Origin of the sequence: Sporosarcina sp. ZBG7A (genome assembly GCF_000813425.1) — a bacterium.
Taxonomy (GTDB): domain Bacteria; phylum Bacillota; class Bacilli; order Bacillales_A; family Planococcaceae; genus Sporosarcina.
Genome location: NZ_JWIB01000015.1, coordinates 57,672 through 173,014, shown reverse-complemented (window position 1 = coordinate 173,014; position 115,343 = coordinate 57,672). Strand labels below are relative to the sequence as shown.

Genomic DNA, 115,343 nt, shown 5'->3' with positions numbered 1-115,343 from the left:
GCCATGTAAAACGACCCGCTTCCGTTAGAGCCTGCATGCCCCAGAACGGCTTTGGCTGGAACTTCTGAATCGCCTTTTCTCGTTCAGCAATCATCGCAAGAGTCGGTGTTTGCACGCGACCTGTCGACAATTGGGCGTTATGTTTTACCGTAAGTGCGCGTGTTGCGTTAATGCCGACGACCCAGTCCGCTTCCGCCCGCGCTGCAGCTGCTTCATATAAGTTATCGTACGCTTTTCCGTCTTTCAAATTCGCGAATCCGTCTTTAATCGCTTTGTCTGTCACGGATGAAATCCACAACCGTTTGATTGGTTTACGATTTTTCGCAAGCTCCAAAATCCAGCGAGCCACGAGCTCCCCTTCGCGCCCAGCGTCAGTTGCGATGATGACGTCTTTAACTTCTCCACGGCGTAACTGTGCCTTCACAGCATTATATTGTTTCGATGTTTGTTTGATAGGTGTCAGTTTAAATGGCTGAGGAATGATTGGTAAGTGTTCCATTTTCCATTCTTTGAATTCCTGACCATACCCTTCAGGATCAGCATGTGTCACTAAATGGCCAAGCGCCCAAGTGACGATGTACCGATCTCCCTCTAGGAATCCATTTCCTTTTTTATGACAGCCGAGCACACGGGCAATATCGCGTGCGACAGATGGTTTTTCTGCAAGTACAAGTGATTTAGACATCGTTCAATCCCCTTTCGTTCTCTCCATTATACGCAAGTTGGTCGGTTTCTTCAGTTTTGACCATATGAAAAACGTCCGTCCCGCGGAAATTCCGCTCGGACGGACGTTCTATCTTGTATTATGCGTCAATTATACCGTGGGTCAGTTCTTTCCCCATTTCTGTATACTTCACGAACACGCGCGCTAATTCTTTCAAGCGATCGTGTACATCTTCGTCTATAATCTTACTGTTTTCATCAAAATGATCACGATGTGTATACACATAATTTGGTGTCACCAAGCATCGGAAGTAATCAAGAATCGGCTTCATCTGATTTTCGACAACGAGATGGTGTTGATACGTCCCACCATTTGCCACGATTGAAACCGGTTTATATCGCATTGTACGTGGGTGAAGCAAATCGAATGCGTTCTTTAGCACCCCTGGGATCGAACCCTGGAATACGGGTGTAGCGATAATATAGCCATCCGCTTCATCGAATTTACGAATCAGCTTCTTCATATCTTCGTTATATTCTTCTGCAGGTCGCCCATCGACAAACTGGTGATCGTACTCAGAGAAATTCAATCTCTCTATCTCAAAACCGCAGCCCGTTTCTTCTATATATTGCTGCACAGCTTCAAGTACGACACCCGTTTTGTTGCCGATAATGGTCCCGTCCACAAACAAAACTTTCAAATGACCGTACCTCCTAATGATATTCTCACTCTACATCCTATCAGAAAGAATGGGAATTGACTTGCAATTAGCTTGTTGAATTTTTTGTTAAACTACCTTGGATCGAAGGCGGTGCTTCGCCCGGTATCGGTGACTTTGTTTTCCCCTGATCTTCACTAAATCGCTTTTCTATTTGCTCGTGCTGAACCTCTTCCTCCCCTTTTTCTTCTGCAATCCTTTCCTTAGCACGTTCAATCTGTTTAATCGGGTGTGAGAGCGCCACAATTGTGTCTCCCGCTACCGCCTGCAACTCTTCTGTTGGCGTGTAAAACTCAACGCTTCCATCTTCCCGTAAAATATAGAGAAGCACAGATCGATCATCCCGTTCACGCAAGTATTGTGTGTAACTGTATTGTTTAGAAAGTACCGTTTTGCGGAAAACGTGCCCGGAATTCATACGTTCCTCCAAATCATAAATCGATAACGCGGGTGTGAATAACGTACGTCCACCCGTGACGTTGAACGATTCAACCCCTTCGCCAACATGGAATGATGTTTGGAATAAATTCTCGCGTCCCACGTCGTACAGGAAATCCGCGCAAATGTGGGCATTGTACGTGTCCGCTTTTGTCATCGCGAGCATATATCGATATGGCGTCAAATCTAGCGTATATTCCGTTTGCTCCGTCAGAATATCTCCTACATGACTGGACAAACCAAGCTTCCGTGCATGAGATAACCCCGCCCATGAAGTGTCCATCAGCAACACATCATTACCTGAGTCTTGAATCGATCGCGCAAGTTCTGCCGCAAATTTAGTTCCTCCAACGATTAGGACACCAGATTCATCCGTCGTCGTCAAGTTCAACCGACGTGCAAATGGACCGATTGTAAATCCATGCAACACAACTGTCGAGAGAACGAGCGCAAACGTGAGCGCGGTGAGTAATTCCGCATCCTTGTAGCCATTTTCAAGTAGGATTGAAGCAAAATATCCCGACACTGTGAGCGCCACAATTCCTCGAGGGGCAACCCATCCAAGCAGATTTTTTTCCCTGTTCGATAAATCCGTACCGACTGTAGACACCCAAATTGACAGCGGGCGGACGATGAACAACATCGCCATTACATAAGTAATAATATGCCAGTCGAATATTTCAATGAGTACATGAGGATCTAATGACGCAGTAAGCATCACAAAAATCCCTGAAATGAGTAGCACAGAAATGTTCTCTTTAAATTGACGGATGTCATGAATGGACGTTAAATGCATATTAGCCATCACAATCCCCATCGCTGTTACCGCTAGCAACCCGGTTTCATGCATAAGTTCATCCGAAATGACGAATGCAAATAAGACGACCGCGAAAAGTACGGGGGCTTTCAGAAATTCGGGAACGCCACCCTTTTCAAACGCATATCCGAGAATACGTGCAGACGCCCAACCGATGAATACAGCGAAAACAGATGCAGCTACGAATAATCCAAGTGCTGCGAGGGTAGCTTGCCCATTGACAAATTTGATGAATTCAAATGCAAACACGGCAAGTAATGCGCCAAATGGATCCACGATAATCCCTTCCCATTTAAGAAGTGCTGCTGGACGAGGCTTGAGTTTAGCCTGTCTGAGCATCGGTAAAATCACTGTCGGTCCGGTGACGATGAACAGTCCACCAATAATGAAAGCCACGGTCCAAGACAGTCCCGCTAAATAGTGTGCTGCGAGCGATCCCGTGATCCAGGCAATAAACGCGCCAAATGTCACGATGCGCGTGAGGGGTTTGCTGAACCCTTTAATTTCACGGAAGTCGAGGTTGAGACTTCCTTCAAATAATATAATCGCGACCGCAAACGAAATAATTGGGCTAAATAGTTCTCCCAACGTTTCTTCGGGGTTGATGAATCCGAATACAGGTCCAACGAGCAGACCTGCAATCGCCATGACGACGATCGCGGGAAGGCGATATCTCCAGGCAACCCATTGTGAAAGGATACCAATCAGAACAACGAGCATAAGGTCTGCAGCTATAGATCCGAACATTCGATTTCGCCACTCCTATCGAGTTGAAATTTCGTACTAGTGTACCACACCCACTCTATGAAACAACTTATTTGAGGTTTTCGAATGAAAGCTAGTGGCGTAGATCATAAATCCCTTCCCGCGGTTCAACACTCGCTTCCCCATCACCCTATCTCGTGACCAACTAAAATACTTTTCGCAAATTGATCATAAATCGCTGAAAGTGATCATAAAAAGTGGATTGTGCTCATAAATCTCGGGTTCTGATCATAAACCTTGTAATGTGCTCATAAATACCGAAATATGCTCATAAGCCTTGAAATGTGATCATAAAACCTGAATTATGCTCATAAACCTCCTCCCACGGTTCAACTCCAGCTTCCCCATCCCCCTATCTCGCGACCAACTAGAATACTCTTCGCAAATTGATCATAAATCGCTGAAAGTGCTCATAAAAAGTGGAATGTGCTCATAAATCTCAGTTTCTGATCATAAACCATGGAATGTGATCATTAATCCCGAAATATGCTCTTAAACCTTGAAATGTGATCATAAAACCTGAAATATGCTCATAAACCTCCTCGCACGGTTCAACTCCAGCTTCCCACTCAATTCCACCAGACTTTAATTTCTTTATCATAATAGATCCGCCCTCTTCATAGACTGGGAGGTGAAGAGACTGTGTGGAAAGGATGATTCCTATTATGAACAAAACAAAAAAGCTCATTGCGATCTGTCTTTCATCTACAGAAGAAAAAAATGGCTATCCTTTGCGAAGAGCGTTACGAGTTGCAGAAGAACTTTCTTCAGAAGCAACCATTGTTTTCATTACACAAGTTGCAACTCCCGATATACCAACTATGTATCGGTCGATGGAAGCCAATAATCATCGTACCCTTCTTCAAGTACTATCCTTTTTAAAACCGGATCTACTCGTTCGAGATACGGGTAGTACAATTAAAGAAGAAGTTGAGGCGATCTCTCGACTCGTTCCTGCTAGTTTACACTTCGATGATTTCGGAGAAGGCGGACAGCTAGCCGATTTTGTAATCCAAACATTATATGGAGAAACCGAACATGATGTTACGAGTCCAACCAAAACAGGCATTCAAACGTTTTTACCAGATGCACGCTGTGCGGACTTGCGTTCAAAAAGGGATCAGCATGTATTTGGTGACCCTCCCCGCCTTCTCATCGCATTCGGGGAAAATGATCCTGGCAACTTAACATTTCGTTCTTTCCGTCATGTGATGAATTTACAAATCCCACTCAATGTGACGATTTTGCTCGGCAAGTCCTATGAACACGATGCGAGTACCCTTCAAATGATGGCATTGAGCCGTAGAAATACGACTGTTAAAAAAGCTCCACACGATTTTCTTGACCTAGCAGCAGAAGCAGATATTGTGTTATGTGGTGGAGGGTACATGCCATACGACGTTGCATGTCTCGGAGTACCTTGTATCATACTCGCACAAAGCACCTTCGAATCCGAGTTGCGCTTCCCAATCGACCGCGATGGGTTCACACATTTGGGTCTTGGACGCAAAGTGAAGCAATCCAACCTGTTGAATGCAATCATGGAGCCACTTTTGCACGACTCTCTTCGTAAACGTGACGTCGATCGTCAGCTCGCCTTACCACTTGGTGAGGAAGCAGAAACGGTGTTTGAAACGATCCGTTATCTGCTCGAACATCCGAAACGTGCAGTCCCCGGCAAGCCCTTACCTGATGTGGTAAACTGAGGAAAAGTACACAGGGAGGACTACAATCATGACTAAATCACAAATCGAATCTGAAATCGCAGAACTTAAAATGGATTATATAAACTTACAAGGGGACATCGAAAAACTCGAATCTACAGGTCACGGAGACTCTATCCAAAAAGCAGAGGCACGTCTTGCGAAAATGGAAGACCGTCTTGCAGAGCTTAATCAGATGCTTGTAGCACTTTGACTCTAAAACATTTACAACTAAACTACTCACCCATTAAAAAATCCTCTTACCTGAAATCGGTAAGAGGATTTTTAAAATGTTTTTTGTGGAATTAACCACTCAATAAGACGTCAATTTCAACCACTCTTGTAGCGCATAAATCACACGCTGCGGACGAGTGAATGTATTTTGGTATTCTTCCATATCCAACGTGAACAACGCGTCTTCGTTATTCCACAAACGTTCGAAATACGCATCTAGCTCACCTGCAAGTTCACTATTAGTAGGAGCAATCACATACAGATCATTCTCCAAATTGTAGTTATCGAGGGTTCGCTCGGTTAAATTGGCGGAACCATTTAAAATGTGCATGTTATCATCGCGTTCGATCATGACGAGCTTCGTATGGTACTGACCGACAACCGTGTTGTACCAGCGTACTTCAATCGCACCATCACTGTCTTCGACGAGCTTTTGCACAACAGGTCGATTCGGAAGCCCTGATTTTTGGTTACCAAAAGAATTTTCGTTTGGATCCAAAATAAGTTTTACTTCCACACCACGCTTTGCGGCTTCAGTCACTTCCTTCACGATACCTGGTTCCGCGATGAAAAACATCCCCATCCGAATGCGATCACCCGATTGCGCAGCGGTTAGTTCATCCATCAATACGTCTTTAATCTTCTTCTCGGTTAAATATTGAACAGCGTATTCCCCGTCTTCCGGCTCTTTCGCTTCAATACGAGGTAGTGTTTGCCCAGTCTGTCCCGTTGAATAGTTCAGCACTGCTTCTTCTGCCTCCAATAAATCATTAATAATAGGGCCAGATACTTTGAGTGCGACATTTCCATGGAAACCACTCGCATCATGTGGATTGGACGACGTCACCAACCCCGCTTTTTCCGTGGCAATCACTTTACGGTGATTCGACTTCACATTCAATAGCTCCACGTAAGAAGCTAATCGGAACTTCGGCGCTTCAGAGGCCATTGCATTCGGAATCCATCCTTTTCCACCTATATCTCCAAAGCGGAACAACGTCCGATACAATCCTGAGTAGAGCGGCATAGAATCGCGTAATGGCTCCAAGTCGGTATACACGACTTCCACACCTGCATCCTTTAACTTTCCGAACCATTTCGATTCATAGGACCCATACCCTTTATTAATCGGATCGGTAATGAATACAATCGGCATGTCGGGATAAGCCTTCTTTTTCTCGACCAACTTCTTCGTGATCGTCTCCGCAACCTTCGGGAAATCTAAATTTTCATCCGAATAATGATCCATCAAAAAGAAGTCCAGCACGATGAATTCATCCGCTTCCTCAATCATGGAATATACTTCATCAAAAATATTTAGATCATGTTTCATGTCCTCTTTCTTCTTCGTCTTCGAGTAGGATAAATCCGTGAAAACCTCTACATCATCAGTCCAATGGACGTCTCCTTCGTAATTGACGCCCTTTGGCAATGGCTTGTATGTATGATATAAGATGACAGCAATATAAATAAGAAGAAAGATTGCTAGCGCTAGCCACATAATTTGTTTCTGCTTTTTTGTTAATCTCTTACGTTTCTTTTTTTTCTTAGCCACAGCTTAGCCTCCACTCCAAATCCATCACTATAGCATTCCCTCTCTATGCATCTCACAAACTCCGTACCCATATAAAAAGACTTCCCCTATAGTAGGAGAAGTCCAAAATCGATATTATTACGCAATTACAAGTTCGTTGACAGACTGATCTTGCGTTAATAGTTCTTTTAAATATTTTTTAGCACGGAACAGGCGGGATTTCACCGTACCGATAGAGACTTGCATCATTTCAGCAATTTCAATGAGTGAGTATTGATTGACATAAAAGTACTCAATCGTTGTCTTATATATAGCGTCTAGCTCATTTATCTTACTTTGAACTGCAGCGCGGAGATCTTGTCTCTCAACAATTTCACCTGGTAGTGGACTGCCACTTGGCACTAAATCGAGCAAGGGAATGTCCAAAGTATCCGGCTGGTTCATGACATACTTACTACGACGGACATCTTTACGATAACGATCTCTGAACGTATTCATGCAAATCGTTGTCAGCCAAGCTTTCATACGGTCTACGCCTTCCATACGATCACTCGTGCGGACTACCTTGACCCAAACGTCTTGCATAAGATCTTCAGCCTCTTCTTTATTACGTGTCAATTTCAAGCATAAGTGATATAAGTATCTGCCATATTCATCATGTAATTCATTAAGTGTTGGTTTCATCCGTTAACGCCTCCGTGTTCTAGCTGTTACGTTTAGTATGCACTAGAACAAGCGGCTGAACTATCGGAGTTTCTTTCAGTTACCTTACAAACGTGTAAGGTTGCTGTATATTAGGTTTCATCATCAGTCAGTTCTTCCGGACGGCGAGTGATTCGAAGACGTACGATCCGATTGCGGTCCATCTCTTCGATTTCAAACAACAGCGGACCATACGTGAAACGTTCTCCCTTATCGGGTACGTGGTCCAGCTCTTGGAAGGCAAAACCACCGATTGTATCATTTTCAGTCGGCAAGTCGATTCCAAGTAAGCTCACCGCATCTTCGATTTCAAGACGCCCCTGACATACGAGTGTATCTTCTGTATGTTCATAGACCATCGCGTCTTCTGCTTCGTCTGTTTCATCTTCAATTTCCTGACCGATCATTTCTTCGATAATATCTTCATGCGTTACGATACCGAGCGTTCCACCATACTCGTCCAATACGATTGCCATATGTTTTTTGTGCGCGAGCATCATTTTAAACACTTTCTCGACGCTTGCAGTTTGTACGACAAACAGCGGATCATGGTCAATCATATCTTTGAACGGTTCTTCTGGTGTAATGGACCATTCGATTAACCGCTTAGAATAGAATACACCGATAATCTTATCGATACTTTCTTCATAGATCGGATAACGTGTATAGAAATACTCGAGAACCGTACTGCGAACTTCTTCATAGCTTGAATCGAGTGGCAGGGCAACGACGTCTGTCCGGTGGGTTCCCATGACGTCTGAAACGTCTTTTTCCGGAAAGTCGAGGACTCCTTTTAACCGCAGCGATTCCTCTTGTTGGAACGTTCCTTCAGTAGAAGCAAGGTCGACCATTGAGCGTAAGTCCTCTTTCGTCAGAGTTGCTTCTGTCACGGCACCCTTTGATAGAATGCGGATGAAAAGATTCGTAAAGAGCGCTAATAAGTACGTGAGCGGCGTTAGTAGTTTAACAATAACGCGGATGACTGGAGCAACGGTGTATGCCAATTTATCGGCAAACGTTGCGGCGATAGTTTTTGGTAATACTTCCCCGAAAATGATTAGGACAACTGTCAAAAGTCCAGTGAGTAGACCTACATTAAGGCCTTTGTCGATAGCGATCATGGTTACGATTGTTGGCATCATGATGTTTGCGACGTTGTTACCGATTAAGATTGCTGTAATCATTCGATCTGGTTTCGAAACGAGGGAGCGGAGCCGAATTGCTTTAGGGTCTCCTTGCTCTGCGCGCATCTGGATTTTCATCCGGTTTACGGCAGTAAGTGCAGTTTCACTCCCTGATAAGAAAAATGACATCACCAAAAAGAAAGCAAGTGCGATGAACAAGAGCGATTCCTCCCGAAAATTCCTGGTTCGTTTCGATTTGCATATATAGACGTATCTCTAAGGGTTGAGGTTGCAAACCTAAGACGGCTATAATTTGAATCCGATTTCATAGCTGTTGGAATAGTATAGCATAAGTACCAGAAAGAAAAGGATTCAGAAGTCTCTTTTTTTTGAATTCACTCCAATTCTGCTATACTAAAGTAATCAGCATCGTCACGGTGTACCCAACTTTTTTGGGGGATTAACCCAAACACTGTCGACGAATGATGGGATTCAGCAGGGCTTTCCTAGCTGCAACCTCGCATTTATCCAAACGAAAACGAAAAGGGGTAATTTCATGGCAACGCTTGACCAATTGAATGAGTACTTTGAAAAGAATCGCGATACGCATCTGAATGAGATGAAGGAATTTTTGAGTATTCCGAGCATCAGTGCCTTATCTGAGCACAAAGCCGATATGCAAAAAGCTGCGGAATGGTTATCAAATTCGTTCAAAGAAGCAGGACTTGAAAACATCTCCATCGAACCTACTGCCGGGCATCCGGTCGTTTACGCTGACTGGCTTCATGCAGAAGGTCAACCGACGATCCTCATTTACGGTCACTATGACGTACAACCTGTTGACCCATTGCACCTATGGGAAAGCGCGCCATTCGAGCCAGAAATCCGTGATGATAAAATGTTTGCTCGTGGATCGACTGACGACAAAGGACAAGTGTTCATGCACGTAAAAGCGGTTGAAGCATTGATGCAGTTGGATGGCAAACTTCCACTTAACGTGAAGTTCATCATTGAAGGCGAAGAAGAAGTTGGAAGTCCGAACCTTGTTCCATTCATTAAAGACCATAAAGAAAAGCTCGCAGCAGATACGATTGTCATTTCGGATACAGCCCTTCACGCTCCAGGTCAACCTGCAATTTGTTACGCACTTCGCGGATTGAGCGGTGTACAAATTGACGTCTACGGTGCTAAGAGCGACTTGCACTCCGGCGTCTACGGTGGCGGTATCCAAAACCCGATTCACGCTGTTGCAGAAATTTTGGCGTCATTCCATGACCAAGAAGGAACAATTGCAGTTGACGGATTCTATGACAATGTTCGTAATTTAAGCGAAGAGGAGCGTCAAGCATACAAGGATCTCAACTTCGACGAAGAAACACTTAAACAAGAAATCGGTGCTTCTGAGCTGTTTGGCGAGTCAGGCTATTCGTTCCTAGAACGTACATCTGCCCGCCCGACTCTTGAAGTGAACGGCGTTTTCGGTGGTTTCAGCGGCGAAGGTATCAAGACCGTGTTGCCTGCAGAAGCGGGTGCTAAAATTACATGCCGCCTTGTTCCGGATCAAGACCCAGCGGAAATCGTTGAAAAATTGAAAGCACATGTTGAAAAGCATAAGCCTGAAGGTGTTAAAGTGACGGTCACACCGTTTGACCAGGGACGTCCGTTCATCACACCGTTCGACCATCCAGCACTTACAGCAGCAAGCCGTTCTTACGAGAAAGTGTACAACGTGCCGACTGTGTATACACGCGGCGGCGGATCGATTCCAATTGTGGCCGACTTCGATGAAATTCTCGGTTTACCAGTTGTCCTCATGGGCTTCGGTCTTGAAACAGAGAACTTACACGGACCAAACGAACACTTAACACTTGAGAACTTTGACAAAGGATTGCGCGTGCTTGGTGACTATTACCAAGAACTTTCTACTTTATCTAAAGATGAGTTGAAGAAATAAGATTCTTAATCCCCCTATTGCGATTGTTCGCGATAGGGGGATTTTTAGTTGGATAAAGGGGTATGATTGGCAATACGTCTTCCATTTACTTACTATTGCAACTTGAATTGTGTCTCGTTGCCGATTAATTCATTGATAGTGCTGATTCTTTGTCTCACAGTGCCGATTCCTTACTACATATTGCTGATTTCACGCGCCATATTGCCGATATCCCCAAGCATCTTTCCGATTGCCCCTTTTGACTGGATGAAGAAAGTGAAGCAGGGGTTAAAATACCTCTCCCCATCCGGATGCCACTGTGATTTTATCAACCAAACAAAAAACCTCTTCCATCAAAATGGAAGAGGTGCTCGATTATTCAGTTGGCTCAGCTTGCCAATACGTGACGATGTCTTCAACCGGCGTACGTGGCTTTGTTTTTGGTAATTCATCAAAGTGACCAAACTGAAGCATGCTAATGATTCGTTCTCCTGGCTGGACGCCTAAGGCTACTCGGAACTTAGGGTCATCTAGGAATCCTGGTGTTTTCCAGCATGTTCCTATTCCTTTGTCCCAGGCGAGCAATTGAATATTTTGTATCATCGTACTGGCCGCCGCAAAGTCTTCTAAACGTTGTTTTTGTCGTGCATCTTCTGGAACGATGACAAACATTGCCGCGCTTGCACTAGTATATTTGCTCATTTGTTTTTCAAGGGCTTCATCCGACAACTCTTTCCATTTCGGTACACCGAACTCGCGCAGGACGTCTAAAAATTGCTCGTAGTTGTCTTCTGCAGCGAGTACGAAACGCCATGGATTACGGTTTCCATGATTGGGAGCCCAAATTGCATCTTCTAAAATATCGTCAATTTCGCTTTGTTCAACAGGCTGTCCGTTAAAGCTCTTGATGGAGCGGCGAGAAATAATTGCGTCTCTTACTGATAGTGCTTGTTCATCCATTGTTGTATCCCCTTTTGTCATTGATATTCTTCAGTATACATCATTTCAATAATTGGTTTATATTTTCCATCATGATTTATTAGTTAAGAAAATTCATCGTTTATTCGAAAGAAAATGTATTTGGCGTTTGGTCGATAGGCGTAGGAATCCTTGTAATCCCAACTTCTTCTTTGCACATCGTAGGTATGAGCATTGACGAGTGGTGACGTGCCGTCTTTAGCAGTCACAATCGTTGAATGATCAAAGCGGCCATCTCCTTGGAAGTCATATAAAATGACATCACCTAGGTTCAGCTCTTCAGCTGATTGCACTTGATAGGCAGTCAGTCCTCTCGTTGAACCTCCTAAGTACCAGCGTAGTGAATGGGCTACCGACCAACTAAAACTCCAGTTTGAATTCGTAATCCACCAACCACGATCTCGTACGGGAATGCCATGCATCGGTGCCCCGCCTGCACGCAAGCATTGTGAAATGAAATTTGTACAATCGACATCGAATGAGGGGTACTGCGGATTTCGCCCATCCCACCATTTGTCCGCATACCAGACTGCAGCTTCGCGGTCATACATCGATTCGCCTCCTCACCCTATTCTATGTGGGTGGCTAGGTTTTCATCCTTAAAATTGTACATAAAAAACGCCCGCTAAGCGGACGCTCAACTATGGAGCATACCGGATTCGAACCGGTGACCCCTTCGCTGCCAGCGAAGTATTCTCCCGCTGAACTAATGCCCCGTTGTTTCTGGAAATATTTGTTGGGTATCGGCGTTGCTGAATAACGCTAATTCAGCCTCAATCTGATACAATTAAAAGTATAGCAACATGTGCGTTAGAAGACAATGTTTAGGAGGACGGCTTATGCAACATGCAGAACGCGAACTGACTTCGCCAGTTTCGCTTTGTGACAGCAAGGGGTTATTGAATCCTGAAGCGATTGGCTTTGCTCAGAAGCCGATCGTCCAAAGTAATCTGAAGGGACAGTTCCCCAATAAAAAGAAGTGGAATACGTGGACCGTCTATGGAGAAGAAGTCTTGTTCACTGCGACCATCGCTCATTTTGACATCGGTGCTGTGTGTCTTGTCTATTTCCTGGATTATGAGACGGAACGTTTTTTTGAAAAAAGGATTTCCTTGCCCTTTGCACGTCATATAAAGATGCCTGAATACGTACTCACAGATATTAATTTTTTAGATAACCGCCTTTCCATACATGCTAGCTATACCAATGAGGAGACGCATTTATCTGTTTCCATCCCTGAGTTTGATAACGAAACGTTGCATGCCGATCTTCATATTAGCCACCCTTCAGAGGATCAGTCATTGAATGTTGTCGTTCCGAAAAACCGGAATACCTTTCAATTCACTGCAAAGCATCATACGCTACCGACTTCCGGTTTTTTAAAGATTGGAGATAAACGGTATGAATTCAATCCGGATTATAGTTTTACGGTATTAAACTATACACGTGGTGTATGGCCCAAGATGACGGAGTGGAATTGGGCCATGGCTTCACAACGATCAGGAGGTCGCCGTATCGGATTGAACCTCGGTGGCAAGTGGACAGATGGTACGGGGTTGACCGAAAACGCTGTTTTCGTCGATGGTGTAATGACTAAAATTCATGAAGATGTGATTTTTTCTTTTAATCCTGAGCGTATGATGGAACCGTGGACAATCCATACTAAGTTCACAGATTGCGTAGACTTGACCTTCACTCCTTTTTTCGAACGCGAAGCGAGTTCTCACCGAAGGGGCTTAAAAGCGGATTTCACCCAAATGTTCGGCTACTTCAACGGGAAAGTTCGGTTGGATTCTGGTGAACGGTTAGCTGTTCGCCGCATATTGGGTTCTTGTGAGGCGTTTCAGGCTAAGTGGTAAAACTACTTCCCCACCCACTTTCGTTTAAATTCGTTTGGAAAAAGGTACAGTAGTATCAAAGCAATCGAACTATTCAGAGAGGACGTGAGACGTTGAATAAGCTTGTAGCAATGGGATCTGTTGTGTTTGCGAGCGTCCTATTTGTCAGCGCGTGCGGCAATTCGGGTAAAAATGCCAACCAAGACAATCGGGAAGAAGCAGACATTGTCACGGAGGAGTCAAAAGAAGGTGGCGACCGTGATAACGGTGATGCCTACGGTTTCAACAAATTCGAATTGGAGATCGACGTCGATAACCAAGACGCCATCGATGCGGAGTATAAGGTAGAGAAGAATTTCGATCCGGAGTACCAAAACATTTTGACAAACATCGACTTAGAAGGTGCCAAAGCGATGGATGAGCTGGATAAGATGTTCATCGCTTTAAATTTTCAACATGAAATGTCTGGTGAAGAAGCCCGTGAGAAAATTTTAGAGTACTTCCAGATTGACTTGTATTCAAAGTTTAAACTGGATATCGAGTTTGACGATGGTACAAATTTGAAATTTGAAGATAAACAGTAAATAGTTGATTGAAAACCACCGATTTGGTGGTTTTTTTGTTTTAGCAAGTTCGGGGTAAGGATCCAGTTTATTGGACGAGTTGGAGTGGTAATGCCCACTTCCCTTCCCTAAATGCGCAGCGGAGCGGAGCACACCAATCAGGCTTGGTTTTGAATTAGGAGGAGATGGATTGGTCGCGAGCTTAGATCCGGACTAAAGAAGGTTGGTTGCCGCGGAAATGAGCGGGTTCGGATGCGGAACGATCGGGTTCTCCCGGGAAACGGGCGGGTTCGGACGCAGAACGATCGGGTTCTCCAGGGAAACGGGCGGGTTCGGACGCGCAACGATCGGGTTCTCCAGGGAAACGGGCGGGTTCGGACGCAGAACGATCGGGTTCTCTGGGGAAACGGGCGGGTTCGGACGCAGAACGATCGGGTTCTCCAGGTAATCGGGCGGGTTCAGACGCAGAACGATCGGGTTCTCCCAGGAAACGGGCGGGTTCAGACGCGGAACGATCGGGTTCTCCAGGGAAACGGGCGAGGTTCCTCTTAACGGGCAGGATCAGTACCAATTGAGAGCATTCCTCCCTTCAGAGCACATTCCACAAGAAAAAACGCTCCCGCTAATTGGGGAGCGCCTCGGTGTTATAGCTTAGATTGTTGCAACATCGTATAATACAAGCCCTTTTGACCAATCAACTCTGATTGGCTACCAGACTCGATCAGCTTACCTTGATCCATTACATAAATGATATCGGCCTTTTTCACCGTATTGAGGCGGTGGGCAATGACGAAACTCGTACGACCTTCCATGAGCTTTTCAAGTGCAGCTTGAATTTCTAGTTCTGTGACCGTGTCAATACTGCTCGTTGCTTCGTCCAGCAACAACAATACTGGATCCGCCACAAATGCACGCGCAATGGACAGCAATTGCTTCTGCCCTTGCGAAATTTCGCTCCCATCCGCTGAGAGCAACGTATCGTACCCTTCTTCCAGACGGCTAATAAATTCATGAGCGTTCGCTTTTTTCGCTGCTTCTTCAATCTCTTCATCTGTTGCATCGAGTTTCCCATATCGAATGTTTTCTCTCACCGACGACTCAAACAAGAACGGATCCTGCAAAACAAATGCCGTTTGATTGCGTAATGTTGCGCGTGGAAGCTCGTCAATCGGAATGCCATCTATCAAAATCGTTCCCTTATCCACTTCGTAGAATCGGGCAATCAATTGAACAAGCGTCGTTTTCCCAGCACCTGTCGCACCAAGGAGCGCAGCGGTCTCTCCCGCTTTCACGCACAACGAGACATCCTCCACCGTGTAACCATCCGTTTCGGGTGCATAGCCAAAGGTTACGTTGCGAAATTCGACATTCCCTCTAAGCTGGATATCTCCATTCAACTCTGCTGCGTCCCGTTCCACATCTTCCCCCATAATTGAAAATACTCGTTCAGCACCTGCAATCGCGGATAGGACCGTATTGAATTGGTTGGCTAAATCGTTCAACGGACGCGTGAATTGACGTGCATACTCTGCGAATATAACTATTGTACCGATTGTCACTATCCCGTCACCCCGTAACGCCAGCAATCCTCCAACTCCCGCTACAATAGCAAACGCCGCATTGTTCAACATATTCATCACTTTCGGGATGAAACCTGAATACGTCAATGCCCAAAACCCAGTTCGTTTCAATCGATCACTTTTCGCAGCAAACTCTTCCTTCATCCGTTCTTCTTGAGAGAAAGCTTTTACAATTCGCTGTCCGGACATCGTTTCTTCAATCATTCCGTTCAACTCACCGATTGCGCGTTGCTGTTCCTTAAAAAGAATTCCAGTACGACGAGTGATCCATCGCATCGCGATAAACATGACTGGAACGATCGTCATCGTTAGTAAAGTAAGAAGTGGACTAAGGTAGAGCATGACCGCAAGAGTTCCACCAAGCGTTAATATACTCGAAAATACTTGGATGAACGATGAATTCAACGTCTGGCTAATATTTTCAATGTCGTTCGTCATTCGGCTCATGAGCTCACCGTGCTGACGCTTATCAAAAAAGGAAACAGGCAATTTCTGCAAATGATTAAATAAGCCCGCTCTTAACTTATAGACCGTATTTTGAGCAATGCCGACCATCCAGAAGTTCTGGAAGTACATCGTCAGTGACGTCCCCGCGTAAATTGATAGCAACAAGCCAATTTGCATCGCAAGTCCATCAGTTTTCATCGGAATGATGAAATTATCAATGGTCTGCCCGATTAGAAAAGGACCAAGTAGCGTGAGTCCGGAGCTGGCAAACACTAGGACTAACACTGTTATGAGTAGCCCACGTTGTTCATCTACGAGACGCCACACGTTGAGCAATGCCTGCTTCCAGTCACCCACTTCTTCTTTCTTACGCTTCGTACCTTTTTTCAAATCTTCCCGCTTAATGATCGGTTCGTAACCGAAGGGCTTCCTCACGTTGTTCACCATCGTCCACCACCTCCTCATCCAACTGGGATTCAGCTATTTTCCGATACAATGTCGACTGATTCATGAGCTGATCGTGCGTACCGTACGCCGCCACTTTTCCTTCATCCAGCAAAAGAATGCGATCGGCGCCTTGAGCAGTATGAATTTTTTGCGTGATGACAATCATCGTGGCACGTTCGCCTTCCAACGCTTCCCATAGGGCATTCTCCGTTTTCACATCGAGCGCACTCGTACTGTCGTCTAGCAGCAAAATCGCGGGCTTTCGGACAAGCGCCCGCGCAATGGATAAGCGCTGTTTTTGACCACCCGATAAGTTGACACCTTTTTGCCCGACGCGCGTCTCGTAGTTTGCTGGGAAACGCTGAATCGAAGCATGGATTTGAGCCTTTTCAGCTGCAGCTTCTAATTCGTCTGCCCGTGCTTCCGGGTCGCCCCACGCTAAGTTTTCTCGAATTGTTCCTGTAAAGAGGACCGACTGCTGCGGCACGAGGCCGATTGCATTGCGGAGCTCTTCTAGCGGCCAATCTTCAATATTCTTACCATCGAGTAGAATTTCACCAGAAGTTGCGGTGAAAATGCGTGGGATTAAGTTCAACATCGTCGACTTCCCAGACCCAGTCGCTCCCATGACGGCAATTTTCTCTCCTGGATTAATAGTGAAGGAAACGTTCGATAGCACTTGTTCCGGATGACCAGGATAATGGAAAGTAACATTATTAAAGGCCAAGGCTCCACGGCTTTCTTCTTCACTTTCTGAATTTCCAGGAATGATGATTTCACGATCGTCATCTGCAAGCAACACTTCTTCCATCCGTACTGAAGACGATTGAGCTCTTGAGAACGCAACAATGAGGAATGAAAACATCGAGAATCCTCCTGTAATACGGAATGCGTAGTTCACAATTGCAACGATTTCACCGACTTGGGCATCACCTGCACGAACGACTCCGACTCCGAACCATAAAACGAGCATTAAACTACCATTCATGATGAGTAATAAAATCGGCATAATGAGTTCCATCATCCGAAACGCTTTCACCGTATCTTTTCTTAATAAATCTGCGACCTTCGAGAAACGGCTACCTTCATACACACCGCGTAAATACGCTTTAATCAGACGGACAGCTTGAAGATTTTCCTGAATGACTCGATTCACTCGATCCAAGCGACGCTGAACATCAGAAAAGTAGCCAACTCCTTTTCGAGCCATAACAAACAAAAAGACGCATAGAAAAGGAATTCCTATCAACAAAAACGAAGCGAGCTTCACGTTAACGAGCATCGCCATCACTAAACTACCAATTACGACGAGCGGCGCCCGTAGCAAAATCCTGAGACCCATGAACAAAATGTTTTGCGCCATCGTGACGTCACTTGTCAGACGTGTAATGAGTGAGGACGTCGGAAAACGTAAAAATGTCGACATGGAGAATGCCTGAATTTGTTTAAATAGCGCCTGTCTCAAATCGTATCCAAAACCTTGCGCCGCGTGGGCAGCGAAGAACGAGTTTGTGACACCTGATACTAACGCAAGAAGCGCGAGTCCCATCATGATACTTCCGTAAAGAATAATTGTCTCTCGATCACCAACTGTAATCCCGTCGTCAATTATTTTTGCTATAAGGAGCGGCTGAATAAGCTCCACACTTAACTCGATTAACATTAAAATAAGTGCAATCACTATCGGCCATTTATATGGCTTTGCATAGGAAAATACTGTTTTCATCGGCATTGTCCTTCCTGAACTGTTTCGTTTATCGAATTAGTTAATTATTCTTAGTATGCCATATTCCTGAATGACTGTATAGCGATTGAACAGAATTATCTGAACCACATAAATCCTGCTGATTTTTAAAGAATAGATTAAAAAAACACTCTCAAAAGAGAGCGTTCAAATAGATTACGTTTTCACTCGTCCTCCGGCAATGGAGATTCCTGTAACTCCAAGCAGCATCACGACAGCACCCGTAAGTTGCCAAACGCCAAGAACGGCACCGAGCCAGATAACTGATACGATCATCGCCGTCAGCGGTTCGAAACTTGAGAGAATACTTGTTTCAATCGGGGATATGAACTTCATGCTAGCGAGGAACAGCAAGAAAGCTACCGTACCCACGACGATGATTCCAAGCAACATCATTGCAATTTTCCAGTCAAACAAATATTGGAAATCCCGAATCATCATGACAGGGTTCGTAATCAGCAATGCGGCTCCTCCGATAACCATCGCCCAACCGATTGATAGCAAGACGCCCCATTCCTGCATGAGACGAACTGGATAAAGCGTATAGAATGTAAATGCGAATCCTACTGCAACTCCCCAGAATACAGCACTCGGACTTAAACTGAACCCGGATAACGAGCCATTTGTCAGCAAGAGGAATAGGCCACCTAATGTGACAAACATGCCGATGATTTGCGCTACAGGCGGGACGAATCGCTGCCGTATCGAAACGAATAGGATGACGTAGATTGGCGATAGGAATTGGAAGAGTGTTGCAATGACTGCATTACTCTGTGCGATTGCTGAGGTGAATGAAAACTGGACACCGAGCATACCTACAACTCCGAATATTAGCATTTGGCGTGCCCATACTTTTTGGCGCCAAGGTCGTGTCACTTGTTTTCCTTTGATTTTCAAATAAGTAAGTAGCAACAATCCCGCTATGAGTAGTCGAACTGTCAGCAAAAAAGAAACGGACATCTTACTATGCTCAAGCGTCCATTCCATCATCGGACCTGATAGTCCCCATAATGATGCTCCGATAATAATCATCGCTAGTCCTTTTATCCGTTCCATTAATCCACCTTCATTTCTATAAAGTCTACCTATATCAAATTACTCTATTTTTATTTTCATTTATAGGTGAAAAGTTCTTAGTTTTCCTATATACTAGTCTTATGAACTAGTTGAAAGGGGAACGCGGCATGACCATCTCACGAGAACAGAATGATCTAGGCTTACCCGATATCCGTCGCAGTCTCGATCATTACTATATGGTAACCCGAACTGATGCTGAAGGTCTCGTAATTTCGGTAAATAAAAATTTTCTGAACGTGAGCAACTGGACGCCTAAACGAATTTTAGGTAAAACCATTTGGCAAATGTTTGATGAATCCGAGCAAGCACAAGATGCTATCCATATGATTTGGGAACAGCTCAAAGAAGGTAAAACCTGGTTTGGGACTGCTCAAAAGCTGAAACGCTCGGGTGAAACGTACTATACGAATTTACTCGCCGTCCCTTCCATGACAGAGGATGGTATGCTAGAAAGCACTATGTTCCTTGAACTGGATATTACCGAAGAAGTACATTTGAAAGAGCGTCTCGAACAGATTGCATTCATCGATGTAGAAACTGGCTTAATGAGTCGCCATAAGTTAGAAGTCCTTGTGAATGAAATGATCAAAGAAGAAAAAAGTTTCTCGTTTGTCTATTTGTCCATCGATCATTATTACACACTTAAAGAACTTCAGGCGGGAACAGCTGAAACAGAGCTCACCCAAGCCTTTGCAAACCGTCTAAAACGTTACTTCCAAGATAACCCCATTGCACGTGTCGGCGGTAGTCAATTTGTTATACTAACACCTTTTGGCGACTGGTACGTCCAAGGATTCTTGGAGTTCCTCGAGCAACAGCCTATCTATGTGGGCAACGAAGCCTTGCCACTTTCGATAAGCGGCGGGATCGCACGCTACCCAGAAGACCAAAAAAGCTTTGTGAATTTGATCGAAGCATCCGCAATGACGTTGGAGGAAGTCCGGCAGCAAGGCGGCGGTAAAATTGTTTCTTTGTCCGCTTCCTCTCACAAGGTGCTTGACCGCCGTTCTCTCATTAATCGTAAATTGTTAACCGCACTTGACCATAACGCGTTGCAAGTCGTCTATCAGCCGCAATATGACATTGCTTCAGAGAAAATCTCGGTCTACGAAGCACTTGTACGATGGGAAGACGACGAGCTTGGCACTGTAACACCCGATGAGCTTATTCCAATTGCAGAAGCAAATGGGCTAATTGCCAATATCGGTGCGTATGTACTAACCGAAGCAGCACAATTAGCTGTAAAGTTGGAAGAGAAGGAAGGTAACCCCCACGTCTCAGTTAACACATCCGTTCGTGAGTTTTCCAACAACCCGATGAAAGACAACATTCTCAGTATCCTGCAAGAAACGTCTTGTCGTCCCAATCAGCTTGAGTTGGAAATCACGGAGAAGTTCGCGTTCCAAGCTGAAGAAGAGCAATCCATCATTCAGCAGATGAAAGAATTACAAGATGCTGGTGTTGAATTCATCCTCGATGACTTTGGTACAGGCTATGCGTCATTCCGCTATATGCAACATTTGCCGATTTCAAAAGTGAAAATTGACAAAGTTTACATGAACAGCCTGTTGACGCATCCGAAAACGCAGCAACTTGTTGAAGGGATGATCCAATTCAGTAAGTCGATGGGTCTATATACAATCGCCGAGGGAGTCGAACATAAAGCACAATACGACTTGCTAAAAACGATGGGAATCGACGCGGTCCAAGGCTATTACATCGGCGCGCCTGTGCCTGCAGAAACTCTATTGAAATGAACCTAACAAAAAGAGCTTTTCCGAACGCCCTTAACAGGCAAGCGGAATTGCTCTTTTTTATGAAGTAGGTTGTCATTTCGATTTGAAACGTTGCGTCTTATCCCACCCAATCACTTGACGATTCTTTTTCGCTTTCACATACAAAATCAGGCTCCGTACGAACAAATACGAAAATAGCTGAGCATACGTGAAATACATGATGACGCTGATGAACACATTGAGTGGCGTAAATGTTCGCTGTGTCGCTTGGGCGGCAAACAGTTGCGTCGTGTACACAATGTATGCTAGATACCAGATGAACAGCAATGGATACGTATACTCGATATAGAAGATATCCAAGATTCCAAGGGCAAACCACACATACGAAATGATGAGGAACAGCCAAAAGATTACGTAAACAAGTAACTGGTGAATCGAATGGACGAGTAACTTCCCTTTGAAATAGCCTGGTTCCGTTAAGGTCTTTTCAACAATGTATAAGTTCCCTTGTAACCAACGTGTACGTTGTTTTAAGTAGACTCCTAGCGTTTCAGGCTCCTGCTCCCACGTGATGGAATCAGGGACAATCGGTAAATAATATCCCGCCTTCGTGATCCGCAGTGTCAGTTCTGCGTCCTCCGCGATGGCGTATGGATCATACCCACCCAATTCTTCTATGACACTGCGTTTAACGAGCATATTCGTTCCTGTCAAAGAGCCCGTTTTAAACAACTGCCAACGCCCCGATTGCATGAGCAATTGAAACACTTGAAACTCAATTGAAATCATACGGGTCAGCCAATTCTTTTGTTCATTAATCGTCCTCACGTAGCCAACAGCGCCTGCAGACTGCTTGTTTTTCTCAGCCGTCGCAACTAGCTTAATGAGCGCTTCGGAATCAGGCTGATTATCCGCGTCATAGACGCAATAATATTTATTTGAGGAAATACTCAATCCATGGTTGAGCACACGCGATTTCCCACGCGGTTCTCCAGGTGGCACCTGAATATGGTGGACGTTTTTGAAGGTTGCTGCAAAATCTCCTGCAATGTCTCCGGTTTCATCTGACGAATTATCGTTCAACACATATATTTGCAAATTTCCCGGATAATTAAGTGCCGTCATCGCTTCGATCGTATCTTTGATAACGACTCCTTCGTTATGCGCGGGAATTAAGATATCAACGCCAGGATATGACTCCAGTTCCGGAATCTCCTGCCTCTTTAATCGATTGTATAGTCCCGCTAGTGTCAATAGTGAGTAGTAACCTAATAATGTTAAAAACAAAGCAGTTGTGAAAAACAATAGGATTCTTACATTTAAAATTGCCGCTAAGACAAGACCTATAAGAAAAACGATAGCTAAGCTGAGCAGAATTAGGAGACGCTTATTCATCGAATCACCAACAATTCTTCAATGGAATGCTCCCCTTCGATTTGACGGACGTTCCAGTTAATCTGCTCAAATGCACCCTCTTCGATTTGTCGTTGCATTGCTTCTTTTAACCGTCCTTCGACAATCTTGAATCCTTCATCACTTATATTCTGCAATAACACAACAATCGTTTTGTCATCAAAATGCCCTACAAGATCATAATGCTTCCGCAATGTGCCGAAGATGACTGACGAGCAAGCAATCAGTGCTTGTTTGCGTGCCACTTTTCGAATTTCCGATAAATCCACTTGAACGAAATAGCCGGGCTCCCCATGCCGCGCCATTGTAGACAACACTAAGGATGATTGCTTTTCGAATTCTCTTTTCGTCAATACGCCATGTTCAGAAATATATTCTTGTAACTCTTCGAGACGATTTTTCAAGGCTCTATTTTCTGACCGATACGAATACACGTACTTTGCAATACTGTAAAGAGCAAAGAGATGCAGTAAAAATAAAAAATGCGTACCAATGCCGGCCGCTTGCTCACCTGGAGACCATCCTTCTGTAAATGCCCGGTACAAAAAATAGAAGACTGTTGTTAGCGTTAATAATATAAAAGCGAAAAAAGCCATGCGGTCAGTCACCATAAAAAACAGGGCGGCTACTCCAACAAAACCAAGCATTACGTACAATGAATTCTGATCACTTTGCAACCATAGTAACACCACAGCAGATGCTAGCCAAACGGTTGCAGCTACCGGCATTTGTAGTCGTTGCCATAGGGTAACACTCTTCACATCAACATCCCCCCATTTGATACTACTATTAATCTTACTCTTCCCTAATAGTATATTCAAAAACACATGAGGTTTGCTAGTGCTTCTTATGGGAATACTTTGACTAGATACCCTGTTAGGAGGATTTTGCAGATGACAAAAGACAAATACGAAAAGATTGATGAAAACGTAAAACCCCAGACACAGGAACAGCAACCTGGCGTGGAAGAGGAGATGTCACCTCAGCCGATTTACGATGATGAATTGTATAAAGGTTCCGGAAAGTTAGCCGGGAAGAAAACGCTGATCACTGGAGGAGACAGCGGAATCGGTCGTGCAGTTGCCGTCGCTTTCGCAAAAGAAGGCGCAGATGTCGCGATTGCTTACTTAAGTCCTGAAGAAGATGTCGATGCGGATAAAACCGTTGAACTTATTAAGAAATACGGTGGGAAGGCGTTTGCAAAAAGAATAGACATTAGTGAAGAGGAAAACTGTGAAACATTAGTGGACGCAGTCGTTGAAGAATTTGGCGGTCTCGATGTGCTCGTGAATAACGCCGGAAAACAATTCCCACAAAAATCACTGCTTGATATTTCCGGGGACCAATTACGCGAGACTTTTGAAACAAACTTTTTCGGACTCTTTTATTTAACTAGATTCGCTTTGCCACATATGAAGGAAGGAAGCTCGATTATCAACACATCTTCAGTCACCGCTTACAATGGTTCTCCCGGATTGCTTGATTACTCGGCAACCAAAGGGGCTATCACAACATTCACGCGCTCACTAGCATTGAACTTAGCAGACCAAAAAATTCGTGTGAATGCAGTCGCACCTGGTCCGATTTGGACACCACTCATCCCTTCGACGTTCGATGCGAAGACCGTTGAAAAGCACGGAGACGATACACCGATGAAGCGTCGCGGCGAGCCCGCTGAAAACGCACCCGCTTACGTGTTTCTCGCTTCGAACGATTCTAGCTATATGACTGGCCAAACGATTCACGTCGATGGCGGAGATTTTGTTGGATCGTAAATCACTATGAAAAGCAGCGACTTCTGTTGAAGATCGCTGCTTTTTTCATTGGATAAGAATGCAAACTGAGCATAGTGAGATAGCCCACTAAAAACAAGCGCAGCGCACCCAATTAATCCCTTAACGCAGTTGAATTGTGTCCCGATGCCGATTAATTCTTCCATCTTGCCGATTCTTTGCGCGATGTTTCCGATTCATGCCTGGCTCTTGCTGATTCTTCACGACACACTGCCGATTTCCGCCCACATCTTTCCGATTCCCCCTTCCATCTGGCTCATTCTCCAGCCCAAAGGTGGATAAGTCGTTCCAAAAATCTATTTTGCACATATCGAAATAAAATCCCTTGTGGATAACCCCGATTCCATCCCCAATTGGGCATAACTTCGTCGTCACCCGTCGATAACTTTTCAAATCATTCAAATCTTTATCCACAAAAAACCGACAGACGTGTTATTCCGTCTGCCGGTTGTGAATCGTTTCTTATGCTTCTACAACATCTGTTGCAGAATGGCGTTTTTTGAACAACAATGCGAAATAGCCTGCTGTCAACGCAAGACATACGACCATGAATCCAATTAGTATTCCGTTTGAAGTCCATAGATGCGTCATGTCGCCTGTAGAAATTGATGCTTTGAATGCCTGAACAGAGTATGTCATTGGCAAGAATTTATTGAAAATCTGAAGTGGTTCTGGGATCAATTCCAATGGGAACGTTCCCGCGCTTGTTACGAGCTGCATGATCAAGACGAGAATCGCCAGGAAGCGTCCTGCGTCACTGAATACAGAAACAAACAATTGTACGAGCGCGATGAATGTGTAACTTGTAATGATCGCTGTAAGGATGAACAATGGAGTGTTGATAGTATCCATACCAAGCGCGTATTTAATGACAACAACGGAGATCAGCGCTTGAATGAGCCCAACCACTGCAAGCACAGACACTTTACTTGCGAACCAGCGGAACGGACCTGTTGGAGAAATTACTGGTTGAACAAGCGGGAATACGATGGACAGTAACAACGCACCGACGAACAATCCTAGAGATAAGAAATAAGGTGCGAATCCTGTTCCGTAGTTCGGTACTTCATTAACTGCAGACTTTTCTACATCTACTGGAGCAGCTACCATATCATAAGTTTTGTCAGATGGGTTCACTTCAGAAGCGGTATCGTTCGCTTCACTCAATTTCTCTTGAAGTGTGCCTGTTCCTTCGTTCAATTCTTTCGCTCCGTCAGCAAGTGTTGCGGATCCAGTTGCCAGTTCTTGAGATTTAGAAGCAAGTGTTCCTGTTCCGTCTGTTAATGTTTTCGAACCAGCTGATAACGCAGAAAGACCATCGACCAACTTCCCAGATCCTTCTTTTGCAGCTGTTGCGCCTGTAGCAAGTTTATCCACACCTGCATTTAGCGCGCTATTTCCTTCAGCAAGTGCTGATGAACCTGCGAGCAATTGCCCGGATTTACTGTTCAACTCGTTAACGCCTGCAAGTGCCTGTGAGTGTGCCCCAGCTAATTGACCCGCGGCACCATTCAACTCTTTCGCTCCCGATTGTAGCGCTGCGGTTCCTTGCGATAACTCACCAAGTCCGCCTGCCACTTGGGCACTACCTTGTTTCAATTCACCAAGGGCACCTTGCAATGCCGCTTTTTGTTCTTCAGGAAGTGAAGCTAAAATTGGCGCAAGTTGTTCAGACAATTGTCCAATTCCCGCATTTACTTGCTGCGCACCGCCTGTTAATTGACCAGCTGCAGCATTGAGTGAACCGGATTTTTCAGCTAAGTTGCCCACACCTGCTCCGAATTCTTTTTCTTTTGCACCAATCTGTTGATAACTACTTGCGAGCTTACCAACACCTTGCGTGTATTGAGTCAGCCCTGCATTCAAATCACTCGCACCCGCAGATGCTTTTTGAGCGCCGCCTTGAAGTTCACTAACACCTGACGACAATGTTCCAAGACCTGAATTTAATGAAGATGCCCCATTTGAAGCTTCGATGACACCTTTTTTCAACTGATCAGAGCCATCGGCAAGCGTTACGGTACTCGATGCAAGTTGTGCCAAGTACCCTTTTAAATCCTCTGTTCCTGAAACAAGCTTGCCAGAACCGTCATGCAGTTTTCCTGCACCGTCAGCCGCATCCCCGAATCCATCGCCCATTTCTTTGATGGAGTCGAAAAGTTGTTCCGCATATGTGGCCGATACATTTTCGTTCACTTCCGCTTTGATGCGATCCATCGCCGTTTCTCCGATTTGTGCAGAGAGGAAGTTGAAGCCTTCGTTTGGTTTGTAGACCAACGCTAGTTTCTCAGGTGTTTCATCCAATAAAGTTGTTGCGTGTTGCGAAAAATTATCCGGAATTTCGATTGTCATGTAGTAATCCTGATTCGTGATACCTTTTTCAGCCTCAGATTCAGAAATACTTTGGAAGTCGAACTGCTTACTATCGACGAGTTTGTCGACAAGTTCTTTACCAAGATCGAGTTCAGTTCCTTCAAATTCGGCACCTTCATCCATATTTACAACCGCAACTGGCAGTGCATCCATGTTAGCGTATGGATCCCAAAACGCCCACAAAAACATCCCTGCATATAATACCGGTATGAATAAAATTGCAATCATAGGCACAATCATTTTTCGCGTGCGCAATAACTGCTTCCATTCCGCTCCTGTCATCGTCTTCTTCATTTTTTCTCCTCCTTGACTGGTTGACCACTTTGGATTTCTGGTCATTGATTCTTAAAAAAAGAAGTCTCAAATTAAGAGACTTTTGAAAATGGTACTACTCAGTAAATCGATGATCTCGGTTTGATCCAACTCTTGATGGTGGGTTTTACCCCAGTCTACAACGAGTGCCATATACGATTTAAACAGCAAATACGCGACCATTTCAACATTACATGGTTTGACTTCACCGCGATTAATGCCTTTTTGGATTTTCTCAGCAATGAATTTCACAATCTGTTTCTCGATATCTACGAGGACTTCTTGTACGGCAGGCGTCCGGATTTCTTTTCCTTCATCAATCAGTTTGGCGTATAGTTGGTGCGTCGTTCTAAATTTCAAAATCGACATAAGACGAGCATGCGCATTTTCTTCAAATGTAGCCCCTTCAATAGCGGCGGCTTCCGCTTCTGTCCTCATCTCTTCAATCATTCCGACGACAATGGCGTTAAACAGTTCTTCTTTGTTCGCGAAGAATGTGTAAATCGTACCTTTCCCAACGTTTGCAATCTTAGCGACTTGGTCCATCGTGGTCGCTTTGTAGCCAAACAGTGAGAAGGATTTTGCAGCGGCTTCCAAAATCTCCGTTCTGCGATCCATGTGCCCACCTCTTTCATTGTAAAATGACCGTAATTCAATTATGGTCATTTGGTCACTCCTTATAATACGCTCCCTATAAATAGATTGCAAGGGTTTTTTGATCAAATTCTTAAAAGAAAAAACGAAGGACGTGTCACGCCTTCGTTTCCTATATTCCATTAAACTTGAGTCGTTTTGTTAGGATTGATGAATGACAACAATTCCTCTGCGGTTGTGAAACCGAGTTTTTCTATAGAACGCGCATCTAAGAAATAATCTTCTCCGACCATGGTTCCTGAGAGGGTGATAATAGAATCAGCCACTGGCGTCGGCAAACCGATGTGCTTCCCGAGCGAGTGAAGTAGCCCAAGGCCCATTGGCACGTCTTCTGTAATGTACCGATTGTTGACGGATTTTGTATGCAAATCCTTAACACTGTCTGCGTAGATAGCAAATGCCTCATCATCTGACTGGGCTTCAGGATCAGTGAATGTGCGCACTTTGAACTCTTCGATGTATGAACGGCGTTTCGAACCGATTTTCTCAAGCATATCCATTTTTTCCTGATCCAACTCGTGTGCCACTTTCCAAGTGGACGGCGTAAATCCTTCCGTATACATCGAAAACTGACCTTCCGAGTTCTCAATATATGCTGCGTTAAGCGCAATCCCGACTGTGTGCATAATGAGGTTCGGGTTGTGGAGTGCGACTTCTGCAATATTTTCACGTGGGATGCAGTTGCCTAGAATCGGTTTTAGCGTATGGCATGCCTCTTGAACTCGATCTGCCGGAAGGGATGCAATCGGATGACCGTAGTTCTCTGAATACAACGTGACCTCACCTGGATTTGTGATTCTACAGCTGTATGGCAACGTTTCGCCTTCAACAAATAGTGGTGCATCTTCAGTTCTGCCAATTCGTTTCAATTCGTTCAAAAAGTAAATGCTGCCGAGATACCCCGGACAAATGTAAACGGTTTGTTGCTTCTGTAAGTGTGGAGCTAGGGCGCTCGCGAGGGACTTGTGGTAATTCGAGACGTAATAAATGAGGATAATGTCTGCTTGTGGTATAACTTCTGCAGGATTGCGTGTCACAGCATGTAGCGGAACGGTTTGCTGTTCGCCCCCCTCTTTCAATGTGATGCACTTCGTTTCTTCCAATTTAGCAAAGTGCTCGTTTGGCTGATTGCTTAGCTTCAACATACTCACTTGGTGACCATCGCGCGCTAGACAAGCAGCCGCGGTAGAACCTCCGTGTCCTGAACCAACAATCGTAATATTCAATTATATCTCCCCTTTCTTGTGAAATTATTCACAATGTAGAACAAAAAAATGTTGATTGATCTCAACTACTCTATTTTATCATAGTTTCCATTAAAAAACTATTTTGCTTGATTTGTCTAAAAACAAAGCGTTCTTTGCGGACAAAAAGTCCCGATAACCCCACTCGGCTTCGAGACTTTTAGCTACTAGTCTCCTTGTACAGGATTGGCAATCTTCCCTGCAAACAACAATACGTCCGCTTCTTTGTCACGAATTGTGATGAAGAACGGCTTATCCGCTGTGAATTGGAAAGGTTCTCCCATTGGTGCAGATACCGTATCCATAGCGATGGATGTGACGGCTGCTGCCTCTGTCCCTTTTTCATCCACAGAAAGATAGGTTTTCTGCAGCACCTTGCTTACAAACAATGGATTTTCATCCTCTACTACTAACTTAGATAATTCCGCGCCTTCACCAAATGCTTGCCGCATCCCTAATTCCTGAAGCACATCATTCAGCAGAATTTCATAATCGAGCTGGAACTTCGGTAAACGGACTGTACCGAGTCGTGTTTCAAACGACCCCTTCCAGTTCGTACGGTTTTCTGTAGTCCATGAAAAGAGGAAATCGTCGAGATTCTGCCCCTCTTTCGGGACGTAAATGTCCATCGTCATCTTTCCTTCGTCTCCGTAAGGGAGTGAAACTGCCTGGAACTGATCTGTTTCCAAATAAGGCAGCTCCTCATTCAATTGCATGAATGGAACTTTCGTAAGATTTCCATCTGTGCGCTTGAAATCGTCGTCTTCTGTTGCATTTTCATTGAACGGATAGGACCAGGATGCTTTGAAATAAACAGCATTCAACAGATACATAACTAAGCTATCATCGAGAGGCGCTTGGACAATTTCGTCAATCTTTCCGTTTGTTGCTTGCTGAACCCACTCGTTCATGCGATCTACGGATTTCGAGTCGGTGATGTCCATATCTTGAGCCTCAGCTAAATAGTAGTCTTGTGTAATTTGCTTGAATCTTTCTTGCAACGTGAACCTATCGTTCACCCAAATTGAATTTGCCGTCTTGAGTTTTAACTCCTCGTCTGAACGTTGGAGGTGGTCCAACAATGATGCGTTCGCACGGTTGATGGACTCCGTATCCATTCCCATCACTTGCATCGCATCTTTAATTTCGTCGCGAGTTTGTCCATCCGCTCCGTTTTGAAGCATGGATAATGCCATTAAAAGACTGACTGGAGACACGAATACATTGCCGTCATCATTCGGCTCCGCTTTCGTGACCAGTTGCGCTCCAAGTTCGTTTGTCGGCTCGCTTAATTTCAAGTAATCGTCTTCTCCGAAAGAAACGGCAACTTTATCTGGCTTCGGTTCTTCTTTTTTCATTGGAGCAGGCACCATTCCACACGCCGATAAGACAACCACAGCACTGACTGCCACTGCGAGTACAGCTTTTTTGTACATTGGTCTCATCTCCTTTACTAGATGAGTCGGTTTTGAATCAGACAAGTTACACGTCTTCGTCACATGGCCAAGATGGCAACATGTTGCTAAGAGGCTTGTCTTGTCGGTATCCAAGCACATACTCTGCTTGCATGATCGTATGGATTTCCCGTGTTCCTTCATAGATGACTGGTGCTTTTGAGTTGCGTAAGAATCGCGCGACCGGATAATCGTCTGAATATCCATATGCACCATGGATTTGGAACGCATCGTCTGCGGCTTGATTGGCAAAATCACACGCTTGCCACTTGGCTAACGACGTTTCCCGAGTATTACGTAGCCCGGCGTTTTTCATCTCCCCGGCACGATAGACGAGTAAGCGGCTCATTTGATAACCCGCTTCCATCCGTGCGATCATCTGCTGGACGAGCTGATGCTGTCCAATCGGCTTTCCGAATGTACTGCGTTCTTCACAATACGTAACACTCGCTTCCATACACGCCTGAATTAAACCGACTGCACCTGCAGCAACGGTGAAGCGTCCGTTATCCAATGCAGACATCGCAATTTTGAACCCTTCGCCTTCTTTTCCAAGCAAGTTGGAGGCAGGAACGCGAACGTCTTCAAAAAATAGCTCACCAGTGTTTCCGGCTTTAATGCCATATTTATTTTTGATGGCTTTGGATGAAAATCCGGACATCGTACGCTCGACGATGAACGCAGAAATCCCGTGATGTTTTTTCGATTTATCCGTATAGGCGAAGACGAGGAAATGATCCGCACTGTCGCATAGTGAAATCCACGTTTTCTGCCCATTTAGCACATAATCTTCGCCATCATGGACAGCGGTAGAAACCATCGCAGCCACGTCGGATCCTGCACCAGGTTCCGTCAGTCCGAACGCGCCGACTTTCTCTCCTTTAGCTTGGGGAATCAAATACTTCTGCTTCTGTTCTTCCGTTCCCCATTGCAGCAGAGTCAACGAATTCAGCCCCGTATGAACGGATACCGCGGTTCGGAACGCGGTATCCCCGCGTTCCAGTTCTTCACAAAGAATAGCGAGTGCATTATAGTCCATGCCGCTACCACCATAAATTTCTGGAATACATGTACCCATGAACCCGAGGTCTGCAAGTTCTTTCCAGACCACGGGATCGAAACCGCCTTCTGCATCCCATTTTGCGATATTCGGTAGGATTCGATCATCGACATAACGTCTCACTGTTTTACGCAGCAACTGCTGTTCTTCCGTTAAGTTGAAGTCCATCTCTATTCCTCCTTGCATCCCGCAAATTAAAGTGCGGCTTCACCGGTGTGAATAGTTTCCGTAATGTGGACGCCGCGTTTGCCCATCTCTTCAATATAGAGATCTCCTGGAACGATCGATTCAGGTGGATAAACGCCACGTTTTGTAATGGTACCTCCACCAATCATTTGTGCGACAACGGAAATCGTATTCGCAGTCGCAAGAGCCATTGCGGTTTCATTCATATCAATATCTTTGGTTACAGTCATGTTATACTTATAAGTCGCTGTCATGCCGGAAGCTTCCCCGCTTACGAGAACGCGTAGCAAGACGGCATCTTTTTTGTCACCAAGCAGCATTTGGGGTGTGAGATGCTCACGCATGACATCGCGAACACGTAACGGTTTTCCATCAACTTGGATGGTCGATTCACGTGATAACAAGCCAAGGTCTACGAGCAATTGGAACTTTTCTGCGTGACCTGGATAACGTAGTGTCTTGTACTCAAGCGTTTGAACGTCCGGGAATGATTCTATAAGTGTGGAAGTTCCGCCTGATGTATGGAAGGCTTCCATGTCGCCGAATTCATCAAAATGAACGGTTTCAATTTCCGAGAGTGACGGCAATTCTAGAACTTTTCCGTCTCGTATCACACGTGAAGAATCCGTGTAATGGTCAAACACGCCTTCTAATGAAAACACAATGTTGTAGTTAAGTGGAGGTTCTGGATTGACGGGGATGCCCCCAACAAACAAGCGGATGGACTCGACTTTATCCAATTTAGCAGCCCCATGACCTGTTAGGATGTTGATCATCCCAGGTGCGACACCTAGATCTGGGATAAGCGTGACGCCACGTGCTTCTGCTTGTTCTTTCATTTGTAGAACCGCATCTGTCGCACCACCGATGTGTCCGCCGAGATCTACACTATGGACGCCAGCTGCAATCGCGAGTTTTGCGACCTGCTCGTTGAATGTATAGAACAGTGCATTGATAACGACGTCACCGAGTGAAATGACTTCACTCAATTGCAATTCATTACGAGCATCGAGTACTAAAATACTGAGTTTGTCGGACAAGAGTTCATCTGCAAAATGTTCTGCTTTTCTAACGTCTTGATCCGCTAAATAGACAGCTGTCACCTCATCATTTTTCACCAAGTCTCGAACGGCTTCTTTACCCATTAACCCTGCACCTAATACGACGACTTTCATCCAATCATCCTCCTTTTAGTTGTTATCGATCTGGGCCCGCTGCAACTTACCGCTAAAATCAACGTAAATGCTCTTCCACTCAGTAAAGACGTCAAGCGCCGCAACGCCTGAGTCCCGGTGGCCATTTCCTGTTCCCTTCGTTCCGCCAAATGGCAAGTGGATCTCCGCACCAGTTGTTCCAGCGTTCACGTAGACGATTCCTGTATCAAGGTCACGTTGTGCTTGGAAAATTTTGTTGACGTCTCTTGAGAAAATTGAGCTGGACAAGCCATATACCACACTGTTATTCACTTCGATTGCTTCTTCTAAGCTACTGATTTCAATGAGCGAAATGACAGGTCCGAAGATTTCTTCTTGTGCAAGGCGACTATCCGCCGCAACGTCTGTGAAGAGTGTCGGTTCAAAGTAGTGTCCACCTGTGTAATGACCCTCTGTCAGCGTATTTCCACCTGCCAGTAGTTTTGCTCCTTCTTCTTTTCCAACGTTGACGTAATAGCTGATTTTCTCGAGTGATTTTGCGTTAATGACAGGACCAATTTTGTTCGATTCGTCTGCCCCATCGCCAATCGTCAAGCCTTTCATGGCTTCTAGCAACTTCTGCTCAAGTTCCTGCTTTATATCCGTATGCGCGATGACCCGGCTACATGCCGTGCAACGCTGACCCGCGGTACCAAACGCGCTCCAAAGGATGCCTTCAACTGCGAGGTCAATGTCCGCGTCGTCCATGACGATAATCGCGTTTTTGCCGCCCATTTCAAGCGAGACTTTCTTCAAATGACGACCGCCCAGTTCCGCGACACGTCTCCCTGTTTCCGTTGAGCCGGTGAATGAAACAACACGGACATCCGGATGCTCAATCATCGCTGTTCCAACTGTGCCGCCGCTTCCGAATACGACGTTGGCCACCCCGGCAGGCAAGCCGGCTTCCTCAAAGATGAGTGCCATTTCATACGCCATCATCGGTGTTTCAGTCGCGGGTTTCCAGATGAATGTGTTGCCCGCAACGATTGCAGGGAACGATTTCCAAGTGGCAATCGCAACCGGGAAATTCCACGGGGTGATCAACCCGACGACGCCGATTGGCGCACGGACACTCATCGCGAATTTGTTATCAAGTTCAGATGGCACTGTTTCACCGAAGAGACGGCGGCCTTCGCCTGCCATATAATAGGCCATGTCGATGCCTTCTTGGACTTCACCGCGCGCTTCTTCTATGACTTTCCCCATTTCTTTTGTGAGTACTTGAGAAAGATGCTCTTTCTTTTCTATCATGATGCGTCCTATTTCATATAAGTAATCTGCCCGTTTAGGTGCAGGAACCCGTGCCCATTTCTTTTGAGCGGCTTTCGCTGCTGCGACTGCTTGGGTGACGTCATCTGCTGTAGATAGACGCACGTCTGCAATTGTTTTTCCGTTCGCTGGGTTTTTTACTGCTGTATAGTCTGCTCCTGTATCTGTTCCCCATTGTCCATTGATGTAGTTGTTCAGTTTCATTGCTGCATTCCCCTCTCCAAATAGGTTGATAGATTTGTAAGCCCTTTCATACTCTATTCGACAGCAACTAGATATTTCCTTTCATTTGTATTTCGAAGATTCTGATCCCACTATTCATGTTATGAGCATTTTCACAAGTTTATGATCACTTTTCAAGGTTTATGAGCACTTTCACGAGCTTATGAGCACTTTTCACGATTTATGAGCACTTTCACGAGCTTATGAGCACTTTTCACGATTTATGAGCACTTCCACGAGCTTATGAGCACTTTTCAAGATTTATGATCACTTTCACGAGCTTATGAGCACTTTTCAAGGTTTATGATCACTTTCACGAGCTTATGAGCACTTTTCAAGATTTATGATCACTTTCACGAGCTTATGAGCACTTTTCAAGGTTTATGAGCATCAAATGGTATTGTTCAGCTATCCCGTGAACGGATTCCATTCAAAAAGCCCTTTACTGGAGTTTTTTCCAGTAAAGGGCTTTCGATTATGCTTATTTGTTATCTAGTGGTGCTTCAACTCGTGCTTCAGCTGGTGATTCAGTCATTGCTTGTTCACTGAACTGCGGTGGTTTGACACGTTTGATGAAGAACGTTAAGACAAGCGCCACTCCAGCAATTATCGTGGAGATGAAGAACGAATGGTTAATACCCTCCATTTGGGCTTGCTGACCTACTTGCACTTTGAATGCTGCCAATCCTGCTGCATCCGTCGGGATATTCCCTGAAGCGGCTGCATCTTGCGCGATTTGGGCACCAGACGATTCAGCGCGTTTCGTCATCACGGTTAATAAAATTGCGGAACCAATCGCACCGGACACTTGCTGAACGGTACTGTTCATCGCCGTACCATGTGGATTTGAAGCCATTGGCAACTGGTTCATACCATTCGTCATAATCGGCATTGTAACCATCGAGAGTCCGAACATCCGAGCTGTGTAAATGGCCATCAATTCGTAATAACCTGTATCCATTTGAAGCTGGCTGAGCATATATGTTGTAAGGACTGTAATTGAAAGACCCGTAATCGCGAGTCCTTTTGGTCCGTATTTATCAAACAACTTCCCTGTAATCGGGGACATGAATCCCATGAGAACTGCACCCGGTAACATGAGCAATCCAGAATCGAGTGGTGAAATGTGACGCACACTCTGTACGTAAAGTGGTGTCAGGATCATCCCTGAGAACATCGCCACTGATACGACAACTGAAATTACAGAAGACAAGGCAAACATCGGATGTTTGTAGATACGGAAGTCGAGCATTGGTTCTGATTTCCGTAATTGGCGCGTAACGAATACGACTAGAGCGATGGCTCCGATGATGATCGGACCAAGGACCTCAAGTGCCGTCCATCCTTTACTTCCTGCCGAGCTGAAGCCGTACAACAAGCCACCAAATCCAATACTTGAAAGGAAAATTGAAAAAGTGTCCACTTTCACTGGTTTGTTTGGTGTGATGTTACGAAGTTTAATCATTGCAAACACGATTGTAAATAATGCGATTGGCAAGACGATGATGAACAACGCACGCCATGAGTAGTGTTCAACGACGAATCCTGAGAGAGTCGGTCCAATCGCAGGAGCCGTAAACATGACGAGTCCAAAATAGCCAAGTGCCTGCCCGCGTTTTTCAATTGGAAAGGCAACGAGCATAACGTTCATTAGTAGTGGCATAAGCAAAGCGGCACCCGCTGCTTGGATCATCCGTGCTGCTACTAGTAACGCGAAGTTCGGCGTGATAATCGCCAAAAATGTCCCCAAAGAAAACAGAGTCATCGCTGTCAAGAATAGATTACGGTTCTTGAATTTGAGAATGAAAAAAGCACTGGCTGGCATCATAATACCGCCGACAAGCATGTAGCCAGTCGTTAACCATTGCACTTGAGAAGGCTCTATCTTAAATTCATCCATAATTGTAGGGAGCGCAATATTGAGCAATGTATTGTTTAGTATTGCGACAAAGGCACCTATGAATAGGATGATGATTATGCCATACGGTGGCTTTTCATGCATTTTCTTAATATGGTCTTTAGTTTCCATCTATTAATTCCTCCATTTAACTGTTAATTCCTTACTTAAAAAACATCATGAAGAACAGTTTATACTCATAGTCCAAAAAAATCAATATAAAAATATTAATGAATGAATTTCATTGATAAATGTACATTTTGATAGTAGACTGTCGGTATATTAACTAACAAAAAGGTGATGTAATGAACGAGCGGAAATTGAAAGTCATTCTAGCTGCGCAGCAAGTTTTTCAAGAAAAAGGGATTGTTGCAACTTCAGTTCAAGATATCTTAAATGCAGCAGGTATTTCCAAAGGGACATTTTATAACTATTTCACATCTAAGAATGAATGCTTGTTAGCAATTTTGGAAATGGCAAATGAAGAATCGATTACTAGACGACGAAAATTACTTCTTGGGCAAGACCGTACGGATAAAACAATTTTCGCCTTGCAAATTGTAACCCGCGCGCATGTCGATCGAGAACGTAATTTACTTCCTATATATGAGGCAGTTTTCTTTTCTAACGACGACGAAATGAGATCTTTTGTTAAGAAACAGTATCTTTCTGAAATCTCCTGGCTATCAGGGCGATTGCTCGAAGTATATGGTCCTGAATCCGAACCATACAACGCGGACGGTGCAGTGATTCTTGTCGGCATGATGCAACACATTCATCATTTCGTAAAGATTGGTGGTCGAGAAAAAAATGCATTCCATTATGATCAGCTCGTTCCATTTGCCATTCGACGGCTTGATGATATTATGGCCGGAATGATATCGAGTGGTGACAAGTTGCTCGGAAAGGCTCTTCTAGAAAAGTTAACGTACGCGGACAATGAAGATGCTAAAGAAGTGTTAATGAGTGATTTACGTACCATGCTTACTCGTTTCGAGAAGGACCGGGAAGAAAAAGGAATAGAATATATAACGTTTCTGTTGGAAGAACTCGTTACTGGAAATAGTGGTCCAACAATTCTGGAATCCGTTACGACTTCGTTCCTAGCACATTATTCCACTACAACTTATGCTGATAAAATCTCTAAGTTGTGTTGCCAAATTAAAGTAGTGAAAGATCTTCGCGCAAAAGGTTCATGCCGCACAAATAATTGAAACCTTCCCCCTGTCAATAACGTATAACTGAGTAACAAATTTGAATCTCGGAGGAACTGACAATGAACAATCACGAAATCGATTACAAGATTCACGGCGATGATATGCAGTTTGTAGAAGTTGAGCTAGATCCGCAGGAAACTGTCGTAGCAGAAGCCGGTGCGCTCATGATGATGGAAGACCACATTGAAATGGAGACGATCTTCGGTGATGGTTCCGGCAGTGGTGGTGGATTGTTCGGCAAAATCATGGGAGCAGGAAAGCGTGTGCTAACAGGTGAAAGTTTGTTCATGACGACATTCACAAATACTGGCTCCGAAAAGCGTCATGTGTCATTCGCCTCTCCTTATCCTGGAAAGATTATTCCGATGGATTTAAGTGAACATAGTGGGAAAATAATTTGTCAGAAGGATGCGTTTCTAGCAGCAGCTAAAGGTGTATCTGTAGGAATCGAGTTTCAGCGGAAGCTCGGCACGGGCTTCTTTGGTGGTGAAGGGTTCATTATGCAGAAGCTGGAAGGCGATGGTCTAGCATTTGTACATGCAGGTGGGACAATCATTGAGAAGAAACTACAGCCAGGTGAATCATTGCGTGTCGATACAGGCTGTCTTGTTGCGATGACGCATGATGTGGTTTACTCAATCGAGACGGTCAAAGGTGTGAAAACTGCACTTTTCGGTGGAGAAGGATTGTTCTTCGCAACGCTTCGCGGACCAGGAACTGTATGGATTCAATCACTTCCGTTCTCTCGTCTTGCGAGCCGGGTATTCGCTTCCGCTCCTCAAGTGCCAGGAGGCAGTTCTAAAGGCGAAGGTAGTGTCGCCGGTGGATTGTTCGATTTATTAGGTGGAAAATGAGTTTTAGATGATAACGAAAAGCTGCCCGCAAATGCGGACAGCTTTTTCTGTTGACTGTTTATTGGAATTTATGAGCAGTTTCCTAGTTTTATGAGCACTCCATGTCATTCACGATGGACGACACACTAAACGTCTACTGTCAGAAGAGGTTTTGCACTTAGTGCACTTTACCAATCAAATCTTTCACGTTCTTCACTGCCAGTTTGCAGTACCTTTTTTGATACCTATCTCCCATTCCCCAATGGGAAGGAGATTAATTGGTGGCGCTTCGCTTATTTTTTCGGTTGATTGCTTTGATCTTGTATATTCAGGATTGAGCTGGTGTGCCTACTGAATTTATGATCATATTTTTGAGTTTTTGATCACTTTTCATAGTTTATGAGCACATATCTGAGTTTATGAGCACTTTTCACACTTTATGATCACATTCTCAAGTTTAAGAGCAGTTTCCCAGCTTTATGATCACTTCCCGAGGTTTTATGAGCACTTCGCACGCCTCATTCGAACTCTTTCCTTCACCCATTCCCCATCATAAAAGATTAATTGGCAGCGCCTTGTTTACTTTTTTCCAATGTTTCCTTCAAACCACTCGGTCCATTCAACAACAACCAAATATAGCGCGATTCCTCTTTACTGCCAGGTTCGAGACGCTGTTGGCGTGGATATTCAATCGTTTGAGCACGGAACGCCATCAAGTGCATGACGTTGCCATTTGCTGCAGATGCTTTCTTCAGAATATCTGCCTCTTCTTCAGACTCGCCGCCAGATGCTTCGTTTTCGAACTTCCAATCCAAGTATAAATACGTGGCATCATTTTCAGAACCGCGCTCGTAGCGAACTAATAACTCTCCTGCTTCATTGAAGCGTCCAGCGTGGATCAGCGAAGCAATCGCTTCATAGCGAGCTCCTTGGTTGTCTGTCGTATTCATGCGGACGAGATCCAAGAACACCTCGGCGGCTTCGTTGAACTCTCCGTGCATGAACAGATGCGTACCGTATGCAAATGCAGCACGCATGAACGGTCGATTCGGAATGTTTTGCCACGGATTCTCGCCCGCTTCAAAACGTTTACTCGCCTCTCGGATTGCCCGCTCATAAAGCTCGCTCGCCTTCTCTATGTCCTTTTCCGTTTCTGCTTTTAGCAATAGCCCATCAGACAAGTCCGGTACAATGGACAACGCAGAATCGGCTAATTTCCGGCGCGTTTCTTCGTCTTCTGCGCCAAACGCTTCATAAGCAAGTCGCTGTGCACGTCCTTCATCCACCCCTGGACGTCGCTCAGGTTCAACAACACCTGAAGTCGTCATCGCGGTTTCCCACAACTCCGATTCTGTTGGTCTTGGGTCTGTACCAATCTCGTAGATAGCAGCGGCTGCAGCATCTCCGTCTGTCATCATCGCATCATATAACTCTCTCAACTCTTTCGAGAAACGGTCAACCGCGTCCGTATCTTCTGCCGGTTCAAGCGTAGTCTCTTGTTTGACCAGTGATAATGATTGACCGACTTGAAGCGATGCCTGTACAAACGCAGACACATCCAGTTCAGCATCCCCTACAACTTCCGTGTTCAAAAAGTATGCAACCGCCAATTTCTGAAGCATTTCTCTGACATCTGCAGGCTCATCTGCTTTCGCAAGATGTTCGTCAAGCTGCTTCAATGCAGTCAACTGCGCCGGTGCGAGTACATCTTCAATCATTTCATTCATCGAAGCCATACTGCGTTTTACGAGCAGTTCATAGATTTCAAGCGTATGCTTGCGGACGAAATCTGCAGGCGACTGATCAGATGATTTCTCCCATAGCTCAAGCAATGATTTTTTCGTCTGTTTGCTCCATTTAGCTAAAAACAGCATAGATGAAACCGGTGCGATCGACTTGTCACCACGGCGGGTATCCGGAAGTACAACGCCAAACACTAATGTACCTTCATCTGCAGGCATCCCTTCGATGCGCGCCAATTCAATTACATCGCCAGTCAATAACTTTGTAATCTCCAACGCATTTGGCTTCGCCGCTGTAATTTCACCAAGTAGCATAAACGGCTCTTCCCACTTCTTAAGAACGTCCTGTACCGTTCCACGGGCCGCAGCGATTTGTTGCTTGCGGATATACTCTTTCCATTGTGCATTGTCTTCTATGAATAAATAAAATTCAGAAGCCGCCTCTTCTATATGTGCCGGTTCCCAACTGCCACGGAGTTTTTCAGCCCACTGACGCATGAGACGCATCATGGATTCCCGCTTGTCCCCTGTTGGATATGTATCGAAAAATTGACTAAGAATACGGTCGAGCTCTTCATTGACGACAGCACTAAGCAGATCATCGCCAACTTTCCCACAGCACTTTTTATACTTTTTCCCACTGCCGCATGGGCATGGTTCGTTTCTTCCAGTCATGTTCAAATCCCCCCGACTATTTAAGGAGGCTGTTGGTCAGCCCCCGATATAACTCATGTTAATCTTTTTGTTCTTACGATTTTTCACCGTTTGTTCCGTACGTTCATCCGAATAACGATCTGCACGGTTTTCCCATACGCCCGTTACAGCTGCAGCAAGTTCTTCGTCTGTAGCACCCTCACGAATAAGCGCGCGGACATCGAATCCTTCTGACGCAAACAAACACGTAAATAACTTACCTTCAGACGAAAGACGAGCACGTGTGCACGTTGAACAGAACGACTCGGATACCGATGTGATGAAACCAACCTCGGCTCCATTGTCTTTATAGCGCCATCGCTTCGCCACTTCTCCATAATACTCTTCCTCAACCGGCTCAAGATCATGGACAGCTTGCAAACGTTCCAAAATCTCCTTCTTCGTCACGACCTTCTCAAAACTCCAACCATTGTCATTTCCAACATCCATAAATTCAATGAATCGTAACGTGATACCGCGCTCTTTGAAGTATTGAGCCATGGGCAAGATTTCTTGCTCATTGGTCCCCTTTTTCACGACCATGTTCATTTTTATAGTAAACCCTAAAGCGTGAGCCTTATCGATATTTTTAAGTATGACTTCAGGCTTTACGCCCCGGCCATTCATCTCCCCGAATAACTCCGGATCCAGTGCATCCAGACTAATATTCAACCGGCGTAAGCCAGCGTCATATAAAGGCTTTGCATATTGACCGAGTAAAACGGCGTTTGTCGTGAGGCCAATATCTTCAATTCCTTCAATTTGCATCAGTTTCCCTACAAGTTCAGGAAGTCCTCGTCTCATGAGTGGTTCTCCACCCGTTAACCGTAACTTCTTCACGCCCATCTTCGCAAAAAGTTGCGCGAGCCTTTCAATTTCTTCAAATGACAGTAACTCACTTTTTGGGAGGAACACATAATCGTCCCCAAAGATCTCTTTCGGCATGCAATAGGAGCATCTAAAGTTGCAGCGGTCTGTCACGGATATTCTCAAGTCACGAATCGGACGACCAAACTTATCTGTTATTGGCTCCATGTTGTCATCTCCCCTCAAGTTGTCCAGGCCTGTTTACATTATCAAAAAGCGATGGCTTCTTTTCCAATAACACCTGTCCATCCACCCAATGATGAATGAGTGGTCGGACACTTCGGTTCTCCATCTCGAGCGAAGAGCGGATCATCGGTTCCGCCTCCTTGCTCCAAATGGAGAGCAGCGGATGTAACTTGCCGATTTCTTCAATCGCAACGGACATATTGCCCGCCCTATGGTTCATTAATTTCCGAATAATCGAGTCATCTGCAAACGGAACATCACACGGCAGCACCGCATACCAATCACTTTGAATGGTATTCATTCCCGTTAAAACCCCTGCGAGAGGACCTTGTCCCGCAAACTCCTGCAAATCCGTGACGACATGCAATGTACTAGGAAACCGGTCAACGTCTTCTGGTCTAGCAACGACTATAATTTCCGTACAATGGGGCGTTAACGCTGCAATCGTATACTCGTAAAAGCACTTTCCATTATAAGTTGCGAATGCCTTTGTTGAACCAAACCGTCTCGACTGACCCCCTGCTAATACGATACCAATCATGACATCAACCTCCACTGACTGGTGGAATGAAAGCACATTCATCTCCTGAATGAATGACGTCTTCAGGAAGTGCATATTCTTCATTCACCGCCACTTGAATATCGTCTTTTCCAAACCCGGGATAGGTTTCTTCAGCCCAGTCCAACAGTTCTTGCACCGTCATCTGCTCACGGTCCAGCGTTTCTTGACCTTTTCCAGCAAGCTCTCTAAGTCTGGCAAAATATTGAATGCTAATCATACAGAATCCACTCCTTTGTCAGGATATTTCTTTTGGGCGCCTAGCCATTCTTCGCCGTCTTCCCAAATCTCTTTTTTCCAGATTGGAACAACTTCTTTAATGCGCTCAATTGCATATTCATTTGCTTCGTAAGCTGCTTTTCGATGCGGAGATGAAACGGCGATCACGACTGCAATATCCGATATGTGCAATTCCCCGATGCGATGCGCAATCGCAACTTTGACCCCTGGCCATTTTGCTTCCATTTCCGCACCGATTTCAGCAAGTTTTTTTTCTGCCATTGGTACATAAGCTTCGTAAGCTAAATAGACCGTCCGTACGCCGTGGGTCCATTCCCGAACGTGCCCTGTGAACAACGTGACCGCGCCTGCACCCGCATGCAGGACGTAATTGGAGTATACTTGCGCATCAATCGGTGCTTCCACTACTTCAAATGGTTTCATAATGATCCTCCTTATTCAGCCAATCCGTGAACCAGTTATCGAGTTGCATCGAATCACCGCGATCTTTGATAATCGAGTATTCACTGTGCGCAACCTCTCCAATAACAAGCTGAACTCCTTCAAGTTCTTGCAATGTATCCCAGTCTTCGCAGCTGCGAACGAGAACAACCTTCGCGCCGCGCTCATCCTTATAGCCTTCAATCAGCAACACGTCTGGTGAATCGTATGTAACTAGCGCTTTTAATGCTCCAAAGGAGGGCTCATTGTTCAATAAAAGCTGAGCACTGCCACCACCTGCCACTAGTGTCGCATCCGCGCCTTTATCGAAAAAGCGGCTGGTATCCGTGTTTGCTGAAGGCAGCTCAATCTGTCCCCCGTGGCCATGATGCTTCAACGCAGCGACCGTGAGCCCTTTCGCTTTCACAACACTGATCCAACGTTCTAGTAGAGTCGTCTTTCCACTGTTTTTATAGCCAACAATATGGAGGGTCTTCATAGCACCCAATCCTCCACACCTTGTTCAGCGCCAATTAGCAATAAGTCCACTTCATCGCCTGTAGAATACCCTCGCGTACCGCTTGGTAATACAATTAGACAGTTTCCTCTCGCAATCGATGACACTGCATTGGATTTATTGAATCCTGCAGGAGCTGCCGTTACACCCTTCTCAGTCATTTGCCAAACCGCGCGGACAAATCGAGTGAACGGATTCGGTTTTGTAAAATCTTCTGCTAATTTGACTTTTAAATAGGGCAGGTATGGTGCCGTGCATCCCATCATTGAAAGTAAGGCAGGACGTGCAAACAATTCAAACCCTGTAAAACAAGCAGATGGATTACCCGAAAGTCCGAACAAGAACTTGTCTCCTAGGACTGCAACCGTCGTCACACTTCCCGGGCGCATGGCAACTTTGTTGAACAACACTTTTGCGCCTAACCGTTCATAGATTGCAGGTAAATGATCGAAATCTCCGACTGAAACACCACCTGTTGTAATTAGTGCATCCGTTTCTTGCAACGCACGCTCAATCACTTCTGTGCATGCATCCAAGTCGTCTGAAGAAGTGCCATATGATCTAAATGGTACGCCTAGTCGCTGTAATTGCCCTTTCACCATAGGGCCATTAGAGTTTCTGATTTTACCTGGCACTAAATCATCCGATACGTCCAACAACTCTGTTCCTGTCGACAAAATCCCGATGACTGGCTGCCGATAAACCGCTACATCTGCATATCCAAAAGTCGCAAGCAATGCAATCGTACCTGCATGAATGAGAGTTCCTGCTGCAATAAGCAACTCTCCTTCCGCAGCGTCTTCTCCTTTGTAAGAGATGTTTTCCCCAGATTCAAATGATTTCCTCACTGTAAAGCCTTCTGCCGTTTCAACCGTCTGTTCAAACATTACAACAGCGTCTGCGCCCTCAGGTATTTGAGCACCTGTCATAATTCTGTATGCTTCGTGAGATCCCACAGGTTGTTCTCCTACGTAACCCGCGCCAATCTCACCAATAACCGTAAATGGCACACGATGTTCACCTGATGCCCCTTCACTGTCTTTCGCTCGGATAGCAAAACCATCATAAGGTGATCGATCAAACGGAGGTACGCTATGGCGGGCAACAATCGGTTCAGCTAAAATACGGCTCATAGACTGTTCCAATGAAATCGATTCGGTTCCTAATCGTTGAACGTGACTCATTACTTGCGCTACTGCTTCAGCTACTGGGATCGGCTTTCTCATCTCCACCAAAAGCACCTGCTTTCTTCTGTTATACTGAGTGTATCAGAGTTGAAAGGAATGATTCGAATGTCTGAACTCACTCATTTTAATGACCAAGGACGTGCACGGATGGTCGATGTATCCGACAAATCTATTACATCACGCACTGCTGTTGCGAGCACATCCATCCTTGTCAATGACACGATTTACAATCAAATTAAAGACGGTAAAAATAAAAAAGGCGATGTCTTCGCAGTGGCACAAGTCGCTGGGATTATGGCAGCTAAAAATACGGCAACCATCATTCCAATGTGTCATCCACTTCCTCTAACCGGTGTCGATATTCGATTTGAATGGAATATCGATGAATCTATGCAACACTATGAAGTACTCATTCGCGCAGAAGTGAAAACAACAGGACTCACCGGCGTTGAAATGGAAGCACTCACAGCCGCATCAGCGACTGCCTTAACGGTGTATGACATGTGTAAAGCAGCTGGTAAAGAGATGGTCATCGGCCCCACGATGCTTCAATCTAAAACTGGTGGGAAAAACGGGGATTATATTAGGACGGATGCGTAACTCGCTTCCGTCTTTTTGTATCCCTTATAAATGCTTCGTCAACTCATAGTGAATGTGCAGCAGCTCCGGCATAACAAGGCGATCCATCGCAAGCGCAACTGCTTTTACGGATCCTGGTAACGCAAACAGGACTTTTTCTCCGACAGCTCCAGCAGCTGCACGGCTTAGCAGCGCTTTCGAGCCAACATCCTCTGCGTAACTAATGTAGCGGAACAACTCTCCGAAACCGGTTAATTCCTTCGTGAAAAATGGACGGATCGTTTCAATTGTCACATCCCGATAACTGATGCCGGTTCCGCCAGTGATGATAATCGCATTCGCATCCTTCTTGCCAATCCACGATTCCACCGCTTTCAAGATCGCGTTTTTATCATCCGGACAAATGACTCGGGCAATGACTTCATGCCCTGCTTCTTCAACCTTTTCTCTGATTAATCTTCCGCTATTGTCATCTTCCTCCGTACGTGTATCGCTCACTGTTAATACACACACATTCAATTTCCTTTTCATCTCTGAGTTTTCTTTGTACACATCGATTCTCCCCTTATCCGAACAGTTGATGATAGATTTTGCGCCCTTTCCGCATATCCTTCAACCCATGAATGAGCAGTCTTCCATTTGAGAACCCCACACAACGATATCCCTCTGCGTAAAACTCAACAAAAAATGGTGTATGCTTTTCCACTGTCCCGAGACGTTCCGCAACGCGATAGACATCTTCTCCAGTCAACTTACGCTCAGCTGCCGGGATGATTTGAACCGTTTCCCGACCGCACAATACGACGTAGTTCGTGCCTGACTCGGAATTCAAGGACGGGTATGTAGGAGTACTTCCACATGTTTCACACGCTTCCTTCTTCAATCGTGTGATGCCCGCTTCCACTTGCGTATTATGCCAAATATCTGTGTGTAACAATTTTGTGCGCATCGCTTCTTCGTTCCCTGTTAACCATTTTAGCGCTTCTGTACTTTGGTGCGCAGCTGTAAGTTGAACAGCTGGTGCAATAATTCCCGCAGTATCACAGGTTTCATTGACAGAAGGAAGTACTGGCAACAAGCATCTGAAGCAAGGCGTTTTACCCGGGATGAATGGAAATACGCTACTGGAGCTTCCGACACACGCTCCATACACCCATGGAATCTTATATTTCCACGCGAAGTCATTCAGTAATAATCTAGCCTCAAAGTTATCGGTCGCATCCAATAAGATATCCGCATCCTGCGCATATCGCTCCAAAAGTTGTCCATCAACATGGTCAAGCAAAGGAACGAGTGTTACATCACTGCGAATCGCACGTAGTCTTGCTTCTGCTGCAATCACTTTCGGCACGCCTTGAACAGCATCCTGCTCTGTGAACAGTTGTTGTCTTTGCAGATTCGAAGGCTCTACGTAATCCCGATCCGCTATCGTCAGTTTCTGAATACCCGCACGCACAAGTGTCTCTGCAATTGCTGATCCAAGTGCCCCACATCCGAGGACAAACGCATGGGAGTTTTCCAATTTCCGTTGTCCTGTCTCTCCAATTGGATTGAACAAAACTTGTCTTGAGTATCGTTGTTCCAAAATACGCACCTTCATTTCGCGTAAAGTAAGCAGAGGACCGCCAGTCGATTAGACCGGCCGTCCCCGTTTTAAGCTCTGGTTATATCGCTGAATGTCCCAACGTAACGGGTTACGTCACCATCATTATTTTTAATGGCATTGATGGTCAACAGCTCTAAGTACTCAGAACCATCTCTCCGTTTGTTCCATATCTCTCCTTGCCAAGATCCTTCGTTCCCAATGACGCTCCACATAGATGTGTAGAATTCCTTGGATTGCTTGCCTGAACTGAGGACATTCGGGTTTTTCCCAATGACTTCATCTGAAGGATATCCTGTCAATCTAGTAAAGGCAGGATTGACCGACAAAATCTTTCCAGATGCATCGGTGACAAGAATCCCTGAACCTGTCGAGTCAAATACTTCTTTTGCAGTAGACAGACGGTCCATGTAATAGAGCCAGATGACAAGGACTAGACTTACGAGTGCAAATTGGGCAAACGCCATGAACCCAATTGAGTACGACCCTGTCATTGAATGCACCGCAGATAAGAGTAATGGTGGGAAGAATCCACCGAGACCACCCATCATCGATACAATACCATTTGCTGTTCCTGCTTGTTTACTGAAGTAAAACGGAACTAGTTTGAAAATAACACCATTTCCGATACCAGCAGTTAGGGCAATGAGCATGATTCCGACTGTGTATAGAAGAATCGATGGGGAGAATGCGAGTAGAACCGCAGCGAATGTCAGTCCTGCGAAAACACCCATCAATAGGAACAACGGTTGGAAGCGATCCGCAAGCCATCCGCCCACTGGACGAAATAGTGTTGCTACGATGATAAATCCTGCTGTCCGCATTCCTGCATCCACTTTTTCCAACTCAAAGTAATCGACTAGGAAGTTCGGCAAGAAGATTGTGAACGCGACAAACGCTCCAAAAGTGATGAAATAGAATAACGAGAAGAACCACAGTTTTTCATTTTTATAGACACCTTTGATTTGTCCGATCATCGATGTCTTTACTTTGGGTTCTTTGCGATCACCGAGTACGAAGTTCAATGCCGCGAACGCAAGCAGTAGAATCAGATAAAATTTAACAGTCGCACTCCATCCGAACTGAACCGCCAAGACAGGAGCTGCAAACGTTGTGACGGCTGTACCTACGTTCCCCATTCCATAGATTCCGTTGATCAAACCATGTTTTTCTTTTGGATAGTACTTCGGCAGTGAAGTAACCCCAACAGAGAACACAGCACCCCCGATACCTAGGAACGTACCTCCAATGATCAAGTCCGTGAATGATGACGCAGCACTTATGTAGAACACTGGAAATAGTAACAAGATGAAACTCACTGCAAAGATAATCCTTGCTCCAAAAACGTTTGCGTAATAGCCAAGCGGAATTCGCAAGATCGAACCGAGAACGACTGGAACTGCAGTGACTATCGCAACACGTGATGCTGGAATCGCAACGTCTTCACGAATAAACGGAAGCAGTGACGAAATGAGCACCCACACCATGAAACCTACGACTAAGTTTGCCGTTTGTAACGGCAGTTGCACTTTTTTAATCATCCATATCAGTCCATTTCTATAGGGAATGAAAGGCTCTTGTAGATCAGGTATTTCCTGTTTACCTTACAAAATTGGTGTATATAACTTTTCGAATAACGCGTCTTGTTGTTCAATACGCAACATGGATTCTACCATCGGAAAAACAATCGATTCTTCCTTGATGAAATGCACAGTAATTGCTTCAAAAGCTTCTCCCGCGTCTTTTGCTACGGCTTCAAGATCTTTCAATGACAGGTCATCCAGACTACCTCGTGTATGGTGAAGGAAATGTCCGATGTAGGCATCCAGCTCTTCATGCTCTTCTTCAACTGCCTTGACTGGACCCTGATCGCCTCCTATATATTGCGCAAGCACAGGAAACAAAATATCTTCTTCCTTTTCTGTATGATTCTTAAACGGTTCGATAAACTCAATTAGCGCTTTCCGCAATGAGGCAATAGCTTCACGAGCCTCTTCAAGTGAGTAGATGTTTCGTTCGAATCCAAGAACAATCGGATGCCAATTATCCATTAAATACTTCAAGTACTGATGCTCGTTTTCCAATACCTGCAACGCAGGCAAATCGAATTTGAATCGCTTAGATTCCATGACGAAGCCTCCGTTTCAACTAAACCAGTTTTAGAAATTCAAGAACTTCTTCTTAAGCGCATATTCAACTAGCTCTGGTTTACTCTTCAAGTCTAACTTCTCCATCAACTTCGCTTTATGTGCTTCCACTGTTTTTACAGATATATATAGCTTTTCAGCAATTTCTTTGTTGCCATATCCTTTTGCAACGAGTGGCAACACTTCAATTTCACGCTTTGAGAGAATTTTAAATGGATCTGTTTCCACTTGCTCTCCATCCTTTTTTACAAACTCTCGAACTAGCGAAGTCGCCATAGATGGTTGAATGTACGTACCGCCGTCATAAACTGTACGAATCGCTGTAAATAATTCTTCGTCCGGTGAGTTTTTCAATACATATCCGGATGCTCCGTTTTTCAACACATGAAACAAATATTCTTCGTCGTCATACATCGTTAAAATTACAATTTTTGTGTCTGGGAAATCTTCGTTGATTTTCCCAGTGGCGATCAAACCACTTTCTCCAGGGGGCATGCTCAAGTCCATCAAAAGTACGTCCGGTTTATGTTTAGCGACTAAGTCATATGCCTCTAAGCCATCTGCGGCTGTTGCTACGACTTCCATATCCCGTTGGAAATTCAATATGTGCATGAAGCCGCTTCTTACGACTGCGTGATCATCCGCGATGATTATTTTCAATGTCCGTTTCCTCCTTCTTTAGAGGCACGGTGAGTATTATTGTCGTTCCATTTCCAATGCCTGTTTGAACCGTTAAAGTAGCATCCACCAACTCCGCACGTTCCTTCATCCCAAATAGTCCAAGCCCTGTCCCTTTGTACGTCGGCGAATTCGAGTCAAATCCCACTCCTGAATCGCAAATAGTAAGTGTCAACTCATCTGAAGACAATAAAAGATCGACATCGACTTCATCAACATCTGCGTACTTCAATGCATTGAATACAGCCTCTTGACAAACTCGGTAGACAACGGTTTCAATCTCACCTTCGAATCGTTGAGAGTGCATATTGCTTTTGAAATGGACGAGAAGTCCATAATTTTTTTCAGTCCATTTGAAGTGTGTGCGGAATGCTGCTTCTAACCCTAAGTCATCCAACGTTGCCGGTCTTAGCTGAACCGATAGATGGCGGATATCATCGAGTAGACGCATAAGTGATCCTTCTGTTTGTCTAACCTTTTTCAATACATCATCTTCCACATTCATGTACTTCAACACGCGAAGGTCAACTAAAGAGCTCAGCATCTCTTGAGCCACACTGTCATGTAACTCACGGGAGATTCTCTTGCGCTCGTCTTCTTGTGCTTTAATGACTCGTTTGACGAGGGTCTTTTGATGCACGGTTTCAGACGTTTTGAATTGCTCCGTCAAATCCCGAAGCATGAACACGCGAATTCCTTGTTCCTCATCGATCATTTGAATACTTCCTGTATACGGAACAATACCTCGACCAACTGTTTCCAGAAACACTTGAAATGAAGGGATATTCCGATTCGGATCTGACATATAACAAGAAATACATGTCTGTTCTTCTTCAGCACTTGTGAATCCTTTGCACGCCATACAGATTGCATCTGCACTTCCAGATTTCATGAGTTGAGCGACCTGAGGATCGAGAATTTTTTCAGCAGCTTTGTTCATCGAAAGAACGCTACCCTCAAGGCTGAAGAAGAATATAGCTTCTGTGGAGTTTTCATATAGCTGCTCTAACAGATTACTCATGCCACTTTGACTAATTCCATTCAAATCCCGGTCAACTCCTCACTGTAATAAGGTCCGAATGTCGGTGCAACTAGAGATTGCAGCAATTCATACTTCTCAACAGACATACTATTCTTCTTGCGACACCCCGCTAGCAAGATCCCTTTCACACGGTTGTATTTAAACAAAGGAATTGCTGCGAAACTTTCAAGCTCTTCTGCTATAAGAATTGGATAGTTATATAAATCTTCTTTTTTATAATATTTCTGAGCATCCGGTACGTACATCGGTTTACCTGTCTTGAATACAATCCCTGCAACGCCTTTTCCAGAATGGAGAACAATGCGTCGAAAACGTTGACTCAAATTCCCAGATGCGTACTCCCAACGAATTTGAAAGTGCCGCTCCTCGGGTTGCACAAGTGCCAATGCGACGAAATCACACGCCATTGCAAGACGAATCTCTTCAACTTGCTGCTGGTAATTAAATGCTGACTGGCTTTCCATGAGACATCCCCCCTCTAACTTGAGAAAGGGCTCACTACGCCTCTCTCTTCATCAGTTTCTCTTATCCTTCCTGTAAAGAATATAACTTCTACCTACATAATTCAACGGCACACTCCATACGTGAACGAGTCGTGTGAAGGGCCACATTGCAAAAATAAGAAAACCTGTGAGGATATGCAACTTGAATGCAATAGGAACGGATGCCATGAACTCAGCTTGAGGCTGTAGAATGAGCAAGGATCGGAACCAGATTGAGATCGTCGCACGGTAGTCAAATCCCGGTGTCGTAGTGTTCGTAATCAGTGAACTGTATACACCGATAAATACAATAAACAGCAAGAACGAATTCACAATCAAATCCGAAGCGGATGACAAATGACGCACATTACTATTCGTAAACCGTCTACTTGTCAGGATAATCATTCCAACGAGCGTCACGACTCCGAAAAATCCGCCGCCCCATACTGCACCGATGTGATACATATGGTCACTGACTCCCATTGCACGCGTCCACTCCATTGGAATTCCTAGCCCCGCAACGTGACCCAGAATAACAGGGAATATCCCGATATGGAATAGCAAACTCCCAATCATCAATTGCCTTTTTTCGATGAATTCACTGGACTTCGCCGTCCAGCCAAACTGATCGTGTCTATAGCGAAAAATATGTCCGACTATGAATACTGCAATACAGAGGTAGGGGAAAATCACCCATAGAAATTGACTAGTCATTGGCTGGAACCTCCCGGCGGATACATGCTTTGAATTCTTCTCTCATCCCTTTCACAAGCGAATGATACGGGCTTTCGTATTTTTCTAATGCTTTCATCAAATGATAAGAACCATCTTCAAGGACAGCTAACAACATGGAGAAACTTTGTTGCGCACGTGGATCTCCTTTCCATTCAGCGGCGTAGATGAATTCACACATGAGCGGCAACGAATCCGAAAGTTCACTATCCGGCATGACAAGACCGAACATTTCATACAACACTTTGAGACGAGCCAGTGTTTGACCACGCTCTCTGGAATCACCATATTTCACATAGGTCATGAATAACGTGGCATCTTTTTGAAAATCCAGCGTGTACGTGTACATTTCCTGGATTTCATCGAGACTGTACGTTTGCATCTTATCCCAATACTCTTTGACCTCTTTATAGGAAGGATCGGAAGGGTTCAGCGACCCTTCCAACACACTCGGATGAAACGTCATTTTGTCGGGATATGAAAATTGCTTCGCAAAGAATCCGAAGATCTGTTTCTTTTCGTAGAGAAGGTCTAAGTCAATCACGCCAGATCCCCCCATAGAAGTTCTCTTCGTAAATTTCCTTACCTGTCTTTACAGGAGCACTTGGTGATGCAGGTCCACATCCATCACAACTACCATTGGATCCCATTACTGAATAGCTATAGTTATCGGATTGTGCAGCTTCACCGTACGTCCCCATATCCGTGTAACCAGCTGAACCTTGTGATCGATAGACGTTCATCTGTCCTTCTTTGTGGGAAGTCGGAATAACAAATCGATCTTCGTATTTCGCAATCGCAAGGAGGCGGTACATCTTCTTTGTTGAAGATGCCGTCAATCCGACGCGTTCCAGTTTGGACTCATCAAAGTCTTTACCGGAGGATTGCGCACGCATGAATGACCGCATCATCGCCATTCGCTGCAAGGACCCTTTCACTGTTTCCGTGTCTCCAGCTGTCAGCATATTCGCTAAGTACTGAATCGGAATCCGCATCTCTTCAATTGCCGGGAAGATCATATCCGGATTCTGGATGGAATCTTTCCCCTCAAAGTAGTTCATGATTGGGCTTAGTGGTGGCACGTACCAAACCATTGGCAATGTACGATATTCAGGGTGTAACGGGAATGCAAGCTTGTATTCGATCGCAAGCTTATACACGGGTGAATTTTGTGCTGCTGTAATCCAGTCTTCTGAAATCCCATCTTTTCGTGCTTGCTCCATGACTTCAGGATCATTCGGATCAAGGAACAAATCACATTGTGCTTTGTACAAGTCTTTCGGATCTGGTGTAGCTGCAGCTTCGAGTACACGGTCTGCATCATACAGCAAGACACCTAGATAACGGATTCTTCCTGTACATGTCTCAGAGCATACAGTTGGTAGTCCTGATTCAATTCTAGGGAAACAGAATGTACATTTCTCGGCTTTGTTCGTTTTCCAGTTGAAGTACACTTTCTTATACGGACAGCCCGTCATACAATAGCGCCACCCTCGGCACGCTTCTTGGTCAACGAGTACGATTCCGTCTTCATCCCGTTTGTACATCGCGCCTGAAGGACAAGATGCGACACAACTTGGATTCAAGCAGTGCTCACACAATCTAGGCAAGTACATCATGAACGCTTGCTCAAAGTTGAACTTAATCTCTTCTTCGATCTTTACGATATTCGGGTCAGTCGGACCAGTGATGTGACCGCCTGCCAATTGGTCTTCCCAGTTAGGGCCCCACTCCAGATCCATGTAATCACCTGTGACTACTGACTTAGCACGTGCAACCGGAGTGTGTTTACTCTCCGGTGCAGTTGTTAATTTTTCATAGTCGTATGTCCAGGGCTCGTAGTAGTCTTTCATCTCTGGCATATCCGGGTTGTAGAAAATTTTCCCGAGGGCGATCTTGGAGAGTTTGGAGCCCGACTTGAGCTCCAACTTTCCGTTTCGTAAGTTCCATCCACCTTTGTAGATTTCCTGATCTTCCCAGCGTTTCGGATAGCCAATCCCAGGTTTCGTTTCCACGTTGTTGAACCACATGTATTCAGCACCTTCGCGGTTCGTCCATGTCGTTTTGCATGTCACACTGCACGTATGGCAGCCGATGCATTTGTCCAAGTTCATCACCATTGCGATTTGCGCTTTAATCTTCAAGCCAGTTGACCTCCTTCATTTTACGGACGGCTACGTATTCGTCACGTTGGTTTCCAATCGGTCCATAATAGTTAAATCCATAACTGAGTTGTGCGTAACCGCCTACCATTTGGGTCGGCTTCATATGGATACGAGTTGGTGCATTATGACTGCCTCCGCGTTCTTCCGTAATCTCTGAACCAGGAACTTGAATGTGTTTGTCTTGTGCGTGATACATGAACATTGTGCCTTTAGGAATCCGGTGGCTGACTACAGCACGTGCTGTTACGACACCATTCCGGTTGTACACTTCAAGCCAAGCATTATCGTCGATGTCGTGAGCTATTGCATCCACATCAGAGATCCATACAGTTGGTCCTCCACGGAACAACGTCAACATGTGCTGATTGTCTTGGTACGTCGAGTGGATGTTCCACTTGCCATGTGGCGTCAAGTAACGCAACACCAGTGAATCCTCTGTCCCTGCGACCGGTCGATCATGCGGTCCAAGTACGAGCGGTGGTAACGTCGGTTTATATACCGGTAATGCTTCACCAAAGTCCAAGAACAATTCGTGATCCAAGTAGAAATGCTGACGTCCAGTGAGTGTGCGGAACGGTACCATCCGTTCAATATTCGTTGTGAATGGTGAGTATCTCCGTCCAAGTTTGTTGGATCCACTAAACACTGGTGTCGGAATGACCTCACGTGGCTGTGCTGTGATGCTCGCGAATGTGAATCGCTCTGCTGCACGGTCTGCTGAAATATCCTTCAGCTCGACGCCTGTGTCGTGTTCCGCTGATACAAACGCTTTTTGAGAAACACGACCATTTGTTGCGGATGAAAGAGTTAACATTGCTTCAGCCGCATGCTTCGCTGTGTGCAGTTTCGGCAAGCCGTCCTTAATGGTGTCGTCTTCGTAGACACCGTTGATGCCTTTCATCATCTCGTATTCTTCAGCGACTGAGAAGCTGACACCATGTGCTCCGACTTTCCCTGTCGATAGAAGTGGACCGAGTGTGACGTACTTGTCATAGACTTTTGTATAGTCACGCTCCACGATTGTCATGCCCGGCATCGTCTTCCCTGGTATTGCTTCAACTTCACCCTTCTTCCAATCTTTCACGTCCCCGTGTGGCTGGGCAATCTCCTGAACTGAGTCATGAGCAAGTGGAGAAGTGACGAGATCTTTGTAAACACCAGGCAAATGGGTTTTCGCCATTTCTGAGAACGTTTCTGCAATGGATCGATAAATATCCCAGTCTGAACGAGATTCCCAAAGTGGATCCACTGCCGGGTTGAACGGGTGAACGAATGGATGCATATCCGTTGAAGACAAATCTACTTTTTCATACCAAGTTGCTGCAGGAAGAACGATATCCGCATATAGTGGCGTTGTTGTCATACGGAAATCGAGTGCAACGAGCAAGTCAAGTTTCCCTTCAACTTCTTCGCGCCAGACGATTTCTTCAGGCTTCATGCGTTCGTTCGGCTTCGCAAGCAACCCATCAGAAGCTCCGAATAAATGCTTCATGAAGTATTCTTGACCTTTCGCTGAACTAGACACTAGATTTGAGCGCCACACGAATAGGCTTCTCGGGAAGTTTTCAGGTGCATCCGGATCTTCCACTGCAAAGTTCATTTTTCCGGAAGTCAGTTGTTCCTTCACATACTCTACAATTTCAGGTGTCGTTGTTTTTCCTTCTTTCGCTGCTTCTTCCGTCAGTTGTAGACTGTTTCTATTGAACTGTGGATAGGAAGGAAGCCATCCAAGGCGCGCCGCAAGTACGTTATAGTCTGCCGGATGTTCATATCTAGCGTCCCCACCAAGCGGTGACATAAGGGATTGAGTGCCAGCTTCTTCATACTTCCATTGGTCTGTCGAGAAGTAGAAGAAGGATGTCGCGTTCTGAAGACGCGGCGGTGCTTGCCAGTCACGCGCAAAGGCAATCGTGCTCCAGCCTTCGATCGGACGACATTTCTCTTGTCCGACGTAGTGCGCCCAGCCTCCGCCATTCACGCCTTGTGAAGCAGTTAACGTCACCAAATTCAAGATTGCTCGGTAAATTGTGTCACTGTTAAACCAGTGGTTAATCCCTGCCCCCATGATGATCATCGAGCGTCCGCCTGTATCCAGTGCATTCTGTGCAAATTCCCTAGCAATCTGGACGACAAGTTCCGGTTTCACACTCGTAATCTTCTCTTGCCAAGCCGGCGTATAGATAGACGATTTGTCGAAGTAATCCTTTGCTTCTAATTCGCTGCCGATTCGATTCACACCATATTGACTGAGCATGATGTCGTAAACAGTTGCGACGCGTCTTGTTGTGCCATCTGCCATCGTAAGTACCTTCGTTGGAATCGGACGTGTGAAGACACCGTTCGATAAATTATCGAAGAATGGGAAATGAATTTCTTTCCACTCTGCATCTGCATCTGCAATGGACAATGCAGGTTCTACGCGAGTACCATCTTCTTTGTCGAGGAGCAAGTTCCATTTGACGTCATCTTCCCAACGCTGTCCCATTGTCCCGTTCGGAACGATAATTTCATTGACACTTTCATCCAATATGACCGGTTTCCACTCTGAGTGCTGCGATTCTTGACCGATATCACTTGCGCGCAGGAATCGACCTGCTTTATATGCCCCTTCGTGTTCATCCAAAAAGACGAGGAATGGCATGTCTGTATATTGTTTAGCATAATTCAAAAACATCGGCTCTTTGCGCTGTTCATAAAACTCTTCAAGAATGACATGTGTCATCGCTTGAGCAACAGCTGCATCCGTTCCGGGATTCGCTGCAATCCAGTCATCCGCATGTGTAACGCTTTCCGCATAATCTGGTGCAACCGAGACGACCTTTGTTCCTTTGTAACGAACTTCAGTCATGAAGTGAGCATCCGGTGTACGTGTTAACGGAACGTTCGATCCCCACATGATAATGTATCCTGCGTTGAACCAGTCACTCGACTCTGGTACATCTGTCTGTTCACCCCAAATTTGCGGTGAAGAAGGCGGAAGATCCGCATACCAATCGTAGAAACTGAGCATTTCCCCACCAATAAGGGAGATAAAGCGGGCACCAGATGCATAACTGACCATCGACATCGCCGGAATTGGTGTAAAGCCTGCAATTCGGTCAGGGCCGTACTTTTGAATCGTATAAATGAGTTGTGCGGAGATGAGCATTGTTGCATCACGCCAATGAATACGGACGTGACCTCCTTTTCCGCGAGCTTGTTTATAGTCTGTCGATTTCTCTGGATCTTCTACAATGCTAGCCCATGCTTTGACAGGGTCTTTATGTTCTGTCAGCGCCTGTCCCCACATGCGCCACAACTTCCCTCTGATGTACGGATATTTAATACGAAGTGGGCTATATTCATACCAAGAGAATGATGCTCCACGTGGACATCCGCGCGGTTCAAACTCCGGCATATCCGGGCCACAGGAAGGGTAGTCGATTTGTTGGTTCTCCCAAGTAATGATTCCGTTCTTGACGAACACTTTCCAACTGCATGAACCTGTACAGTTCACTCCATGTGTTGTCCGGACTACTTTGTCATGCGACCAGCGTTGACGGTACATGTTTTCCCAATCACGGTTCTTTTCTTCTAGCGCAGACCAATTGCCTGAGTACTTTTCAACCGGTTTGAAGTAATTCAAATTGAATTTCGTTTTCTTCATTGAATTTCATGCTCCCTTCCTAATGACCAACAAGATGTGCAATGACGATACATTCTAGAATTTTCCTATATTTCTATCCTATAATGTATTCTGACTATTTTCCATTAGGGATTTCCCTATTACTAAATTCAGTTCTTTTTTCTCATCTAGAATATTGATATAAAGTATCAGTTTAGCATCTTCCCTTTTCGGGAATGACGTAGCGGCGCTAATTAGGAGTGTATTGGCATGGATAGTTTTATGTCCAGCGCCCCCTAATTCCCATTGCTTTTTAAAGAAATGGATTGTGCCTTAATTTGAGTATATCGATGAATTCTTCAGATATATATGAGGGTAAGTCCTATTTCACACCAAGGTTTTTGACCATTTTTCCGATAGACTTAGGGAAATGGAGGGGGGGAATAGTCAGTAAGCTATGAAGAAACACTCTTGTAAGAACGAATCACTACACGTTTTTGAGCGTTATCGGTCAAATCAGCCAAGTTCCACTTCAATTGAAGAGAGTTTTCCATCGTCCGGAGTAGGTTACTATCAAAATCATCGCGTTTTACATTAGGTTGCTGAGTTGATCACTACTTGACTACAATGCGATTGTTGTGAGGGATTACTCGGAGTCATTCAGGGCTTTTCTTTTCGTCTCCTTGAATTTACTCCATAAAAAAAGCCAAGCGATCAGCAACATGCTGAACACTTGGCTTTTCTGGTATTTATAGATCGTCGAATCCGTTTAAATCACTCGTTTTCACGTATTGACGGGAAGTTTGTTCGAAGAAGTCTGTTTTCGTTCCATCGAAATTGTCCGTATAAGCACGGATCCACTTCATAGGATTGTCGATGAATTCCGGATAGATTTCGCTGAGTCCGAGCATGCGAAGCATTTTGTTGGCACGGTATTTGACATAGCCGTCCATTTCATCCAAGTCGATGCCATCGATATCAGCAAGCACGTAGCGGCTCCAAATCGTTTCCTGCTCCACAGAATGACGGAACTGGTCGTAGATCCATTCCGTAAATTCTTCTGTATTGTACTCAGGATTTTCCGCAAGTGCCGCACGGAAGATATCGCTAATTGCTTTTCCGTGCTGTAGCTCATCACGGTTAATGTAAGAAATCATCGTTGAGGTACCTACCATCTTTTGATGGCGAGCTAGGTTGTAGAAGAACGCAAATCCGCTATAGAAAAATAACCCTTCAAGCAACGTTGTATAAACCATTGCCTTTAGTACAGTTTCAATCGTTGGATTCGTTGCGAATTCATTGTAAATCTCAACAATGCGTTCGTTTCGCTTCATTAATACTTCGTCTGACCGTCCCATTTCAAACGACTCCACTTGCTTGTCATATGTTGTCACGGAAGACAGGACGTATGCATAGCTATGGTTGTGCTCGCTTTCCTGGTCAGCGATCGTTGCCATAATCGATTTGACGGATGGATCTGTCGCAAAGTCAGCGATTTTCATCGCAACGACCGTTTGTGGACCGTCAAGCGTTGCAAGTAGGCCGATAATCTTTAAGAATGCGTCTTGCTCCAATTTAGAAAGGTTCGCGAATTGCTTTACGTCTTGTGTCAAATCTACTTCATTGGCTGTCCAGAACAATGAACGGATTCGCTGACGCAATGTATAGAAATGCGGATGTGCCAAGTTGTTCCAGTTCAGGATACCACTTGCTTCCCCGCCGAAAATCGCGGTTGCTTTGTTTGGATTTGTTGGATTTAGTACGTTAACTCGTGTAAGTGTTTCCAATGGTCTAGCACTCCCTCTGCCCAGTCTCTCACGCGGATTTCTTGCGCGCCACGCGGGCTTTGTTCAATTTTCAGCGGCTCAAGCGCTGAGTTATAAAAACGAGCTAATTTCACGGCTGCTTTGCAAAACAGATCATCGCCACCGAATTGTGTATCTCCCGTTCCAAATACGTACACGTGATCCGGCTTTACGCCGACATCCAGTACGAAATCTTTCACTTCGTCAGGCGTTGAGCCTTGGTCCCATGTAAACGATCCGACAATCATCGCGTCAAAATCTCGATAATCTGGTACGGGTCCTATGCCGATGCGATGCATCTGAACTGATGCACCGCTAGCCACTAATGTCTTTTCTATCAATTCCGCAGTTTCTGCAGTATTGCCGCTCCAAGAAGCATAGGCAATTAAGAATGACACCATTCGCACTCCTCGATTTCTGAAGCTGTTGAACGAGTATAATACGTTGTTTTCATTCCTGATTTCCAAGCTTGCAAGTGAAGATTAAGTAATACAGAAGCACGGATATTATTCGGTACATAGAAGTTAAATGAAATCGATTGGTCAATGTGACGCTGACGCGCAGCGTTTTGCTTAATCGACCAACGCTGATCGACAATATATGCAGAACGACGGTAAACATCGTACGTATTATGGTCTAAGTCCGGTGCAATGACCGGCAATTTATAGTCTTTCTTCTCTTCATGGTAGAACGGTTTGAACACAGGGTCGATTGATGCTGTAGAACCTGCGATGACGGATGTTGAACTATTCGGTGCAACCGCCATCAGATAACCATTACGAATTCCTGTTTCTGCAACGTTTTTACGTAGCTCGTTCCATTCGTCTGAAACGTATTCGCGTTTGTCGAAGTACGCTCCTGTTTCCCAATCGGATCCTTCGAACAATGGATACGCTCCCTTTTCTCCAGCAATTTCCATAGAAGAACGAATCGTCAAGTACGCAATTTGTTCATACAGACGATCTGCAAATTCAACTGCTTCGTCTGACTCCCACTGAATTCCTTCAAGTGCAAGAAGATGATGCCATCCGAAAGTTCCAAGTCCAATTCCACGGTATCGGCTGTTTGTACGCTGTGCTTGGACAACCGGAATCTTATTCAAATCGATTACGTTGTCGAGCATACGAACTTGAATTGGGATCAAGCGCTCTAATACACCTGCAGGGACAGCTTTACCTAAATTGACGGACGACAAGTTACAAACTACGAAGTCGCCTGGTTTTGAACGCGTCACAACGATATCATCTTCCAATGTGACGGACTCAAATTCAGTGGGACTCATGTTTTGCATGATTTCTGAACATAAGTTACTTGAATACACGATACCTGCATGCTTATTTGGGTTTGCACGGTTTACTTCATCACGGTAGAACATGTATGGAGTTCCTGTTTCAAGCTGGCTGCGCATGATGCGTTTCATGATTTCGATCGCCGGGACGGAATCTCTTGAAATTTCAGGATGATTCACACACGCTTCATAGCGCTCACGGAATGTTCCAGCACCCTTCGCTTCGTCGTAAGAGTCTTCTAGTGAATACCCCATCACTGTACGAACTTCGTGCGGGTCAAACAAGTGCCAATCTGCGCGAGCATCGACTGCTTCCATGAATAAGTCAGGCAAGCAAACGCCAGTGAAAATATCATGTGCACGAAGACGTTCGTCACCGTTATTCAATTTCAAGTCAAGGAACGTGAAAATATCTTTATGCCAAACATCTAAATAGACAGCTACTGCGCCTTGACGCTGTCCGAGCTGATCTACGCTAACCGCAGTGTTATTCAATTGCTTGATCCAAGGGAGGACTCCGCTGGAAGCGCCTTTGAAACCACGGATGGATGATCCACGTGAACGGACTTTCCCCATATAGACGCCAATGCCGCCGCCGTATTTCGACAAGTTTGCGATATCCGTGTTGCTGTTATAAATTCCAGTTAATGAATCATCAACCGTGTCAATGAAACAACTGGAAAGCTGACCGTGTGGTTTTCCTGCATTAGAAAGTGTCGGTGTTGCAACTGTCATGTACAAGTTGCTCATCGCCCAATACGCTTCAGCGATTTTCCCAATACGATCCTCTGTTTCGCGTTGCATAAGCGTCATTGCAATTACAAGCCAACGCTCTTGTGGCAACTCAACAGGAACTTTTGAGTAGTTGACAGCCGCGTAGCGGTCCATCAGTGTTTTCAAGCCGATGTATGTAAACAGCTTGTCCCGTTCAGGTTGTATAAGAGCCCCGATTGCTGTCAATTCGTCGGTTGTATAGTTTTTTGCCAAGTCTTCCGTATAAAGACCTTGTTTAACTAGAGACGCGACATGACCCGCAAAGTTCGAATAAACAGCTTTCCCGCGAAGTTGCTGCTGGTCTGCATACAATTTTTGCAAGTATAGACGTGCTGCAACGAACGTCCAGTAGCTAGATGCTTCGTCAATCAGACTTAACGTTTCAAGAACCATTGCATTTGTCCACTCAGCAAGTGCTCCTCCTGGATGTTTTGCAAACCATTTGTCACTCGCTTCTGTAAGTGGAGCAATTCGTTCTGCACCAAATTCCTCCTGCAAAGTTTCAAGCACGCGTGTTGTATCATTCGTTTCACGGGTTAATGTCATATCGACCGTCTCCTTCCAATTTCTCTCATATTTTAGCAATTAAAAAAGAGCTGAGAAAACGCGATTCAAAGGCGTTTCCTGCGAAAGCCTTTATGACGGCATTTCGGCATCAGCACTATATATAGTGTTTATATTCTTTATCTACCCTAACATCTTGTGTCCAAACAGTAAATAGGCAAAAAGTGACGTTAATTTCCCTTTGTCGCCTATATGTGTTTTGCACCCGGGATTTTCTCTCGAAAGACTAGTTTATCACACATTGAGTTAGGACAGTTACTCGCACCGCTCCAAATTATTAGAAACAAAATCCTTGCTCTTTTCTTCCTATTCCGCTTATCAGATAGATGCATTTTCATGCATGAAAAATTTAAAACAGAGGAGAAATTTTGCAATCTCAACCTCTGCTTTAATTGTTAACTACCCAATATACTTAATCTTGTTTTGCTAATTCAAACCGTTCGACAACTTCTTGAAGTTCACTCGCAATGCGTGACATTTGTTGCACAGAACCTGCAACACGTTCAAGTTCTTGTTGCTGGGCAACTGAAGAAGCGCTCACCTGTTCTGCAGATGCAGCTGTTTCTTCTGAAACTGCAGATACACTTTGAATTGCAAGTACGGCCTGATCTTTATGTGAAACCATTTCCGATAAATTCGCTGAGAGCTCCGCGATCGATTTGTTCATTTCGTCAGTTAGTTGCGCATTGAGTGCAAATGACATTTCTGTACTCGCGACAGACTCGCTCTGAGTCTTCATTGATTTCGTGTTTTGAGCAATCACGTCAACAGTAGCTTTCGACTGATCCAGAATTTCTTGGACGGTCTGTTGGATTGTTCCTGTTTCGCGGCTCGATTGCTCCGCAAGCTTACGTACTTCTTCAGCAACTACGGCAAAGCCTTTTCCGTTCTCGCCTGCACGCGCTGCTTCAATACTCGCGTTAAGCGCGAGCAGGTTCGTTTGAGCAGTAATATCCTGGATGGACGTAATAACATGGTTAATGCCTGAAATTTTGTCTGTTAGGGCTGTCATTTGCTGCTCCACTTGGGCGTTCATACGGTTTGCCAACTCATTTTGTTCGCGCAACCGATCGACTTCTGCAAGTCCGTTTTGCGTAGACTCCACTGTTTGACGTGATAAGCCATCCATATTTTCAGATAGTGTTGAAATGGCCGTAATCTGATCTGCGAGGTCCCCCATGCGGTGGCTCGTCTCTTCTGTGTCTTCTGATTGCTTAGATGCTCCTTGAGCAATCTCTTCTGTTGCAACTGAGACCTCTTGGCTGGACGCAACGATTTCTTCAAACGCATGATTTACCTGAGCGGATGAATCCGTAAGTCGTGAAGAAGCAGACAATACTTCCACAAGCGCTTCATTTGTTTGGCTGAGCATATGGTTGTACGAAGTGGCAACAGAGCCAATTTCGTCTTGCTTCAGCTTGCTCACATCTACTTGTTCCGTCAAATCTCCTGACGCCGCCAATTCCATCGATTTCTGAATACGTGTCAGTGGGTTTATGTGGCGATATACGAAAAATGCGGTAACGAGACCCATTAATACCACCATAACTGCAGCCGCAATTAACGTAAAGATCACAATGCGTGCAAAAGGAGCAACGATTACTGTGCGTGGTAATACTGTTTGGACGGACCATGTCTGTTCAAATCCATTCAAGGTAATTGGAGCAAAGGCGTTGAATGCTTTTTCGTCATATGTTTTTGAATCCACATATAGTGAGTCTGTTTTTCCAGCTGTTAATTTGTCTTTCACAGGCTGCCAATCGATGGCGTCCTTCATATTCGAATTGTTCAGTTGCTCTTTCAGACTGTTTTGGATAAGTACGCCATCGTCAGATATGACAGAAGCATATCCGCCTTCAGGTGCAATTTCTTTAGTTAACTCTCCAAGAAAATCTAGTGACATGTTTGCACTGATTACCCCTGCAAAATCCCCGTTTCCTGTTAGTAACGGCACGGATAGAGAAGTAAAACTGTTATTTTTCCCATCTACCTCATACGTTGTCGGTTCTTGGAAATAAGATTTCTTATCGGCTTTTGGCCGTAAATACCAATCACCTTGGCCCGATTCTTCATAACCACTTGCAGGTTCAATTTGCATTCCATCTTTTGTTTTCAATAAGAACGGAGTAAACCTTCCTTCTGAGTCTATAAGTTTCTGGTTAGAATCAGACAAACCTTCTGTAGAAAGAACACCTTTTTCAAATACAGCACTCATACTAACTGCATTCGGATTTCCTTCTAGATTCGCTTGAAGCACTGATAGAACATCAGTCGCTGACAATTTAGAATTCGAATTCATCGTTTCTAATACTCGTTTAGTTGTACTAAGCGATTCATCCGTTTGCTTAAATTGTTCACTTAGCTTTAATGCAACTCGCTCTGTATTCGTTGTTGCAATTTCCTCAGCATCATTTACGGTAATGCTATGTGTGTAAATCATAGTTCCAAATGCATAGAGCGCAAACAACAGGAAAAACACTCCTATTATAAGTGAGGAGAGTTTAAAGACAACACTTTTCGACTTTTTCATTATGTACATCCCTTCTATACTTTAAGACTTAACGATTATACCTAATAGCATATTCAAAGGATAGCATTTAGAACTTTCGTCACAAAAAAGACACTAGACAAAAGACTCATCTAGTGACTTCTTGTATTTCCTTCTTATTGCAATTTAGCAGTTACTTTGATTGTTCTTCGCCCCAACATTCAGTTCCCTTTAACCCTGGAATCGATTTTGCTTGGAACCTAGGATTCAACCCTTTGCGACGCTGAATAGTAAAGTCATCCAATACTTTGAAGGCAGTTCGACTCAAGACTGCAATGACAATGAGGTTCAATACAGCCATCAGACCCATGAAGACATCCGCAAGATCCCATACAGTCTGGACTTTCGCCATTGCACCGAACATGACCATGCCCAGTACAGCAAGACGATACACCGTCATCCAAACCTTATGCGCATTGATGAATTCAATATTTGTTTCCCCATAATAGTAGTTTCCGATTATTGAACTGAATGCAAAGAACAAAATTGCAATCGCTACAAAATAAGGAGCCCAAGAACCCACGTGCTCCGCCATGGAAGCTTGTGTCAACAGGATTCCATCTGTCTCGCCTTTATCATAAAGACCAGCAAGTAGAATAATGAACGCTGTCGCAGAACAAATAATTATCGTATCGAAGAACACCCCAAGACTCTGAACAAGTCCTTGTTTCGCAGGATGCGTCACGTTTGCTGTTGCAGCAGCATTTGGTACACTACCCATACCTGCTTCGTTTGAGAATAACCCTCGACGAACACCTTGCATGATCGCAACTCCGACACCGCCACCTACCATTTCCTTAATGCCGAATGCATGCTCAACAATCAAAGCAATCATTGCAGGAATTTCAGTAATATTCACAATAACAATATACAAAGCTACAATAATATATAATGTGGCCATGACGGGCACGATCGCTTGAGTTACTTTTACAATCCTTTTAACACCGCCAAAGATTATGATTGCTGTTAACACAACAAGAACAATACCTACAGCCCAATCCGGAACATTAAACACATCCGAGAACGACTGACTAATTGTATTTGACTGAACTGCGTTAAATATAAAACCAAAACATAGTGTCAGTAATATAGCAAAAACAATTCCTAACCCTCTTAACCCCAACGCCTTTTGCATATAGTACGCTGGACCACCTCGGAACGTATCACCATCTCGCACTTTATAGACTTGTGCTAACGTACTCTCAATGAAAGCGGTTGCCATTCCAATAATTGCAATAATCCACATCCAAAATATCGCACCCGGACCACCAATTCCAATGGCAAGAGCGACACCAGTCACATTTCCTGTACCTACTCGAGAGGCTGCACTGATTGTAAACGCTTGGAATGCCGAAACACCATCTTCGCTATCTTTCTTTTCAGTTATCAATCGGAACATTTCACCGAAGAGACGAAATTGAACAAACTTCGTTCCGATGGTGAAGTAAAGTCCGAGCACTAGCAACAAGCCGATAAGTACATACGACCACAAATAATTACTGAACGAGCCTGTTATCCAATTTAAAAAATCTGTAAGCATCAAGCCACACCTCCACTTTTTGTATTCTATTAAACTTCAATCCAACTTGCTTCTTCCTATACCCTCTTTTTTTAAAGGGTAGACAAGAAAAAATGCCGATGGTTTAGTAAACCACCGACACTGCATGTATTGCAATAGAAATTTATATACACAGAATATTTTTAAATCACGTATTGATCAATCTTTAAGACAAGTTCTGCAATTTCAGGTTTGCTGATTTGTTCGTCTGCACCTACGCTTGTTCCTTTGTGCTTTAGTTCATCTGTGATTAAAGAAGAGAAGATGATGACCGGTAGTTTCGCAAGACCTTTATGTTCTCGAATCCTCCTAGTGAAATGATGACCATCCATTTGTGGCATTTCAATATCTGTAATGACGAGTTGGATCGTATCCGCCACATCACCTGTTTCCGCAACCTTTTCCAAATAGGTGAGCGCATCTTTCCCATTTTCAAAAAAATCTACTCGCTCATAACCGGCTTCAGCTAACGTCGTCTGCAACAACTTCCGTAAAAGTGGAGAATCCTCCGCAACGAGTAAACGCTTATCAGAACGCTCCCGCTTCCCTAGCTTCTTGATTTGCTCTAGGCGGATTCCTGTTTCAGGACTAATTTCCATGACGATTTTTTCAAAATCCAGCAACAACATCATGTCACCACCAAGCTTGATGACTCCAATGACTGGAGAGGTTTCTGTCGAGTACGCACCAGATGGCTTCTCAATTGCATCCCATGAAATCCGGTGGATCATCGTCACGTTGTGTACATGGAACACGACTTGTTGTTTATTGAAAGATGAAACGATGTACTTGTCATTTTGTGGGTTCGCAGACGGTCCCATTCCTAATACGCGTTCCATACTAATGACGGGCAAGATTTCACCGCGCAATTGAATGATACCTTCTACTGCAGGATCAGCGTGAGGGATGGGTGTAATCGGCATCGGCACGATAATCTCTTTTACTTTAATGACGTTAATGCCATACCGACTTCCTGCCACTTCGAATTCCACAATTTCCAGTTCGTTTGTACCGCTCTCTAATAGTATTCCGCTTTCATAAGCCATTGCAATCAGTCCTTTTCATGTAGTCGCAATTTTTATCGTTCGTCTCATGCCCCGCCGTTCTGTGCGAAGCGGCTCTACTAGTCTATTTCGGCATAATGTATCCAATCATTGAGGGCTCTTCCCTCTTTTTCTCAAATTATGATGATCTGTTGGCAGATCTGTGTCTGCGAGATGATTAAAAGTGCTCTTAAATCATGAAATTTGATCATAACTTCTGGGTATTGCTCATAAATCGCGGAATGTGATCATAACCTCTGGATTGTGCTCATAAATTACGAAAAATGATCATAAACTCTGCGATTTGCTCATAAATCTCGAAATTTGATCATAATCCCTGGATTGTGCTCATAAAACACGAAATGTGATCATAATCCCTGGATTGTGCTCATAAATTACGAAATTTGATCATAACCTCTGCGATTTGCTCATAAATCTCGATTGACTACAATAAAAAACCAACCAGCACATGCTGGTTGGTTGGTTTTCATTCAGTATTCACTTAAAAATCAGTCGTCCCATGTGACGGACATAATCTTGCCAGAGATAGCGTGGATTTGATAGGTCGCTTCGTCAGGACCATCATCTACGTCAATTTCGATTTCGACGAGGTAATAGCCTCCTTCTGACGTTTTGACAAAATCGACGTCATCCACTTCGCCATTCAATTGACGCAATGCAATTTGAATGGCTTGTTGTTCTGTAAGTAAAACCGTTGTCTGTGGCGCCGGCTTATTTACAGGTGGTTTGGGCTGAGGTTTCTCTTGTGGTTTGGGTTGCGGTTTGGGTTGCGGCTTCGGCTGAACCGGAGCTGGTTTTGGAGCCTCAGTTGGAGTCTCCGGTTGTGGCTTAGGCTTTTCTGGCGCTGACTGAGCAGGCACTTCCTCCGGTTTTCCAACCGATGACTCGTCCTTCTTAGCTTTTTCAGCAGCTTCCTTTTGTTTTGAAACCAGTTCTGTCGAAGGCTCCTTCAAAATCATTGATAGGACTTTCCCTGTTGCTCCATCCACACGAACCGCATAGACGGATCCCTCCCGTGTTAGTGTCGCCCCATATATATTATCATGCAATAATAAATTGTTTACTTCGCCATTGTACATTGTTTCCAGTTGGTTCTTGATCGAGTCGGACGGAATGGTATCCGCGTGAGAAACGATGCTTTTCATATAAAGCATACCTGCAACCACCAGGAGTAGCACGAGACTGAATGGCAGCAAAAATTTCCTGCTCTTTTTCATATCGGTTCACCTCTCCTTTAAAGTACCAGGTAGACATTAAAATTCACTGAGAATCAGACGCTTTTAATAGCCAAATTGTTATTTTCGTCCCTTTACTTTCCTCACTCTCAATGTCGAGCTTCGCCCCTAGACCAATCGCAATTTCGTTTGCAATGGCAAGTCCTAAGCCGGTTCCTCCCGTTTTACGGCTACGGTCTTCATCCACCCGATAAAAACGGTCAAATAAGTATGGGATATCTTTTTCAGGAATTCCTTTTCCGTAATCCTGGATACTAATCCGCACATATTCATTTCGCTCTTCCATCTCAACATCGATTTCACGTTCACTATATTTCCGCGCATTATCGAGCAAGATTATTAAAAGCTGCTTTAAATGAGTCCCATCTGTTGATAAAGTCAGCTGATCCGACCCCTTAATTTGAACGGCTCTGCCATAGGCGCTCGTAATCATTTGGGCAGCATCATCCACAATTACACGCACATCTGTCTCTTCGAATACGTAGGAGGCTGGTTCGTTATTTCGGGCAAGGTCCAACATTTGCTCAATCATTTCGGTCATCCGTTTCGTCTCATTACGTATCGCCGTCAGTGCTTCTAGTGCAATTTCCGGCTTGTCCATTCCGCGACGTTCGAGCAGCCTCGCATAACTATCTATGACTGTAATTGGTGTTTTTAATTCGTGAGAGGCGTCTGACACAAACTTTTCCTGCTTGCGATAGTTTTGTTCCAGCTGAACCATTAAATCATTAAACGTCTGACCCATTTGTGTCAATTCGTCTTTCCCTTTTTCCGGAACAACAATTTGCTGAAACGTTCCTGAGCGCCGACTATCCGTCATCGCTTGGATGAGCTTCTCAATTGGCTGTGTAACAATTCTTCCAAGCGTGATGCTTGAAATAATGATTGGGATCATGGCAAACAACGTAATGCCGATCATAACCATCTTCAACAATCTTAAATTCGCTTTTAAGTCAGTCAAAACTTGAGTGACCTCAAGCTGGACCACTTCCCCAGTCGGCCAGATTGTAGGGATTGCAATCGAAAGGGCTTCATACCCATCGTAAGGAACAAGTGTATATTCCTCACTCTTATCCGGAACCGGGAACTTTTGGTCTAACCCTTCCATTGACTGTACTGACAAAACTTCATTGCCGTTCTTCCCAACAATTCGCAGAGCCCCATTCGGAGGTACATACGCACGTAAAATAATCTCTGCTTCTTCTTCGTCCGTCATTTTGCTGAGCGCAACCGTTAATTCTTTCGCACTTCCAAGCAGTTGACTGAATTCGGTTTTATGTTGAGTCCGATCGAAAGTGAAGTAAATTCCTATATTACTAAGAATAAGTAAAATCAGCATCATCAAAGTGGAAAGGGAGTGGATCTTATTTTTAAGTTTCATGACGCGAGTCCTTTAGTGCATATCCAACTCCTCGCACAGTATGGATGAACGATGGACCACATTCGGGATCAATCTTCTTTCTAACATATCGTATGTAGACATCGACAACATTCGTATCTCCGTAATAATCATATCCCCACACTGCATCGAGTAATTGCTCCCTCGTCAACACCTGATTCGGATGCTTCAGTAAATGGAATAACAAGTCATACTCCCGCGGAGTCAGTTCGATGAGGCTTCCATCACAACGGACTTCCCGAGTTTGGTCATGAATGGAAATGCCATTAAACTCATGTAAATGAACATCTGCTTCTTCAGGCACTCCTTTGGCAGAGAACCTTAACGCTGAACGAATTCGTGCGAGCAATTCTTCAATCTCAAAGGGCTTCGTGACATAATCATTGGCGCCTAAATCAAGCCCCGTCACTTTGTCTTCCATATCACTTTTCGCCGTCAGTAAAATAACCGGGGTCATCGTTTCATCGGCACGAATACGTCGCAAAACATCCAGACCATTAAGACCTGGCAACATGAGATCCAGCAGAACCAGATCCCATTCTTGTTCACGATACATAATGAGACCGTCCGTTCCGGTATGACACGTCGACACTTCGTAGCCCTCAAATTCGAGCTCTAACTGTAAGACGCGAGCGATACTTTCTTCATCTTCAACAATCAATACTTTTTCAGTCATAAAAAACTCACCCCGTCACTTAGTTGCTAGACATCATTCGCTTCTATATTTGTGCTGCGGATTTTGTCAAAACAAGTTTTCCTTTAATTCTATCAGTTTTCTGTCTAGTAAGAGAAATTAAATGCAAGCATACAAAAAAGAAGCAACCCGCTTTGTTAGCGGGGATGCTTCTTAGAAGAATACGATAATCGCTAAAATAATCGCTAATACAATTCGATAGATTGCAAATGGAACGAGTTTGATCTTCGAGATTAGTTTCAGGAAGAACCGGATTGACAGCAGCGAGAACACGAATGCGCTGAGGAATCCTACGACATAGAACGAGATATGATCCATCGATAGGTACTCCCAGTTTTTCATCACAGAAACAAGACTGGCACCCATCATAATCGGAACCGCCATTATAAACGTAAAGTCCGCTGCGGTTCTGTGGTTCATCCCAAATAATACACCACCTGAAATCGTGGCACCTGATCGTGAAAATCCTGGCCATAGTGACAAACATTGAACGAGTCCAACGGTAAAGGCTTGACGGTATGTAATTTGGTCAAGAGTTGTTACGCGTGGAGTCTTTGGTCCAAATCGATCTGCCGCGATCATGAGAATCGCACCTGCGACAAGTGCGACGATGACCGTTTCAACGCCAAACAAATAGTCATCGATCAAATCCTTTAGAGCAAATCCGAGGATAACAGCAGGCAACATACCAACGATCACGTGAAGCAAGTTGAAACTTTTGCTCGCCTTTTGACCTTCCACTTTATAAAGACCGACTAAACTGAATAGCCGCTTCCAAAACACGACAACAACGGCTAGTATTGAACCGAGCTGAATAACAATTTTAAATGTGATAGAAGGATATTTCCCAAGAAATTCTTCACTTTTCAACCACATGTCATCGACAATAATTAGATGCCCTGTGGACGAAACAGGCGCAAACTCTGTCATTCCTTCAACAAATCCTAACAGAAGCGCTTTTAAAAGTTCAAATAAATCCATAGTTGATTATACCCACTTTCTGCGAAGCCTGACATACGAGATGCATGCGATCACTCCGCCAATTCCTATTAAAATATACACAACGTTTGAATAGATGTCCATATATCGGATGACCGATTCAAAGTTCGCCCCAAGCTTGACCCCCATAAAAATGAGGACACTGTTCCAAACCAAACTTCCTAAAGTCGTGAGTATGATGAAAAGAGGGAAGTTCATTCCAGACATTCCCGCTGGTATCGAAATGAGGCTTCGAACAAGCGGAACCATTCTACAAATGAGCACTGTCCAAGGTCCATACTTGTGAAACCATGCATCCGCCCGACGAATATCCTTCTTCTTCAGCCTGAGCCAACGACCATATCGATCTGTAAGTCGTTCGAGCCGGGGAACATCAAGAAACATGCCGATTCCATATAGGAACATGGCTCCGATTACTGATCCGGTCGTAGCCGCCGCAATCATCCATCCCATTGATAAACTGTGGGATGCCACTAAAAAACCACTGAAAGTCAAAATCAGTTCAGAGGGAATCGGAGGAAACAGGTTTTCCACTAAGATGAGTGCAAGCACGCCATAATAGCCATATTCCGCCAACAACTCCATGATCCACTCTTCCATCCACGCCCTCCCGTCACTAGTTGTCACTATACTGCATAACGCCCACTACTATTGCTGATAGATCATAGGAAAATGCTCATAAAACTTGCGATGTGATCATAAATCTTGGATTCCGCTCATAAATCTCGAAATGTGATCATAAACCTCGTATTCCGCTCATAAATCTCGAAATGTGATCATAAACCTCGCATTCTGCTCATAAATCCCGGAATCTGATCATAAATCTCGCATTCCGCTCATGAATCCCGGAATCTGATCATAAACCCTGCATTCCGCTCATAAATCCCGGAATCTGATCATAACCCTCGCATTCCGCTCATAAATCTCGAAATGTGATCATAAACCCTGCATTCCGCTCATAAATCCCGGAATCTGATCATAACCCTCGCATTCTGCTCATAAATCCCAAAATCTGATCATAACCAACTCGCCTAGCTTGTCATAAAGACGACATCCCCCGCCACAAGTTTCGCCCAATCTCTATTAGTTTACGAAACAAGCTTCCATTCTATGACTTCAGCACAACAAAACCCGTCCAGCATTCTCCGCCAGACGGGCTCCATTGTCCATACTTACTTCACTTCAACCAGTTGTTTGCGCAACTCGGCTTTCAAGAACTTCCCGACAGAGGTTTTCGGAATCTCTTCCATAAAGATGATGTCGTCCGGGACCCACCACTTTGCAAATTGTCCTTCCATGTACTTCAGAAGTTCCGCCTTCATGGCCTCATTCGCTTCCCGACCATCCGCCAATACGACACAGCCAAGAGGACGTTCTTGCCACTTCTCATGTGGCACTGCAATTACCGCAGCCTCAAACACAGCATCATGTGACATGAGCGCATTCTCCAAGTCTACGGATGAAATCCACTCGCCACCACTCTTGATCAGATCTTTCGTCCGATCTGTCAGTTTCAAGTAGCCGAAGTCCGTCATAACCGCAATGTCTCCTGTATACAGCCAACCGTCACGGAATGCCTCTGATGTCCGTTCATCTTTATAGTATTCATCCGCAATCCATGGTCCTCGAACCGCGAGCTCTCCCATCGTCTTGCCATCCCACGGAACTTCTCCGTTTTCGTTGACAATCTTCACATCCAGTCCTGGCATCACAAGACCCTGCAACGAACGAATATCGATTTTTTCGTCCATCGTGACGTCATCCATGCCCGACGTCAACACCGACAAACTGACGAGTGGCGAGGTTTCCGTCATGCCGTACCCAATAATGAACGGAACCTGATAACGTTCCTCAAATGCGCGTATCAACCCTTTCGGCGAAGCCGAACCGCCACAGACAACCGCGCGTAATGAAGACAGATCACGTGGTTTGGCATCTTGAGCTTTCAATACAGCTAGCCAAATTGTTGGCACTCCCGCCGTCAGCGTCACCTTTTCTTGTTCGATCAAATCTAGCAATAAATCTGGGATAATTCCTGGCCCCGGGAGCACTTGTGTAGAACCAAAGAACACAGCAGCAAACGGCAGTCCCCAAGCATTGACATGGAACATCGGTACAACCGGCATAATAACATCCCGCTCATTCAATCCCATTGCGTCTGCTAGTCCGAGAGCATAACTATGGAGCACGATCCCACGGTGCGTGTAGACGACGCCTTTCGGATTGCCTGTCGTTGCAGACGTATAACACATGCCAGCAGGCGTGTTTTCATCCAAATCCTCTGGAAATTCGAATGTGTCCGAAGCATCCTCGAGAAGTGCTTCGTACGCATAGACATTCGGTAAGTTCGTATCTGGCACTTCTTTGCTGTCGCCCATTATGACATAGTGTTTCACTGTTTTCAGTAGAGGTGCCAGCTTCTCAAGATGTGGGAACAGATTATCGTCTACTAAGAGAATTTCGTCTTCTGCATGGTTGATGACATACGCAATATGTTCAGGGGACAAACGGATATTGACCATATGCAAAATCGCTCCGGTACAAGGTACACCAAAGTACGCTTCTAGATGACGATGGTGGTTCCAACCGAACGTCGCTACTTTCGTTCCGTGCTGCATTCCTAGTTTCGTCAGTGCGTCTGCAAGCTTCCGCGTCCGTTTCGCAAATTCGCGATACGGGATGCGGTGAATTGTATCTGCTGCGGTACGTGAAATGATGAGCTTCTCCGGGAAAAACTGTTCAGCACGTCGGATGAACGACGTTAAATTGAGTGGTGTTTGCATCATTATGGCCATCTCCCTTTGTCCTTTAAATTGGTCATGCGTATGTCATACATATGAATTAAAGACCAAGATTTTTAGCGATGATCACTTTCATAATTTCGTTCGTTCCTGCGTAAATCGACGTTACGGGGATGTCGCGATAGCGTCGGGCAATTTTATACTCTTCCATATAACCGTAGCCACCGTACAATTTCATGCACTCCGTTGCTATTTCCCGTGCACTTTCCGTAATCCAGTATTTCGCCATCGATACTTTTGTGACGACATCCGCACCGCTCATATGCTCTTCAATTAATGACTCCAAGAAGGTCTTTCCAAGTTCCACTTTTGTTGCCACTTCCGCCAACTTGAACTGTGTGTTTTGAAAAGATCCAATCGACTTGCCGAATGCTTGCCGTTCCTTCACATACTCAAGCGTCATCTCTAACATGTCTTCTGAGGCCGTTTGTGCAGATAGTGCGACAATGAGACGTTCTTGCTGTAATTTTTGCATTAAGTAGTGAAAGCCTTTATTCTCCTCACCAACCAGATTCGCAACAGGCACTTTACAATCTTCAAAATAGAGCTCAGCAGTATCTTGTGAATGCATGCCGACTTTGTTCAGCTTACGCCCTTTTGTGAAGCCCTCCATTCCTTCTTCAATGAGCAGAAGACTGATTCCGCGATGCCTAGGCTCCGCATGGTCGTCCGTTTTGACAACTGTCAAGAACAAGTTGCCGTTGACTCCATTCGTAATGAACGTCTTTTGACCATTTACAATATAGAAATCGCCTTCCCTACGAGCGCTCGTCTGGACATTCGCTAAGTCTGAACCAGTTCCTGGCTCAGTCATCGCTACTCCAGTGATGAAATCAGCCGTCAGACACCCCGGCAAATACCGCTCTTTCTGCTCGTCTGTCCCGTACGATTCAATATATGGGACAACGATGTCATTATGCAAACCAATTCCTGTCAAACCTGCACCGACTCTTTCCATCTCTTCGCCGATAATGACACCGTAGCTGAAATCCAATCCCAACCCGCCATATCGCTCGTCAATTTGAGGGCAAAGAAAGCCCATCTCGCCAAGTTTCCGCCAAAACGTTTTTGGAACAATGCGCTGTTGCTCCCACTCATCGTAGTGTGGCACTGCTTCCTTTTCTAGAAATTTCCGAAGCGTCTTTCTGAATAACACATGTTCTTCCGTCTCAAAACGATAGCGCTTCATTTATATGAACCTCCCTTTTCACTGGGATTAAATCATTTCAATAATTGTTGCATTGGCCATACCCATTCCCTCACAAATCGCGAGTAACCCATAACGTCCTCCGGAATGTTTTAATTCGTGCATCAGCGATACAAGCAACTTCGTCCCCGTTGCACCAAGGGGGTGGCCGAGTGCAATCGCCCCGCCATTCACATTTAACTTTGCACGATCCGCTCCCGTTTCCGCAAGCCATGCAAGCGGCACAGGCGCAAACGCTTCATTCACTTCATAGAGATCCATGTCGTCAATCGTCAACCCGGATTTCTTTAACACTTGATGGGTTGCTTCAATCGGACCCGTAAGCATAAGCGTCGGATCTGAACCGACTACTGTTCGCGCCACAATTCGCGCAATCGGCTTAACGCCAAGCTCATCGGCCTTATCTCGGCTCATGAGCAATACCGCGGATGCCCCATCACTCATTTGACTCGCGTTTCCTGCCGTAATGACGCCTTGTTCATCAAATACCGTTTTCAATCCAGCCAGCGCTTCTAGCGTCGACTCAGGTCGAGGTCCTTCATCTATAGAAAATAGTTTCGAGTTTCCTTCTTGGTCCATCACGGCAACGGGAATGATTTCTTCATCGAACCGTCCTCCATCGATTGCCTGCATGGCTTTCTGGTGGCTATCATATGCAAACTGATCAAGCGTCTCACGCGATAGCTTCCATTTTGAAGCTATCCGTTCCGCAGAAAGGCCTTGATTGATGATTTCATACTGTGACATCAATTTGCCGCTAGGCTTAGCGACATGCATATTGGAGAACATCGGCTCTCGAGTCATACTTTCCACTCCACCCGCAATCACGACGTCCATATCCCCACTTGCAATCGCCTGCGATGCGAAGTGAACCGCTTGTTGACTCGATCCACATTGACGGTCAATCGTTACACCCGGAACAGTTACCGGAAACCCACCAATAAGCACAGCTGAACGTGCGATATTCCCACCTTGTTCTCCTGATTGGGTGACACAACCAAGGATGACATCATCCGTTTCTTCTTTCGCAACGCCCGCCCGTTCCATCAGTTCATCCAAAACAAGCGCAGCGAGTTCATCAGGTCGCGTATTGGCGAGACTCCCCTTCCTTCTTCCTACCGGAGTCCGAACACCCGCAACGATTACAGTCTCTCTCATTACGACACTTCCTTCACATTAGAATAGTCCTAGTTTTCTAATAACTATACCAATTATTGAAAGCGGTTTCAATCTTTGTTTCATAGTCTCGATAGGATCTCATCCTAAAGTATGAGACAAATCTCCACACCAAGCCTGTTTGGATAAATCCCATTCCGTCTTATCATTAGGGTACAAACGAAGGGAGGCACCACAAATCATGAAAAAACTTCTACTCATTGTCTTCGGAATTATCGCCGCAATTGTAGCAGTCGCCAATATAGGCTCTATCGTAGCACTCGCGCTTTCAGCAGCTGCCGCAGTCTTCGGTTACCACTACTTCCGTAAAAGTGACTCAACAATCGGTCGTATTCTGTGGGGAATCGTCATGTTAGTCGGAGTCCTAACAGGAATTTCAAACATCCCTGCATTCATCGGACTTCTTGCTGCAGCCGGAGCCTACTATGCATGGCGCAAATGGAAACTGAACCAACGTACAAATAACAATGTAATCGATGCAGATCCGTTCGCAAAGTTTGAAAAACAATGGAACGAATTCAATAAATAAGGAGGGCTTTTGATGAATGAACTATGGTATAAATTCAAATTCGCCGTACAAGACGATCTCGAACAGATAACAGCAAAACGCAATACTCAAAATGCCGCAGATGTGTTAAACGAAACCATCAAGGAAGCCGAGCAACAAACGAAAGCAGTTGGGAAACTTTTGGAGCGCCAACGGATTTTGCGCGATGAAGTCACAAAGGAATTACTCGAAGCGGAACAGCTCACTGACAAACGGACAGAACAACTCTCTTTAGCTGAAGCAACAGGAGACGAAGCGCTTATCAACTACGCGAAAGACGAGGCCGAAGCTTATAGTCGACGCCGAGACGAATTGCGTTCTCTTGAAACGGACACGACGGAGTCCATGATTGCGTTGGAACGCCGTTTTGAAAGCATGAAGCACAAAGTAAAAGATATGCAAGTCCGCCGTTTGAAGTTAATGGGTGAAGAAAACGCAAAACGGGCAAATAGCCGGATGGATCGCATTTTCTCTGCAGATCTTGAGCCTTCGTCTGACGAACCCATGAATCGCGATTCCGCCAAAGACGATGACATCGCATCTATGCGACGCCGTCTTGACGATTTGACGGCAGAAGAAGCAACCATCGAGAAAATCGTGTAAACTGAAAAGACAGCAACGAGCTGTCCGGGTGATCAGGGACATCCTTGGCCGCTCGGCAGTTCTTTTTTCTGAACGCTAACCTTGCTGGCGAGTGGAATCGGGCGAGTTGCCCGGCGATACGAGCGAGTTGCCCGGTGATCCGAGATCGCCTCCACCCTTAGTAAAGTACTGACATTGAGAAAGGAGAGGAAGTAGAATGAAGCGGAGCAAAACAGAACGGACTACATTGTGGGTTATGGCGTTTGCACTCCTTGTATTTGTGGAAGCTGGTTTGTTTGGAAACGGGAACGTCATCTTCTTCTTTCTCGGTGCCATTGCCATGTACTTCGGACTTCAGCGTCGCTCTAAATGGCTCGTCATAACAGGTGGCATATTCATCGTGATTGCCTTGCTTTCGTTATGGAGTTTACGTTTACTCATTTTCGGTTTGCTCATTTATCTGGTTATCCGATTGTGGAAAGGGACGCCGGCAGAAGAAATTATGCGTCCTTTAAAAGAAACCACCCGAGAAACACAGAACGGTATTTGGAAAGACCGACTCTTCTCCAGCCAGTCGACTCCATTCACTTCCTATGAATGGCAAGACGTACACGTACAAGGAATCGTTGGAGACTTCTATATTGATGTAACAGACACGGTGCTGCCGAAGCAGACTTCCTTCATCTCCATCAGGCAAGGACTGGGACGTGTTAAAATCGAATTACCGTACGATTTGCCCGTACGAATCCATAGCTCAGTCTTATTTGGTGAATGTCGTCTGTTCGATTTACCCCCCAAGCGATTGTTGAACGAATCCATCCATATGAAAGATGGATATGACCGCGCAATTGGTACAGAAGCTGAACTCATCATCTCAATATCTGTCCGATTTGGGGATGTCGAGGTGATTCGAAAATGACCGGACTCTTTTGGCGTGGAATCTTACTATCCACACTATTCGTCGCTGTTTGTGCCGGCGGGGTTTATTACATCATTGAATACCCTCCATCATTTGAATGGGAATATCTGTACAACCAAAATCTCCTGGATGTGCCCGTAGGAGTTTGGTTGCTTGTCATTCCCATTACTCTCGGCTGGTTGTTTTCGATTTGGATCTACAACATTGCGCGCTCAAAGGAAAAGACAATTGAACGCACACTCAACCAGCTCGCAGAAGAAGGAACCGCCCCTTCGAATAAAAGCATCTCCCGCAAACTAAATCGAACAATAGCTTCCGTGTCAGAAGTATTGGATACACAGAAACGGAGCTTACAGCGAATTACTGATCAACGGGCTGAGGACCAAGACCAGATTATCCAGGAGCGATTGATTGAAGAACGGCAACGTCTCGCTCGCGACCTTCATGACTCCGTTTCCCAGCAATTGTTCGCAGCATCGATGCTGTTGTCGTCACTTACAGAGCAACCCGAAGAAACAGCGCTCCAAAAACCACTACTCCAAGTGGAACGAATGGTCCAACAAGCACAACTCGAGATGCGCGCGTTACTGCTACATTTACGTCCTGCAGTCCTTAATAGTAAATCACTGAAAGAAGGACTTGAGGAATTGCTGACGGAACTGCAGGAAAAAGTAACGTTTACCATTCGATTCCGACTTGAAGACGTCCCCCTTTCGAAAGGTGCAGAAGATCATTTGTTCCGCATCGCACAGGAAACCTTATCGAACACCCTCCGTCATGCACAAGCCACGGAAGTCGACGTAGTCTTCATCGAACGGGAGGGTCTGGCGATTTTCCGCGTACAAGATAACGGTGTCGGATTTAGTGAATCGGGCGGTAAGGGTGGCTCGTATGGTCTTCAGAACGTTAAAGAGCGTGCCGTTGAAATTGGTGCCGTGTGCAAAATTGTATCCGTCCCTTCGCAAGGAACGATTGTAGAAGTGAAATTACCGATTAGGACAGAGGAGGAGGAAGCGCATGATACGCGTACTACTCGCGGATGATCATGAAATGGTTCGCATCGGAGTATCTGCATATCTAGGGACTCAACCTGATATGGAAGTCGTTGGAGAAGCAGTCGACGGTGGCGAAGCGGTTGAAAAAGCACTTGAATTGCGACCGGACATCATTTTAATGGACATGGTCATGCCAATCATGACCGGTGCTGAAGCAACAAAGGCTATTATTCAACAATGGCCAGAAGCCAAAATTATCGTTGTTACAAGTTTTTTAGATGACGATAAAGTCTATCCAGCACTCGAAGCAGGTGCTGCCAGTTACATTTTAAAGACGTCAAACGCTAAGCGTATTGCCCAAGCGATCCGCGAAACCGTACAAGGCCAAACGGTTCTGGAACCGGAAGTGACGGTCAAAATGATGGAGAAAATGCGGAGTGGCGGATCTGACCAACCTCTTCACGAAGAGTTGACTCAGCGCGAACTAGAAACGTTGTTACTCCTCGCTCAAGGAAAGTCCAATCAAGAAATCGCGGATGAATTATTCATTTCCTTGAAAACTGTTAAGACACACGTCAGTAATGTATTGTCAAAACTCGAAGTACAAGACCGTACGCAGGCGGTCATTTATGCATTTCATCATAAATTAGTCCAATGAAAAACGCGCAGCCAGGGGTATCCCCTACTGCGCGTTTTTTGTCATCATTCGTGATTGTGATCATCTTTAGGCTTCTGATTGTTCCATTGCTCATGAGCTTCTTTGTTGAAGCGGCTCTTCTGATCGTGGTCACCATATGGATATTCTTCTCCTGGTTCCACTTCGTTATAGCCCGTATCCACATCATCTTCCATGAACGAAATTGGATCATTCCCTCCAAAGTTCTCAGCTGGCGGGACGTCATTCACATCAGAATGTGCAGGTCCTGTTAACCCTGCTTCAGTGTCTCCCGGGAAATCGTCGGCAGGAGGAACTGGGGGAGCTTGTTCAGTTGCTCGTTTCAGCTGTTCCTTTTCACGCTCAACTTGAGCTTTTGTAGTATTCATTCCTTGTTTTGCTTGTTGCTTCGCTTGCTCTGCATCATGTTTCATTTCTTCTTTTTGCTGTTCCCAACCTTCTTTCGAAACATCTACATCTTGCAAGCTGGACTCCATCTTAGACAAGTAACGAGATGCGTGATCGCGTCCACCCAGTCCAAATGCCAGACCAAATGCAAGTGCAACGCCACCTAGGATGAGAATGAATGCAGCATTGATGATCGCAGGTGCAATCCCAAGCTGACTAAGCGCCATGAAGAACGCGAACGCTAAGATAGCGTATTTCGCGACGTAGCGGAGAATGTGTGGATTCCCTTGCTTCGTTTGCATAACACTTCCGATGAATTTCTCTGCAAGGTTCGCAAGCCAGAACCCGACTGCTAGAATTAGTACTGCAGCAAGTACCATTGGCAAGTAAGCGAAAATCGCAGTTGCCAGAGTCACCATAAACGCAAGTTGTACAATTTGAAGCGCTTCTACAACAAATAATAGAATCACTACAATTTGTACAATCGTTCCGATAACAGATGAAACTGTAAAACTACCAGAACGGTTTGTTGACTTCACACCCATCTTATTGGATAGGGAGTCTACGCCAAGATTTGCAAGTAACGTTTCCACAATCCCTTTAATCCATTTCGCCACATACACACCAACGAGAATCAATGCAATCGCTACGATGATTTTAGGAAGCATCACCATAATGTCATTCAACATGGCAATCGCAGGCTGGGAAATCCCTTCTAAGTCTAGTACTTCAAGTGCTGAAATGGTAACAGGAATCAAGATTAGTACGAACACGATGGTTCCGATCACTTTTGAAATACTTGTCCCTTTTACAGCAGATGAAACCTTCAATTTATCCGCAACTTTGTCTACACCGATTGATTCGAGCAACTTCGTCACAATCATGCGAACAATTTTAGCGATCAGGATACCTACTACAAAGATTAGTGCCGCACCAACGAGCTTAGGGATAAATGCGACAAATCCAGTTAATAAGTTCTCAAACGGACCACTTACTCCACTTAAACCAAGCGCATTCAATACCGCTGGGATAAACAGAAGTAAAATCAAATAGAATGCAACGTTCGCAGCCGTCGAAATCCACTGTGCTTTATCGACTGATTCTGCAGATCCGCCTACTTTAGAGACATATTTGTGTACATTCACTTTATGTCCTGCAGACAGAATCAGCTTTTTCACGAGGGTTGCAAACACCCAAGCTAGCAGCAGGATAAGACCTGCTTTTAGAATTCCAAGTACCGCACCGCTTAGTCCTGCAAACACATCCAGGAATGGTGAAGAAATTGTGTTGAGGTTCATAATATTAAAGAAGATGAGGATGGTGAGTAGTAAAATACCGAAAAATACAATCTTGCCGGCAATTCGGTCAGCACTCCACTTTTGGTGTTGCATGTTTAAACGTTCATTCATGTGACCTTTTTTCATAGCTTTCACAACTGCGCCTTCGGCAACTTTAGCAATGATAAAACCAATGATAAGTACAATAATGCCGAGCAGTAGATCTGGTAGCCAGCTGAAAAGGTTTGAATAATACGGGTCTCGGAACATTAAGATCCTCCATTCTAGTAAATAGTCTAGTCATCTATTCCTACAAATGGAGATTGGTAAACCTGCTAAATATAAGTTTCCTAAATAGAAGCCAAGAGTTCATTCAAAATGGACCTATGCGGTTGATAAGCTAAGCATTAGAAAACCAGCTGACTGGTTGCGTCAGCTGGCTTATGTGTTGCGTTTAGATTCGTTCCATTCCGTGTGGGCTTTTTCATTATGATTACGTTCAGAGGACTTCTCTTCACTTTCCTTAAATACAGAAGGCGCATGCTCCCCTGTTTTTTCGCGTTCGTTTTCCAGAAACTCCTGGGTGAAATTCGAATCGGCAGGATCCGACAATGGTAACTCATCCGCAGGTCCTGCTGGTTTCCCTTGTTTCGGCACTTTGGGTTCCAAGTCTTCTTTGTTTGGATATTTCCCGTCTTTAATGGTCATTCCATCCTCCCCCTCTTCAACTTAGTTAAGCTAACTACTCCAGTTATCTAATTATAATTCCCTATAATATATAAGTTCAAACACAAAAAACTGTATACTACCCCCCTCTCATTATCGTTCAGTTAAGCTAACGGCATACGGACCGTCGCTTCACCTTTTATTTCAATTGCTTGTTACACATGCTACAAAATATTAACAGACTGCTTGTACAATTCCATAGTACTCCGTCTTCCAAATATAGTAAGTTTTTTGGATCCATTTTAAGAAATGCTGAATTCTCAAGACCAATCTCCCATTGGTAATCTATGCTGCTCTCACCTACGTACTCTCGCCATACTACTCATCAAACGCTACACAGCCTTCTGTGAAATGTTCAAATTGACAGCAGGTGCATCTTCTTTGTATAGTAGTTTTAAACGATGTGCATCCCCTGTTCTTTAACAAGAACAGGAAATAATCACAGTTCACATGATTTTTGTAAAGTCATAGCTTCCAATTGGTACTTTATAGTCATAACCATAAACAAATACCATAGACCTATTTCAATAGGTTTTTATACCATACTTCTTTATTTAATAAACCTGATTATTGCAAGTCCTGTACGTAAAATTCATGCGATGCTAGTGATAAAATTTAGTTTTTGCATAACTAAGGGTGATTATAATGTCTATCGGAAAGCGAATTCGCGAACTTCGGATGATAAAAGGATTGTCGTTAACTGAATTGGCAAATCGAGCTGGTGTAGCAAAATCCTATATCTCTTCAGTCGAGCGACAACTACAATTAAATCCTTCTATTCAATTTTTAAACAAAATAGCTGCAGTTCTAGATGTCAGTGTTGAGAAGTTAATTCTTGAAGATGAGGCTCAAGAAGAGGATTTGGACATTGAGTGGCTAGAGTTAGCCAAAGAGGCAATGGATTCTGGAATTAGCAAAGAGCAGTTCAAACAGTATTTGGAATTCCAAAAATGGCAGAAGTCTACCCACGACAATAACTAACGTCTATTATCGTGAGTCCCTTAGGATGTGTGTCTAAAGTTAGAAGTAGCTGTTCTGTTAACGCAAGGGGAGCTGCAGTGATGTGAAATCTGATGGTTGCGTGCTGTAATCACAAGTAGCTTAGCAATCTGTAGTTTAGGTGTCCAACCATGTCAGTCCTGATTGTTCATAAGGATGAAATCCACAAAATGATTGCGAACTTTTTATTTTCAAGACCGATTTTACATTTCTGGACTTAACCTCTCTCTTTACGTAAACTAGCATTCCATAAGACTGCTAGTTTGCCTTTTCCTTTGGGAATCCATCATTCGTTTCCTTCAACTTCACATTTTTTAGGAACTCTCTTACTTCCTCCGGAGAGACACCTAGATTTTTTGCTTTCTTCATCAAGAACACCCATTCCCCATCCAACATCTCTCGATCGTTCTTCATCAGAAAATCCCCCTAATAGGATAGGTAGCTCAGCCGTCATAGCAACTTTCCCCTTAGACCTGAAGCTTTGCGTCCTTACTTTTAAGTAAGTTTGCCTTTTCTATGATTTGGTACTTATACCTAATTACCACTATCATATAGGAAAATTCAAAATGACAATATTGACGAATGTTAATGGGTAGGCATTATTTTTCAAACAGTTCCATTAATACAGTTAATTAAGCACTTTATTTGTAGCGTTAAGTATAATCTCGGTTCCTTGTGTTACCTACAGACATAGAGGTTAACTCAACCACTAGTATGTAAAAATCCACCCGCGATGGCAGGTGGTCGATTGAAGCTAATATCGCATAGATTCAAATGACAGTGTTAAGTTATTCTCTAATACTGATTATTTTGCCCTTTGTCGCTTAAAGATTTAGTCGCCACATTCATATCTAATTTATTGTATTCGGTTTTAGCTGTAAATAGCACAAGTGGATTCGAACCATTAATACGTTGCGCATCCCAAACCATTCCTTCAAATTTATTATATGAACCGTCTACTTTTATTATTTGTTTTGTTTTCTCGGTTAGTTGCACTTGCAATCCCGTGAAAAGGTTACCTGAACATTCGTTGGGGATTGTCATGGAACCTATTATTTGTATACCTAACACACAATCATCTATCGTCATATTTTCAAAGCGATTAGCATTAATCCAGCTATATGTGCCAGCTCCTGGATTCTCTGCTTTTAGTTGAATAGCTGTTTTAAATCCCACGATTGAGATATTTTCAAACTGGACGAAGCTAATATTGTGCCACTTTCCTTTAGCATATAATGAAAGCCCCGTGCCATTGTAGTTTTTACTTTTATTAATGATTGTCATATTTTCAACTCGCGTTTTATTTGTAGCATCATACTGATCCTGGCCTTTTAGAAATATAACTTCTGCTTGAAAGGTTGGATCCATTACTTGGATAGTCCCATTCCTAATGACCGCATCTTTTTCAACCGTCAACACTCGATAATTCCCTTTCACCACGATTACGGAATTACTTCCAAACTCTAGTTCTACTCCTTCCTTCACGGTAAAACCAGACTTTATTGTATATATTTTATTGGCTTTCAACTTCACTTTTTCTTTCTTTTGCGTTGCACAAAAATCAATAGCCGACTGAATTGCCTTTGAATAATCTTCTGTTTGACCATTCTCATTTGTTATAAAATCTTCTACAGCAACTGTGTCCTCCGGTAGGTTTAGGTTACTTCGCTCCACATTTGCTCTCCCCCACATCTCGTTGTTAAACATTAAATAAAGGATAACGGCACTGCTGATGACAATTATAGCTATCCATCTTATGCATACATCTTTAATCTCCATTTACTCATCTACTTTCCTAGCTCACAACAACGCTACAATGCTTCACCACCTCATCCCATTCCATGTATATGCGAAATATATCCTCTTCTATCAGCTTTGTCCCCGATTGAACTTCAATAAATTCTAAATCTGTAATTGCCTTTAAACCATGCTCAGCACCAATTGGGATATGAAGTACATCCCCGACATTTACAGAATAGAGTTCACCGTCAAGGGCAAATTCACCTTTCCCTTTAATGATGGTCCAAATTTCCCGACGATACCTATGGTTCTGATAGCTAATGTTTTTGTTGGCTTTTATGCAAATCCGCTTTGTCAAAACCTCTTCCCCGTCTTCCACCTTCGTATAGTCAAGGACACGATACCATCCCCAGCGTCTTTCTTCATACATCGGCCTTTGCTCAACACCTTCTAATAGTGCTTTCACTTGAGGACTTTCTCTTTTATCCGATACCAGAATGCCGTCAGGGCTCGCTGCGATAATAAGATCTTTAACACCAATTGCTATAATTGGAATGTCTAATTCATTGATCATATGTGTATTTGTAGAATCCTTAGTCATGGTTCCAGTACCCATTTGATTTGTACACATTTCTTCAGTGAGTGTGTTCCAAGTACCCAGGTCTTTCCAACACCCGTTATAAGGAATCGCCACTATTTTATTTGCTTTTTCTACGACCTCATAATCAAATGACCTATTCGGCAGAAGTGAATAGTGTTCATATAATTCCTCGTATTGGATTGGCAAGCCCCGTTCTTCAAGAATGGAAAGGATAAATTCTAACTTGAATGCAAATACTCCTGTGTTCCATAACGCCTGTTGCTTTATTAAGTTTTCCGCCTGTTGTTTAGACGGTTTTTCCTTAAAATTACTTATCTCAATGTAACTTCCTTGATGACCATCTGATTTAGGAGAAAGATACCCATATTTTTCAGACGGGAATGTGGGCTCTACCCCTATTAAGGCGAGTTCAGCATCACAAGATAGTAATGCATCTTCTAAATCAATCACTCTCTGAAAAAAACGTTCTTCAACAAAGGGGTCAACAGGAAGTACTCCAATCACTTCTTGTACGTCCACACCTTTTACGGAATATAGATAGACTGCCGCCAAGGCAATCGCTGAAAAGGTATCCCTTCTCTCCGGTTCAATAATAAGGGGAATTTGTGCACCGATCTGACTTTGAATCATATCTACTTGGGATTTGCTTGTAGCAATTATGGTGGATTTTTGTAGACCCGCCTTATCCAGCTGCCTCCAGACCCTCTGCACCATGGATTCCAGCTGTCCTCTCTCATCAGCGAGCACTTGCAGAAATTGTTTTGATCTTGACTCATTCGATAGTGGCCACAAACGTTTTCCTGATCCACCTGAAAGTAAGATTAGTTCCATTTAAGCTCCCCTATTCCATCAATTTTTTTGACACTAGATTGTTTCTTTATACGCCTCGATTAATCGATCCGTCACGATCTGCTCTGAAAAATGATTGGATACAAACGTCCTCGCTCTCTCGGCTAAAGAATTTGCATATTCCCTGTCGCGCAAAACTTGTTCGGTACATGTTATAAACTCTTCATTATCCTCACAGACGAGTGCCTCTTCCTGATGTGTAAAACCAATACCTGCATTTGTAATGGTACTCATAACAATTGAGCAACCAAGAGCCGCTGCTTCCAATATTTTGTTTTGTTGACCTGCACCGAAACGGAGTGGGCAAACATAGACAGCTGCCTTCCATTGCCATGGTCTAATGTCTTCCACGAAGCCGCTTACTACGACACCACTAATTTTGCCTAACCTTTGAACATCAGATGAAGGATTTGCACCTACTATCCAACATTCCAGATCCGGGAATTTTTCTTTGAGAGGAAGATAGATATCTTTCACAAGTCTTATAGCTGCGTCTACATTCGGGGCATAGTTCATCGTCCCCGTAAACACCAACGCATTCTTTTTATTTTCTAAACGATTCATATGAAAGTACGATAAATCGATATAGTTAGGTACCACATTTATATCTCCATAGCGTTTCGGGTGAAGATATTCTTTATCCGCCGGGGAAGTGATAATTGCTTTAGAACCTTGTGCATCAACGAATTTTTCATACTTTTTCATTCTTCCTAGTTCTCCCCCAACGGCTAATCTTTCAAGTGGATTCTTTGTCCACTGAGCTCTCCTTTCCAAATTCAGGCTGATAGCGTCGATATAATCAACCACAAGTGTTGAATGTGGAATGTCCAGAGAAGAAAAGTTGTGAAGTACTTTAGATTGAATGTGTATGACATCATAATGCATTTGGCTTAATATATTTTTAAGGAATACAGTTAAAATCGGAAATGAATGGAGGGATACACTTAACGGATATCCCTTCAGAAGGAAGCTTCTAATGATTGAAAGGTGATTATTCTTTGCTTTCAGCCTATCCTTTTCTTCAGGGCTTCCATCTATTAGGGAAGAAGCACAGCACCAATGTGCCTCGTCATTTTCTTGAAATAGAAAATGAACAGTATGCCCATTGCTTACTAGACTTTTCATCTGTTGAAAAGCTCTTACTTGATCCCCTTTTCCGGGAACCTTTGGTACTCGATGAGTAATGAATAGAATGTTCATGCGATATCCCCTTTATAAGCCAGCAGCCTGGTTATTACCAATCGACTGCAATAGCTTCTTTTCGTCCTGTTTGGCTGTCACTTTCAACCCTTCTGCCTGCTCCCTTTGAAAGAGTATCCGAATTGTTTGGAGTAATATTTTGATATCATTTCCAAAAGAATAGTGACGAATATACAGCAAATCAAAGCGAAGCTTATCCTCAGGAGTTGTCGTATACTTCGCCATTACTTGTGCAAGACCAGTTATACCTGGCTTAACGTTCATTCTGTAAGAATATTCTGTAAACTCCTGTTGGAACTGGTCACAAAAATACTTTCTTTCGGGCCTCGGCCCTATCAGACTCATCTCTCCTTTCAGGACGTTGTATAACTGTGGTAACTCATCTAGCCTCGTAGCTCGAAGCAATTTACCGACCGTCGTTATCCTCGAATCATACTCTACAGCCAGCACAGGCCCCGTATTTTTTTCCGCATCTCGTACCATGCTTCTGAATTTATAAATTTGATACGGCTTACCACTCATCCCCAGCCTTTCTTGCTTAAATAACGCTGGTCCCTTAGATGTCAGCGGGATCAAGATCCATAGACAACACATGACAGGACTTATCGCAACGAGTAATGAAAAGGATACAATTAGATCGAAAGCTCGTTTAACACCACGTTTTCCTCTACTAGTCTTAATCGATGGAATAGAGAGAACTAACCTATCATCCACTTGCTGAGAGGTGGACCCGTGAATAAACAATTCGAAGAACTGAGGTACAATCAATGCCTCCTTTTCATGCTTTATGCAAAGACTAACAAGCTCTCTTCTTTGCTTTTCATCAACTGATGGGCTGATAAGGAACACGTCGACCCCTTCTAAAAAGTCTTCAAGTCTTTTTCTTTCATTTAAAATAACTAATCCACTGACAACGAACCATCCCTTACGGTGCGACAGAAGTTTATTAGCTAAGGAAACTCCACTATTTTCATCACTAGCGAAAATCATTACCTTTTTCATTCCATGAATCTTTTTAATTACTCTCCAAATAATAAAACGGCTTCCTATTAAAAAAATGGTATGAATAAAACAACCGGTGATAACAACTTCCAGCGATAGAAACATCATCGGTGTATATATGCCAGCCAAGGTCAATAAAGATGCCACAATTCCCAACGAAAATATATTCGTATAGATTATCTGACTGAATCCCTTTCGTTTCAAATCCGTGTAAAAGCCAAAAAAGTACAAAACAAAACATGCTATTGCTGACATGAAAGTTACTACTTGTGCGTCATGCAAAGGTGCAACTGATCCTTTCAACAGCCAATATGCAGTTATATATCCTAAATGAATTAAAGCGACATCGAATAGTACAAGCGCCATTTTGACAAAACGCTTTTCGCTATCTCTGATCATTGCGACCACCCTTCCCAATTCGTAACGTTTTCGACAGCTTAAGAAAACGGTGGAAATTTTCATCTCTATCTTTCTACTAAATACTCCCTCATTGTTTCGCTAATCATTTTTTCTAAAGTAAAGTTCTTCTGTACACGATCACGTGCAGCCTCAGAGATTTCCTTTCTTAGCTCTTGATGATCTTTCATCCATGTAATGTGATTGCAAAAGCTCTCCACTGAATAGTCTGGGACAAGAAATCCCAAGTCCGGGCTACTAATAGCTTCCTTAATACCGCCTGCACTTACGGAAATGATTGGAGTACCAACTGCCATCGCTTCAAGAATAACCATTGGAAATACTTCGCGATGGGAAGTTAAAAGGAGTACATCCATTTCACGAATAAAGTCTACGGGCTCCTTAATGTCGCCCAGCATTTTTACCCGTTGAGTTAGTCCTGACTTTTTAATCATTTGAAGAATCTTTGTGTATTCGGGACCTTCTCCCCCTATATAGAATTGGATGTTCGGATCATAGTTAAGTTTCTTCGCGATTTCCAGAAACAAATCATGATTCTTTTCTGGAGAAAGCCTCGCCAATATACCGACTTTAAAGGTTTCTCTTTGCTCTTTTTTGTGATACATAAATTGATCTATGTCTACCCCGTTATAAACGGTCGTTATCTTGTCAGCCTGAATACCAAGTTGCAAAAGGTTTTCTCTTTCATCTTCACTAACAGTTATAATTCGATGGACATGACGGTTTAACAACCGTGCAAACGCAAAACGATAGCCCTTTTCCAACATCGTGACATTATGCTTTGTATAGATAATTTTCATCTTTTTCTTGAGGATTTTCTGCAATGCCACAGCATACAAGACCATTCGGAGACTGTTTGCATGAACCAGATCGATCTTGTGTTCCAATACATTCCTTCTAATGATTGACAGGTTGGCAACATGGTTATTTCGAGATAGATGAATAAACTGTTCTTTATTGTTGATGGTCTCGAACAACTCGCCACTTCCAGCTGCCGTATAAAATTCAATCTCAGGGTGTGTTAACATATTTTCTAATTTACAAAAATAATTTTCAGCTCCACCTGTTATCAGCTTATCCGTCATTAATAACACATTCATATCGTTCAGCCTCCTAGGTGGTCAGTTGAATGGTCGCCACCTTATGTTTCTGTTCAAAATGCACGTTCTCTGCCCTTTGCAGAGTTACCGAGAGAATAGCAAGGTACAGAATAAATACTTCATGGATAATTAAAGATAGAGACATAATTTGCATTAAAAATGCGAGAAAACTTAACAATAAATAAGGATGCTCTTTAATTACATGTCTCTTCATGAGATGGACAAGAACGAAAAGAAGAAATAGTAGATACAAACAAAGCCCTACAAGACCGGATTCTGATAAAATTTGTAATAACGTATTGTGCGTATAAAGGCTTTCTCCGTAATAGACTTTGTTATATTCAATAAAATTATCTGCTCCAATCCCTATAACAGGATGTGCCAAAAAGTATTCCCATGCCCGCCTCCATAGCTCAAATCGCCCACTTCCTCCATCATTCGAAAAGTCAGCAATTCTTCCCGTAAGCAACCCACCGATATTGATTTTCATAATGAATACAGCAAAGTAACCTGCTGCTATGAAGATTAGTCCCATCGTTGTCATAGTTCGCCTTCTTGTTGAAGAATTGCATATAACCATGTAAGTCAGAATAATTATGAGCATAGCCAAGATACCGCCACGTGAAAAAGTTAAGACCGTCGTGAACATACATAAAGCTAACCCTATTTTGTTTCTCCAGCTGGTCATATTCGTTAAAAAATAAGCAAAGAAAAGTGAATTATAAAAAACATAAAGATTGGGGTCTTGCAGCAGGCCCACCAGACGTGGATAGCTCCTGTCAAAGAGGACACCATAACTGACGGTCATTTCCTCCATAGCTTGAAACCCTATCTTTTTCAAACCAATTGCATATAAAAGAAGACTGATTGTGTTAAATAGTAAACCCGCTTTTGCAATCGCTTCTTGTATTGCAAAGTTTGAGAACGACCTCAAGAAAAACTTTAAAATGAAAAAAAAACCGATTAGTAAAGCAATTCCTGCCATAATCCGGATACTGGCTAAAGGATATGCGGAGAACGCACCAGTAAAACCGTAAAACAAATAAAACAAGACCAACATTATTTCAAATGAGTACATTTTCTGGAATGAGAATGTAGAAAGATGGAAGAGTAAAAACAAACTTAAGAAGACCATATACGGTTTTAAATAAAACCCAATATACACGTTATAATTACTCAGCATAAAGAAGAAAAGTAATATAAACAGACCGGTATGCCGCTGTTTTTGGGTAACAGCATTAAGAAACCCCATTCTCAATCCCCCGCTCTACCGTCTCTGTTTCTACTTTTTTAGCTTTAAAAACAAAGTTCATTATCTTGCGCAGTAACTCTCTATCAATGATTACGATCATTGCCAGGGATAATATATGAAGAGCCGTAGCTATGACTGGATTCGCAGATAAAAAGTAATTGATAACAAGAAAAAGACTCGCAAAGAACGAACAATAGGGCAGTAACACTTTAACTGCCAACGTTTTCTTTGATGGATTTAACAACCAATATCCAGTTAACGATACGAGTTCAATCGCCACTGCAGCACAAGCCGCCCCCTCAATTCCGTACTGACGACTAAACCCAATATAGAAACCAATTCCGCACAGGAGAGCAAACGCTTGAATTGCGGTTCTCCGATGATGCAAGGCTTTAGTTGTTAACCCATCCGCCAGTGCTACATTCATACTTTGCAGGACTAGTAAGAAAGACATTATTTGCAACGCATTAGAGGCATATATCCACTCTTCTCCAAATAAAGATCGAATCAGGATTTCCGGTATATAATAGAAGGAAACCGTCATTGCCATGCCTGTTAGGGCCATCATTTTCAGTTGCAGTATATTTAGTTGTAAATGCTCCTTAGTACCTTTACTGCTATAACTTTTAAATAATGCAGGATAGAATGCCCCTGCAAGTACTCCTGGAATTTGATATAACGCAGAAGGAATTCGATAGGCAACAGCAAATAGCCCAACTTGCGTAAGGGTTAATGTCCGCTCCAACACAATAGGTCCAAGCTGAGGGAGAAGTACGACCAATAAACCGCTTATAATGTAAGACAACACATTCTTTAACAACCCTTTATGAAAAGCTTGCTTAAAGTGAATTACAGTTCTCTTTCTTACCAAGCGAATTCCTACAATTCCCGCCAGTAAATAGGAGCTTCCATATAACAGACAAATCATGTATGGATGTAACGATAACGCCATGCCTGTTAAAACAGAGCTGACTAGAAGGATAGCTGAACAAATGCGGATATATCCTAAATACTGCATCTCTTCTATTAGTTGAAAATAAGTGATGCTAATACTCTGTAAAGCCAATCCTGTAACCATGGGCAACATCAAATAATATGTGGTCTTCATTAACTCTGGCTGATTCTGATATAGTAATTGGATTAGGAAGAACCCACCCAACAATGTAAATCCCAACAATACAAGCCTGATTTTAATGAAGGAAGAAAATAACATAGATAGACTTACTTCCTTTTTGGAACCTTCACGCAGCACTGCCACACTAATTCCAGCATCCGTACAGTAGCCCATTATTAGTGCATAAGCTAAAGCAACGCTGAACATCCCATAACTTTGTGAGTTCAAGTAGTTCGCTAAAATCACAAGTGTCACTGCGTTAAGTCCACTTGAAAAAACAGTACTATACAATAGATAAAACACATTTTTGCCAATAGAGTTCTTTCTTTCTTTAGTCATTTATCCTCACCCACAAATTTTCAACTTGTTTGATAAATGGTTCCTAATAACCGGGTGTTGGATCTATTCAATACCTTCTTCACTTGCAAAGCATCCTCTTCTTTTGTTTGGCCTTCTTGAATAACTAGGATGACACCGCTGCACGCTAAAGAAATTGCTTGGGAATCCGCAGCATCTAGAAATGCTGGTGTTTCCAGAATGACTACATCATAAATACGCTGCCAAGCAACTAGTAGCTGTTCAATTTCAGTCAAACCTTCAAGGTATATCGAGTGGGAACCGGCAGGAAGGACATCCAAGTCCTTTATAAATGCCTTAGTAATCTCTCCCGCTTCTCCTCGTAATATATCGCTTAGCCCATTCTCGTTCTGAATGCCAAACAGATGATGAATCCTAGGTCGATTGAAGTTCACATCCACCAGCAGAACTCTTTTTCCAGATTCCGCGAATGAGCAGGCTAGTTTTGAAGAAATCATCGATTGCCATTGATTTTCTTCTGTAGATGTCACCATTAAAACCGCTCTTTCATCGCTAATTTCATTTTGAACGTTCATTCTGATCATTCTTATTTGTTCTGTACTCATCCATCTTCTAGGAGATGGAAGCTGCTTTATCCACTTGTTCTTCTTTTTCATGAACAATCACTGATCTCCCTTCATGATTGCGTGGTGTATATGGATACATTCCTTTATGGCTCTTTCTGATTTCTGCCTTCCCTTTAAAGCTCCCTAAAAGTGGCACACCTAATAGCTCCTCAACTGATCGTTCTCGCTTTATGGAACTGTCCAATTGTTCACGAATGACCGCTAGCCCAATACCTGCAAATATGCCTATAATTAAAGAAATTGCCAGCGCAGCAGTTTCATTATTTTTTTTAATTACTTCGTCACTTTTTTCTAAGATTTTTAACTGATCAAATTGAAGAAGGCTATTCATTTTTTCAACAGTAACTGCGGCTGTTGTCTTAGCCATACTTTTCGCCATTTTCTCTTCGTGATCACTAACGGAGATGACAATAATTTGAGAGTCTTTGTTGTTTTCAATTGCTAGTTTTTCTTCAAATGACGTTCCGATTAAACCAAGTCTTTCCTTCACCGTATTCAAAACGACGGGACTCTTAATGAAATCCACGGTAGATGCCAACATTCTAGGAATCTTCTGTGTTTCCTCATAGGAGTTTTCTTGGTTCTTATTTTGTAAGTTACCGACCAATATATATTCTTTAGCTTCATATACCGGCTTAAACATATAAAGAGAAGCGAGTGCGGTAAGTGTAACTAATATAATGGCTGTCACGCTGATCAGAATGATTCTTTTCTTGATTAGTTGAAAAAAATCTTTTAGAGTCATCTCTCCTTGCATAACAGCGTCTCCTTCCATCAACTTTGTATAAGCATTTCTTTCTCGTAATACTCAACGGTCTCTTTTATCCCCTCTGCAAATGAATAAGACGGTTTCCAATCAAGTACAGCCTCCGCTTTTTTATTTGCTAAACAACTTTTCCTAATATCCCCAGTCCTTTCGTTATGAAAGTCAGGTTCTTTATTCTCTCCCCTTATTGCATTCAGTTTTTTCACAATATCCATTATAGAAATTTCCTGCTGTGTACTAATATTAATCACCTCATTTTCCCCACTCGTTAACGCTGCCACATTTGCCTTCGCTACATCTTTTACAAAGACAAAGTCCCTTGTCTGGGTTCCATCTCCAAGGACAGCAAAAGGCTGATCATTTAAAAATCTATCAATGAAAATAGATACAACGCCAGCTTCTCCGTCGGCGTTTTGTCTCATACCGTATACATTGGCATAACGCAAAATTGTATATGTGAATCCATACAGTAGGGAAAACATTTTAATATACTCTTCTGCATGTTTTTTAGATAATCCATAGAAAGAAATGGGCGAAATTCGGTGATCTTCATCAAGTGGCAAGTAATTGGGGCTACCATATAAAGCAGCAGTAGAAGAGAAGACAACTTTTTTCACATTATATTTAACACACGCCTCCAGGACATTGACGGTGCCGATAATATTTTCTTCACAATCATTAAGCGTTGCTTGAAATGATTTGGCTACAGAAACTTGGGCAGCTAGGTGAATCACACAATCCGGTTGAAATTCGAAGAAAAAACCCTCTAATTCCCTTCCCTTAACATCTCCTTTATAGAGAACAGCTCCTTCAGGAACCTGACCTATTTTACCTGACGAAAGATTATCGACTACTGCTACCTCATGACTCTGTGAAAGCAATTCCTCAGTAACATACGAACCAATAAATCCTGCACCGCCTGTAACCAGTACTCTCATCGACATCGCTCCTCTCCCATTCAAAAAATCAAGACTCTATGAGTTTCACTAGAAAACGTATAGTATTCGCGCATTCTATAACTCACCCAAAGAATATCCAATTAAAACGTTCTTTATAAAGAACATCCTTTTGAGAGTATATCACGCGTACTAGTGATTAATAATAGGCATTTTGAACTGTTTATTCTTAATAAAGAACAAAATGATCATTTAAATATACGGATTTAAGTTCAAGAACCAATGTATTCGTTATAATGAACAGTCATTAATAGAATGCATGAGAATTAATTAATTTGTTGAATGCAAAAAAGCATCGCTAAAAAGCAATGCTCATTTACAAATCCTTTATATCCTATAACTGTGTGGTTGGATATCTTTTGCTACCCTATTGGATATCCGAGTAATCTCAACGTTTTTTCAAGCTAACGGCACACGAACCGTCACTTTAAACAAATCCCCGTCCACGTCAATCGTCATCGTGCCGCCATGCATGTCAACAATCGATTGAGCAATCGCAAGGCCAAGACCAGAACCGTCCGTATGACGAGACGCATCTCCACGCTTAAATCGTTCATACAATTCATCCACGTTCTCATTCAGTTCATACGCTGTAATGTTTTTAACGATTAGTTCTGCCATACCACCAGCCTGACGCAACGTTACAAATACCCGTGTACCAGGGAGCGAATACTTCAATGCGTTGCCAATCAGGTTATCTAGCATCCTCCACCATCGTTGTCCATCGAGGACGGCGGGCATTGGTTCTTCAGGTACTGAAATCCTGAAATCAAGTGGGATTTCAGCCATCTTCTCAGTATGTTCCCCAATTGCTTGTTGCACGAGTTGCGTGAGATCGACTCGTTGTTTGTACAATTCCATCGTGCCACTCGACATTTTAGACACTTCGAACAAATCTTCGATCAGCGTCTTCAAACGTTGGGATTTTCGGTCTAATACATCCACGTATTCCGCCCGCTCTTCATCAGATAAATTCGGGTTTTTCAATAAATCCGTGTACGTAATGATCGATGTGAGCGGTGTCCGTAAATCATGGCTTACATTGGTGATCAATTCGGTTTTCAAGCGCTCACTTTTCGCTTGGCTGCTTACTGATTGCTCTACGCCTTCACGAAGATTATTTAAATTGACAGCGTGTTTAGCTAAAGGAGAACGACCAATCACTTTGATATCACTGTTCAGTCTTCCTGCTGCCATATCGTCTGTTGCCTTCAAGATTCTACTCAAATAGCCCATGCGGCGAATGTAGATGAACAGAGCAGGAAACCCTAGAAATAGTACAAAAACTGCATATATCAGAAGGAGCATAGGTTCGAACAGCCCGAATATAAATCCAACTCCCGCAAGGAAGAATCCGAAAAGCAAAATGAAGGTCTGGATTGCAATGGACCGGTTTAAAAACACTTCTCTCACGCTGGCCACAAGCTGCATGGTGTAACTGTTCTTAAATTCATTTTCTAATGTACCCGGTTCCTGATAACGCGTGATGGCATTTCCGATTTGGAACGCAAGTAAAGCGATGACGATTGCACCCAGGGCGAAGATGAACACTGCATTCGGAATACTGAATGCATAACCCCCGCTTGCCATGTTATTCAGTCTTCCAGATACTTCGCGTGAAAAATTCAAAAGACTTAACAATAGGATGAGAAAAATCCCAGCCTTCAAATCGATTCGTAGCGAATCATAACGTTTCGTAAATGGAAGATCTACAAACCAAGTCCATTTGAACTTCCAAACTGTAAAGAGCGCAATGAGTGCTCCGATACTTGCAATCCCTGACATAATGAGCATAATCTTGATTGACTTGTAGTCCTTCACTTCTTCATAAAGCACTCCACCTTGTTTGAATACAGAAGAAGGAACAGCGACCGTACCTTTATATAGCATAGAAGAAGGAGTAATTGCGTTTATGTCCTCACTGGACAATGCAACACCTGCCACGTTATACAGTTCGTCTTTATACGTTGAGACTTCGTAGTTGCCACCATATAAATCAGAATTCAAGCCTGCAACTTTTAAATATCCTGTGTTCTCAGTAAACATCCGTTCATATCCAAACGAATCGTTGACTTCCCCTTTCTTGTGGGTGTCTCCGCCTTCAACGGGAGTCAAATCATAAACAATCGGGATACCTAGGGCACTGGTTCTACTTTTATAATCCTGTACCAGTTGTGCCAATTGACGTTTTTTCCCACTTAAAATCTTCTCTTCCACATAGGTGTCATCCTCAAAATTCTTTCGAATATCTTCGATTAACCCATCTCGTTCATCCACAAGCGCCTGTTTGACTGTCGCCTTAGCTTCCGCTTCACGAATGCGATCTTCGTATTGTATCTGGATGTTATCAATTTGTTCTGCCAAGCTGCCGTAATACGTCCTGTATTCATCGATTTCAGCAGGTGTGACGGACAGTTTCTTCTCTACCGCTTCCAAGTCAACAGGGTTCAGTACAGTTCTGCCGAGTTCGTCGTAAATATCGGTTAGATGATTTTGAAATTGTTGGGATTGAGGATAGCTTTTAAAAATTATTTCAGGTCCTCTGCTCGTTAGTGTGACGAGTCCGCTAACCGCAATCGCAACTAGTATTGCCCATATCATTATCGGTGTGTAACGTTTCATCATACAGTGCCTCCTTTTATAATTTGGATGAAGTACGTTACCGTTCGGGTGGTTCGGGCGATGCCGTCACTTGCAATGTTGGTAATATGCGGGAAGCAATAGGCGATGCTACCGAATGCAATAACAATGGAAACAATTGACCAGATGAACGCAACATTATTTCTCGATTTTGTACCCAACACCCCACACCACCTTTATATATCTCGGATTTTTCGGATCGGCTTCTATCTTTTCACGGATTTTACGAATGTGCACAGCCACAATGTTTTCAGCATTATACGCTTCTTCATTCCATACTCGCTCATAGATTTCATTGATGGAAAACACTCGTCCAGGATGTTTCATAAGCAACTCTGTTATCTTGAATTCGGTTGGCGTCAATTTGACCGGCGCACCTTCGAGAGTAACCGTTTTTGCTTCTTCGTCCAACACCAATCCATCAATTTCAAGCGTCGTTCCACCATCATACGTACCGAGCTGAACATAACGACGGAGCTGCGATTTCACACGCGCCATCAGTTCCATCGGCTGGAACGGTTTCGACACATAATCATCTGCACCTACGGAAAGCCCATGGATTTTATCCGACTCTTCGACTTTCGCACTGAGCATAATTATTGGAACGTTTTGGGCTTCTCGGATTTTGAACGTCGCCGTTATCCCGTCCATGTTAGGCATCATGATGTCGAGAATGAGTAAGTGAACTTCTTCTTTGCCGAGTAAATCTAACGCTTCTCTTCCATCTGCTGCTTTTAGTACACGATACCCTTCGTTTTTCAAATAGATCTCTATGCCATCACGGATTTCTTTGTCGTCATCCGCCACTAAAATCGTCATTGCTGCCATGTCAGCACCTCTTTCTTGCTCGATAGTTTTATTGTAACAGGGACTTCTTAACATTTGAGAAGGGAAAATATGAAGAAATTCTTAAGATGTGTTCGGGGATGATTCTTTTGAGGATGCACATACTTTTCAATGGAGGTGATTCCATTGGATAAAGAGGAGAAACGTAAACAGAAAGCAAATCAGCTGGGCCGTGAAGAGTTCGGATACGGGATGGATTTGAGTCCCGATGATTTTGATGTAATTGGACAGAACGATGCAGCTAAGAAGAAGAAAAAAGCAGCTGGACAAGGAACAGAACAGAAGAAACCGAAACGGTGATTAATAATGCCCCCGTTTTAAAAACGGGGGGCATTATTGTTTGTTAATCTCTAGGAACCTCTACATAGTAATCGGGGGCTAATTGAATATCCAGTTCAATGTTTTCCGGAATGATAAGATGAACAATACCGTAACTCATCTCGGAACCCCCATAAAGATTGCCAACCTGGTTACTTGTTAATTGACTAATGAATATAGAGTCTCGGTATGCAGAGATAAAGAGTTCCTGCTTGGATTGAAATGGCATTACCACTTCTTGTCCTTTCCATACCGGCAAACTAACTTTTACATATTGGGACAAATCATAGCTCTTGCCCCCATTTCCACCATCTCCAATTGTCAAACTTGGTTTATAAACACGCTCAGTCACGGTATTTCCATTCTCGAATGATCTTTCTATATAAAAGATAGTTTCGTATTCACGTTGTTCAGCCTTTATTGATAATTTGCCATCTACCTCATGGGTTCGTTCAGTAACCAACTGGTTTTTCGGGATAGATTTATCTGATAATATGGCTCTTCCTACATCCACCTTTTCTTGTGATGTTATCCGTGGCAGATTCAAACTTGTTGTCTGTTCTAAGATTTCTGTGACAATCAACGCAACGAGCAAAAATGTTATATATCCAATTATTACTTTATAATGAGTCTTTCTCGTAAAGCGATTTTGCAACGCACGCTGAATCCCCCAGACAACTAAAAACAGCAAGATAACAGCAATTATCGGTAGAACTGATTCAATTGCTGTCATGACTGTTTCACCTCAATTCGGGAAGAAGGAAAGAAGCTAAGAATGCTTACTATTACCATTACTACGCCTGTTTTTACTAAAAACAACCAGAAGGAGGATTCCTTATAGAAAAAGTCAAATAAGGTACCCATATTCCCCTCAATACCCAGAAGGTCAAAAACACCCGATTTAGTACTAAGTAACACCAATAGAACGATTGGGACAATCATCAAGCGATTCATTTGAACAAAAAGCATAAAAGTATAAACTACAACCATAATTAACAATGTGTATAAAATCATAACTACTATGCGTGAAAAGAAATCCAACGGTGCTGCAATTAATCCCCCCGTTTCGATTATGCTGTTTCCATCTTTCATGAACACCACTAATTTCATAACACTGCCCGACAAAACTGTGGTTACCCCAGCAATTATCGCTGCAAGGCCAAAGAAACAAAAATTCGCTAGGTTCTCTGTAACCGGAGATGACACATATGTAAAAGAAGCATTTCGCTGCCCAGGGGTCGTCAGTATTACCCCAACTACTAGCGCCCATAACAGACTAGCTATCACAACCCCATCGTTAGTGATTAAGTTCCACCTAAGTTCAAACGTTGACATACTCAATCCCGTGTTTGCTCCGCCGATCATAAGTCCCCAAACAACAGCTTGCATTACAAATAAAACCGTAATTACTGCCGCATTGCTTCTCAACTTAAACAAAAACTGCTGTTTCACAACTTCACCCATCGTTCTATGCGTTAAAGACATCGTCAATCCCTCCTCTGGGCTGTTCCGTCAAGGCTAAGTATGCATCATTCAGTGAAACGGTTGTATTAGTAATACCCTGTCGGTTGAGTTCTGCACGTTCTGCATCCGAAAAGTCATTTTCCACAATCCACTCTTCTTGCAGACCTCTCGTTGTTTTAGACACTATGATTTTCCCTAACGTGGATCCTGACAATTGTTCAGATGATCCTCGTAGCGATAAGTGTGCCTCTTGCAAGTCAGAAATCGATCCATGATAGCGAATCCGCTTTCGATGGATTACGAGTAAGTCTTCCAGCACGTCTTTCATTTCATCGATATAGTGACTGGACAACAAAATGGTTCGCGGGAACGCAATGTAGTCCTTCAGTAAGGCGCGATAGAAGTCATTGCGCGCTGCTGTATCCATTCCTGTCGTAGGTTCATCGAAAATCGTGAGGGGACAACGTGCCGCAATCCCGACGATTGCGTTGAACGTACTTCGTTTTCCTTTTGATAAAAACCGGTGCCGCGAGTTCAGCGGAATTGAAAAGTATTCCATAAGACGAACCGCAAGTTCTTCGTTCCAATTTGCGTAAAACCGATTGAATTCATCGAGCAGTTCGTGCAGTTTCATCGAACCTGGATAACTCATTGCATCATCGATGTAGATAGAATTAGCAGAGACGAGCAGGCTTCTGAATGGGTTTTCATCGAATACACGCAATTCACCTTTTGTTGCCTTCTGAAATCCTGCAATCATTTTAAGCAATGTCGTTTTTCCCGCACCATTTCTTCCCACAATACCTGTAATGACATTTTCTTCAATTTTGACAGTTAAGTCGGTTAATGCAGCGATTCTAGAATAGTTTTTACTGACGTGTTTCATAGATATTACCGTCATGTCTGGTCCCCCTTTCGTTGCTTCCGTTCTTTTTCGATTATCTGGTTTAGTTCGTCAGTACCGATGTTGAGGAGACTCGCTTCGTTGAGTAAATCTTGAACTATCTGCAGAAGTGTTTGTTCTTTCCTTTTGGCGCGGAGTTTTTCTTGAGCATCGGGTGCGACAAACATTCCAAGCCCTCGTTTTTTGTAGACAAGTTCCGCTTCCAGCAAAATCGTCAGCCCCTTTCCCGCAGTTGCAGGGTTGATGGTAAAAAGTTCCGCCAGCTGATATTGTGAATAGACTTTTTCATCGACCTGCAATGTGCCATCGATGATTGCATTCTCTAGCCAATCGGCAATTTGTATATAAATCGGCTTTTCTCCGTCTACGTCATGCAAAACCGTCACTCCCTTCACGCTACATAGTACATTACTGTTGTAATGTACTATACGTGTTAATTCAGATAATTGCAACACAAAAAGCATACCTGTCGAAAAAAGGCATGCTCTCTTGAAATATTTTTTGTGTTTGAGGAATCTGACTGGTCCCGCCGTGAATTAGGCCATCATCTTACGGCAAGCATCCGCACATTTCTTACATGCTTCCGCACAACGTTGACAATGATCGTGGTCATGCTTGCCACACTCTTCTGCACAATGGTCACAAATGTAAGCACATAGCTGACAAATCTCTTTCGCAAATGGACTGTTACGTGTCATCGCTTGAACAGCGTATGCACAGATGTCTGCGCATTCCCGATCCAGTCGTATGCATTCTGCCATCATTTTTACATCATCTTCTTTTAAGCAAGCATCGAAGCAATTGTTACAGGATTCTAGGCATTCCATACACGCTTTGAGGCATTCTTGATAGTGTTGAGGGGTCATATGAATTCCTCCTTCAATAAGATAGGCAGCCAGTCGCGGACATATGCTCCGTCTAGTGAGGATGGAAGTGATATGCACCAACTGTCTGCCTTTTGGGTTGTACTCTTTTTTATATGTTCCCTTCCCGCTTTGAAGAAAACATCAATCGAGATTTATTTTAAAGGTTCTTCATTTAAATAGTGTACGTGCACATGTGACGCTCCGCCTCACTATTTTATCCGATAGTAGAAATTGAAATTCTAAAACTTCACCAATGCATTAGTTGCTGTCCGTTTTGTTACTCCTATGTTCTGCGCGAGCTACGCCACCCTTTTGTCCAATTTCCTCATAGAATTCCTTACCATGATTCTGAGCGGTTGCTTCTCCACCCTTTTTTCCAATTTCTTGATAAAATTCTTTATCATACTTCTTTGACGTCGCTTTCCCACCCATGCGCCCTGCTTCTTCTCTCGACATTTTTTCCTTATTCTCTTGGTTTGTCATCTTCAGTCCTCCCAACGTAATAATTCTGTTTATAGTTATTGACTATATTCCCAGTTCTTCTTGGAACAAACTTGTCGAGCGAGAAAAACCACACTGTATACTTAACAGTGTGGTTTACGTTTATTATTTTGCGATATAAACCCGGAGGCTGAAGTAAGGGTTAGTTACCACTTTCCGTACTACTTTCATCCATTACGGCTTGTGATAAGACCTGCTTTTTAACTCCGAAGAACCGATCTAATCCATATCCGACAATCCCACCTACAATCGCAGGAACGAGCCATGCAAATCCACTAGTCCCTAACGGCAGATAGCCGAGAGTTGTTAGGATGAAATCTTTTCCGATTCCAAATCCAGCTAGTGTCTCGAGCGCACTGACGATGAAAGTCATTAAAATTGCACCTCTATAGATTCCAGCACTCGGTATAGATTTATGGAAAATCCCCAACATGACTAGAACGATTGCAATCGGATACAGTAATGTAAATATCCACATCGTATAATCCACAATTCTTTCAACACCTAATGTTGCTATCGATGCTGAAATGGTGCAAATAATTGCTACCCACGCAGTATATCCGATGCGTTCACGAACTAACTTCTTCAAAAACTCTGCAATAACCGCGACAACCCCGATTGTTGACGTCAGACAAGCAAGTGCAATTACAATGGCGAGCGCTACAGCCCCACCCCCGCCTAGAAGACGACTAATCAGTTCCTTCACGAGCATGGTACTCTCAACCTTTGCCGGAAATAGGGAAGTCGCACCCGCACTAATATAAAGTAATCCACCATAAACAATCAGTAAGCCCATTGCAGCAATCACGATGGATTTTACCGCAATACTCTTAGCCTCTTTACCTGTATAACCATAGTGTCGAATTGCCAAAATGAAAATTGGGGCACATAAGATTCCAGTAATCACATCTCCCGTCTGGTAGGCATTTACAAATGCTTTCGAAAACGCTTGCGTAATACCTGTATCCGTCGGCGTGCCAAGAGGTGAAAAAATTCCTTTTCCGACAATGAACAAAAGAAGGGCAACCATGACTGGTGTCAAATAACGTCCAATCCGATCAATTACATTAGAAGCATCTTTTGCAAAGAAGAATGTAATCACAAAAAATACGATGATTGTAACAAATGACGGAACACCTGGGAAGAGAGCTCCAACTCCTAGTTCATGCGTGGTGGCTGCCATTCTCGGTATTGTGACAAAAACACCAATTCCAACCATCAACAACAAATTGAATACCGCATAGAACCATGGACTAATTGGTTTCGTCAAGTTTTCAAACTTTCCATCAGCTTGCAAAATAGCGAATACAGCAAGTAACGGAAGCACAATACCTGTTAATGAAAATCCAAGTAGGGATGAAATCCATTCTGATCCACTTTCAAGTCCGATGGAAGGAGGAAATATTAAATTTCCCGCACCAAAATATAGGGCAAACAGAGCAAATCCTAATATGAATATATGGGAAACTCGACGGCTCACTTATAACACTCCTTTTGTAATCGCTTTCAATTTAAAGTTTTAATATTTGTTATAATCATTATAAACAGTTTCCTGAAAACAAAAAAAGAGGGGAAAATTTTCCCCTCCTCGTAAAAATTCATGTACGCAATCCGTATTTGTCGAGTTTGTATTTCAACGACTGCTTTGAAACCCCAAGTTGTCTTGCTGTTTCCGCGAGAACTCCATCTGCCTTTTTATATTCATTTTGAATGAGCACACGTTCAAACTCATCCATGGCGTCACGTAAATTCCCTGTATGTATCGGTTGATTGGCCGTTTCTGAAAGCTCTGTCTGCAGATTTCCTATAAGCGGAACGTCTTCAGCAGTAATCGTCCTACCATTAACTTGATGGAAAGCCGCTTCAATTACATTGCGAAGTTCACGAATGTTCCCTGGCCAATTATAAGCAAAAAAGAGATTTTTCAGCTCGTTCTCCAACTCCGTTACATGCATATCCATTCGATTGTTGTAAAACTGGATAAAATAATCAATGAATGGTTGGATATCCTCCTGTCGATCCTTCAGCTCCGGTAATTTCACTTTTAACACTGCCAGTCGATAATAAAAATCTTCACGCAGCTGCTTATTTTGGATCAATTCTTCAGGATTTTCGTTCATCGCTGATATAATCCGTAAATTGACCGAAATCTCTTCAGTTCCTCCGACACGACGGACTCTCTTGTCTCCGATTACTTTCAACAAACGGGCTTGCATTTCTAGCGGCAGCACATTGATTTCATCTAAAAACAACGTTCCTCCATCTGCTTTTTCAAAAATACCAGGAATAGATAGCGCGTTCTGATTCTCTACTCCAAACAACACACGTTCTACCGCTTCCCCTACGAGTCCCCCGCAGTCTAGAGTCACAAAAGGGCTTGCAAAACGCTCGCTTAGGTTGTGAATGCTTTGAGCAATTACATTTTTTCCTGTTCCTGTTTTTCCATATAGTAAAATACTCGTGTCACTTTTAGCTAATCGCGGCAGTCTTTCTTTTAAACTAGCCATAAACGGACTCGTCGCAATTATGTCATCGATTGTATATTGTGTACCATTTTTCCTGTACATGGGATGTCCAGCATAGGCCTCAACATGCTTGAGATCCTCTTTGTCAAAATAATGGGTAGAAAATTCAATTGCTCCAATTATTGTCCCAACGTCCTCAATAGGATACGTGGAACTTTTACATGTATACGAACTTCCTGTTTTCGTAATTAGACGCTGCTCAACATTTGTCATTGCTTGTCCTGTTCGAAGTACCGTCATGACAGTACTATTCGACGCATCTAAATTCGTGTAAAAACTCAGTATATTTTGCCCGATGAAATCTTCAGGACGGTGCCCGAGCTTCACGAGAATCGACAAATCTGCAACGTCATAGTAAAGGGTCTCTCCTAGATCGTTCACGACCAAGACATTATCATAGCCCGCCAGCAAATCCAACTGGCCATCACCTAAATGATTCATACAGCTCCTCCTGTTCCTAAAGCTGTTTTACTTGTAAGTGTACCTGACAATATCCATGCTAACAATCCCTATTGTCCACTGTACGAACCCATTATAAAGTGCTAAACTGAGAAGCGTTCAAATTACGTGGTTCGAAATCCTCCCACGAAAAAAAACTAAGGAGCTTATACGAAATGAAAACAAGAACACTCGCAGTAAGCGGCATCATTGGCGCACTTTACGTGGCCGTTATGATTGTCTTAGCCCCTTTCGGCTTTACGAACATTCAGTTCCGTCTAGCTGAAATCTTTAACCATCTGGTCGTCTTCAACAAAAAATATTTCGCAGGCATCGTCATCGGTGTCTTTGTGTCAAACTTACTATTATCCGAAGTCGGCCCAATTGACCTTCTATTTGGTGTTGGCCATACGATTATCTCATTAAGTATCACAATTTTTCTTGTAAAGAAAATCTCTAGCCCTGTGATACGGATGATGGTCAATACAGCCGTCTTCACGACAACAATGTGCATCATCTCTTGGCAACTACATTTAGTGCTCGGCTTCCCATTCTGGATTACTTGGGGTTATCTTGCCATCAGTGAATTCATTGTCATGGCAATCGGAATTCCACTTATGCATACATTGAATAAACGGATATCACTCTCAAAATTGATTTGACGGAGGATGAAGTATGTACCTGACGATTGAAGAGACAGCTGTCAAACTCGGTATGCCCGTTGAACAAGTCCGACAATATGTGTTGGACAAGCGAATTCGTTCAGTCCACGACGGTACTCAGTTTTTGATCAATGAAGGACAATTTGGTCTTTACTTCGAACAATTAGAGCAACTTAAGCAACAAATAGACGAATGGCGTAGTGAACCAATACCACCCGATCGTGATATTAAAGATGAAGATTGAAAAACTGCGGAGTTATCAGGCATGCTGATGACTTCGCAGTTTTTTTGTGGGTATGTAGTGATGGGGATGGGGATGAGCAGTTTCAATAGAAGAATCACAATTGTCGGGAGTGGGATCGGCAATGGGACACAATTCAAGTACTTTAAGGGATTAATTGGTTGCGCTACGCTTATTTTTTTTGGGCTACTACTCGCCCAACGAGATTTATGAGCACTTTCCCACGTTTATGAGCATTTTCCATGCTTTATGATTACTTCCCCCAGTTTATGATGATTTTTCATGCTTTATGATCACTCTCCTGAGTTTATGAGCATTTTTCATCCTTTATGATCACTCTCCTAAGTTTATGAGCACTTTCCATACTTTATGAGCACTTTCCATACTTTATGATCACTTTCCACGATTTATGAGCACTTTTCATGCTTTATGATCACTTCCCCCAGTTTATGATCACCCCACGTACCTTTGTGACAATTACTAAACTTTATTTCGCGAAACGCTCGCTTTCAGGTTTACCTTCATTGAATACTGTAAATAATAGAAACAATCCATAAGCTTAGAACTCCCCTGGGGCGCGCTAGCTATACGGTTGCACTTCTTCAAAATCAATAGTATAGTGGTAAACTGCTTATGAAAACTATCGTCGCTAAGGGGGAACCATGAGAAAAATATCAAATGTCTTCTATATAACGATTGGTCTAATCGTCTTGGCCGTTGGCTACGGTGTCATTGATCCAGAGCGTTTTGAAGCGGGAACTGGCATCGTGAAAAACTTCGTGTCCACTGCATTCGGTTGGTACTATATGTTATTAATGACGCTATTAGTTGGCGTCAGTATCTACTTAATCTTTAGCCCGTACGGAAAAATTCGATTGGGAAAAGACACAGATCGTCCACAATTCTCCACAATTACCTGGATCGCAATGCTATTTTCAGCTGGAATGGGAATCGGACTCGTCTTCTATGGCGCGGCTGAACCACTTTCACATTTCGCTATTAGCCCAGCAACTGCAGAGCCTGGAACGAATGCGGCTTTCAAAGAATCCATGCGTCAAACTTTTCTTCATTATGGAATCCACATTTGGGCACTATACGGAATCGTTGCGCTGTGCTTAGCGTATTTCCAATTCCGAAAAGGGGAACCAGGATTAATTTCAGCAACACTGAAGCCGATTTTTGGCGACAAAATGAAAGGGCCATGGGGAACAATGATCGATGTTCTCGCAGTCTTTGCAACGTCATTCGGCGTGGCCACGTCTCTCGGCTTTGGCGCTGTTCAAATTAATGCCGGCCTGAACTATTTGTTTGGGTTTGAAATCGGCATACGGTCCCAATTCATTATCATTTCAATAGTTACCGTTTTGTTCATCATGTCTGCGTGGTCAGGACTAAGTAAAGGAATACGCTACTTGTCTAATACGAATCTTGTACTAGCTCTGGCATTACTTGGGTTCATGCTTATTTTAGGACCTACTTTGCTAATTATGAACATCTTTACAGATTCAGTCGGAGGTTATATCTCTCATTTCATCGACTTGAGTTTAAGTACCGCTCCACTGAATGCTGGAAATCGTGAATGGCTAGACACTTGGACAATCTTCTACTGGGCTTGGTGGATTTCTTGGGCTCCATTCGTCAGTATGTTTATCGCCCGTGTTTCAAAAGGCCGTACGATTCGTGAATTCATGGTGGGTGTATTGCTTGCTCCAAGTATTCTTAGTTTCATCTGGTTCTCAGCTTTCGGGACAACTGCGATTGAAATTCAGAAGTCCGGCGTCGCGGATCTTGCATCCGTTGATACGGAACTTGTGATTTTCCAGATGTTTAGCCAGTTGCCTTGGTCCACACTAACATCTGCGTTTGCAATCTTACTGGTTACGTCGTTCTTCATCACATCGGCGGATTCAGCGACCTTTGTACTTGGGATGCAGTCGACTTATGGCTCGTTAACCCCACCTAACAGTGTGAAAATGATTTGGGGATTAATCCAATCCGGAATTGCGGTTATTTTACTATCTGTTGGTGGTCTTTCCGCCCTGCAGAATACGATAATTATCGCAGCCCTTCCGTTTTCGTTCATCATCCTGTTTATGGTGACGGCCCTTTTCAAAGAGTTGCAAAAAGATTTGAAACACAACAAACACCCTAGACATAAATAAACGAAACACCCGAATCCAAATGAGGACTCGGGTGTTTTTTCTGTAATTATACGTTAACGGGAGCTGCCTTCTCAATCGCTTGTGCTAGATCAGCAATGATATCGTCTGCTGATTCAAGTCCCACTGAGAGACGGATGAGTTCCTCAGTAACACCTGAATTTTTCAAGTCTTCGCCAGAAAGCTGTTGGTGCGTTGTTGAAGCCGGATGGATAATTAGCGACTTTGCATCTCCAACATTCGCTACGTGTGACCAAACAGCAACGTTGTCGATCACACGGCGTCCTGCATCACGCCCGCCTTTAATTCCGAAAACAATAATGGACCCTGCTCCATTTTTCAAATACTTCTTGGCAAGTTCTGCTGTAGGGTGGTCGTTGAGACCCGTGTAGGTAACCCATTCAACAGATGGATGCTCTTTCAGGAATTGTGCGACCTTTTGTGCGTTTTCTCCGTGACGTTGGATTCGCAAATGAAGCGTCTCCAAGCCTTGTAGGAAGTTGAATGCACTGTCAGGATCGAGGCATGGACCGAAATCACGAAGTCCTTGGACACGGAGTTTTGTCGCAAATGCAGCGCCTGCCGTGTCGATGCCGTAGCGTAATCCGTGATACGATTCGTCCGCTTCTGTGAAAGCAGGGAATCTGCCTTGCGTCCAATCGAGCTTTCCTGCATCTACCACTACGCCGCCAATCGTTGTTCCGTGACCACCAATCCATTTAGTGGCAGAGTGGATAACAACGTCAGCCCCAAATTCAATCGGATTGCATCCGTATGGGGACGCAAATGTATTGTCGATTAAAAGTGGAACGCCACTTTCGTGTGCAATCGATGCAACCTTTTCGATATCGAGCACTTGTAAGCTCGGGTTACCGATTGTTTCAGCAAATATACCTTTTGTCTTTTCCGTAATAGCACTACGGAAGTTTTCCGGATCAGTTGAGTCGACAAATTTTACAGTTATCCCGTACTTCGGCAGCGTTGTGGCAAATAAGTTGTACGTTCCGCCGTAAAGGTTGGCTGCTGCAATGATTTCGTCACCAGCTTCTGCAATATTCAAGATTGAGAACGCGATGGCCGCCATACCAGATGAGAGTGCAACGGCTGCAGCGCCTCCTTCGAGTAACGCAATGCGCTCTTCAAATACAGCGACTGTCGGATTCGTGATACGTGTGTAGATGTTGCCAGCTTCTTGCAGTGCAAAAAGGTTTTTGGCGTGGTCCGTGTCACGAAATACGAATGATGTGGTTCTGTGGATAGGAAGAGCTCGTGAACCAGTTGTTGGATCGGGTTCTTGACCACCGTGCAGCAAAAGTGTTTCGGGTTGAAAATTTGTCATTTACATAACCTCCGGAAATTAGATTGATGGAACTGCGCACACCGGACGGGTGATGGGGAAACTAAAAAGATCCCCTTCTACCTATAGAAGAGGATCTGCCATTGCTGGCACTTCCCCTTATCTTTCAGATCCATAATAGATCTGTAGGAAGTAGCACCTTTGCAAGCTGGTAAGCTTGCCGGTTGCCGGGCATCGCAGGGCCTAGTCCCTCCGCCGCTCTTGATAAGAGTTTGTGACTTATTCAGTTTTCCATCTTGGAACTGAGTATACTTGGTTGAAAATAGAAAGTCAACAGTTAAATCTAAATTATTTGATAGTTTTGCAATCAACACTATTACGGGGTTGATTTCCACTACTGTCGGACGCGGGCCTACAGGATGTAGGTCATGCAACCGTTGCGGCAGGACGCCGCGAACTTAGGTTGTTTCCATTAGCATCCCTCCGGAGTCGCCGTCTTCCACTACAATCAACGGATCCTAATATGACAACGAACCACATGAAACAGGTAAAGAGAAGAAAGAGATAGAAAACCCGCAAACCAAAGTCTTGGTAGACTTCGGTCTGCAGGTAAGAATTGATTATTGAGCTGCGCCGTAGAAGATTTGGCCGCCTTTTAGGTTGATGATTTTGAGCATGTTTGTGCGTTTCACGTAGATGCTTTTGAATTGCTCGCGTCCGTTTGCATCTTTCAATAGGATTGTGCGATTGTTGTAGTTATCAGAGACAACTACTGGTGTGAGCGTGCTTAGGTCAACGTGAGCTGCGAGTGTGTTGTATTCAGGCAGGCTACTGATTGTGCTTGCAGGCTGTTCAGGTTTCGCTTCAGGCTTTTGCTCTGGTTTCGCTTCTGGAGCTGGTGTTGCTGCGTCTTCTTTTACGACTGTTTCAATGACAACTCCTTGGCCTTTTAGGTTAATGACTTTTAATAGACCTGTCTTTTTCACGAAGACACTCTTATATTGTCCCTGACCGTTCGCATCTTTCAATAGGATCGTACGGTTATTGTAGTTGTCTGATACGATGACAGGTGTCAAAGCAGTCAAGTCTACTGCTGAAGCCAGTGTTTTGTACTCAGGGAGATTGCTAATAGCACTTCCCGGCTGCTCAGGCTTCACTTCTGGTTTTTGTGGTGCATCTGCTTTCACAGTCGTTTCAAGGACAACACCGCCACCTTTTAAGTTGATGACTTTCAGAAGTCCTGTCTTTTTCACGAAGACACTCTTGTACTGTGTACGACCGTAGTTATCAGAGAAAAGAATTACCCGGTTGGACACGTTGTCTTCAGTAACACGTGTAGTGAAGCTAGTTGGGTCGATGACGGAAGCAACTGATGCGTACTCTTCCAGACCTGTGATGTCTTGGTTTACTTGCTGACCGTAGTTCGAGTTGTGTTGTACGTGTGCGTATGAGCTTTGTGCATCTGCGTTTTGATCTGCATGTGCAAATGTCGCTGCGTTCGCACCTCCTGCGGAAATAAGTAGTGCGCTTACTGCTGTGATCAATGTCTTTTTCATCTTGTTCCTCTCCTTTTCCTTTTGGGATACTTATATCATAACCCCACAGTCTGAGAGGACTCTGAGATGATTATTAGGACTTGATGAGAAAACTGTAAGAAGGTTTTAATTTTTCAGCCCACAAAAAAAGAGCCTGCAGTTAGCGGCTCTTTACTAATAAGTCGACAGCTTCTTTTACAAGCGTCTCCTTTGCTTGCGGATTATCCGAAAGCTCTTCGTTTTCCATACAGGCAATCAGATTCGTACTCACAATTAACCCGATGGTCCTATCGATTCCTGAGCGAGACGCAGACAACTGTGTAATGACGTCTTTGCATTCATCACCAGCCTCAATCATCCGTAGGACACCGCGAATTTGACCTTCTATTCGTTTTAAACGATTGACTACCTTTGCATCGTATTCCATGGATCTGGCCACCTCTCTTAACTACGTTCATAATATACCCCTTCTGGTATAAGGTCAATCAATTCCACCTCTTTCGACAAGAAAAGCGCGAAATTGTTCGAATTATGCTATACTTATGGAAGTATTACAATTTTTTATGTTCCAAACCACCGGGCCAACCGCACAACACACTGTCTGTTTTTCTGAATGGCCATGGGTCTTCACAATACGAAAGATATCGAAACAGACTAGAGGAGGGATTCGTTTGGCTTTTCCGCGTAAAGAGCATCCTGTCTCTGATTTTATCGCAGCACGTAAAATTGGCGAAAAAATTTCGTTCACTCGTAATGATGTTTTCGTTTTAGGGGCAATCCACAAGATCTTAGAAAACTCCGTTATTGTAGAAATTTCTGAAGAGGACGCCGATCTGATTGGAGCAGCATCCACACTGACGGTTGTCGCTCACAAAAATTATACAGTCGAATAATCTAGAGAGCACCGACTTCAACCTCCGACAGATCACACCAGTTCTGTCGGTTTTGTCGTCTGCCTAATTCCCAGATTGCATGAGGTGACTCTCAAGTACATAGAATTGAAAGGGGATTTTTTGACGTGATGAAAGAACAACTATTGGAACGATTCATCCGCTATGCAAAGATTGACACTGAGTCTGATGAAAAGAGTTCTACAACTCCTTCCACCACTAACCAATGGGATTTGTTACATCTATTGAAGGAAGAGCTCACAACACTAGGTATGGAAGACATTACGCTCGATGAGAACGGCTACTTGTTCGCAACACTTCCTGCGAATACAGACAAAGAGATCCCTGTAATCGGATTCTTAGCGCACGTTGATACATCACCTGATTTCACGGGTAAAAATGTGAATCCACAGCGCCATGACAACTATGACGGCAGTGACCTGGTTTTGAATGAAAACACGGTCCTCTCTGTTAGTCGCTTCCCTGAGCTTCAAAACTATATCGGACAGACGTTGATCACAACCGATGGTACGACACTACTTGGTGCTGATGATAAAGCCGGTGTTGCCGAAATCATGACGGCGATGGCTTATTTCCAAGAGCATCCCGAAGTGAAGCATGGCAAATTACGTGTTGCTTTCACACCTGATGAAGAAATCGGACGTGGCCCACACCTATTTAACGTGGATGCTTTTGGCGTAGACTTTGCGTATACAATGGACGGTGGCCCACTTGGTGAGTTGCAATATGAAAGTTTCAATGCAGCCGGGGCACGTGTTACGTTCAAAGGAACGAACGTCCACCCCGGTACTGCAAAAGGGAAAATGGTGAACTCCATCTTACGTGCACAAGAATTCCAAGCAGCAATGCCTGGCTTAGAAATCCCTGAGCTAACGGATGGACGCGAAGGATTCATCCACTTAATGGACATTCAAGGTTCTGTTGAAAAGACCGTATTAGACTATATTATTCGTGATTTCGACAAGGAAACGTATGAATCACGCAAGAAACTGTTTTTCGATACAGTTGCTCAGATGCAATCGGATTATGGCGTAGACGCGATTGAACTTGAATTGGAAGACCAATACTTCAATATGGGCGAGAAGATTGAGCCGCATATGGAAATCGTCGATATCATTTCGGAAGCATTCAACAAATTAGGCATTTCTCCAATAATTGAACCAATCCGGGGCGGTACTGACGGATCTCAGCTTTCCTATATGGGCATACCAACACCTAATATTTTTGCTGGAGGAGAAAATTTCCATGGTCGCTACGAGTTTGTTTCTGCAGAAACGATGGAAAAAGCGGCACAAGTCATCATTGAGGCTGTAAAATTATACGAATCTCGTGCATAAGGAGGCGTTACCATGAAAGGGATTTGGCTTGGCGTACTCGCCGCTGTCTTTTTTGCGGTTACATTTGTACTAAACCGCTCAATGGAATTATCTGGAGGCAGCTGGATGTGGAGCGCGTCACTCCGCTATTTCTTCATGGTTCCGTTTCTCTTTGCTATTGTCTTTGCGCGAAAAGGGCTCGGGGCGGTCAAGCGTGAAATGACTGCCAAACCGTGGCCCTTTTTCGCATGGAGTTTTGTCGCGTTTGTGTTATTTTATGGCCCTTTAACCTTTTCAGCAGCATACGCCCCGGGTTGGCTGCTTGCAGGGACGTGGCAATTAACAATTGTTGCGGGCGTTCTACTAGCACCACTCTTTTTCCTAACTGTAGAAACGGCTGAAGGCAAGCATCGTGTTAGACAACGGATCCCCCTACCCTCGCTTTTGATATCACTGGTCATACTTGCGGGAGTGGTCTTGATACAAATCCCTCATGCACAGTCAGTTTCAGGGAAAGCCCTCGCATTTGGAACACTACCTGTCCTAATTGCAGCCTTTGCTTATCCACTTGGCAATCGCAAAATGATGGAACTATTGGGTGGATCACTTGATACGTTTCAGCGGGTACTTGCGATGACACTAATGACGTTGCCCATTTGGATTGCACTTGCGATTTATGCTTGGGCAACAGTGGGACTCCCTTCTTGGAGCCAGCTCGGTCAGTCATTTGTTGTCGGGGTGAGTTCAGGTGTCATTGCGACGACCCTATTTTTCATGGCAACCGATCTAGTTCAACATGATCAGGGACGGCTTGCTGCAGTTGAGGCGACACAGTCACTTGAGCTCATATTTGCGATGGTAGGTGAAATGCTTCTACTTAACTTGATGCTCCCTGGTCCAATTTCTTTAGTAGGCATCGCAGTCATTATTATTGGCATGTCCCTTCATAGT

Annotated in this window: 106 protein-coding genes, 1 tRNA gene and 3 riboswitches (2 of these 110 cut by a window edge); of the genes, 24 read left to right on the top strand and 83 right to left on the bottom strand. The window is 43.9% G+C overall.

Annotated features, from left to right (window positions below):
* From RL70_RS07205 to RL70_RS07195, 3 genes are all read right to left on the bottom strand, one after another.
* Nucleotides 1–685, bottom strand: the start of a protein-coding gene (locus RL70_RS07205; RefSeq protein WP_039042718.1) for a DNA topoisomerase III. 1,487 nt of this gene lie to the left of the window's left edge; only the first 685 of its 2,172 coding nucleotides appear in the window; its start codon is at nucleotides 683–685; its stop codon lies off the left edge, out of view.
* A 118-nt stretch (nucleotides 686–803) separates the two neighbouring features.
* Nucleotides 804–1,364: an NADPH-dependent FMN reductase gene (locus RL70_RS07200; RefSeq protein ID WP_039042717.1), complete on the bottom strand. Its 561-nt coding sequence runs from the start codon at nucleotides 1,362–1,364 to the stop codon at nucleotides 804–806.
* Nucleotides 1,365–1,431: 67 nt separating this feature from the next.
* Nucleotides 1,432–3,384, bottom strand: coding sequence for a sodium:proton antiporter (locus RL70_RS07195; RefSeq protein WP_082003349.1), 1,953 nt, complete (start codon nucleotides 3,382–3,384; stop codon nucleotides 1,432–1,434).
* A 683-nt stretch (nucleotides 3,385–4,067) separates the two neighbouring features.
* Between RL70_RS07195 and RL70_RS07190 the strand changes: the two genes are divergently transcribed.
* Nucleotides 4,068–5,108, top strand: a complete 1,041-nt coding sequence (locus tag RL70_RS07190; RefSeq protein ID WP_156137938.1) for a hypothetical protein — start codon at nucleotides 4,068–4,070, stop codon at nucleotides 5,106–5,108.
* 28 nt (nucleotides 5,109–5,136) lie between these two features.
* Nucleotides 5,137–5,319, top strand: coding sequence for an SE1832 family protein (locus RL70_RS07185; RefSeq protein WP_039042716.1), 183 nt, complete (start codon nucleotides 5,137–5,139; stop codon nucleotides 5,317–5,319).
* 99 nt (nucleotides 5,320–5,418) lie between these two features.
* On the opposite strand, the gene RL70_RS07180 is transcribed toward RL70_RS07185, so the two are convergent.
* The 3 genes from RL70_RS07180 to RL70_RS07170 form a co-directional block, all read right to left on the bottom strand.
* Nucleotides 5,419–6,894, bottom strand: coding sequence for a phospholipase D-like domain-containing protein (locus RL70_RS07180; protein ID WP_039042715.1), 1,476 nt, complete (start codon nucleotides 6,892–6,894; stop codon nucleotides 5,419–5,421).
* Between the two features lie 117 nt (nucleotides 6,895–7,011).
* Complete coding sequence (locus RL70_RS07175; protein ID WP_025783235.1) at nucleotides 7,012–7,557, bottom strand: RNA polymerase sigma factor; 546 nt, start codon at nucleotides 7,555–7,557, stop codon at nucleotides 7,012–7,014.
* 110 nt (nucleotides 7,558–7,667) lie between these two features.
* Nucleotides 7,668–8,918, bottom strand: coding sequence for a hemolysin family protein (locus RL70_RS07170; RefSeq protein WP_039042714.1), 1,251 nt, complete (start codon nucleotides 8,916–8,918; stop codon nucleotides 7,668–7,670).
* A gap of 337 nt (nucleotides 8,919–9,255) precedes the next feature.
* Here RL70_RS07170 and RL70_RS07165 point away from each other — a divergent pair, with 337 nt between their 5' ends.
* Nucleotides 9,256–10,653: a dipeptidase gene (locus tag RL70_RS07165; protein WP_039042713.1), complete on the top strand. Its 1,398-nt coding sequence runs from the start codon at nucleotides 9,256–9,258 to the stop codon at nucleotides 10,651–10,653.
* Nucleotides 10,654–10,826: 173 nt separating this feature from the next.
* Here the strand turns inward: RL70_RS07165 and RL70_RS17835 are convergent, their stop codons facing one another.
* The 4 genes from RL70_RS17835 to RL70_RS07150 form a co-directional block, all read right to left on the bottom strand.
* Nucleotides 10,827–10,964 (bottom strand): hypothetical protein, encoded by a 138-nt coding sequence (locus tag RL70_RS17835; RefSeq protein ID WP_156137937.1) that lies wholly within the window; start codon nucleotides 10,962–10,964, stop codon nucleotides 10,827–10,829.
* A 43-nt stretch (nucleotides 10,965–11,007) separates the two neighbouring features.
* Nucleotides 11,008–11,592 (bottom strand): nitroreductase, encoded by a 585-nt coding sequence (locus RL70_RS07160; protein WP_039042712.1) that lies wholly within the window; start codon nucleotides 11,590–11,592, stop codon nucleotides 11,008–11,010.
* Between the two features lie 83 nt (nucleotides 11,593–11,675).
* Entirely contained in the window at nucleotides 11,676–12,161 is a 486-nt protein-coding gene (locus RL70_RS07155; RefSeq protein WP_039042711.1) for an amidase domain-containing protein, read from the bottom strand.
* 93 nt (nucleotides 12,162–12,254) lie between these two features.
* Nucleotides 12,255–12,326 (bottom strand) — tRNA-Ala (locus RL70_RS07150).
* Between the two features lie 123 nt (nucleotides 12,327–12,449).
* Here RL70_RS07150 and RL70_RS07145 point away from each other — a divergent pair.
* Together RL70_RS07145 and RL70_RS07140 are read left to right on the top strand one after the other, a co-directional pair.
* Nucleotides 12,450–13,469 (top strand): DUF2804 domain-containing protein, encoded by a 1,020-nt coding sequence (locus RL70_RS07145; protein ID WP_039042710.1) that lies wholly within the window; start codon nucleotides 12,450–12,452, stop codon nucleotides 13,467–13,469.
* Nucleotides 13,470–13,561: 92 nt separating this feature from the next.
* Nucleotides 13,562–14,032 carry a YusW family protein gene (locus RL70_RS07140; RefSeq protein WP_039042709.1) on the top strand — a complete coding sequence of 157 codons (471 nt, stop codon included), beginning with the start codon at nucleotides 13,562–13,564 and terminating at the stop codon, nucleotides 14,030–14,032.
* A gap of 623 nt (nucleotides 14,033–14,655) precedes the next feature.
* Here RL70_RS07140 and RL70_RS07130 read toward each other — a convergent pair.
* From RL70_RS07130 to RL70_RS07120, 3 genes are all read right to left on the bottom strand, one after another.
* Nucleotides 14,656–16,485, bottom strand: coding sequence for an ABC transporter ATP-binding protein (locus RL70_RS07130; RefSeq protein ID WP_039042708.1), 1,830 nt, complete (start codon nucleotides 16,483–16,485; stop codon nucleotides 14,656–14,658).
* Nucleotides 16,439–18,211: an ABC transporter ATP-binding protein gene (locus RL70_RS07125; protein ID WP_052245835.1), complete on the bottom strand. Its 1,773-nt coding sequence runs from the start codon at nucleotides 18,209–18,211 to the stop codon at nucleotides 16,439–16,441. The genes RL70_RS07130 and RL70_RS07125 overlap by 47 nt, the downstream gene beginning before the upstream one ends.
* 174 nt (nucleotides 18,212–18,385) lie before the next feature.
* Complete coding sequence (locus RL70_RS07120; protein ID WP_039042707.1) at nucleotides 18,386–19,285, bottom strand: DMT family transporter; 900 nt, start codon at nucleotides 19,283–19,285, stop codon at nucleotides 18,386–18,388.
* A gap of 128 nt (nucleotides 19,286–19,413) precedes the next feature.
* On the opposite strand from RL70_RS07120, the gene RL70_RS07115 reads away from it, so the two are divergent.
* Nucleotides 19,414–21,063 carry a bifunctional diguanylate cyclase/phosphodiesterase gene (locus tag RL70_RS07115; protein WP_052245831.1) on the top strand — a complete coding sequence of 550 codons (1,650 nt, stop codon included), beginning with the start codon at nucleotides 19,414–19,416 and terminating at the stop codon, nucleotides 21,061–21,063.
* Between the two features lie 72 nt (nucleotides 21,064–21,135).
* Here the strand turns inward: RL70_RS07115 and RL70_RS07110 are convergent, their stop codons facing one another.
* Nucleotides 21,136–22,437, bottom strand: a complete 1,302-nt coding sequence (locus RL70_RS07110) for a glycosyltransferase (RefSeq protein ID WP_039042706.1) — start codon at nucleotides 22,435–22,437, stop codon at nucleotides 21,136–21,138.
* Nucleotides 22,434–23,216, bottom strand: coding sequence for a GGDEF domain-containing protein (locus RL70_RS07105; protein WP_039042705.1), 783 nt, complete (start codon nucleotides 23,214–23,216; stop codon nucleotides 22,434–22,436). The genes RL70_RS07110 and RL70_RS07105 overlap by 4 nt, the downstream gene beginning before the upstream one ends.
* A gap of 132 nt (nucleotides 23,217–23,348) precedes the next feature.
* On the opposite strand from RL70_RS07105, the gene RL70_RS07100 reads away from it, so the two are divergent.
* Nucleotides 23,349–24,230 carry an SDR family oxidoreductase gene (locus RL70_RS07100; RefSeq protein ID WP_039042704.1) on the top strand — a complete coding sequence of 294 codons (882 nt, stop codon included), beginning with the start codon at nucleotides 23,349–23,351 and terminating at the stop codon, nucleotides 24,228–24,230.
* A gap of 120 nt (nucleotides 24,231–24,350) precedes the next feature.
* Here RL70_RS07100 and RL70_RS07095 read toward each other — a convergent pair whose 3' ends face one another.
* The 9 genes from RL70_RS07095 to RL70_RS07055 all read right to left on the bottom strand — a co-directional run bounded on the left by RL70_RS07095 (nucleotide 24,351) and on the right by RL70_RS07055 (nucleotide 36,247).
* Nucleotides 24,351–24,650, bottom strand: coding sequence for a hypothetical protein (locus RL70_RS07095; protein ID WP_156137936.1), 300 nt, complete (start codon nucleotides 24,648–24,650; stop codon nucleotides 24,351–24,353).
* Between the two features lie 60 nt (nucleotides 24,651–24,710).
* Nucleotides 24,711–26,915, bottom strand: a complete 2,205-nt coding sequence (locus RL70_RS07090; protein ID WP_231567246.1) for a YhgE/Pip domain-containing protein — start codon at nucleotides 26,913–26,915, stop codon at nucleotides 24,711–24,713.
* Between the two features lie 66 nt (nucleotides 26,916–26,981).
* The gene (locus RL70_RS07085; protein WP_039042702.1) at nucleotides 26,982–27,551 is read right to left on the bottom strand and encodes a TetR/AcrR family transcriptional regulator; all 570 of its coding nucleotides are present in this window, start codon (nucleotides 27,549–27,551) and stop codon (nucleotides 26,982–26,984) included.
* Nucleotides 27,552–27,709: 158 nt separating this feature from the next.
* Nucleotides 27,710–28,813: an NAD/NADP-dependent octopine/nopaline dehydrogenase family protein gene (locus RL70_RS07080; protein ID WP_039042701.1), complete on the bottom strand. Its 1,104-nt coding sequence runs from the start codon at nucleotides 28,811–28,813 to the stop codon at nucleotides 27,710–27,712.
* 185 nt (nucleotides 28,814–28,998) lie between these two features.
* Complete coding sequence (locus RL70_RS07075; RefSeq protein WP_052245830.1) at nucleotides 28,999–30,267, bottom strand: serpin family protein; 1,269 nt, start codon at nucleotides 30,265–30,267, stop codon at nucleotides 28,999–29,001.
* Nucleotides 30,268–30,313: 46 nt separating this feature from the next.
* Nucleotides 30,314–31,513 (bottom strand): acyl-CoA dehydrogenase family protein, encoded by a 1,200-nt coding sequence (locus RL70_RS07070; protein ID WP_039042700.1) that lies wholly within the window; start codon nucleotides 31,511–31,513, stop codon nucleotides 30,314–30,316.
* A gap of 26 nt (nucleotides 31,514–31,539) precedes the next feature.
* The gene (locus tag RL70_RS07065) at nucleotides 31,540–32,706 is read right to left on the bottom strand and encodes a saccharopine dehydrogenase family protein (RefSeq protein WP_039042699.1); all 1,167 of its coding nucleotides are present in this window, start codon (nucleotides 32,704–32,706) and stop codon (nucleotides 31,540–31,542) included.
* A gap of 15 nt (nucleotides 32,707–32,721) precedes the next feature.
* Complete coding sequence (locus RL70_RS07060; protein WP_039042698.1) at nucleotides 32,722–34,200, bottom strand: aldehyde dehydrogenase family protein; 1,479 nt, start codon at nucleotides 34,198–34,200, stop codon at nucleotides 32,722–32,724.
* A 499-nt stretch (nucleotides 34,201–34,699) separates the two neighbouring features.
* Nucleotides 34,700–36,247 (bottom strand): DHA2 family efflux MFS transporter permease subunit, encoded by a 1,548-nt coding sequence (locus RL70_RS07055; RefSeq protein ID WP_082003347.1) that lies wholly within the window; start codon nucleotides 36,245–36,247, stop codon nucleotides 34,700–34,702.
* A gap of 173 nt (nucleotides 36,248–36,420) precedes the next feature.
* Between RL70_RS07055 and RL70_RS07050 the strand changes: the two genes are divergently transcribed.
* Nucleotides 36,421–37,329: a TetR/AcrR family transcriptional regulator gene (locus tag RL70_RS07050; protein WP_052245829.1), complete on the top strand. Its 909-nt coding sequence runs from the start codon at nucleotides 36,421–36,423 to the stop codon at nucleotides 37,327–37,329.
* A 62-nt stretch (nucleotides 37,330–37,391) separates the two neighbouring features.
* Complete coding sequence (locus RL70_RS07045) at nucleotides 37,392–38,186, top strand: TIGR00266 family protein (RefSeq protein WP_039042697.1); 795 nt, start codon at nucleotides 37,392–37,394, stop codon at nucleotides 38,184–38,186.
* A gap of 539 nt (nucleotides 38,187–38,725) precedes the next feature.
* Here RL70_RS07045 and RL70_RS17255 read toward each other — a convergent pair.
* From RL70_RS17255 to glp, 7 genes are read right to left on the bottom strand one after another with little or no spacing between them, the layout of a single operon-like run.
* Entirely contained in the window at nucleotides 38,726–40,582 is a 1,857-nt protein-coding gene (locus RL70_RS17255) for an SEC-C metal-binding domain-containing protein (RefSeq protein ID WP_052245828.1), read from the bottom strand.
* A gap of 36 nt (nucleotides 40,583–40,618) precedes the next feature.
* Complete coding sequence (gene moaA, locus RL70_RS07035; RefSeq protein WP_039042696.1) at nucleotides 40,619–41,635, bottom strand: GTP 3',8-cyclase MoaA; 1,017 nt, start codon at nucleotides 41,633–41,635, stop codon at nucleotides 40,619–40,621.
* A 4-nt stretch (nucleotides 41,636–41,639) separates the two neighbouring features.
* On the bottom strand, nucleotides 41,640–42,194 hold the full coding sequence (locus tag RL70_RS17250; protein ID WP_052245827.1) for a molybdenum cofactor guanylyltransferase: 555 nt from the start codon (nucleotides 42,192–42,194) through the stop codon (nucleotides 41,640–41,642).
* Between the two features lie 4 nt (nucleotides 42,195–42,198).
* Nucleotides 42,199–42,432 carry a molybdopterin converting factor subunit 1 gene (gene moaD / locus RL70_RS07025; RefSeq protein WP_039042695.1) on the bottom strand — a complete coding sequence of 78 codons (234 nt, stop codon included), beginning with the start codon at nucleotides 42,430–42,432 and terminating at the stop codon, nucleotides 42,199–42,201.
* Complete coding sequence (locus RL70_RS07020; RefSeq protein WP_039042694.1) at nucleotides 42,429–42,875, bottom strand: molybdenum cofactor biosynthesis protein MoaE; 447 nt, start codon at nucleotides 42,873–42,875, stop codon at nucleotides 42,429–42,431. Before RL70_RS07020 ends, moaD begins: the two co-directional genes overlap by 4 nt.
* Entirely contained in the window at nucleotides 42,862–43,371 is a 510-nt protein-coding gene (mobB, locus tag RL70_RS07015; RefSeq protein ID WP_039042693.1) for a molybdopterin-guanine dinucleotide biosynthesis protein B, read from the bottom strand. Before mobB ends, RL70_RS07020 begins: the two co-directional genes overlap by 14 nt.
* Nucleotides 43,368–44,624, bottom strand: coding sequence for a gephyrin-like molybdotransferase Glp (gene glp, locus RL70_RS07010; protein ID WP_039042754.1), 1,257 nt, complete (start codon nucleotides 44,622–44,624; stop codon nucleotides 43,368–43,370). The genes mobB and glp overlap by 4 nt, the downstream gene beginning before the upstream one ends.
* 57 nt (nucleotides 44,625–44,681) lie before the next feature.
* On the opposite strand from glp, the gene moaC reads away from it, so the two are divergent.
* Nucleotides 44,682–45,176: a cyclic pyranopterin monophosphate synthase MoaC gene (moaC, locus tag RL70_RS07005; protein ID WP_039042692.1), complete on the top strand. Its 495-nt coding sequence runs from the start codon at nucleotides 44,682–44,684 to the stop codon at nucleotides 45,174–45,176.
* A 24-nt stretch (nucleotides 45,177–45,200) separates the two neighbouring features.
* On the opposite strand, the gene RL70_RS07000 is transcribed toward moaC, so the two are convergent.
* From RL70_RS07000 to RL70_RS06880, 25 genes are all read right to left on the bottom strand, one after another.
* Nucleotides 45,201–45,686, bottom strand: coding sequence for a molybdenum cofactor biosynthesis protein B (locus tag RL70_RS07000; RefSeq protein WP_039042753.1), 486 nt, complete (start codon nucleotides 45,684–45,686; stop codon nucleotides 45,201–45,203).
* Between the two features lie 34 nt (nucleotides 45,687–45,720).
* Nucleotides 45,721–46,740, bottom strand: a complete 1,020-nt coding sequence (locus RL70_RS06995) for a ThiF family adenylyltransferase (protein WP_039042691.1) — start codon at nucleotides 46,738–46,740, stop codon at nucleotides 45,721–45,723.
* 68 nt (nucleotides 46,741–46,808) lie between these two features.
* Entirely contained in the window at nucleotides 46,809–48,299 is a 1,491-nt protein-coding gene (locus RL70_RS06990) for a nitrate/nitrite transporter (RefSeq protein WP_039042690.1), read from the bottom strand.
* Nucleotides 48,300–48,362: 63 nt separating this feature from the next.
* On the bottom strand, nucleotides 48,363–48,887 hold the full coding sequence (locus RL70_RS06985; RefSeq protein ID WP_039042689.1) for a hemerythrin domain-containing protein: 525 nt from the start codon (nucleotides 48,885–48,887) through the stop codon (nucleotides 48,363–48,365).
* Between the two features lie 30 nt (nucleotides 48,888–48,917).
* The gene (locus RL70_RS06980; RefSeq protein ID WP_039042688.1) at nucleotides 48,918–49,565 is read right to left on the bottom strand and encodes a response regulator transcription factor; all 648 of its coding nucleotides are present in this window, start codon (nucleotides 49,563–49,565) and stop codon (nucleotides 48,918–48,920) included.
* Entirely contained in the window at nucleotides 49,543–50,628 is a 1,086-nt protein-coding gene (locus RL70_RS06975) for an ATP-binding protein (protein WP_369795208.1), read from the bottom strand. Before RL70_RS06975 ends, RL70_RS06980 begins: the two co-directional genes overlap by 23 nt.
* A complete protein-coding gene (locus tag RL70_RS06970) occupies nucleotides 50,625–51,089 on the bottom strand; it encodes a GAF domain-containing protein (RefSeq protein WP_039042687.1) in 465 nt (154 codons plus the stop codon). The genes RL70_RS06975 and RL70_RS06970 overlap by 4 nt, the downstream gene beginning before the upstream one ends.
* A gap of 51 nt (nucleotides 51,090–51,140) precedes the next feature.
* Nucleotides 51,141–51,821, bottom strand: a complete 681-nt coding sequence (gene narI / locus RL70_RS06965) for a respiratory nitrate reductase subunit gamma (RefSeq protein WP_039042686.1) — start codon at nucleotides 51,819–51,821, stop codon at nucleotides 51,141–51,143.
* A complete protein-coding gene (gene narJ / locus RL70_RS06960) occupies nucleotides 51,814–52,383 on the bottom strand; it encodes a nitrate reductase molybdenum cofactor assembly chaperone (RefSeq protein ID WP_039042685.1) in 570 nt (189 codons plus the stop codon). Before narJ ends, narI begins: the two co-directional genes overlap by 8 nt.
* A complete protein-coding gene (gene narH / locus RL70_RS06955; RefSeq protein ID WP_039042684.1) occupies nucleotides 52,376–53,983 on the bottom strand; it encodes a nitrate reductase subunit beta in 1,608 nt (535 codons plus the stop codon). The genes narJ and narH overlap by 8 nt, the downstream gene beginning before the upstream one ends.
* The gene (locus tag RL70_RS06950) at nucleotides 53,973–57,650 is read right to left on the bottom strand and encodes a nitrate reductase subunit alpha (RefSeq protein ID WP_039042683.1); all 3,678 of its coding nucleotides are present in this window, start codon (nucleotides 57,648–57,650) and stop codon (nucleotides 53,973–53,975) included. The genes narH and RL70_RS06950 overlap by 11 nt, the downstream gene beginning before the upstream one ends.
* Nucleotides 57,651–58,357: 707 nt before the next feature.
* Complete coding sequence (locus RL70_RS06945) at nucleotides 58,358–59,395, bottom strand: ribonucleotide-diphosphate reductase subunit beta (RefSeq protein ID WP_039042682.1); 1,038 nt, start codon at nucleotides 59,393–59,395, stop codon at nucleotides 58,358–58,360.
* A complete protein-coding gene (locus RL70_RS06940) occupies nucleotides 59,365–59,814 on the bottom strand; it encodes a flavodoxin (protein ID WP_039042681.1) in 450 nt (149 codons plus the stop codon). The genes RL70_RS06945 and RL70_RS06940 overlap by 31 nt, the downstream gene beginning before the upstream one ends.
* A complete protein-coding gene (locus RL70_RS06935) occupies nucleotides 59,799–62,021 on the bottom strand; it encodes a ribonucleoside-diphosphate reductase subunit alpha (protein WP_052245826.1) in 2,223 nt (740 codons plus the stop codon). Before RL70_RS06935 ends, RL70_RS06940 begins: the two co-directional genes overlap by 16 nt.
* A 430-nt stretch (nucleotides 62,022–62,451) precedes the next feature.
* Nucleotides 62,452–64,569 (bottom strand): methyl-accepting chemotaxis protein, encoded by a 2,118-nt coding sequence (locus RL70_RS06930; protein WP_039042680.1) that lies wholly within the window; start codon nucleotides 64,567–64,569, stop codon nucleotides 62,452–62,454.
* Nucleotides 64,570–64,720: 151 nt separating this feature from the next.
* Complete coding sequence (locus RL70_RS06925; protein ID WP_039042679.1) at nucleotides 64,721–66,127, bottom strand: sodium:alanine symporter family protein; 1,407 nt, start codon at nucleotides 66,125–66,127, stop codon at nucleotides 64,721–64,723.
* A gap of 161 nt (nucleotides 66,128–66,288) precedes the next feature.
* Nucleotides 66,289–67,191 carry a chemotaxis protein gene (locus RL70_RS06920; RefSeq protein WP_039042678.1) on the bottom strand — a complete coding sequence of 301 codons (903 nt, stop codon included), beginning with the start codon at nucleotides 67,189–67,191 and terminating at the stop codon, nucleotides 66,289–66,291.
* 506 nt (nucleotides 67,192–67,697) lie between these two features.
* Nucleotides 67,698–68,426 (bottom strand): PepSY domain-containing protein, encoded by a 729-nt coding sequence (locus RL70_RS17830; protein ID WP_052245825.1) that lies wholly within the window; start codon nucleotides 68,424–68,426, stop codon nucleotides 67,698–67,700.
* A gap of 43 nt (nucleotides 68,427–68,469) precedes the next feature.
* On the bottom strand, nucleotides 68,470–69,825 hold the full coding sequence (locus tag RL70_RS06910) for a cell wall metabolism sensor histidine kinase WalK (protein ID WP_039042677.1): 1,356 nt from the start codon (nucleotides 69,823–69,825) through the stop codon (nucleotides 68,470–68,472).
* Nucleotides 69,815–70,519 (bottom strand): response regulator transcription factor, encoded by a 705-nt coding sequence (locus RL70_RS06905; RefSeq protein ID WP_039042676.1) that lies wholly within the window; start codon nucleotides 70,517–70,519, stop codon nucleotides 69,815–69,817. The genes RL70_RS06910 and RL70_RS06905 overlap by 11 nt, the downstream gene beginning before the upstream one ends.
* 171 nt (nucleotides 70,520–70,690) lie before the next feature.
* Nucleotides 70,691–71,518: an undecaprenyl-diphosphate phosphatase gene (locus RL70_RS06900; protein WP_039042675.1), complete on the bottom strand. Its 828-nt coding sequence runs from the start codon at nucleotides 71,516–71,518 to the stop codon at nucleotides 70,691–70,693.
* Between the two features lie 6 nt (nucleotides 71,519–71,524).
* Nucleotides 71,525–72,136 (bottom strand): DedA family protein, encoded by a 612-nt coding sequence (locus tag RL70_RS06895; protein ID WP_039042674.1) that lies wholly within the window; start codon nucleotides 72,134–72,136, stop codon nucleotides 71,525–71,527.
* A gap of 572 nt (nucleotides 72,137–72,708) precedes the next feature.
* Nucleotides 72,709–74,322: a long-chain fatty acid--CoA ligase gene (locus RL70_RS06890; RefSeq protein ID WP_039042673.1), complete on the bottom strand. Its 1,614-nt coding sequence runs from the start codon at nucleotides 74,320–74,322 to the stop codon at nucleotides 72,709–72,711.
* A gap of 55 nt (nucleotides 74,323–74,377) precedes the next feature.
* Nucleotides 74,378–75,526 (bottom strand): acyl-CoA dehydrogenase family protein, encoded by a 1,149-nt coding sequence (locus RL70_RS06885; RefSeq protein ID WP_039042672.1) that lies wholly within the window; start codon nucleotides 75,524–75,526, stop codon nucleotides 74,378–74,380.
* 27 nt (nucleotides 75,527–75,553) lie between these two features.
* Entirely contained in the window at nucleotides 75,554–76,702 is a 1,149-nt protein-coding gene (locus RL70_RS06880) for a thiolase family protein (protein ID WP_039042671.1), read from the bottom strand.
* Nucleotides 76,703–76,901: 199 nt separating this feature from the next.
* Here RL70_RS06880 and RL70_RS06875 point away from each other — a divergent pair, with 199 nt between their 5' ends.
* The 5 genes from RL70_RS06875 to RL70_RS06855 all read left to right on the top strand — a co-directional run bounded on the left by RL70_RS06875 (nucleotide 76,902) and on the right by RL70_RS06855 (nucleotide 80,421).
* Entirely contained in the window at nucleotides 76,902–77,249 is a 348-nt protein-coding gene (locus RL70_RS06875) for a hypothetical protein (RefSeq protein ID WP_039042670.1), read from the top strand.
* Between the two features lie 12 nt (nucleotides 77,250–77,261).
* On the top strand, nucleotides 77,262–77,870 hold the full coding sequence (locus tag RL70_RS06870) for a hypothetical protein (RefSeq protein WP_052245824.1): 609 nt from the start codon (nucleotides 77,262–77,264) through the stop codon (nucleotides 77,868–77,870).
* 196 nt (nucleotides 77,871–78,066) lie between these two features.
* Nucleotides 78,067–78,768, top strand: a complete 702-nt coding sequence (gene liaF / locus RL70_RS06865; protein WP_039042669.1) for a cell wall-active antibiotics response protein LiaF — start codon at nucleotides 78,067–78,069, stop codon at nucleotides 78,766–78,768.
* Nucleotides 78,765–79,811: a sensor histidine kinase gene (locus RL70_RS06860; RefSeq protein WP_039042668.1), complete on the top strand. Its 1,047-nt coding sequence runs from the start codon at nucleotides 78,765–78,767 to the stop codon at nucleotides 79,809–79,811. The genes liaF and RL70_RS06860 overlap by 4 nt, the downstream gene beginning before the upstream one ends.
* On the top strand, nucleotides 79,786–80,421 hold the full coding sequence (locus tag RL70_RS06855; RefSeq protein ID WP_025783136.1) for a response regulator transcription factor: 636 nt from the start codon (nucleotides 79,786–79,788) through the stop codon (nucleotides 80,419–80,421). The genes RL70_RS06860 and RL70_RS06855 overlap by 26 nt, the downstream gene beginning before the upstream one ends.
* A gap of 44 nt (nucleotides 80,422–80,465) precedes the next feature.
* Here the strand turns inward: RL70_RS06855 and RL70_RS06850 are convergent, their stop codons facing one another.
* Nucleotides 80,466–82,373 carry a mechanosensitive ion channel gene (locus RL70_RS06850; RefSeq protein WP_039042667.1) on the bottom strand — a complete coding sequence of 636 codons (1,908 nt, stop codon included), beginning with the start codon at nucleotides 82,371–82,373 and terminating at the stop codon, nucleotides 80,466–80,468.
* A 171-nt stretch (nucleotides 82,374–82,544) separates the two neighbouring features.
* Nucleotides 82,545–82,811: a hypothetical protein gene (locus tag RL70_RS06845; protein ID WP_039042666.1), complete on the bottom strand. Its 267-nt coding sequence runs from the start codon at nucleotides 82,809–82,811 to the stop codon at nucleotides 82,545–82,547.
* A gap of 663 nt (nucleotides 82,812–83,474) precedes the next feature.
* On the opposite strand from RL70_RS06845, the gene RL70_RS06840 reads away from it, so the two are divergent.
* A complete protein-coding gene (locus tag RL70_RS06840) occupies nucleotides 83,475–83,810 on the top strand; it encodes a DNA-binding anti-repressor SinI (protein WP_039042665.1) in 336 nt (111 codons plus the stop codon).
* 276 nt (nucleotides 83,811–84,086) lie between these two features.
* Here the strand turns inward: RL70_RS06840 and RL70_RS17490 are convergent, their stop codons facing one another.
* The 4 genes from RL70_RS17490 to RL70_RS18015 form a co-directional block, all read right to left on the bottom strand.
* Nucleotides 84,087–84,242, bottom strand: coding sequence for an anti-repressor SinI family protein (locus RL70_RS17490; protein ID WP_082003345.1), 156 nt, complete (start codon nucleotides 84,240–84,242; stop codon nucleotides 84,087–84,089).
* 20 nt (nucleotides 84,243–84,262) lie between these two features.
* A riboswitch (cyclic di-GMP riboswitch) is annotated at nucleotides 84,263–84,348 on the bottom strand.
* Nucleotides 84,349–84,623: 275 nt separating this feature from the next.
* Complete coding sequence (locus tag RL70_RS06835; RefSeq protein WP_039042664.1) at nucleotides 84,624–85,607, bottom strand: hypothetical protein; 984 nt, start codon at nucleotides 85,605–85,607, stop codon at nucleotides 84,624–84,626.
* Between the two features lie 16 nt (nucleotides 85,608–85,623).
* Nucleotides 85,624–87,000: a sugar phosphate nucleotidyltransferase gene (locus tag RL70_RS06830; RefSeq protein WP_039042663.1), complete on the bottom strand. Its 1,377-nt coding sequence runs from the start codon at nucleotides 86,998–87,000 to the stop codon at nucleotides 85,624–85,626.
* 33 nt (nucleotides 87,001–87,033) lie between these two features.
* Nucleotides 87,034–87,723, bottom strand: coding sequence for a glycosyltransferase (locus tag RL70_RS18015; protein ID WP_197054091.1), 690 nt, complete (start codon nucleotides 87,721–87,723; stop codon nucleotides 87,034–87,036).
* Between the two features lie 275 nt (nucleotides 87,724–87,998).
* On the opposite strand from RL70_RS18015, the gene RL70_RS18010 reads away from it, so the two are divergent.
* Entirely contained in the window at nucleotides 87,999–88,202 is a 204-nt protein-coding gene (locus RL70_RS18010; protein WP_197054090.1) for a hypothetical protein, read from the top strand.
* A gap of 28 nt (nucleotides 88,203–88,230) precedes the next feature.
* On the opposite strand, the gene RL70_RS06820 is transcribed toward RL70_RS18010, so the two are convergent.
* The 10 genes from RL70_RS06820 to RL70_RS06775 form a co-directional block, all read right to left on the bottom strand.
* Entirely contained in the window at nucleotides 88,231–89,619 is a 1,389-nt protein-coding gene (locus tag RL70_RS06820; RefSeq protein WP_039042661.1) for a sugar transferase, read from the bottom strand.
* 65 nt (nucleotides 89,620–89,684) lie between these two features.
* Nucleotides 89,685–90,737 carry a glycosyltransferase family 4 protein gene (locus RL70_RS06815; RefSeq protein WP_039042660.1) on the bottom strand — a complete coding sequence of 351 codons (1,053 nt, stop codon included), beginning with the start codon at nucleotides 90,735–90,737 and terminating at the stop codon, nucleotides 89,685–89,687.
* 13 nt (nucleotides 90,738–90,750) lie between these two features.
* The gene (locus tag RL70_RS06810) at nucleotides 90,751–91,989 is read right to left on the bottom strand and encodes an O-antigen ligase (protein WP_052245823.1); all 1,239 of its coding nucleotides are present in this window, start codon (nucleotides 91,987–91,989) and stop codon (nucleotides 90,751–90,753) included.
* Entirely contained in the window at nucleotides 91,976–93,442 is a 1,467-nt protein-coding gene (locus RL70_RS06805) for an oligosaccharide flippase family protein (protein WP_039042659.1), read from the bottom strand. The genes RL70_RS06810 and RL70_RS06805 overlap by 14 nt, the downstream gene beginning before the upstream one ends.
* 20 nt (nucleotides 93,443–93,462) lie before the next feature.
* The gene (locus tag RL70_RS06800; protein WP_039042658.1) at nucleotides 93,463–93,996 is read right to left on the bottom strand and encodes a CpsD/CapB family tyrosine-protein kinase; all 534 of its coding nucleotides are present in this window, start codon (nucleotides 93,994–93,996) and stop codon (nucleotides 93,463–93,465) included.
* Nucleotides 93,997–94,033: 37 nt separating this feature from the next.
* Nucleotides 94,034–94,804: a YveK family protein gene (locus tag RL70_RS06795; RefSeq protein WP_039042657.1), complete on the bottom strand. Its 771-nt coding sequence runs from the start codon at nucleotides 94,802–94,804 to the stop codon at nucleotides 94,034–94,036.
* A 17-nt stretch (nucleotides 94,805–94,821) separates the two neighbouring features.
* On the bottom strand, nucleotides 94,822–95,751 hold the full coding sequence (locus tag RL70_RS06790) for an NAD-dependent epimerase/dehydratase family protein (RefSeq protein WP_039042656.1): 930 nt from the start codon (nucleotides 95,749–95,751) through the stop codon (nucleotides 94,822–94,824).
* Between the two features lie 417 nt (nucleotides 95,752–96,168).
* Nucleotides 96,169–98,394 (bottom strand): HAMP domain-containing sensor histidine kinase, encoded by a 2,226-nt coding sequence (locus tag RL70_RS06785; RefSeq protein WP_052245822.1) that lies wholly within the window; start codon nucleotides 98,392–98,394, stop codon nucleotides 96,169–96,171.
* Nucleotides 98,391–98,570, bottom strand: a complete 180-nt coding sequence (locus RL70_RS06780; RefSeq protein ID WP_039042655.1) for a hypothetical protein — start codon at nucleotides 98,568–98,570, stop codon at nucleotides 98,391–98,393. Before RL70_RS06780 ends, RL70_RS06785 begins: the two co-directional genes overlap by 4 nt.
* Nucleotides 98,548–99,237, bottom strand: coding sequence for a response regulator transcription factor (locus RL70_RS06775; RefSeq protein WP_039042654.1), 690 nt, complete (start codon nucleotides 99,235–99,237; stop codon nucleotides 98,548–98,550). The genes RL70_RS06780 and RL70_RS06775 overlap by 23 nt, the downstream gene beginning before the upstream one ends.
* Before the next feature lie 144 nt (nucleotides 99,238–99,381).
* Between RL70_RS06775 and RL70_RS17245 the strand changes: the two genes are divergently transcribed.
* A complete protein-coding gene (locus tag RL70_RS17245; RefSeq protein ID WP_231567245.1) occupies nucleotides 99,382–99,555 on the top strand; it encodes a hypothetical protein in 174 nt (57 codons plus the stop codon).
* Nucleotides 99,556–99,598: 43 nt separating this feature from the next.
* Here RL70_RS17245 and RL70_RS06770 read toward each other — a convergent pair whose 3' ends face one another.
* The 8 genes from RL70_RS06770 to RL70_RS06735 form a co-directional block, all read right to left on the bottom strand.
* Nucleotides 99,599–100,306, bottom strand: a complete 708-nt coding sequence (locus tag RL70_RS06770; RefSeq protein ID WP_039042653.1) for a hypothetical protein — start codon at nucleotides 100,304–100,306, stop codon at nucleotides 99,599–99,601.
* Entirely contained in the window at nucleotides 100,303–101,058 is a 756-nt protein-coding gene (locus RL70_RS06765) for a hypothetical protein (RefSeq protein WP_039042652.1), read from the bottom strand. Before RL70_RS06765 ends, RL70_RS06770 begins: the two co-directional genes overlap by 4 nt.
* Nucleotides 101,042–101,938, bottom strand: a complete 897-nt coding sequence (locus tag RL70_RS06760; RefSeq protein ID WP_039042651.1) for an ATP-binding cassette domain-containing protein — start codon at nucleotides 101,936–101,938, stop codon at nucleotides 101,042–101,044. The genes RL70_RS06765 and RL70_RS06760 overlap by 17 nt, the downstream gene beginning before the upstream one ends.
* Nucleotides 101,935–102,327 (bottom strand): GntR family transcriptional regulator, encoded by a 393-nt coding sequence (locus RL70_RS06755; protein WP_369795206.1) that lies wholly within the window; start codon nucleotides 102,325–102,327, stop codon nucleotides 101,935–101,937. Before RL70_RS06755 ends, RL70_RS06760 begins: the two co-directional genes overlap by 4 nt.
* 150 nt (nucleotides 102,328–102,477) lie before the next feature.
* The gene (locus RL70_RS06750; protein WP_039042649.1) at nucleotides 102,478–102,807 is read right to left on the bottom strand and encodes a four-helix bundle copper-binding protein; all 330 of its coding nucleotides are present in this window, start codon (nucleotides 102,805–102,807) and stop codon (nucleotides 102,478–102,480) included.
* Between the two features lie 258 nt (nucleotides 102,808–103,065).
* Nucleotides 103,066–103,290, bottom strand: a complete 225-nt coding sequence (locus RL70_RS06745) for a KGG domain-containing protein (RefSeq protein WP_039042648.1) — start codon at nucleotides 103,288–103,290, stop codon at nucleotides 103,066–103,068.
* A gap of 160 nt (nucleotides 103,291–103,450) precedes the next feature.
* The gene (brnQ, locus tag RL70_RS06740) at nucleotides 103,451–104,788 is read right to left on the bottom strand and encodes a branched-chain amino acid transport system II carrier protein (RefSeq protein ID WP_039042647.1); all 1,338 of its coding nucleotides are present in this window, start codon (nucleotides 104,786–104,788) and stop codon (nucleotides 103,451–103,453) included.
* A 118-nt stretch (nucleotides 104,789–104,906) separates the two neighbouring features.
* Nucleotides 104,907–106,274 (bottom strand): sigma-54-dependent Fis family transcriptional regulator, encoded by a 1,368-nt coding sequence (locus RL70_RS06735; RefSeq protein WP_052245820.1) that lies wholly within the window; start codon nucleotides 106,272–106,274, stop codon nucleotides 104,907–104,909.
* A 120-nt stretch (nucleotides 106,275–106,394) separates the two neighbouring features.
* A riboswitch (PreQ1 riboswitch) is annotated at nucleotides 106,395–106,439 on the top strand.
* An 8-nt stretch (nucleotides 106,440–106,447) separates the two neighbouring features.
* On the opposite strand from RL70_RS06735, the gene RL70_RS06730 reads away from it, so the two are divergent.
* From RL70_RS06730 to RL70_RS06715, 3 genes are all read left to right on the top strand, one after another.
* Nucleotides 106,448–106,933 (top strand): QueT transporter family protein, encoded by a 486-nt coding sequence (locus RL70_RS06730; protein WP_039042646.1) that lies wholly within the window; start codon nucleotides 106,448–106,450, stop codon nucleotides 106,931–106,933.
* Between the two features lie 13 nt (nucleotides 106,934–106,946).
* Nucleotides 106,947–107,177, top strand: coding sequence for an excisionase family DNA-binding protein (locus RL70_RS06725; protein WP_025783163.1), 231 nt, complete (start codon nucleotides 106,947–106,949; stop codon nucleotides 107,175–107,177).
* Nucleotides 107,178–107,836: 659 nt separating this feature from the next.
* Nucleotides 107,837–109,336 carry a BCCT family transporter gene (locus RL70_RS06715; RefSeq protein WP_039042644.1) on the top strand — a complete coding sequence of 500 codons (1,500 nt, stop codon included), beginning with the start codon at nucleotides 107,837–107,839 and terminating at the stop codon, nucleotides 109,334–109,336.
* 46 nt (nucleotides 109,337–109,382) lie between these two features.
* Here RL70_RS06715 and RL70_RS06710 read toward each other — a convergent pair whose 3' ends face one another.
* The 3 genes from RL70_RS06710 to RL70_RS06700 all read right to left on the bottom strand — a co-directional run bounded on the left by RL70_RS06710 (nucleotide 109,383) and on the right by RL70_RS06700 (nucleotide 112,592).
* On the bottom strand, nucleotides 109,383–110,672 hold the full coding sequence (locus tag RL70_RS06710) for an O-acetylhomoserine aminocarboxypropyltransferase/cysteine synthase family protein (RefSeq protein ID WP_039042643.1): 1,290 nt from the start codon (nucleotides 110,670–110,672) through the stop codon (nucleotides 109,383–109,385).
* 114 nt (nucleotides 110,673–110,786) lie between these two features.
* Nucleotides 110,787–110,901, bottom strand: a riboswitch (SAM riboswitch).
* A gap of 349 nt (nucleotides 110,902–111,250) precedes the next feature.
* Nucleotides 111,251–112,186: a hypothetical protein gene (locus RL70_RS17240; protein WP_052245819.1), complete on the bottom strand. Its 936-nt coding sequence runs from the start codon at nucleotides 112,184–112,186 to the stop codon at nucleotides 111,251–111,253.
* Nucleotides 112,187–112,325: 139 nt separating this feature from the next.
* A complete protein-coding gene (locus tag RL70_RS06700; protein WP_039042642.1) occupies nucleotides 112,326–112,592 on the bottom strand; it encodes a metal-sensitive transcriptional regulator in 267 nt (88 codons plus the stop codon).
* 244 nt (nucleotides 112,593–112,836) lie between these two features.
* Between RL70_RS06700 and RL70_RS06695 the strand changes: the two genes are divergently transcribed.
* The 3 genes from RL70_RS06695 to RL70_RS06685 all read left to right on the top strand — a co-directional run.
* Complete coding sequence (locus RL70_RS06695; RefSeq protein ID WP_039042641.1) at nucleotides 112,837–113,058, top strand: DUF2187 family protein; 222 nt, start codon at nucleotides 112,837–112,839, stop codon at nucleotides 113,056–113,058.
* A gap of 128 nt (nucleotides 113,059–113,186) precedes the next feature.
* Nucleotides 113,187–114,413, top strand: a complete 1,227-nt coding sequence (gene pepT / locus RL70_RS06690) for a peptidase T (protein ID WP_039042744.1) — start codon at nucleotides 113,187–113,189, stop codon at nucleotides 114,411–114,413.
* 12 nt (nucleotides 114,414–114,425) lie between these two features.
* Nucleotides 114,426–115,343, top strand: partial view of a multidrug resistance efflux transporter family protein gene (locus RL70_RS06685; RefSeq protein ID WP_039042640.1) — the 5' portion only. It continues 48 nt past the right edge of the window; 918 of the gene's 966 nt are visible here — the first part of the coding sequence; its start codon is at nucleotides 114,426–114,428; its stop codon lies beyond the right edge, outside the window.

Coding starts and splice junctions, on each gene's coding strand:
- RL70_RS07195 (WP_082003349.1), bottom strand. CDS start 3,384: ATGTTCGGATCTATAGCTGCAGACCTTATGCTCGTTGTTCTGATTGGT.
- RL70_RS07190 (WP_156137938.1), top strand. CDS start 4,068: ATGAACAAAACAAAAAAGCTCATTGCGATCTGTCTTTCATCTACAGAA.
- RL70_RS07185 (WP_039042716.1), top strand. CDS start 5,137: ATGACTAAATCACAAATCGAATCTGAAATCGCAGAACTTAAAATGGAT.
- RL70_RS07175 (WP_025783235.1), bottom strand. CDS start 7,557: ATGAAACCAACACTTAATGAATTACATGATGAATATGGCAGATACTTA.
- RL70_RS07165 (WP_039042713.1), top strand. CDS start 9,256: ATGGCAACGCTTGACCAATTGAATGAGTACTTTGAAAAGAATCGCGAT.
- RL70_RS07160 (WP_039042712.1), bottom strand. CDS start 11,592: ATGGATGAACAAGCACTATCAGTAAGAGACGCAATTATTTCTCGCCGC.
- RL70_RS07155 (WP_039042711.1), bottom strand. CDS start 12,161: ATGTATGACCGCGAAGCTGCAGTCTGGTATGCGGACAAATGGTGGGAT.
- RL70_RS07145 (WP_039042710.1), top strand. CDS start 12,450: ATGCAACATGCAGAACGCGAACTGACTTCGCCAGTTTCGCTTTGTGAC.
- RL70_RS07130 (WP_039042708.1), bottom strand. CDS start 16,485: ATGGTGAACAACGTGAGGAAGCCCTTCGGTTACGAACCGATCATTAAG.
- RL70_RS07125 (WP_052245835.1), bottom strand. CDS start 18,211: ATGAAAACAGTATTTTCCTATGCAAAGCCATATAAATGGCCGATAGTG.
- RL70_RS07120 (WP_039042707.1), bottom strand. CDS start 19,285: ATGGAACGGATAAAAGGACTAGCGATGATTATTATCGGAGCATCATTA.
- RL70_RS07115 (WP_052245831.1), top strand. CDS start 19,414: ATGACCATCTCACGAGAACAGAATGATCTAGGCTTACCCGATATCCGT.
- RL70_RS07110 (WP_039042706.1), bottom strand. CDS start 22,437: ATGAATAAGCGTCTCCTAATTCTGCTCAGCTTAGCTATCGTTTTTCTT.
- RL70_RS07100 (WP_039042704.1), top strand. CDS start 23,349: ATGACAAAAGACAAATACGAAAAGATTGATGAAAACGTAAAACCCCAG.
- RL70_RS07090 (WP_231567246.1), bottom strand. CDS start 26,915: ATGAAGAAGACGATGACAGGAGCGGAATGGAAGCAGTTATTGCGCACG.
- RL70_RS07085 (WP_039042702.1), bottom strand. CDS start 27,551: ATGGATCGCAGAACGGAGATTTTGGAAGCCGCTGCAAAATCCTTCTCA.
- RL70_RS07075 (WP_052245830.1), bottom strand. CDS start 30,267: ATGTACAAAAAAGCTGTACTCGCAGTGGCAGTCAGTGCTGTGGTTGTC.
- RL70_RS07070 (WP_039042700.1), bottom strand. CDS start 31,513: ATGGACTTCAACTTAACGGAAGAACAGCAGTTGCTGCGTAAAACAGTG.
- RL70_RS07065 (WP_039042699.1), bottom strand. CDS start 32,706: ATGAAAGTCGTCGTATTAGGTGCAGGGTTAATGGGTAAAGAAGCCGTT.
- RL70_RS07060 (WP_039042698.1), bottom strand. CDS start 34,200: ATGAAACTGAACAACTACATCAATGGACAATGGGGAACAGATACAGGA.
- RL70_RS07055 (WP_082003347.1), bottom strand. CDS start 36,247: ATGGAAACTAAAGACCATATTAAGAAAATGCATGAAAAGCCACCGTAT.
- RL70_RS07050 (WP_052245829.1), top strand. CDS start 36,421: ATGAACGAGCGGAAATTGAAAGTCATTCTAGCTGCGCAGCAAGTTTTT.
- RL70_RS07045 (WP_039042697.1), top strand. CDS start 37,392: ATGAACAATCACGAAATCGATTACAAGATTCACGGCGATGATATGCAG.
- RL70_RS17255 (WP_052245828.1), bottom strand. CDS start 40,582: ATGACTGGAAGAAACGAACCATGCCCATGCGGCAGTGGGAAAAAGTAT.
- moaA (WP_039042696.1), bottom strand. CDS start 41,635: ATGGAGCCAATAACAGATAAGTTTGGTCGTCCGATTCGTGACTTGAGA.
- RL70_RS17250 (WP_052245827.1), bottom strand. CDS start 42,194: ATGATTGGTATCGTATTAGCAGGGGGTCAGTCGAGACGGTTTGGTTCA.
- moaD (WP_039042695.1), bottom strand. CDS start 42,432: ATGATTAGCATTCAATATTTTGCCAGACTTAGAGAGCTTGCTGGAAAA.
- RL70_RS07020 (WP_039042694.1), bottom strand. CDS start 42,875: ATGAAACCATTTGAAGTAGTGGAAGCACCGATTGATGCGCAAGTATAC.
- mobB (WP_039042693.1), bottom strand. CDS start 43,371: ATGAAGACCCTCCATATTGTTGGCTATAAAAACAGTGGAAAGACGACT.
- moaC (WP_039042692.1), top strand. CDS start 44,682: ATGTCTGAACTCACTCATTTTAATGACCAAGGACGTGCACGGATGGTC.
- RL70_RS07000 (WP_039042753.1), bottom strand. CDS start 45,686: ATGAAAAGGAAATTGAATGTGTGTGTATTAACAGTGAGCGATACACGT.
- RL70_RS06990 (WP_039042690.1), bottom strand. CDS start 48,299: ATGATTAAAAAAGTGCAACTGCCGTTACAAACGGCAAACTTAGTCGTA.
- RL70_RS06985 (WP_039042689.1), bottom strand. CDS start 48,887: ATGGAATCTAAGCGATTCAAATTCGATTTGCCTGCGTTGCAGGTATTG.
- RL70_RS06970 (WP_039042687.1), bottom strand. CDS start 51,089: ATGGAAAGCCAGTCAGCATTTAATTACCAGCAGCAAGTTGAAGAGATT.
- narI (WP_039042686.1), bottom strand. CDS start 51,821: ATGACTAGTCAATTTCTATGGGTGATTTTCCCCTACCTCTGTATTGCA.
- RL70_RS06950 (WP_039042683.1), bottom strand. CDS start 57,650: ATGAAGAAAACGAAATTCAATTTGAATTACTTCAAACCGGTTGAAAAG.
- RL70_RS06940 (WP_039042681.1), bottom strand. CDS start 59,814: ATGGTGTCATTCTTAATTGCCTATGCTTCTTGGAGCGGCAATACTGCA.
- RL70_RS06935 (WP_052245826.1), bottom strand. CDS start 62,021: ATGACATTAACCCGTGAAACGAATGATACAACACGCGTGCTTGAAACT.
- RL70_RS06930 (WP_039042680.1), bottom strand. CDS start 64,569: ATGAAAAAGTCGAAAAGTGTTGTCTTTAAACTCTCCTCACTTATAATA.
- RL70_RS06925 (WP_039042679.1), bottom strand. CDS start 66,127: ATGCTTACAGATTTTTTAAATTGGATAACAGGCTCGTTCAGTAATTAT.
- RL70_RS06920 (WP_039042678.1), bottom strand. CDS start 67,191: ATGGCTTATGAAAGCGGAATACTATTAGAGAGCGGTACAAACGAACTG.
- RL70_RS17830 (WP_052245825.1), bottom strand. CDS start 68,426: ATGAAAAAGAGCAGGAAATTTTTGCTGCCATTCAGTCTCGTGCTACTC.
- RL70_RS06910 (WP_039042677.1), bottom strand. CDS start 69,825: ATGAAACTTAAAAATAAGATCCACTCCCTTTCCACTTTGATGATGCTG.
- RL70_RS06905 (WP_039042676.1), bottom strand. CDS start 70,519: ATGACTGAAAAAGTATTGATTGTTGAAGATGAAGAAAGTATCGCTCGC.
- RL70_RS06900 (WP_039042675.1), bottom strand. CDS start 71,518: ATGGATTTATTTGAACTTTTAAAAGCGCTTCTGTTAGGATTTGTTGAA.
- RL70_RS06895 (WP_039042674.1), bottom strand. CDS start 72,136: ATGGAAGAGTGGATCATGGAGTTGTTGGCGGAATATGGCTATTATGGC.
- RL70_RS06890 (WP_039042673.1), bottom strand. CDS start 74,322: ATGATGCAAACACCACTCAATTTAACGTCGTTCATCCGACGTGCTGAA.
- RL70_RS06885 (WP_039042672.1), bottom strand. CDS start 75,526: ATGAAGCGCTATCGTTTTGAGACGGAAGAACATGTGTTATTCAGAAAG.
- RL70_RS06880 (WP_039042671.1), bottom strand. CDS start 76,702: ATGAGAGAGACTGTAATCGTTGCGGGTGTTCGGACTCCGGTAGGAAGA.
- RL70_RS06875 (WP_039042670.1), top strand. CDS start 76,902: ATGAAAAAACTTCTACTCATTGTCTTCGGAATTATCGCCGCAATTGTA.
- RL70_RS06870 (WP_052245824.1), top strand. CDS start 77,262: ATGAATGAACTATGGTATAAATTCAAATTCGCCGTACAAGACGATCTC.
- liaF (WP_039042669.1), top strand. CDS start 78,067: ATGAAGCGGAGCAAAACAGAACGGACTACATTGTGGGTTATGGCGTTT.
- RL70_RS06860 (WP_039042668.1), top strand. CDS start 78,765: ATGACCGGACTCTTTTGGCGTGGAATCTTACTATCCACACTATTCGTC.
- RL70_RS06855 (WP_025783136.1), top strand. CDS start 79,786: ATGATACGCGTACTACTCGCGGATGATCATGAAATGGTTCGCATCGGA.
- RL70_RS06850 (WP_039042667.1), bottom strand. CDS start 82,373: ATGTTCCGAGACCCGTATTATTCAAACCTTTTCAGCTGGCTACCAGAT.
- RL70_RS06845 (WP_039042666.1), bottom strand. CDS start 82,811: ATGACCATTAAAGACGGGAAATATCCAAACAAAGAAGACTTGGAACCC.
- RL70_RS06840 (WP_039042665.1), top strand. CDS start 83,475: ATGTCTATCGGAAAGCGAATTCGCGAACTTCGGATGATAAAAGGATTG.
- RL70_RS17490 (WP_082003345.1), bottom strand. CDS start 84,242: ATGAAGAACGATCGAGAGATGTTGGATGGGGAATGGGTGTTCTTGATG.
- RL70_RS06835 (WP_039042664.1), bottom strand. CDS start 85,607: ATGGAGATTAAAGATGTATGCATAAGATGGATAGCTATAATTGTCATC.
- RL70_RS06830 (WP_039042663.1), bottom strand. CDS start 87,000: ATGGAACTAATCTTACTTTCAGGTGGATCAGGAAAACGTTTGTGGCCA.
- RL70_RS18015 (WP_197054091.1), bottom strand. CDS start 87,723: ATGAAAAAGTATGAAAAATTCGTTGATGCACAAGGTTCTAAAGCAATT.
- RL70_RS06820 (WP_039042661.1), bottom strand. CDS start 89,619: ATGATCAGAGATAGCGAAAAGCGTTTTGTCAAAATGGCGCTTGTACTA.
- RL70_RS06815 (WP_039042660.1), bottom strand. CDS start 90,737: ATGAATGTGTTATTAATGACGGATAAGCTGATAACAGGTGGAGCTGAA.
- RL70_RS06810 (WP_052245823.1), bottom strand. CDS start 91,989: ATGGGGTTTCTTAATGCTGTTACCCAAAAACAGCGGCATACCGGTCTG.
- RL70_RS06805 (WP_039042659.1), bottom strand. CDS start 93,442: ATGACTAAAGAAAGAAAGAACTCTATTGGCAAAAATGTGTTTTATCTA.
- RL70_RS06800 (WP_039042658.1), bottom strand. CDS start 93,996: ATGAACGTTCAAAATGAAATTAGCGATGAAAGAGCGGTTTTAATGGTG.
- RL70_RS06795 (WP_039042657.1), bottom strand. CDS start 94,804: ATGCAAGGAGAGATGACTCTAAAAGATTTTTTTCAACTAATCAAGAAA.
- RL70_RS06790 (WP_039042656.1), bottom strand. CDS start 95,751: ATGAGAGTACTGGTTACAGGCGGTGCAGGATTTATTGGTTCGTATGTT.
- RL70_RS06785 (WP_052245822.1), bottom strand. CDS start 98,394: ATGATGAAACGTTACACACCGATAATGATATGGGCAATACTAGTTGCG.
- RL70_RS06775 (WP_039042654.1), bottom strand. CDS start 99,237: ATGGCAGCAATGACGATTTTAGTGGCGGATGACGACAAAGAAATCCGT.
- RL70_RS06770 (WP_039042653.1), bottom strand. CDS start 100,306: ATGACAGCAATTGAATCAGTTCTACCGATAATTGCTGTTATCTTGCTG.
- RL70_RS06765 (WP_039042652.1), bottom strand. CDS start 101,058: ATGTCTTTAACGCATAGAACGATGGGTGAAGTTGTGAAACAGCAGTTT.
- RL70_RS06760 (WP_039042651.1), bottom strand. CDS start 101,938: ATGACGGTAATATCTATGAAACACGTCAGTAAAAACTATTCTAGAATC.
- RL70_RS06750 (WP_039042649.1), bottom strand. CDS start 102,807: ATGACCCCTCAACACTATCAAGAATGCCTCAAAGCGTGTATGGAATGC.
- RL70_RS06745 (WP_039042648.1), bottom strand. CDS start 103,290: ATGACAAACCAAGAGAATAAGGAAAAAATGTCGAGAGAAGAAGCAGGG.
- RL70_RS06735 (WP_052245820.1), bottom strand. CDS start 106,274: ATGAATCATTTAGGTGATGGCCAGTTGGATTTGCTGGCGGGCTATGAT.
- RL70_RS06730 (WP_039042646.1), top strand. CDS start 106,448: ATGAAAACAAGAACACTCGCAGTAAGCGGCATCATTGGCGCACTTTAC.
- RL70_RS06725 (WP_025783163.1), top strand. CDS start 106,947: ATGTACCTGACGATTGAAGAGACAGCTGTCAAACTCGGTATGCCCGTT.
- RL70_RS06715 (WP_039042644.1), top strand. CDS start 107,837: ATGAGAAAAATATCAAATGTCTTCTATATAACGATTGGTCTAATCGTC.
- RL70_RS06710 (WP_039042643.1), bottom strand. CDS start 110,672: ATGACAAATTTTCAACCCGAAACACTTTTGCTGCACGGTGGTCAAGAA.
- RL70_RS17240 (WP_052245819.1), bottom strand. CDS start 112,186: ATGAAAAAGACATTGATCACAGCAGTAAGCGCACTACTTATTTCCGCA.
- RL70_RS06700 (WP_039042642.1), bottom strand. CDS start 112,592: ATGGAATACGATGCAAAGGTAGTCAATCGTTTAAAACGAATAGAAGGT.
- pepT (WP_039042744.1), top strand. CDS start 113,187: ATGAAAGAACAACTATTGGAACGATTCATCCGCTATGCAAAGATTGAC.